The sequence below is a fragment of the Barnesiella sp. B2-R-119 genome (assembly GCF_023656675.1).
Taxonomy (GTDB): domain Bacteria; phylum Bacteroidota; class Bacteroidia; order Bacteroidales; family Barnesiellaceae; genus Barnesiella; species Barnesiella intestinihominis.
The window spans coordinates 115,344-224,567 of the sequence record NZ_JAMOKL010000005.1 but is presented as its reverse complement, the minus strand read 5'-3'; the positions used below and the strand labels follow the sequence as shown (position 1 = coordinate 224,567).

General features: G+C 44.6%; 65 protein-coding genes, 1 tRNA gene, 2 pseudogenes and 2 riboswitches (1 of these 70 cut by a window edge). Of the genes and pseudogenes, 37 read left to right on the top strand and 31 right to left on the bottom strand.

All coding sequences use genetic code 11. The annotated features are described in order from the left end of the window. Window positions 1–664 precede the first annotated feature (664 nt). The 27 genes and pseudogenes from NBH06_RS11140 to NBH06_RS11015 all read left to right on the top strand — a co-directional run bounded on the left by NBH06_RS11140 (window position 665) and on the right by NBH06_RS11015 (window position 45,147). Window positions 665–3,739 carry a SusC/RagA family TonB-linked outer membrane protein gene (locus NBH06_RS11140; protein ID WP_250794352.1) on the top strand — a complete coding sequence of 1,025 codons (3,075 nt, stop codon included), beginning with the start codon at window positions 665–667 and terminating at the stop codon, window positions 3,737–3,739. A gap of 12 nt (window positions 3,740–3,751) precedes the next feature. Further along, the gene (locus NBH06_RS11135) at window positions 3,752–5,425 is read left to right on the top strand and encodes a SusD/RagB family nutrient-binding outer membrane lipoprotein (RefSeq protein ID WP_195492737.1); all 1,674 of its coding nucleotides are present in this window, start codon (window positions 3,752–3,754) and stop codon (window positions 5,423–5,425) included. Window positions 5,426–5,468: 43 nt separating this feature from the next. Next, on the top strand, window positions 5,469–6,299 hold the full coding sequence (locus NBH06_RS11130; protein WP_008861335.1) for a hypothetical protein: 831 nt from the start codon (window positions 5,469–5,471) through the stop codon (window positions 6,297–6,299). A 17-nt stretch (window positions 6,300–6,316) separates the two neighbouring features. Next, window positions 6,317–7,969, top strand: a complete 1,653-nt coding sequence (locus NBH06_RS13565) for a PKD domain-containing protein (RefSeq protein ID WP_284703193.1) — start codon at window positions 6,317–6,319, stop codon at window positions 7,967–7,969. A gap of 69 nt (window positions 7,970–8,038) precedes the next feature. Then, window positions 8,039–10,798: a family 10 glycosylhydrolase gene (locus NBH06_RS11120; RefSeq protein WP_250794350.1), complete on the top strand. Its 2,760-nt coding sequence runs from the start codon at window positions 8,039–8,041 to the stop codon at window positions 10,796–10,798. Window positions 10,799–10,866: 68 nt separating this feature from the next. After that, window positions 10,867–12,324: a hypothetical protein gene (locus NBH06_RS11115; protein ID WP_250794348.1), complete on the top strand. Its 1,458-nt coding sequence runs from the start codon at window positions 10,867–10,869 to the stop codon at window positions 12,322–12,324. A gap of 265 nt (window positions 12,325–12,589) precedes the next feature. Then, complete coding sequence (locus NBH06_RS11110) at window positions 12,590–15,028, top strand: phosphodiester glycosidase family protein (protein WP_250794346.1); 2,439 nt, start codon at window positions 12,590–12,592, stop codon at window positions 15,026–15,028. A gap of 21 nt (window positions 15,029–15,049) precedes the next feature. Then, a complete protein-coding gene (locus tag NBH06_RS11105) occupies window positions 15,050–17,512 on the top strand; it encodes a phosphodiester glycosidase family protein (RefSeq protein ID WP_250794344.1) in 2,463 nt (820 codons plus the stop codon). Window positions 17,513–17,531: 19 nt separating this feature from the next. Continuing rightward, window positions 17,532–20,015: a phosphodiester glycosidase family protein gene (locus NBH06_RS11100; protein WP_250794342.1), complete on the top strand. Its 2,484-nt coding sequence runs from the start codon at window positions 17,532–17,534 to the stop codon at window positions 20,013–20,015. Between the two features lie 18 nt (window positions 20,016–20,033). Beyond that, entirely contained in the window at window positions 20,034–20,945 is a 912-nt protein-coding gene (locus tag NBH06_RS11095; protein WP_021891819.1) for a TolB family protein, read from the top strand. A gap of 10 nt (window positions 20,946–20,955) precedes the next feature. Continuing rightward, window positions 20,956–23,340 (top strand): Ig-like domain-containing protein, encoded by a 2,385-nt coding sequence (locus NBH06_RS11090; protein WP_250794340.1) that lies wholly within the window; start codon window positions 20,956–20,958, stop codon window positions 23,338–23,340. Window positions 23,341–23,687: 347 nt separating this feature from the next. Then, complete coding sequence (locus NBH06_RS11085) at window positions 23,688–24,527, top strand: hypothetical protein (protein ID WP_008861345.1); 840 nt, start codon at window positions 23,688–23,690, stop codon at window positions 24,525–24,527. A 273-nt stretch (window positions 24,528–24,800) separates the two neighbouring features. Continuing rightward, a complete protein-coding gene (locus NBH06_RS11080; RefSeq protein WP_250794339.1) occupies window positions 24,801–27,785 on the top strand; it encodes a golvesin C-terminal-like domain-containing protein in 2,985 nt (994 codons plus the stop codon). Between the two features lie 3 nt (window positions 27,786–27,788). Further along, window positions 27,789–29,657: an outer membrane protein assembly factor BamB family protein gene (locus NBH06_RS11075; RefSeq protein WP_250794338.1), complete on the top strand. Its 1,869-nt coding sequence runs from the start codon at window positions 27,789–27,791 to the stop codon at window positions 29,655–29,657. A gap of 8 nt (window positions 29,658–29,665) precedes the next feature. After that, a complete protein-coding gene (locus NBH06_RS11070; RefSeq protein WP_250794337.1) occupies window positions 29,666–31,123 on the top strand; it encodes a glycosyltransferase family 2 protein in 1,458 nt (485 codons plus the stop codon). Window positions 31,124–31,128: 5 nt separating this feature from the next. Beyond that, the gene (locus NBH06_RS11065) at window positions 31,129–32,058 is read left to right on the top strand and encodes a DUF4922 domain-containing protein (RefSeq protein WP_250794336.1); all 930 of its coding nucleotides are present in this window, start codon (window positions 31,129–31,131) and stop codon (window positions 32,056–32,058) included. Window positions 32,059–32,064: 6 nt separating this feature from the next. After that, the gene (locus tag NBH06_RS11060; RefSeq protein WP_046415318.1) at window positions 32,065–33,369 is read left to right on the top strand and encodes a SpoIID/LytB domain-containing protein; all 1,305 of its coding nucleotides are present in this window, start codon (window positions 32,065–32,067) and stop codon (window positions 33,367–33,369) included. 10 nt (window positions 33,370–33,379) lie between these two features. Continuing rightward, a pseudogene (locus tag NBH06_RS13640) lies at window positions 33,380–33,883 on the top strand (MFS transporter); the annotation flags it as partial. A gap of 567 nt (window positions 33,884–34,450) precedes the next feature. Then, window positions 34,451–35,245, top strand: a pseudogene (locus NBH06_RS13635) (MFS transporter); the annotation flags it as partial. A gap of 17 nt (window positions 35,246–35,262) precedes the next feature. Then, window positions 35,263–36,495 (top strand): exo-beta-N-acetylmuramidase NamZ family protein, encoded by a 1,233-nt coding sequence (locus tag NBH06_RS11050; protein ID WP_021891827.1) that lies wholly within the window; start codon window positions 35,263–35,265, stop codon window positions 36,493–36,495. A 25-nt stretch (window positions 36,496–36,520) separates the two neighbouring features. Continuing rightward, complete coding sequence (locus tag NBH06_RS11045) at window positions 36,521–39,340, top strand: FAD-binding and (Fe-S)-binding domain-containing protein (protein WP_250794335.1); 2,820 nt, start codon at window positions 36,521–36,523, stop codon at window positions 39,338–39,340. After that, the gene (locus NBH06_RS11040) at window positions 39,324–40,496 is read left to right on the top strand and encodes an acyltransferase family protein (RefSeq protein ID WP_250794332.1); all 1,173 of its coding nucleotides are present in this window, start codon (window positions 39,324–39,326) and stop codon (window positions 40,494–40,496) included. The genes NBH06_RS11045 and NBH06_RS11040 overlap by 17 nt, the downstream gene beginning before the upstream one ends. After that, the gene (locus tag NBH06_RS11035; protein ID WP_250794329.1) at window positions 40,493–41,329 is read left to right on the top strand and encodes a BadF/BadG/BcrA/BcrD ATPase family protein; all 837 of its coding nucleotides are present in this window, start codon (window positions 40,493–40,495) and stop codon (window positions 41,327–41,329) included. Before NBH06_RS11040 ends, NBH06_RS11035 begins: the two co-directional genes overlap by 4 nt. A gap of 11 nt (window positions 41,330–41,340) precedes the next feature. Then, complete coding sequence (gene murQ / locus NBH06_RS11030) at window positions 41,341–42,168, top strand: N-acetylmuramic acid 6-phosphate etherase (RefSeq protein ID WP_008861356.1); 828 nt, start codon at window positions 41,341–41,343, stop codon at window positions 42,166–42,168. Window positions 42,169–42,181: 13 nt separating this feature from the next. Beyond that, window positions 42,182–42,844, top strand: a complete 663-nt coding sequence (locus NBH06_RS11025; protein WP_250794325.1) for a GDSL-type esterase/lipase family protein — start codon at window positions 42,182–42,184, stop codon at window positions 42,842–42,844. A 354-nt stretch (window positions 42,845–43,198) separates the two neighbouring features. After that, entirely contained in the window at window positions 43,199–43,690 is a 492-nt protein-coding gene (locus NBH06_RS11020; protein WP_250794324.1) for a T9SS type A sorting domain-containing protein, read from the top strand. After that, the gene (locus NBH06_RS11015; RefSeq protein ID WP_250794323.1) at window positions 43,687–45,147 is read left to right on the top strand and encodes a CotH kinase family protein; all 1,461 of its coding nucleotides are present in this window, start codon (window positions 43,687–43,689) and stop codon (window positions 45,145–45,147) included. The genes NBH06_RS11020 and NBH06_RS11015 overlap by 4 nt, the downstream gene beginning before the upstream one ends. A gap of 140 nt (window positions 45,148–45,287) precedes the next feature. Here NBH06_RS11015 and NBH06_RS11010 read toward each other — a convergent pair whose 3' ends face one another. The 12 genes from NBH06_RS11010 to NBH06_RS10955 all read right to left on the bottom strand — a co-directional run bounded on the left by NBH06_RS11010 (window position 45,288) and on the right by NBH06_RS10955 (window position 65,775). Continuing rightward, the gene (locus NBH06_RS11010; protein ID WP_250794321.1) at window positions 45,288–48,776 is read right to left on the bottom strand and encodes a fibronectin type III domain-containing protein; all 3,489 of its coding nucleotides are present in this window, start codon (window positions 48,774–48,776) and stop codon (window positions 45,288–45,290) included. A gap of 82 nt (window positions 48,777–48,858) precedes the next feature. Next, window positions 48,859–50,151: a DUF4832 domain-containing protein gene (locus NBH06_RS11005; RefSeq protein WP_250794318.1), complete on the bottom strand. Its 1,293-nt coding sequence runs from the start codon at window positions 50,149–50,151 to the stop codon at window positions 48,859–48,861. Window positions 50,152–50,229: 78 nt separating this feature from the next. Then, complete coding sequence (locus tag NBH06_RS11000) at window positions 50,230–52,041, bottom strand: DUF4625 domain-containing protein (RefSeq protein WP_250794315.1); 1,812 nt, start codon at window positions 52,039–52,041, stop codon at window positions 50,230–50,232. 50 nt (window positions 52,042–52,091) lie between these two features. After that, the gene (locus NBH06_RS10995; RefSeq protein ID WP_046411241.1) at window positions 52,092–53,537 is read right to left on the bottom strand and encodes a DUF4832 domain-containing protein; all 1,446 of its coding nucleotides are present in this window, start codon (window positions 53,535–53,537) and stop codon (window positions 52,092–52,094) included. A 76-nt stretch (window positions 53,538–53,613) separates the two neighbouring features. Further along, entirely contained in the window at window positions 53,614–55,143 is a 1,530-nt protein-coding gene (locus NBH06_RS10990) for a RagB/SusD family nutrient uptake outer membrane protein (RefSeq protein WP_155012010.1), read from the bottom strand. Between the two features lie 26 nt (window positions 55,144–55,169). Next, on the bottom strand, window positions 55,170–58,385 hold the full coding sequence (locus tag NBH06_RS10985) for a SusC/RagA family TonB-linked outer membrane protein (protein WP_046415943.1): 3,216 nt from the start codon (window positions 58,383–58,385) through the stop codon (window positions 55,170–55,172). A 51-nt stretch (window positions 58,386–58,436) separates the two neighbouring features. Next, the gene (locus NBH06_RS10980) at window positions 58,437–60,485 is read right to left on the bottom strand and encodes a glycoside hydrolase family 36 protein (RefSeq protein ID WP_250794313.1); all 2,049 of its coding nucleotides are present in this window, start codon (window positions 60,483–60,485) and stop codon (window positions 58,437–58,439) included. A gap of 16 nt (window positions 60,486–60,501) precedes the next feature. After that, window positions 60,502–61,566: an amidohydrolase family protein gene (locus tag NBH06_RS10975; RefSeq protein ID WP_250794311.1), complete on the bottom strand. Its 1,065-nt coding sequence runs from the start codon at window positions 61,564–61,566 to the stop codon at window positions 60,502–60,504. A 33-nt stretch (window positions 61,567–61,599) separates the two neighbouring features. Then, window positions 61,600–62,427: a class II fructose-bisphosphate aldolase gene (locus tag NBH06_RS10970; protein WP_250794309.1), complete on the bottom strand. Its 828-nt coding sequence runs from the start codon at window positions 62,425–62,427 to the stop codon at window positions 61,600–61,602. Between the two features lie 6 nt (window positions 62,428–62,433). Next, on the bottom strand, window positions 62,434–63,387 hold the full coding sequence (locus NBH06_RS10965) for a carbohydrate kinase family protein (protein WP_008861370.1): 954 nt from the start codon (window positions 63,385–63,387) through the stop codon (window positions 62,434–62,436). Then, entirely contained in the window at window positions 63,384–64,625 is a 1,242-nt protein-coding gene (locus tag NBH06_RS10960) for a class II D-tagatose-bisphosphate aldolase non-catalytic subunit (RefSeq protein WP_250794307.1), read from the bottom strand. The genes NBH06_RS10965 and NBH06_RS10960 overlap by 4 nt, the downstream gene beginning before the upstream one ends. A 10-nt stretch (window positions 64,626–64,635) precedes the next feature. Then, a complete protein-coding gene (locus NBH06_RS10955; RefSeq protein ID WP_250794306.1) occupies window positions 64,636–65,775 on the bottom strand; it encodes an SIS domain-containing protein in 1,140 nt (379 codons plus the stop codon). 377 nt (window positions 65,776–66,152) lie between these two features. Between NBH06_RS10955 and NBH06_RS10950 the strand changes: the two genes are divergently transcribed. After that, window positions 66,153–66,944 carry a DeoR/GlpR family DNA-binding transcription regulator gene (locus NBH06_RS10950; protein WP_021891846.1) on the top strand — a complete coding sequence of 264 codons (792 nt, stop codon included), beginning with the start codon at window positions 66,153–66,155 and terminating at the stop codon, window positions 66,942–66,944. 84 nt (window positions 66,945–67,028) lie between these two features. Here the strand turns inward: NBH06_RS10950 and NBH06_RS10945 are convergent, their stop codons facing one another. Together NBH06_RS10945 and NBH06_RS10940 are read right to left on the bottom strand one after the other, a co-directional pair. Further along, a complete protein-coding gene (locus NBH06_RS10945; protein ID WP_021891847.1) occupies window positions 67,029–68,468 on the bottom strand; it encodes a beta-helix domain-containing protein in 1,440 nt (479 codons plus the stop codon). Window positions 68,469–68,504: 36 nt separating this feature from the next. Continuing rightward, window positions 68,505–71,351 (bottom strand): TonB-dependent receptor, encoded by a 2,847-nt coding sequence (locus NBH06_RS10940; RefSeq protein ID WP_155012005.1) that lies wholly within the window; start codon window positions 71,349–71,351, stop codon window positions 68,505–68,507. A gap of 397 nt (window positions 71,352–71,748) precedes the next feature. Here NBH06_RS10940 and NBH06_RS10935 point away from each other — a divergent pair, with 397 nt between their 5' ends. After that, window positions 71,749–72,159, top strand: a complete 411-nt coding sequence (locus NBH06_RS10935; protein WP_021891849.1) for a cupin domain-containing protein — start codon at window positions 71,749–71,751, stop codon at window positions 72,157–72,159. Between the two features lie 61 nt (window positions 72,160–72,220). On the opposite strand, the gene NBH06_RS10930 is transcribed toward NBH06_RS10935, so the two are convergent. After that, window positions 72,221–73,003 (bottom strand): META domain-containing protein, encoded by a 783-nt coding sequence (locus NBH06_RS10930; RefSeq protein ID WP_046411252.1) that lies wholly within the window; start codon window positions 73,001–73,003, stop codon window positions 72,221–72,223. A 201-nt stretch (window positions 73,004–73,204) separates the two neighbouring features. On the opposite strand from NBH06_RS10930, the gene NBH06_RS10925 reads away from it, so the two are divergent. Then, window positions 73,205–73,867, top strand: coding sequence for a lipocalin-like domain-containing protein (locus NBH06_RS10925; RefSeq protein ID WP_195492764.1), 663 nt, complete (start codon window positions 73,205–73,207; stop codon window positions 73,865–73,867). Between the two features lie 878 nt (window positions 73,868–74,745). Here the strand turns inward: NBH06_RS10925 and NBH06_RS10920 are convergent. From NBH06_RS10920 to NBH06_RS10885, 8 genes are all read right to left on the bottom strand, one after another. Further along, on the bottom strand, window positions 74,746–74,991 hold the full coding sequence (locus NBH06_RS10920; protein WP_046411256.1) for a GIY-YIG nuclease family protein: 246 nt from the start codon (window positions 74,989–74,991) through the stop codon (window positions 74,746–74,748). A gap of 45 nt (window positions 74,992–75,036) precedes the next feature. After that, a tRNA-Met gene (locus NBH06_RS10915) sits at window positions 75,037–75,110 on the bottom strand. Between the two features lie 103 nt (window positions 75,111–75,213). Then, entirely contained in the window at window positions 75,214–77,937 is a 2,724-nt protein-coding gene (locus NBH06_RS10910) for a calcium-translocating P-type ATPase, PMCA-type (protein ID WP_250794305.1), read from the bottom strand. A gap of 42 nt (window positions 77,938–77,979) precedes the next feature. Then, complete coding sequence (gene hisS, locus NBH06_RS10905) at window positions 77,980–79,338, bottom strand: histidine--tRNA ligase (protein ID WP_155012356.1); 1,359 nt, start codon at window positions 79,336–79,338, stop codon at window positions 77,980–77,982. Between the two features lie 419 nt (window positions 79,339–79,757). Next, window positions 79,758–83,132, bottom strand: coding sequence for a hypothetical protein (locus NBH06_RS10900; protein ID WP_250794304.1), 3,375 nt, complete (start codon window positions 83,130–83,132; stop codon window positions 79,758–79,760). 3 nt (window positions 83,133–83,135) lie between these two features. Beyond that, window positions 83,136–85,163, bottom strand: a complete 2,028-nt coding sequence (locus NBH06_RS10895; RefSeq protein ID WP_250794303.1) for a carboxypeptidase-like regulatory domain-containing protein — start codon at window positions 85,161–85,163, stop codon at window positions 83,136–83,138. 19 nt (window positions 85,164–85,182) lie between these two features. Next, the gene (locus tag NBH06_RS10890) at window positions 85,183–85,731 is read right to left on the bottom strand and encodes a DUF3575 domain-containing protein (protein ID WP_008861384.1); all 549 of its coding nucleotides are present in this window, start codon (window positions 85,729–85,731) and stop codon (window positions 85,183–85,185) included. Between the two features lie 232 nt (window positions 85,732–85,963). Then, window positions 85,964–86,644 (bottom strand): zinc metallopeptidase, encoded by a 681-nt coding sequence (locus NBH06_RS10885; protein ID WP_008861385.1) that lies wholly within the window; start codon window positions 86,642–86,644, stop codon window positions 85,964–85,966. A gap of 271 nt (window positions 86,645–86,915) precedes the next feature. Between NBH06_RS10885 and NBH06_RS10880 the strand changes: the two genes are divergently transcribed. Next, window positions 86,916–91,112: an acyl-CoA dehydratase activase-related protein gene (locus NBH06_RS10880; RefSeq protein WP_250794302.1), complete on the top strand. Its 4,197-nt coding sequence runs from the start codon at window positions 86,916–86,918 to the stop codon at window positions 91,110–91,112. A 12-nt stretch (window positions 91,113–91,124) separates the two neighbouring features. Then, window positions 91,125–91,769: a TetR/AcrR family transcriptional regulator gene (locus NBH06_RS10875; RefSeq protein ID WP_008861387.1), complete on the top strand. Its 645-nt coding sequence runs from the start codon at window positions 91,125–91,127 to the stop codon at window positions 91,767–91,769. Window positions 91,770–91,875: 106 nt separating this feature from the next. Here NBH06_RS10875 and NBH06_RS10870 read toward each other — a convergent pair whose 3' ends face one another. The 7 genes from NBH06_RS10870 to NBH06_RS10840 form a co-directional block, all read right to left on the bottom strand. Then, on the bottom strand, window positions 91,876–92,400 hold the full coding sequence (locus NBH06_RS10870) for a ferritin (protein WP_021891858.1): 525 nt from the start codon (window positions 92,398–92,400) through the stop codon (window positions 91,876–91,878). Window positions 92,401–92,595: 195 nt separating this feature from the next. Next, window positions 92,596–93,564 carry a DUF4465 domain-containing protein gene (locus NBH06_RS10865; RefSeq protein ID WP_250794301.1) on the bottom strand — a complete coding sequence of 323 codons (969 nt, stop codon included), beginning with the start codon at window positions 93,562–93,564 and terminating at the stop codon, window positions 92,596–92,598. A gap of 28 nt (window positions 93,565–93,592) precedes the next feature. After that, window positions 93,593–95,776 (bottom strand): DUF5074 domain-containing protein, encoded by a 2,184-nt coding sequence (locus NBH06_RS10860; protein WP_250794299.1) that lies wholly within the window; start codon window positions 95,774–95,776, stop codon window positions 93,593–93,595. A gap of 78 nt (window positions 95,777–95,854) precedes the next feature. Then, the gene (locus NBH06_RS10855; RefSeq protein ID WP_250794298.1) at window positions 95,855–99,610 is read right to left on the bottom strand and encodes a leucine-rich repeat protein; all 3,756 of its coding nucleotides are present in this window, start codon (window positions 99,608–99,610) and stop codon (window positions 95,855–95,857) included. A 139-nt stretch (window positions 99,611–99,749) separates the two neighbouring features. Continuing rightward, window positions 99,750–99,950, bottom strand: a riboswitch (cobalamin riboswitch). Window positions 99,951–99,989: 39 nt separating this feature from the next. Then, entirely contained in the window at window positions 99,990–101,207 is a 1,218-nt protein-coding gene (locus tag NBH06_RS10850; protein ID WP_250794297.1) for a cell surface protein, read from the bottom strand. A 6-nt stretch (window positions 101,208–101,213) separates the two neighbouring features. Continuing rightward, on the bottom strand, window positions 101,214–102,383 hold the full coding sequence (locus NBH06_RS10845) for a YncE family protein (protein ID WP_250794294.1): 1,170 nt from the start codon (window positions 102,381–102,383) through the stop codon (window positions 101,214–101,216). Further along, window positions 102,383–104,383: a TonB-dependent receptor plug domain-containing protein gene (locus NBH06_RS10840; protein WP_250794292.1), complete on the bottom strand. Its 2,001-nt coding sequence runs from the start codon at window positions 104,381–104,383 to the stop codon at window positions 102,383–102,385. Before NBH06_RS10840 ends, NBH06_RS10845 begins: the two co-directional genes overlap by 1 nt. Before the next feature lie 106 nt (window positions 104,384–104,489). Beyond that, window positions 104,490–104,688: riboswitch (cobalamin riboswitch) on the bottom strand. A 176-nt stretch (window positions 104,689–104,864) separates the two neighbouring features. On the opposite strand from NBH06_RS10840, the gene NBH06_RS10835 reads away from it, so the two are divergent. From NBH06_RS10835 to NBH06_RS10815, 5 genes are read left to right on the top strand one after another with little or no spacing between them, the layout of a single operon-like run. After that, window positions 104,865–105,125, top strand: a complete 261-nt coding sequence (locus NBH06_RS10835; protein ID WP_021891865.1) for a DUF4492 domain-containing protein — start codon at window positions 104,865–104,867, stop codon at window positions 105,123–105,125. A 6-nt stretch (window positions 105,126–105,131) separates the two neighbouring features. Further along, on the top strand, window positions 105,132–106,685 hold the full coding sequence (locus NBH06_RS10830) for a cytochrome ubiquinol oxidase subunit I (protein ID WP_250794290.1): 1,554 nt from the start codon (window positions 105,132–105,134) through the stop codon (window positions 106,683–106,685). A 6-nt stretch (window positions 106,686–106,691) separates the two neighbouring features. Next, window positions 106,692–107,843 (top strand): cytochrome d ubiquinol oxidase subunit II, encoded by a 1,152-nt coding sequence (gene cydB / locus NBH06_RS10825; RefSeq protein ID WP_250794289.1) that lies wholly within the window; start codon window positions 106,692–106,694, stop codon window positions 107,841–107,843. A gap of 58 nt (window positions 107,844–107,901) precedes the next feature. Then, window positions 107,902–108,504 (top strand): IMPACT family protein, encoded by a 603-nt coding sequence (locus tag NBH06_RS10820; protein ID WP_250794288.1) that lies wholly within the window; start codon window positions 107,902–107,904, stop codon window positions 108,502–108,504. Between the two features lie 6 nt (window positions 108,505–108,510). Continuing rightward, window positions 108,511–109,131, top strand: a complete 621-nt coding sequence (locus NBH06_RS10815) for a sugar O-acetyltransferase (protein WP_250794287.1) — start codon at window positions 108,511–108,513, stop codon at window positions 109,129–109,131. A 7-nt stretch (window positions 109,132–109,138) separates the two neighbouring features. Here the strand turns inward: NBH06_RS10815 and NBH06_RS10810 are convergent, their stop codons facing one another. Then, window positions 109,139–109,224: the 3' end of a hypothetical protein gene (locus NBH06_RS10810; protein WP_250794286.1), read on the bottom strand. 1,654 nt of this gene lie beyond the right edge of the window; 86 of the gene's 1,740 nt are visible here — the last part of the coding sequence; its start codon lies off the right edge, out of view; the stop codon is at window positions 109,139–109,141.

Genomic DNA, 109,224 nt, shown 5'->3' with positions numbered 1-109,224 from the left:
CTCATTATGAAAAACGACAACATTTTTTATCTATCGAAAGGCTTCGAAAGAGAAAAATCTCTTAGATATCTATAAGGTTTTAAATCTTTATCAAACTTAAAAAGTCCCCCCGAAAAAACCAACATTTTATTCGACTTTTAATCGTTTCGGTGATAGTATAGCCTAATAAAGTTTTATTAAGAATTCTTTCGAAAAGGGAATAGGAGGTTATGGCTCATTATCCAAGAATATGAAATTCCCGCATGACTTATTTTTTGTACCGTATTTATATAGAAAAAATGTGATTCCTTTTCGGTCTTTCGATTTTTGGACGGAGGATATTATGTATCGAGAATATATTTTTAGAAAGCAAGCTCCCTAAAATCTAATTTTTACCGAGATAGTTTATAATTGTGAAAATATGGCTCTAATTCTAAAAAATAAGTCAAAAGCGAAAAAAAGTGAGAGAATTAGTTTTCGATTTAAAAATAGAACGCTATATTTGTACAAGTAAAAGATAAAAAATAAAACACAAACATTTAAAATAATAAAATATAACACAGGCTTTTAACAGCAGTTTTAAACGTTGATTTAAACCACGAAAAACAAGAATCAACCATGATTAATTCAAACAAATTATAAACGAGTATTTACTAACCTTGATTATTAACAAACAAGCAGTATTATGAGAAGACAGGTGCTACTTCTGTTATTTTCCTTATTTGCTATAGTAGGTTTCGCTCAACAACGCACCGTAACGGGGACCGTTGTATCTGCCGAAGACGGACTGCCCGTTATCGGGGCATCGGTCCATGTCAAAGGCACCTCACAAGGAGCGACGACCGACTTAGATGGGAAATATTCTATTAAAGTCAATGAAAACGCAAGCCTAACATTCAGTTACGTGGGTATGCAACCGAAAACGGTGCAGGTTGGAAATCAATCTGTCATCAATGTAACTTTAACCTCGTCATCGACACAATTAGACGAGGTTGTCGTAACAGCGATGGGTATTCGGGAAGAAAAGAAAAAACTGAACTTCGCCGTCCAGAGCCTAAATGCCGACGAAGTTACTGCTGGACAATCGGCAAACTTCGTAAATTCTTTACAAGGGAAAATTGCCGGTGTGCAAGTATCAGGGAGTGGAGGTTCACCCAATTCCAGTTCCCAAATCATCATTCGTGCGATTTCGTCCATCAACTCAGGACAAAATAACGAGCCCTTGTTTATTATCGATGGAATGCCTATGCGTGGAGGCGGTTCGTCGGCCGGTGACATCAACCCGAACGACATCGAAAACATGACCGTATTGAAAGGTGCTGCTGCATCGGCATTGTACGGCTCGGAAGCAGCCAACGGTGTAATCCTAATCACCACGAAAAGCGGTAAAACCGGACAGATCGTCGTGAACGGTAGTGCCAGCGTACAAATCGACAACAGCGTAAGAATCCCTAAAATTCAACAGAAATATGCTCCGGGAAATCTCGGTTTCTATAAAGAAAACTCCGTAAGCGGAGGTTGGGGTCCTCTTCTGAAAGAAGGAGAAAGAACCTACGATAACGTCGGGAATTTCTTGGGAACGGGATTATATCAAAAATACGATGTGAACGCTTCGGGAGGAACAGACAAATTCACAGCTTATGCATCGTTCAACTACACTTCTACCGACGGTGTTGTCCCCGAAGATTACAAGAATCGCATGGGTGCTTTGTTAAAAGCAACTTTCACCCCTTCGAAATGGGTAAAAATCAATGCATCATTAAATTATATCGATACGAAATCCCGTTCATTCGGCAATAGCATGAGTTCTATCTACACTTGGCCTATCAACAACGATATGCGTGTGTACAAAACGCCATTGGGAAAACCGGTTTACAGCATAGAAGACGGTGGTCGTTACGACAATTGGAATGCCCTTACAGACGCCGATAAAATTGCAGCCGGAGTAAGCCCTTATTGGGGACGTTACGAAGACGGAGGGGAGACACAATCTTCACGTACCATCTTAAACGGATCGATCGAATGGACTCCCATAAAGGATTTGACCTTCACCGGTAAAATCGCATACGACAAAGGATACACAACTTCCGACGCTTACGCCAAACCACGTTTCGATAAAGACGAACTGGACGAGAGCGTTATTTCCAAATATCTCTACAAATTCGGTTCTTATAAATTCGAACCCAGCCGCAGCGAACTACTCACGGTACAGGGATTGGCCACATACAAAGTAGATTTGTTCAAAGATTTCAGCATGAATCTGTTGGCCGGAGCCGAAATCATGATCAACAAAAGCTATGAAGCCACTATGGCGGGACAGGAGTTCGTATTGGAAGGAGACTATTACAGTTTCAACAATACGAATACCGAAAACTGGCTGAAAACGGGCGACTATCCCATTTCCTACTTCCGCTCCAAGAAAAACAAATATGGGTATTTCGGAGAATTGCGATTCGACTATAAAGGAATCGCCCAATTAAGCGGAACAGCCCGCTACGACGGTTCCTCTACCTTGAAACAAGCCGAAAAATCTTCCTACTTCTATCCTTCGGTAACGGCAGGTTTAATTTTCAGCGAATTGTTCCACATCAGTAACGATTGGTTCAGCTATGGTAAAATACGCGGAAACTGGGCACAAGTCGGGAAAGATGCTACTCCCAACAAATTTACCAAAGCCTATCGGGAAGCCTCTACATTCCCCGACGGAGGATATAGTGTCGACCCAACAGCTTCTTACGCGATTACGCTGGAACCCGAAATGACAAAGTCGTGGGAAATCGGAGCCGATTTAAGATTCTTCGACAGCCGCACCCGTTTAGATGTAGCCTACTACTCGACTACGGTAAACAACCAAATCGTAACCGTGAGAGTTTCGCCTTCATCGGGAACTATTCTACAAGTCCGCAACGAAGGTAGTATCGAGAATCACGGTGTGGAAGCTACGTTAAGCCAAGACATTCTTCGCAGTAAAGATTTCGAATGGACCGCCAACCTCAACTTCGGGTTGAATCGGGGTGTCGTAAAATCGTTACCCGAAGACGTGAGCGAAATTCAAGGGACTCAGTTCAGCGATATCTATACTACCGCCTATCTAAACGGTTCGACGACGGGTATTTCAGGCAAGGACTATATGCGTGCTCCCGACGGACAAATACTTATCGACGAGGACGGATATCCCATTATCAACCCGGCCAAGAGCGTATATATCGGTAACCGCGAGCCCGACTTCCTGATGGGATTGAGCAGCACGTTCCGATGGAAAGACTTGACTGTATCGTTCTTGCTGGACGGACGTGTAGGAGGAGACGTATATAACGGAACCGCACGCTCGCTTTTTACCAACGGTATGCACAAATCGTTGGAGAACTACCGTAACCGCGAAGTAGTCGTAAAAGGTGTAGTCGCACAACCCGACGGAACTTATGTACAAAACAACAAGCCTATCATTTTGAATCAGACCAACCTGAATACCTATTTCTATGGCGTAAGCTCCAATTTTATCGAAGACGGTTCTTATCTCCGACTGAGTTACGTCACCGTAGGATATGATTTCACACGGTTCTTGAAAAAAGGGAATCCCTACATTAAAGGATTGAGAGCTTCCATTACAGGCCGCAATCTCTTCCTGTTGACCAAATATTCGGGTTCTGATCCGCAAATTTCAACTTCGGCAGCCTACGGTACAGGAACGATGGGTATCGACAATATGTCTATCCCGGCCACCCGCAGTTTCAATTTCACTATAAACGCAACATTCTAACATCAAGGAACCATGAATAAATATAAAGCTATCATATTATCGTTGTTAATCAGTTTCATGGGCGCAAGTTGCGAAGACTGGTTGTACGACAACGTCAACGAAGATGCCGCTCATGAAGTTCTGCCCCAACAGGTATTGCCTGTCGTGCTGTTCTACTCGGCTCAACTTCAATTCGACCATGCCGAATACGGCGCTTATCTGACCCAAACATTGACTACCGGCGGACGTAACCAAACGTCGAGTTTCGCTTACAAATCCGGCTGGGGCGATTTCCTGACGATGAACCGTCACCCGCAATGGCGTCGCCACTTCTACGATATCGGTGTCAATGCCAAAGAAATCATCGACGAGGCTCACGAAGCACAAGCGTGGAATCTGGAACTCATCGGCCGTACCCTTCGGTTAATGTCCACCCAAATGACAACCGACCTGTTCGGAGACATGCCTCGTTCGGAAGCCTATGAATCGAACAGTCCGCACTACGATACGCAAGAAAGCATCTACGAGTGGATGAATCAAGAAATAGAAGAGCTGATAGGCATGTATGAAGATCCCACTTATACCGAAGCCGCGACCAATATACCTATCGATCAATCGATCGACCGTGTCTTCGCCGGAGATCTAAATAAATGGAAACACTATACCTACGCCTTAAAAGCCCGGTTATTGCTTCGCAAATTGCCGAATTGGGAAAACAATGCGGCGACATGCCAAGCCATCATTACAGCTGTCAACCGGGCACTCGAAGGTTGGGAAGATGTACTTTATCGTTTCGACGGCGGTAACGGAGCCCAAAATTCTCCGTGGGGCGAAGCCTTCGGATCGACCGAACAAGGAGGTCTCGGCTGGGAAGGACGTGGCAACATGTTGAATTCGGCTGTTCCTACCAAATATTTCATGGAAAATATATTGGGCGTATTCGAATCGCATAACAACCTGAAAGGCTGGGCGGAAGATCCTCGTATCCTCGCTTTCATGAGTGCACGGCCGGGACCCTCGGGAACAAGCGATTCCGGTACTGAAATGCGTTATCTCGATACCAATATCGGTATGGACGTTTCCTACAAAGTGGATAACTACCCCACCTTGTTCCCCGAAGTCGACGGCAAGAAAGTTTCGGTCTATACGCAAAACACAGGTTATGTTCCCCTCTTCCTCGAAGAAGAACTCCTGCTTATCAAAGCCGAAGCTACTTATTGGAGCGGCGACAAGCCGACGGCCCGTTCATTGACCATGCAAGCTGCCGAAATTAATTTCGACCGATTCAATCTTTCCTCGATTTATGGAAGCAGTTATACCCGCTATCGCAATAACTATCTGGGAAATGAAACCGGAACAGGAAACTACGTAACTACCTACTTCCCTGCCGACGGATTCAACATCGGGCACATCATGCGTCAGAAATATGTTTGCCTCTATCTGCAACCCGAACAATGGACCGATATGCGTCGCTACAATTACAGTTGCGAGGAGAACGGAATACAATATGACAACACCTATGTATATCCCGGATTAAAACGGCCCAATAATATTTATGAAGCTCATTGGGGAGACGATCCCAAAGCATGGATCAACCGTATCAACTACGACCCCGAAACAGAAGAAAAATACAACAAAGCCGAATTGGAAAGACTGGGCGCATACAAAAACTATCAATGGTTGCGCAAACCTATGATCTGGCAATAAATAGAAAAGAATCGAAGTATTACAACAAATAATAACACTCGATATGAAAAACAAAGTAAAAATAGCGTCTCTTCTGCTGGCAATCGCCGGATTATCGGGTTGCGAAATCAACGACCCTGTAAACGATTGGGCAGACTTGGGACAACAAACCGCATACGTTTATTGGGAGCTGAAAGATGCCGTGAACGCCGGTAGCGACCTCGATTTCAGAGTTTACTATTATGCCGACGGCAGTACGATAGAGAAAGCCCAAGTTTGGTATGGAGTGAGCAGTACGATCAATCGTGCCGTTACATGCCCATACATCAGTTACACCTATACCGAAAGCGAGACCGACGAAGTAGTCGCCTCGCATTTGGTGAAAGAGTTCGATCCTCAAACCGTGTCGTGGGACGATGCCAAGTCGTCCTACATTCTCGACGCCACTTTCCCGGTCTCCTCTTCATGGGCTAGCGTGACATGGGCCAGTGTAGGAAGTTCCGATTTTACCGAAACTTTATTCAAGACCTATTATCCCGGCGATTACGAGACCAACTTCCGGGAGGCTCTAACCACTCAAATAGAGACCGATTACCACGGGAACATGAAAAAAATCGTTGTCGATGGATTCATGAAAATGACCGAAGAGGAATATGAGGCTCTCTTCACGAAAACGACCAACGAAGCCAACGAAGAAGTATATGAAATCACCGACGAAAATAAAGCCCGGCTCGATGGCATCGTTGCAGCTCTAACCACGCCCGAACTCATCTTCGACGGCAAAGAATACGGAGTAAACTACAATTGCACCTATACGTTGAGCGCCAAATTCCAAGTAAGCGACTCCAACGGTGTGATAAGCAATACCGATATTAAAAATATTACTGTCAACTAATAGAAACGGAAAGAACAATGAAAGCATTAAGAAATATAAGTTTGACGGTTGTCTTGTTGGCTTCGTTATCTGCTTGTGTGGAAAACGATCCCACTTACAATGTATATCCCAGTGACGATGTAGCGTTTACCTACCACATCACGAACGAAGGATACGAACTCGACTATCTGGTAGGTTCCACCATACAGTTTACCAATACATCGGCCATCTCGGGTACATGTACTTGGGACTTCGGCGACGGGGAAACTTCGACCGACGTTAATCCTACCCATACATACAGTTTACCCGGACAGTACGAGGTAAAATTGACCGTAGGCGACGATTATACGACTCGTCCCTTGCTTATCAACGACATTAAACCTACGATCGTCGCCAAAACGGAAGATGATAGAATATGTGTCATCAACGACGTCGAAGTGACTTTGGAAGTGACCTTACGAAATCCGGCCGCATCGGAAGAACCGGAATACACATGGGTATTGCCCGAAGGAACGACCTTGCTCGATCACCCGGAAATAACAGGTAATACCTATACCGGCGAAAATCCGGGCCGATTAGTCTTCAAAAACATAGGTTCGCAAACCATCACGTTGAAAACCACTCTCGGCGGACGTGCGCTCCAAGATGTAAAAGCCAATGTACAAGTAGGTACGCCCAATACATCGAAAACGCTCTACTATGCGGTAAAAAGTGGAAACGTAATGGCCTATAAGCTGGATTATAATGTTCCTGAGGGAAGTAATAACTCTCCCTTCGACTTAGGCGTAAAAGCGGGAGCTCACCCTCTGAATATGCTGTTCCATAATGAAGTTCTATTCGTGCTCGACTGCGGTACTCAATTCTCGTATGTCAACGATAAAGATGGAACCCGGGGCGACGGCAAAATCACAGCGGTAGCCAAAGACGGGAGCAGTATGGAAACCGTGCTCTCCAACATCGGTAACGCCGCCTTCAACGATCCTTTCTACGGTTGGATAGACAACGAACAAATCTATTTCGCCGACCGGAATACAGGTATCCGACGCATCGGTGTCAACGAACGTAACTTGGCACTCAGCACCAGCGATGCCAAATACGATTATTTCGTTCAGAACAATCGGCTCGAATACTACGGTAACCCGTGGCAATACGGTGCAATGAATGCCTGCTTCGCCAAAGTGGACGGGTTGTGGTATTGGGGCAAAACATACGGCGGAGGCGGTATCTTCCGTTTCGCAGAAAGCGATATCAGCCCTGTGGACATCAGTCGAGGAACCAACCCTCCCTATGCTACGATTTTCCCCGATGAATTCGTGAAATCGTTCGTGATAGATGCCACCAATCAAATTTTATATGCCGTCATTCGAGACAAAGGCCTCTATGCCGTTCCTTTAACAGATATTACGGCCAACGACGCGACAAAGACCAACACGAAAGCCGAGAGCAAATATCTCGTAGCGAGCTTCAAATCGGACAGCGAAGGAAGCGTAGGAGAATATGTCGATGTCTGTCAAATGGTACTCGACAGCTCCGACGGTTCGGTTTACTTCGGACTCCGTGCCGAAGAAGGCAGCTCGGAGACATCGGGAGTAAAACGCTGGAATCCCACGACGAAAAAGCTGGAAACTATCGTATCGGGGGTCAATGTCTACGGTATAGCACTGAACAACGAGTTATCGAACCTATTCTAAAAACAAAAGCCTGATAATTTTCCGCCGGTCTAACCGACCGGCGGGAAAAAATATCTTAACTAATTAGATATGAAATACATCGCAAAAATAGCAATCGTACTGTTTACCTTTTGGTTAGCTATCCCGACAGTCGCTCAAACTCCTAAAAAAGAGGTCAGAGCGTTCTGGTTATCGACCGTATGGAGATTGACGTGGCCGAAAACTACCGTTATCTCGAACACCGGAAATGCGCAAGAAATCCAAGAACAAAAAGACGAGTTAATCATGTTGCTCGACTCGGTAAAAGCAGCCAATGCCAATACCGTTTATTTCCAAGTGCGCGGCCGTTGCGATGCGATGTATAAATCCTCTTACGAACCGTGGTCGAGCGACCTCGTAGCGACACGAGGAATGGACCCGGGGTACGACCCCTTGCTGTTTGCTGTCGAAGAGGCTCACAAACGGGGTATCGAAATTCACGCATGGTTCAACCCCTACCGGTATGAGAGCGTACTGCACCAATGGGACGGAACGCCTCAAAATTATCGGGAATCTCACCCGGAATGGCTCTTAGACTATTCGGACGGTTCTATCTTGAATCCGGCAATGCCGGAAGTGAGAGACCATATCACCGCCATTATTCAAGAAGTCGTACAAAACTACGACATCGACGGTGTTGTCTTCGATGACTATTTCTACATGTCGGGGACGACCGACGACATGGACGACGAGTTATACCAGCAATCCAATCCCGACAACCTCTCCCGGGCCGATTGGCGGCGTCAGAATGTAAATAAACTGATCGCTCAGGTTTACCGAATGATTCAATCGGAAAAACCTTATGTGCGATTCGGTATCTCTCCCGCCGGTGTATGGTGCACCGATGCCACGATAGCCGAGCGATACGGCGTTACTCCTACCCCGGTAGGTTCCGATTGGGCGTACGACGATATCTTCTGCGATCCTATGGCATGGATACAAGAACACTCTATCGATTACATATCGCCGCAAATCTATTGGACGATAGGATCGAGCAGCGACTACACGCTTATCGCCGAATGGTGGAGCCAAATCGTAAGGCAATTCGGTTGTCATTTTTATTCGAGCCATTCGGCATCCGATTTGAGCTCGGCCAAAATGCCATCAAAATACGGAAAAACGACAACTGGTACGCTATCGTTCGATCTAAACGGAGAAAAAGTTTCTTCCAAAGCGCTCTCTCCCATCGAACGGAAAACAGCCGAAGAAAACGAATACATCGTCGATGGCGCAACCGCTTCGTTCAAAGGCTCCGAACTGGTCAATCAGATTAAAGTAAACCGCACATATGACGAAACGGGAGCCCCGGGAAGCGTATTCTACAACATGCGCAAGGTAACACATACTTCGGGAATGCTCTCCTTGTTGCGGTCGGACGTTTATAAATACCCAGCTCTGATACCGGCCATCAGCTGGAAAGCGACCTCCGATCCCGGATTAGTATCGAATATTGCTTTCACTAACGGTCAATTATCATGGACGGGAGCAGAGGGTATGCGATACGCCGTATATGCCGTACCGGAAAATGCGGCACAAACGACCGCTTGCCGGGATGCCCGCTATCTGTTGGGGCTCTCATACAGCACCGACTATTCCATACCGACAATTTATCGCACGGGGTATACATACGCTGTTTCCATCGTCGACCGTTACGGAAACGAGTATGCACCCTTGTTCATGGGAGCCACGGCAGGTACAAACGAAGCCGTGACATTAAACACTCCGGTAAACAACGGTACGGCCATAGGCAACTACGAGTTCACGTGGAGCAGTGTCGCCGATGCTTCCTATTATATAGACATTGCCCGCGACGATTTATTCACCGACCTCATACTCTCGCGGGAAACTACCGGTACTTCTTTCCCTTCGAGCTATCTGCCCGACTTGGAAAAAGGGACTTATTACTGGCGGATTCGTACACGAAAAGCCAACTGTTCGGACGGCATCTCTTCCGTATATGCATTCCAGTCCGGTCCGTTCGAAATAGAATCTCCGACCAAAGGAGCTACCGAAGTGTCTGTCACGCCTTCTATCACTTGGACCGAATATCCAAACGCTACGGAATACCGACTCGAAATAAACAAATACGACGACTTCCGCTCTATGGGTAAAGTTCTCGACCAACGATATAGCGAACACTCCATTACCCTCCCCGAAGGCGTATTGGTGGGAAATACGAAATATTACGCACGCGTAACCGCATACGCAGGCTCGACAGAAAGTATCAGTAAAACGACGAATTTCACGACAGAATCGAAAGAGCCGTCCATACCGGTCATTCTATATCCCACGCAGGGAGCGACGGTCGAAGCCACGTCCTTACAAGTACGCTGGGCAGAAGAACCGTTCGCCAGCACCTTCCGTATCGAATTACACACCAACGACCAGTTTACCCCGATACGAAACGTAAAAAGACAGACCGTAAACGCATTCACTTACGAAACGGAATTCGACAACTTGACCGACGGTACATGGTATCTGCGAGCCCGCTCGGAATACGTAGGAGGCGAAACGGAATATTGTGATACAATATCCTTCACTTTCAAAAATTCCTCAGGTATGGAAACTCTCGAAAAGAGAGGTAAATGTTATGTCATACAGGGTGAGAATCCCGCTCTCGTCGTAGGAAACGGTGCACGCCACATAACGGTCGATGTAGCTAACTTATCCGGGCAAATTATCGGGCGTTTTGCCGATATGGAAAATCCGGCAGCAGGAGACCGTATCGAATTGAGCGGGCTTGTACGTGGAGTCTACGTGGTCATCGTCCACATCGACGGGAAAAAAGAGATATTGAAATTGATACACTAACAATTTGATATATATTGAGTTATGCAATATAATTTTTCATTTATTTATTCATTTAATTTATTTTTATCATGAAAAGATTATTACTTGGGATGGTTGCTGCATGTATGGCAACATCGATGGTCGCTCAAGATCCGGCGACGTATGAAAAAGCAGGTGAATACACATTGGAAAATTTGTGGATGAAAGCTGCCACTACCGGAAATAATATGGGAGTAGCCGATCAGTTAGGTGGAGCCAGCGCTTCCCGTGGTATGACAGTTAAAGGAGACGAAATGTTGTTTGCGTACAGAGCTACTTTTACGGGTATCAAAATCTACGATTTGAAAACCGGAGAAAAGAAACGCGATGTTCAATTCGACACAGAAAAGTTTAAAATCACCTACACTTATACCAAAATCGATACTATCGTAAACGCTCCCGGCGACACGACATTCCAACAGACACCAATGGAAGAACAAAAAACGCCCGGATTCCTTTGCAACGATATTCAGGTAGACGATGCCGGAAACGTAGTTGTATTCAACATGTCCACTGCATTGAACGGCGAAGCTATCGGCGTTTGGAAAATCGACATGACGAGCGGAGAGCCCACCAAAGTAATGGAATTGGCCAACAAAGATGGTCTGCTCGACGGCTATCGTGTCGACTATTTTGCCGTGAAAGGCGATGTTACGAAAGATGCTATCGTCATGTTCCCAGTCAGCAGCGGGAAATATGTGATTCGTTGCGATATTAAAGACGGACAATTAGCCGGGCAAACAGGTGACTATGAAGGCTATAATTTCAAAGTTATCGAAATCAAATCCTATTACCCCGCAGAAGCTGTCGACAACGGAACCGGACCTCGTGTTTCAATCATCGATAACGACTACTTCTATTTGGACGGTTTCAATAGTGCAGCATCTCTCTACGACATGAGCGGTTCTTTGATCGAAAGCGTAGGTGATGCTCCCGAGGAATGCGCTATCAAAAACGTAGGAAATAACGGTATCTCTGAATTTACATTGAACGACAAACCTTTCTGCGCATACGTAATTTCCAATACGGCCACGACTCCTGCCCAAGCATGGAACATTATCGAAATGGGCGAAGGTCCTACATTTGCCGGTGCAACTTATTACTGGACATTCCCGCAAGGTGGTATGGGCGATATTTCGAACCCTGTTCGTACCGCATTGCCCCGTATCGCCAAAGTAACCGACAAAAACGGTAAAGAAGCTGCTTATATCGCTGTCTACGCATCGGGTAGCGGAGCTGCCGTTTACAAAATGACTCCCGACGGATATGACAATGACTCTGAATCGGGTATCGCTAACGTAGCTGCCGACAACGTGAAGATATTCGTAAGCGGCGATGCCATTTATTTCTCTGGCATGGCAAACGCTGTCGTTTACAACTTCGCCGGACAAAAAGTAATGGAAGCTGCCGGTGTACAATCTATGGCCGCTCCTGCCGCCAAAGGCATTTACATTGTAAAAGCGATTATCGACGGTGTTGAAAAAGTTCAAAAAGTCGTTGTGAAATAAGCCCTTCGCGCTGAGCGACATTTAAAATCTATTTTTTAGAAGAAGGGCGGTATATGTAAGTTATATATATATCGCCCTTCCCTTTACCCTTCCCTATATAAAAGTTCAAAAAATATTCAATCTGCCTATCGTATCTCAAAAGTAAATGAGACTCCGACAAACGGGAGATTCGAGAATAAGATTTGAAAAAGAAGCTGAAATTCATTCTATCCGTATCGATTAAAACATTTCTAAACCAATCCTTTTGTATTAAACGGTTGCCCCTATGAAAAAGATTTTTACACTTTTCGCAATTTTTGCTTGTTTACCCATACTGCTCAGTGCCAAAGGCCCGGCAGTCATCGGTGGCAGCACCTACACGGCCGATACCCTCTCTCATTACAAAGTAGGTCCCGGAACCTATTACACCGCCATTCATTTCTATGGTCCCAAAGACATGAGAGCCTTTTATTTGGAAATCGACGCTACCAATCCTTATCTCTCTTTCCAATCGGTCTTGGGTCGGGATTCGTTGGTTACGTGCGAAGGCATTACCAACATGGCCGCCCGAAAAAGCAAAGAAGGCAGCCGTTATTTCGCCGGTACGAATGCCGACTTTTTCGCTACTTCGGGAGCTATCGGAACTCCGGTACACGGATGTGCGGTAGAAGGCCAATTGGCGAAAGTTCCCGTATCTTCGGGCCCTCAAACATCTTTCACGACAAACGACGAATGCTTCATCTCGTTCGTCACTTATGCAGGTGAACTCACCCATAACGAAACCACATATACCATACACAACGTAAACGGAAGCCGAAGTACCGATCAATTAGTACTCTACAACCGTTATGTCGGGAATTATACCCATACCAATGCTTACGGATATGAAATACCGGTAAGTCTCGCAGACGGAGAGAAATGGGGGCTGAACAAGACCGTGAAGCTGAAAGTGGCAGGTACAGGCTCGGCTGCCGGAAACATGGCTATCGCCGAAAACGGAGCCGTATTATCGGGGCATGGAACGTCTGCCGACTTTTTGCAAACCTTGCAACCCGGCGACGAACTGGAAATAAAAATAATGCTCCAACTCGAAGACGGCAGTTACCCCGACATTAATTGCATGGTAGGCGGGGACCGTAAAATATTGGAAAACGGAGAAGTTCTCGAAACCGATTGGGCAGAGCTTCACCCGAGAACGGCAATCGGTTACTCGGCAGACCGTAGCAAAGTGTACATGCTGGTAGTCGACGGACGTCAAGGCGGATATTCCGACGGCGCTACGACCAAACAAATGGCCGACATGATGAAATTCGCCGGAGCCACCAATGCCATGAATCTCGACGGCGGCGGATCAAGCGGTATGTATATCGAAAAATACGGACAAGTGAACAGCCCCAGCGACGGACACGAACGCGCTGTCAGCAACGGTATCTTCGTGGTATCGAATGCCCCGGACGACAATACCGTGGCCGAAATCCTATGCACTTCGGCCTACTACTCTCTCCCCAAAAACGGCATATTCACACCCCATTTCATGGGATACAACCAATACGGGTATCTGATAGATACCGATTTACAAGGCGTTACATTGCGTTGCGACGAGTCTCTGGGATATATAAAAGGAACCGACACATTCGTAGCTTCGGGTGACGGCAAAGGAAAACTATATGCGACTTACAATGGCATAGAAACCTCCATCGATATAGTCATCAACGAGCCGCAAGGTCTTACGCTTCGACTCGATTCGGTCATCAACGACGGGCTTTATGAATATCCCATCGAAGTAACAGCCATCGTTAACGGAGAGAGTATGCTCATTTCTCCCGATGCATTTTCATGGACCGTTCAAGACCCGACGATATGTACCGTCACCGAGGGACTTTTAAAGGGCATCGCGAACGGTAAGACCGATATATATTGCCGCCAAGACAACTTTACCGACACGCTATCGGTAACCGTACAAATTCCCGACCGACGCAACAGAGCGATAGACGATTTCTCGGATGCCTCGTCATGGGACATCACCAACTCAGCATTGAAAGACATATCGATCGTACCGACAGCACAGGGAACAGAATTGCGATATACATTCAGTTCAGGCCGCGCTCCCTATCTGCAAATCGCCAAAGACATTTACCTGTACAGTCTCCCCGACTCCATGCGAATCACGCTCAACACCGGAGCGACCCAAGTGAGTAAAATAGCACTGTCGATGAAAAACAATGCATCGAGTACTTCCACATTGACCGAATTCGAAAATATACCCCAAAATACCGACCATGTTATCTCGATTCCCATGAACGGATATTTCGAAAACTACCGCGACATGTCGTTATATCCCGTGAAATTCCAAAGTCTGAAATTATTTATCCTCGGTTCGTCTCAAACGGCAGGGAACCCATATACTATCGCACTCAAAGAATTTTCGCTCATTTATGACGGTATCACGGTAAACGTATCGAATCCCGAAATAGCTTCCTTGCTGCGGGTTTACCCCAACCCTGTCGAAGCAGGCGAATCTCAAATACATTTCGTTTTACCCCAAAATGCCGATGTAAACTGCGAATTGTACAACCTCGGCGGGCAGCTTCTGAACCGAGTAGAAATGGGACAAACGCCGGCGGGAGAAATTACCCTGCCGATAGGTAATTTGGCGAGCGGGACTTACCTACTGAAAATATATCGTAACGGCATCGCCGATAGCGTGAAAATCATTGTCAAGTAAAAAAATCAATATAAAAAAGTCATGAAAAAGATATTCAGCTTCCTTCTTTTCGGAGTATTGTCTCTCTTTATTTACGCTTCGGGAATAACCATCGGAGGCAAAACCTATGCGGTAGATACCATCGTACACTCGCACGATATAGGTCCCGGCACGAAATATGCCTTTTACGATATACCCGCCTATCCGCTTAAATTCCATGTCATGGAAGTGGACCTTACCAACCCATACGTAGACATCGAGACTTGCCTTAGCGGAGACAAAGCCGTCGCAACGGAGACTCCGTCGAGCATGTCGGCTCGCAACAACCGTCCGGGGCACGAAGTCCTCGGTGCGACGAACGGCGATTTCTATCAATTTCAAGATCCCATCGAAATAGGAATTCCCCGCAGCGGGCAATACCGTCGGGGCGAATGCGTGACGAATCCGGTAGGGCGCGCCTCATTCGTCCTCACTCCCGATCGGGTTCCTTACATCGACCGTGTAAACTTCGCCGGAACCGTACGTTCCGGCGATAACAGCCATCGGTTACACGCCGTAAACATGCAACGTCTGGAATGGGAAACAGAAACCGCCCCAAACTTCATGCTGCTATACACCAACGCCTACGGTACGGAAACTCACGCCACCACCGGCGGAACGAAGGTCATGCTGCATGCCAAAGAGGGCGAATTGTTTTTCGGAGCGAACAAAAACATCGTGTGCGTTGTCGATTCGGTTTTCGCCAATCCGGGCATATCGCCTATTCCCGAACAAAGAGCGGTCTTATACGGAGTAGGCACAGCCGAAACCTTTTTGAAAAGCCTCTCGGCCGGCGACGAACTGACTGTCTTTTTAGGTACAGATCTTGCCTCGACTCCGGGTTTGCTGACCGACTTCAAGGAACAAATGGGCGGAAGCGACCACATCATATTGAAAAACGGAGTCCCGGCCGACGTATGGGACGAAGAACACCCCAGAACATGCATGGGTATTTCGCAGGATAAAACCAAAGTCTATCTTATGGTAGTAGACGGCCGTCGGGCAGGATACTCGGCAGGGGCAACCCTCAGTGTATTAGGCGATCTGTTCCTTGCCATAGGCGCATACGATGCTGTCAATCTCGACGGCGGAGGATCCTCGGCAATGGTTATCAACCAACAAATAGTCAATCGACCTTCCGATAATAAGGAACGAGCTGTCGGTAACGGCGTACTGGTCATTTCAAAAGCGCCGATCGACGATGTTACCGCCCGATTGGAATTCGAGCCAATTCACTATATACTTCCCTCCTACTGTCGGTTTATCCCCCAAGTGACGGCATACAACCAATACGGATTGATCGTGAACCCCGACTTCAAGGATTATACGCTTTCCTGTTCCCCCGAAATAGGTTACATAGACGAGAGCAATGCATTCGTAGCTTACGGTAATCCGGGACACGGAACCATCACGGCAACCTACAACGGCATATCGGTGACAAAAGATGTAACCATACAAGAAACCGATTTCGCCATGCGTCTCGACTCCGTAATTTTGGACGGATACGAAGAGTATCCCATCGAAATATCGGCTACAATCGACGACAAAGAATTCGTACTGAATCCGTCGACCCCTCAATGGGAGGTCGCCGACCCGGAAATATGCGGTATATCGAACGGCGTTTTATCGGGTCTGAAAAACGGCGTAACGACTGTAACCGGAAAACTCGATGATTTTACCGGCTCTTTGAAGGTAAAAGTAGAAATACCGCAAACTCATATTCAACAGGCCGACCAGTTCACCTCCGGCTGGGAACTCACAAGTATCTCGGCGATAAACGACGTGGCTCTGACACCCCATGCGAATGGAGAAACAAACCTCGAATACACATACAAAAGCGGCAGACAGCCTTACATACAAATGGCTAAAACTTTCAGCTTTTACAGTATCCCCGATACATTCAGAATAACGCTCAACACAGGCGACACCAAATGTTCCAAAATAACCATGTCGATGAAAGGCGGACTTATGTCGACCTCGCAAATCATGGAATGGCCCGCAGTGAACCCCAACGAAGACTTCACCTACGAAGTCGCCATGAACGACTTCTTGGACGATAAAGAAGACCTCGGCAATTACCCCGTACAGTTCCAATATCTTAAATTTTTCTTGGATGCCTCCTCACAGACCGCAGGACAAAAATATAAGATTCGCATCAAAAATTTCGATTTGGTATACGACAAAGTCACTTTGAGCGTCCCAAACATTGCATTGGCATCCGCGTTACGAGTTTTTCCTAATCCGGTTAAAGCCGGTGAGACAGACGTATATCTGCAAATCGAAGAACCGGCCGAAATATCGGTACAAGTGTACGACTTGAACGGGAAACTGCTCGTCTCGAAAAATTACGGGAAATGCGAAAGCGGAATCATAGCCATACCCATTTCGAGCCTGCAACCCGGCAACTATCTGCTGAACATCAACAAAGACGGTAAAAGCGATGTCGCCAAACTGATTATCAAATAAATCACTTATTCACAAAATCATGAAAAAGGAACTATTCGTTTTCGCCTTATCTGCTCTATGCGGATTAAGTGCCGAAGCAACCATAAACATCGCAGGCGTGGAGAAACAGGTAGACACGCTGGAATGCCGTACGGTAGGGCCGGGCGTTCAATATGTGCGTATGCACATGCCCGAATATCCACTGGACGTCTATACCATGACTATCGATCTGAACAATCCGTATAACGATGTGGATGCTTTCATCGGGAAAAACCATGCCGGAAGTACCGAGGCCATGACCTCGGCATATACCCGATTGTCCACTCCCGAACATCAATCCATCGGATCGATAAACGGTAACTTCTGGATTGTTTCAGGACAAAATATGGACGACCGCCTGCTGGGACAACCGCACAGCGGTTGTATAGTGAACGGAGAAATAGCCACTGAACCGAATGGCTGGAACCGAGCCGGACGAGGAGACGAAATAGAGAAATTGCAGGAGATAGGATTCGTCGTACTCGACCAAGACAAAAAAATGTGGATCGACGACATGAATTTCGAGGCGAAAGTCATAAACGCCGCTAATGAAAAAAGTTTCGACATCGCCGAAGTGAACCGTATCCGCAATGAAAACGAAATTGTACTTTACAACCACTTTACCGGACAAACGACCAGCGACATCGACGGAACCGATGTACTCATCAAGCCCATCGAGGGAGCATCGTGGGGGCTTAACAAGGACGTGGAATGCGTCGTAACCCGTATCGTGCAAAGCAAAGGCGGAACCGAACTCGAAGAGGGTGAATATGCTCTTTCGGGAAACGGAACAGGAGCAGAGTTTCTAAACCAAATGAATGTCGGCGATAAAGTAAAGATAAATACAAAACTTACTACCCGCACTGACAATCTGATTCCCATAGCCGAGCAAATGCTCACCGGTAACGCTCTCGTCATGAGGGAAGGGAAATTGACTCCCCGAAACGAAAACGAAGCATATAACTCACAAACCTATTCACGCTCGGGCATAGGCATGTCGCAAGACGGAAAGACACTCTATCTGATCGTTATCGATTACAAGTCGAGCACTTCGGTAGGGACAAACACGGCGACGATGTGTTACATACTGAAACAAGCGGGAGCTTGGAACGTGGCCAACATGGATGCCGGAGGATCGGCTCAGATGATGTTGAGAGGCAAGCTCGTCAACAACCCGGCCGACGGAAAGGAACGTCCGGTATCGAACGGATTCATGATCTTCACCAACGCTCCCGAAGACAACACGTTGAACAGCCTTGCTTTCGATAATTACAATTTGGAAGTTCCTTCCTACTCTTGTTTCGAGCCGACTATTCTGGGATACAACTCATACGGCGTATTGATCGATACCGATGTGCAAGAATTTACATTAAGTTGCGATGCCTCGTTAGGAACCATTTCTTCGGACGGAAAAAAATTCTATGCCTCGCCGAATGCGACTTCGGGTTACCTTCACGTCACTTCGGGAACAGCGACAGGAAAAATAAAGGTAACTGTAAAAGAAGCGGATATCGTCATGAAGAACAGTGAAATCATAGCCGACAAGGTTCACCCCTACTCTCTCGAAGTCATTTCTCATATCGGCGAAAACACGTTCACATACGACCCTTCGTCATTGTCTTGGAGTATCGAAGACCCGGCTGTCTGCAAAATTGAAAACGGAATATTGACCGGAATAAAAAACGGGACGACGAACATTACCGGCAGCATAGGCAACTTCTCCGGGAACATGAAGGTAACCGTCGAAATACCGGAATCCCCCAAAATCCCGGCCGACGATTTTTCCGGCTGGACTACAAAATCCATCAGCTCCATCACCGATGCCACCGTTACTCCTTCGGGGAACAATCAGGCCATATTGGGATTCACTTACAAAACCGGACGACTCCCATACGTAGAAATGGACAAAGCGATTACCCTTTACAGTATTCCCGATACCTTGCGCATGCTAATCAATAGCGAGATACCCGTGTCGAAAATACAAATAGCCTGCAAAGCCAATGGCGACAAAGAGCAGTATCTCGAATACGAAGGAATAACAGTCAATGAAGATTATCTCATCAGCATTCCTCTGTCCGACATCACCGGAGAAAACAACAGAGGAGGATTTCCCGTCTCTCTGAATTATATCAAATTCTATATCAACACGACCGGAACGAATAGCGGACAAGCCTATAAGATACATATCAAAGAGTTCTCTCTGGTCTATAACGGCATAGAAAGCGGAATAGACGAGACGGTGACCGATGACAAAAACATGGTCGTCTACCCGAATCCGATAACGGGCAATACCCTCTTCTTACAGGGAGAGAACATCGTTCCCGGTTCGTCGATACGCATATACGACCGAGTGGGGGCATTGATACTGGAACAACTACTCGACGAAACAGGAATCGTAAACATCGGCGACCAACAGCCGGGTGTATACATCGTGAACGTGCAAAATGAGCTAGGGACCCATGTATGCAAAATCGTTATTCAATAACTTAATTCATTATAATCCATGAGAGTAAATTTAACCATAATCCTGCTAGCATGTATCGCATCGCTATCGGGACAGAATGTAAAAGTTACCAAACATTACGAGATAACCCCTTCGGTCGGACAATCGGCCTTCTATCCGATACTTAGTCCCGACGGGAATCGAATCGTATATACCTCTGAAAATTTTTCCGGCTTAAAATCATACGATTTTGCGTCAGGGAAAACCCAGATTATCACTACTGCCGAGGGAGCCGGGTTCGACCCGATTTTCAGCACCGACGGTTCAACGGTGTATTATCGGCCGCAAAGCATCATAAACGGACGTGTTCACCGATCTTTGAAAGAATATAACTTGATCGAGAAAGCCGAAAAACAACTTATCGCCCCAACCCGCGATTTGAAACGTCCGGTCGCCATCTCAGGCGGTATGGAAGTAGTGGCCGACAATAAACTTATGAAAAGTACAGGCTCTCAAATAAGCGGGAACTATGTCTATTCCATCATCAAAGAGGGAAAAATAATCGTGTGCGACGGTAAAAGCACCCGCATATTACGTCCTTACGGCGACAAAGTGGAAAGTTATTTGTGGACAGCCGTATCGCCCGACGGATCCAAAATCGTGACTTATGCCATAGGCGTAGGAACCGTTGTACTCGATATGCAGGGTAATATACTTGCCGAATTGGGCGACTACGAATCCCCTACGTGGTATGGCAACGATTTCGTTGCAGCCATGAAAGCGACCGACGACGGTCACCAATTTACTTCGTCGAAAATCGTATTGTTAGACTGCAACAGTAAACAGGTACATGATTTGACATCTCCGTCCGAAATGGGTATGAATCCGTCGGCCTCGGCCGAAGCAGGCAGAATAGTGTACAGCACGGTCGAAGGAAAACTTTTTATGTTGGAATTGAATGTAACGAAATAACCTCATCGCCATGAAAAAATATTATATCATTCTCATTGCCTTCTTGGGCTGTTTAGGCTTGCAAGCCAAAGATATGACCGGACTTAAAATTTACATCAATCCGGGTCACGGCGGTTATGACTCGGACGACCGCAATGTAGCCGTATATCCGTATGCACAAGGCGACACACTCGGTTTTTGGGAATCCTCGTCGAATCTGCACAAAGGATTGATGTTAAGAGAACTGCTACAAGAGCAAGGAGCTACCGTAGCGATGTCTCGCGTATTAAATCGGACGGAAGACGACCGAGGACTCGAAACCATCGGGCGAGAAGCCAGCGAATGGGAGGCCGACCTGTTTTTCTCCATACACAGCAATGCGACCGGCACGAGCCGCCGGGATAATTTCCCGATGATGTTGTTCAGAGGATATACCGAAAATCCGGTAAAGCCCGAGGACAAGGTAGCGGCGAAGATACTGTTCAAGCACCTTATCGAAAACCAAGTAACCTATTGGACTCAAACGGAAGAGTATGTCGTGGGCGATTTTGACTTCTATCCCGACTGGAACAATGCAGGATTGGGAGTCCTCCGAAAATTAACCGTCACCGGGTTTCTTTCAGAAGGTTCTTATCACGACTATGTGCCCGAAACATATCGTTTGCTCAACATGGACTACAAATGGATGGAAGCATGGCATTTCACCAAAGCTGTCATGGAATACTTCGACACAGAAGGATTCACAACGGGAAATATCGCCGGTGTTATTTATGATAGTCGCATGACCCGTACCGAATCGTATGTACAACACGGAAGAGACAAGCAAGTGCCATTATGCGGAGCCACAGTAACCCTGTTGCCGAACAATATCACCTATACGACGGATAACCTATACAACGGCGTATACATGTTTAAAAACCTCGCTCCGGGTAATTACCAGCTAAAAATCGCAGCGGAAGACCATTACAATCGGACAATCGATGTAACAGTGACAGCCAATACAATAAGCTATGCCAATGTGGCTATGGACAGAGTGAGAAATACAGCACCAGAAGTCATCTCTTACAGCCCTGTCATGGAAAACGAAACAGACAGTATCAACTGTACGACTCCCATTGTCTTGAATTTCAATTGGGATATGGACACGGAATCTGTACAAAAGGCTTTCTCGATCGACCCGCCGGTAGAAGGGAACATTACATTCGAAGATTCACAGTACCGAATGGTATTTACCCCCACTCGTCCTTACGAGGTAGCTACCCTATATACCGTAAAACTCGATAAAAGTGCAAAACACCCGGGTAATATGTCTATGGCCGAAGATTTTTCCTTCACGTTCTTAACGCAGGGAAGAAACCAATTGAAACTATTGGCAGCCAGCCCCTCGGAAGGAGCGGTACTACACTATCCGAAACCGACGATCGAAGTAAGATTCGATAATGTTCTCGACCCTGTCAATATTCGAGACCTCATCAAATTACAGGATAGTGAAGGAAACGATGTCAGCATCAACTTGCGTTCTGCCAAATACAACCAGTTAGGAGACTCCTACGGGAACTATTATTTTACCACAGCTGCCGATTTGAAACAAGGACAAAATTATAAATTGAAAATAGATGCCTCGTTGCACGATGTGGAAAATATAGCGATCGTAGACCCCATCGAAATCAATTTTACCGCCGGAGATGTAAGCCGCTCCGAAACAGCCGTCGAGGAATTCGAAACTCCCGACATGATTACATTCGATGCAACCCAAAGTATCGGGACAACCACTGCAAAAGCGATTCGCTCTACCGCTCAAAAACTGTTCGGTAGCGCATCTTACAATTTCACATACACATTCAATGCAGACGAAGCTCACGTTGTATTCACGACAGACGATACATTCGGAAGTTCCACTGTGGTCGACAATACCCAAACTATCGGTATGCACATTTACGGCGATCTTTCTTGCGACGAAATATGGCTGCAACTATCCTCTGGAAACGATACACAAGAGATTTTATTGACGAATGTCGATTTCAGAGGCTGGCAATTCCGGGAAACCCGTTTGGACCAGCTGAATCCGGGAAAGGACTATCGCATAAGCGGTATAAAGATAACGAGAACAAAACCGTTCTTCTCCGAATCGGGTAGTTTCTTCTTAGACAATATGCTGGTATATACCTCCTCGGACATTCACTTTATCGCTACATCGAAAGCCATAAATGTTTATCCGAATCCGGCTTCCGATATACTAAAAATTCAGTCTGACACCTCCGTACAACGGTGGACCCTGTACAGCCTATCGGGAAGCTGTATCGCTACCGGTTCAGAAACAACGATAGATACCTCGAACATTCCCTCGGGAACGTACTTGTTGAAAATACAGACCGAAGGAAAAGAGTTCTGTTATCCGGTTTTGATTGTACATTGACAAAGGATTAAGAATATACGGGCGATAAAGTATAAACGATCTGCTTTGTACTTTACCGTCCGTATTTTTATCGTACTATTTTTAACAGAATTTTGATACTTTACAGTAAAATAAGTATTCTATTTGGAAAATGAAGAAAGATATTTTATCTTTGCATAAGATGCAGAAATAGGTTGTGCCTCAGTAAAATCGATGCTAACATTGTTTCTACTTTCGAACGGCACTATTCTCATAAAAGATAAACGACACTCGCCGATACGAAAATTAATTTTCATCACGGCCGTTTGTTTTATCTTTATAAAGAGTTGAATGATGCCAGAAAGCACATCTATCAAGATTTTTTATTTATGAAAGTTATAGCAGAAAGTGGTTCCACGACAACAGAATGGGTTCTCGTCGATGGAAAAAATGTTTTGGAAAGAAGTTTTACGGAAGGAATAAATCCCTTTTTCCAAACGAGAAGGGAAATAAGCCACAGTATCCGTCTCAATTTACCGGAAACTTTTTTTAAGAAACGATGGGAACGGGTCTATTTTTATGGCGCCGGATGTGCCAATCTGGATAAGAAAAACATTCTCGAAGCCTCGTTAGTAGCACAGTTCAAAACACCCATTTCGGCAGAAAGCGATTTATTGGCTGCCGCCAGAGGTTTGCTAATCGACAAACCGGGAATAGCCTGTATCTTGGGGACCGGTTCGAATTCTTGCCTATACGACGGAGAACGTATCATTAAAAACGTACGTTCCGCCGGATATATCTTAGGAGACGAAGGCAGTGGGGCTGCTATGGGACGACGTTTTTTAAGTGACTACTTAAAGAACCTTACTCCAAAGGATCTCTGCGATGCTTTTCATGAAAAATTCAAAGTTACTCCGGACGAGATTATGGACTCCATATATAACCACCCTTTCCCCAACCGTTCGCTTTCTACTTTCTCCTATTTCTTGAAAGACCATCTGGACAACAAATATGCTTTCAATTTAGTCTATGAAGAATTGATGAGATTCTTCCAGAGAAACATTATCCAATATGACTATAAATCATATCCGGTTTATTTCATGGGTAATTTGGCCTATACCTACGCCGATATTCTCGATTTGGTAGCTAAGGATTTCGGATTGAATATAGAAAAAACAGAAAAAAGCCCTATGCAGGGACTCATCGAATATCACTCGATCTACGGGTAAAGATATCTCATTATTTCGATTTATACTCATATGCAGGATCGTATCGACAGATTCTGCATATTTTTTTCTTGTAAAAAAGAGAGATGAATTCATATTAAAAAATACTAAATATATGTTCTCGAATCAAAAACATATATTATATTTGTATGAACCATAGTAGAAAGGTATCTACTCATGAACTTTTAGCACCTAAAATAACGCTGTAAAAAGTTCTAACAAAGAGAAATAGATTGACAAAAAAAACAGGAACCGAAGTTTATCCATTCGAAAAACATGAAAGAGAACCGATATATTTTATCATTTATAATTTTCTTATTAGGCTCACTATCAATCCATTCACAAACGCATAGCGACCTAAGAACGACTGTCGAAGAAGCGCTTGTTTCTCTAAGACCCGAACACTTAGCCATCGGTGAAATAAAATTAGATACGCTTCTTTTAGAAAAGGGGAACAAACTTGTCGTTCAAATGAACGATGAATTTTCTTATCTTCCATTCAGAAAGGAACTCGTTAAACGAGCCTATGACACCATACGTTCTATTTTACCCCCGGACCTGAAAAAGAAAAAACTTTTCATTCTCACCGATGGATATGAAATAAGCGAATTGATTCCTTTCGCCGACAATCGCAAAAGATTCGAAATTCATTGCGAGCGGCCGATCGTCAGCCCGATAAAATGTCACTACCTTCCTACAAAAGGTTTACTCAACAGACATATCGCTCTATGGCAAAGTCATGGATACTATTTCGAACAATCCTTGAACCGATGGGAATGGCAACGTGCCCGGATTTTCGAAACCGTGGAGGATCTGTACACCCAAAGTTTCGTCATGCCGTTCCTAACCCCCATGCTTCAAAATGCAGGAGCCTATGTATTTTCTCCTCGTGAACGAGATACGAACCGGCACGAACTCATTGCAGACAACGACAATGCCGATACTTATTTCGAAACAGGAACCGAAAAGGTAAAATGGGAGAACGGCGGCACAGGATTCGCCCATACAGTCTCGGTCTATACCGGCACTCGAAACCCGTTCGACGACGGAAGTTTCAGACAAACAAAAACCACAACCGATCCTCGGAAAGAGATACAGGCCCATTGGTATGCTCCGATACCCCAAACCGGGAAATATGCAGTTTATATCGCCTACCGCACAGTCAAAAACAGCACTAACGATGCTTTATACACCGTATATCACAAAGGCGGAAAAACACAATTCAAAGTCAATCAAAGTATGGGCGGCGGCACATGGATATATTTAGGACATTTCGATTTCGCCAAAGGTGAAAACGCCCATGTAGAACTCAGCAATCTTTCCCGAAAAAATGGAAAAACAGTCACGGCAGATGCGGTGAAAATAGGAGGCGGATATGGCAATATCGCCCGACGAGTAGACAATTCGCACATCGACGAGAATCCGGGAAATTCATCTATAAACTATTCCTATACGACAAGCGGTTATCCCCGTTTCACCGAAGCCGCCCGCTATTGGCTACAATGGGCGGGATTCCCCGAAAAAGTCTATTCCCCCAGTCAAGGGAAAAACGACTATACCGACGATTACAAATGCCGGGGAGAATGGGTCAATTATCTGGCAGGAGGTTCGGACATACTGCCCGACAGTTCAGGATTGAACGTTCCCTTAGACCTCGCTTTCGCTTTCCATTCCGATGCGGGCACAACCAAAAACGACTCGATAATCGGGAGCTTAGGAATTTATTTTACCGGAAAAGGGAGAAAGACCTATGGGAAAAATACTCCCAGACAAGTTTCTCGTTATCTCACCGATGTCGTATTGACACAAATCGCCGACGACATACGAGAGACTTATGAACCGGAGTGGAACCGCCGAGGCATGTGGAACAAATCCTATTTCGAAGCCCGTGTACCCGAAGTCCCTACCATGCTCCTCGAATTGCTGTCTCACCAAAATTTCGCCGACATGCGTTACGGGCTCGACCCACGATTCAGATTTTTGGTTTCCAGAGCCATATACAAGGGTATTCTAAAATTTATCGCCGAACAAAACGACTATGAATATCAGGTACAACCCTTGCCGGTAAATCATCTGAGAACGGAGTTCATCGGGACGCACGAAATAAAACTGACATGGCGTGCCGTCGAAGATCCGTTGGAACCGACAGCCACTCCCGAAAAATATATCGTCTACACCCGAATCGGAAACGGAGCGTTCGACAGTGGCACACTCGTATCGGACACTTCATACACGAAAAGTATAATACCCGATTCGATTTATAGCTTCAAAGTCACAGCCGTAAATTCGGGAGGAGAAAGTTTCCCCTCCGAAACGGTGTCGCTTTGTCGCTGCTCGCAAGAAAAAGGCACGGTCATGGTTATTAACGGATTCGACCGGATAAGTGCACCCGACAGTTTCGAAATAGACACCCTCATGGCAGGCTTCGACACACGCAAGGACTTCGGAGTGCCTTATCTCTACGACATCAGTTTCATCGGCGAACAATATGAGTTTCGACGAAATATCCCGTGGATAGACGATGATGCTCCCGGATTTGGAGCCAGTCGTGCCGACTATGAAACCCGCATCATCGCCGGGAACACATTCGACTATCCGTATATACACGGCCGAGCCATAACGAATGCCGGATATTCTTTCCTATCGGCAAGCGACGAAGCCGCGACTGACAAACTCGTCGCCTTGAACGATTATCGTATCGTTGACCTCATTCTCGGAAAAGAAAAACAAGTGAAAATAGGTAGAGGCGTCACCGACAGAGCATTTAAAACATTCCCCGAATCCCTGCAAACGATCATTGCCGACTATTGTGAAAACGGAGGAAACATCTTCGTCTCAGGAGCCTACGTCGCTACCGATTTATGGGACAACGAAGATGTGAATGAAACCGACAAACGATTTGCCAATGAAATCTTGCACTATACTTGGAGAACAGGACAAGCCTCGGTCAGCGGACAAGTGAAACCCGCAGCTTCGCCGTTCCCTGCATTCGACACACTCCATGTCGAATACCACAATACGCTCAACGAAAATTGTTATGCGGTAGAATCGCCCGACGGGATAGAACCTTTTGGAAAAGGAAGTTATACCATACAACGATACGGGGAAAACAACATCGGTGCCGGAATCTTCTATCGGGGACAGCGTTATAACACATGCATTTTAGGATACCCGTTCGAAACCATCAAAACGGAAAAACAAAGGAATGAGCTGATGAATGCCATTCTATCATCTTTCGACCAAACAATAACCCATCAATAAGTTATGAAAAGAATTTATCTTTCTCTCTCGCTTTTATTGCTTGTCATTATCGGTAGTAGAGCCGCAAACTTCAAATTCGCATTTCTCACCGATATACACATTACCGCCGGAGATTCTATCCCTTACAACGATTTAGCCCGGTCGGTAAACCAAATCAACGATACTCCGGGCATTGAATTTGCCATTGTATCGGGCGACATCACCAATATAGGAGATCGCAAATCGATGGAAGTGGTCAAATCGCTACTCGACCGACTGAATGTCGAATACCATATCATTCCCGGTAATCATGAAACGAAATGGAGTGAATCGGGAGTAACCGATTTCGCAAGGGTATTCGGAAGCGAAAGATTCAAATTCGAACATGACGGTATCTTATTCATGGGAGTAAATTCAGGCCCTATCATACGAATGGCCGACGGTCACGTGGCGCCTCAGGACATCGACTGGATCAAAACGGAATTGGATAAAGCCGGTAACGAAAAACCCGTAATCTTTATCACTCACTACCCCCTACAACCGGGCGATGTAGATAACTGGTACGACGTAACCGATGCCATACGCCCCTACAATATCCGCATCGTCATGGGCGGACATTACCACAAATATATGCAACTGGAATACGATGGTATCCCCGGTATTCTGTGCCGGTCGAACCTACGAGCCAAAGAGAAAACAGGCGGATACTCTCTGTGTGAAGTCACCCCTGATTCTATTTTCATTTACGAGCATAAAATAGGTAATGTTCCTACCCGTAAAGGAGCATACTCCATGACCGGAATGAATTATCCCAAAAACAATGCCGGTTATCCTCGTCCTGATTACTCGGTTAACAAAGAGTTCCCGCAAGTTTCGGAGCAATGGCTCGTCAGAAGCGGATATGAAATATTCTCCTCACCTGCCTATTGGGATAAAAAAGTTTACGTAGGCGATGACTCCGGGGTCATTTCCTGTTATTCGGCCACCGACGGCCGAAAACTGTGGAGTTTCAAATCGGATATGCGTATCATAGGGACACCTGCCGCCGATAAAAACGTCGTCGTATTCGGCTCTGCCGACATGAATATATACGGTCTGAATGCATCCGACGGCCGACTGTTGTGGGAAATAAACACCGAAGCACCCGTATTGGGAGCAGTTACCATACGAAACGGAATCGCCTACATCGGAGGCAGCGACCACAAATTTCGCGCAATCGACATTAAATCGGGAACTGTCGTTTGGAGTTACGACGGCGTAGAAGGCTACATAGAAACCAAACCCCTCGTTTACGACAATCTCGTGATATTCGGAGCATGGGATAAAAACCTCTATGCCCTCGATAAGAAAACAGGAAAAGAAGTTTGGAAATGGCACGAAGGGAAACCGGGTAGATTCTATTCGGCAGCGGCCGTTTGGCCCGTGGCGGCAAATGGAAAAGTCTTTATCGCCGACCCCGAAAGAGCATTGACAGCTATCGATGCTTCTACCGGAAAAACCGTATGGAGAACCAAAGAATCGATGGTACGTGAGACCGTCGGCCTGTCGGAAGACAAACGGAGAATTTACAGTAAAACCATGAACGGCAGTGTCGTATGTTACTCTGCCACTACGGACTTCCCTGAAAAAATATGGGCCTCGAATGTCGGATTCGGATATGAGCACGCCCCGTCCATGCCGGTTGAAAAAGAGGGTGTTGTTTTCGGCAGTACCAAAAACGGATTAATGTTCGGGTTGGATGCCCACACAGGCAAAGTACTCTGGAAACACAAAGTGGGTAATTCGCTCATCAGTACACTCGTACCGCTTTCTAAAAACAAATGCCTGTTTACTGCCACCGGCGGTGAAATAGGATTGTTGGTAATCGATTATAAAATAAACAAACACAAATAATTTTCCCTATGAAAACAATAAACTGTTTCATACCTTTTTCTGGTAAAGTTCAAGTTACCGAAACCATCAAAGGATTACGCAACTGCGAGTATGTGAAGAACATATATTTGCTATCTTCGGAAAAAAGCAAAGAGCAAATAGAAGGTTGTGAAATATTGGACATTTCGTCGCTCAATGCCTCGACCACTATGAAACTTTTGGCAGCGTACAGCGATGCCGATTTCACATTGCTTTATACGAAACACACCACATTAGAGTTAGGATACTTCGCACTCGAACGTATGGTTCACATCGCCGAAGACAGCCAAGCCGGTATGGTATATGCCGATTCCTACCATGTAATCGACGGAGAACAGAAGAAAGCCCCGGTCATCGACTATCAGTTCGGCAGTTTGCGAGACGATTTTAATTTCGGTTCCCTGCTGTTATTCAACGCCGAAGCACTCAAAGATGCAGTTGCCCGCATGAAAACCGATTTCCAATTTGCCGGATTATACGACCTCCGTCTGAAATTATCTCAAAAAACATCGTTAGTACACATTAACGAATATCTCTACTCCGAAGTCGAAAACGATACCCGAAAAAGCGGAGAGAAAATATTCGATTATGTAAATCCCAAAAACCGGGGTGTACAAATAGAAATGGAAGCCGCATGTACTGAACATTTAAAAGAAATAGGCGGTTATCTCGAACCGGTATTCGAAAAGATCGAATTCAACGCCGATAATTTCGAATACGAGGCGTCGGTAATCATTCCCGTACGGAACCGTGTACGCACCATTGCCGATGCCATCGACTCGGTCTTGAAACAAAAAACGAACTTCAAATTCAATCTGATTATTATCGACAACCACTCGACCGATGGAACCTCGGAGGCTATCGACAACTTTGCCGGCGACGAAAGAGTAATCCACCTTATTCCCGAACGAAAAGACTTAGGTATAGGCGGTTGCTGGAACATGGGCGTACATCATTCCAAATGCGGGAAATTTGCCGTGCAGTTAGACAGCGACGATGTATATAACAACGAAAATACCCTGCAAACCATGATCGATGCATTCTATGCCCAAAACTGCGGTATGGTCGTAGGAACTTACATGATGACCGATTTCAATATGAACATGATTGCTCCGGGTATCATCGACCACAAAGAGTGGACACCCGAGAACGGAAGGAACAACGCGCTCCGCATTAACGGATTAGGCGCACCCAGAGCCTTCTACACGCCACTGCTCCGTCAAGTGAAGGTTCCCAATACGAGTTATGGCGAAGACTATGCCCTCGGTTTGAACATCTCGCGCCATTACCAAATAGGGCGCGTTTACGAAGTAGTTTATTTGTGTCGCCGTTGGGACGACAACTCCGACGCTTCACTGAGTATCGAAAAGATGAACGCCAACAATTTATATAAAGATCGTATTCGCACATGGGAATTACAAGCCCGCATCGCCATGAACAAAAAATAATGCAAATGAAAGTTACATCGGAACAAGCCAAACAATTACTGACCGACCAACTCTCCGTATGGGAATCGGCGCGTGACAATTACAAAGCATTGGAAGCGGTACAGGTTAAAGAACTAACGGTGGAAGGTTGTGCGGTCAAGATACAATTCAACCCGGCCCGTATCGTATCTTCGGCAGCCAAAGTGGATACTCAATCGCTGAAAGAGCGCAAATGTTTTTTGTGTGCCGAAAACCGTCCGAAAGTGCAAGAAGGATTACCCGATGGCAGCTATACATGGTTGATTAATCCTTTCCCTATATTCCCGGAACACTTTACCATTCCGGTAAACGAGCACCTACCGCAACTTATCGAAAAGAGATTTGGCGACATGCTTCGCTTGGCACAGGCCGCCGAACATTACGTACTATTCTATAACGGTCCCAAATGCGGAGCATCGGCCCCAGATCATGCTCATTTCCAAGCTGGGAACAAAGGATTTCTACCTCTCGAAAAGGAGTTGAAAAAGTATAGGCGCATTCCCATACGAACCGAAAAATCGGCTCGTCTAAGTCAAGTCGAGGATTATATCTGTCCCTTCTTCCTTATCGAAGCGGAATCGGAAGAAGCCGCCGAAAAGCTCTTTGTGAAGCTCTATAACGCACTCGAACTAAAAGAGGGCGAACCGGAACCCATGATGAACATACTCACATGGTATGAAGAGGGTAAATGGAGCTCTTGTATCTTCCCAAGAGCCCAGCATCGACCGTCGTGTTATTTCGCCGAAGGCGACGAAAATATTTTGCTCAGCCCAGCATCGGTCGATATGGGAGGTATATTCATCACCCCACTCGAAAAAGATTTTAGGAAAATCGACGCTGAACATCTCGAAAAAATACTTTCAGAAGTCTGCCTCGACCGGGAAAAGATGTACGAAATAATAGAAAAACTTAAATAAACATTCATGAAAGAGCCACAAGTTACCGTAGGAATCATGTCAGAACGACAAATACGTTTCGTCTTCAACGGAACGTATCTGGCAAATGGAGTTCCGGTCTCAGGAGAGCATGAGGCTCATACGGACGGGAAACAGATCTTCTGGAACGGAAACAACTATACCCGAATCGTTTTCACTCCCAAAAAAGAAGACTATTCGTTTTGTCTCAAAGAGGTGACTATCGGAGTAAAATTTCATTGGGAAAGGAAAGAAGACCAAACTTTCAAAGGTAATCTGAACCTGATAGTGGAAAACGGACTTATCACAGCTATAAACGCTTTGAGCGTAGAAGACTATCTACTTAGTGTCATATCTTCCGAAATGAGTGCGACCGCCTCGCTCGAACTATTGAAATCGCACGCCGTCATTTCTCGGAGTTGGTTGTTGGCCCAAATAAGAAAAAACAAAGAGTTAGCCGGAAAGAAACCCGACTCGTTGATTCGTACCGACAAAGAACTGATTCACTGGTATGACCGGGAAGACCATATCAACTTCGACGTATGTGCCGACGATCATTGTCAACGCTATCAAGGCATCACTCGGGCCTGTACCGAAGTTGTCGCACAAGCCATACAAGCTACGCACGGAGAAGTTCTCACATACGATGACGAAATATGCGATGCCCGCTTTTCAAAATGCTGCGGAGGCGTCGTGGAAGAATTTTCCTCTTGCTGGGAAAACATAAATCCCCCCTACCTGACGGCTCTACGGGACGACAAAAATGAAAAAGATTTTCCCGACTTGAAGAACGAAGACACCGCCCGGCAATGGATATACACCTCCCCCACAGCCTTCTGTAATACGACCGACAAAAAGATACTCTCGCAGGTTCTCAACAATTACGATCAGGAAACGACCGATTTCTATCGATGGTCCGTTGTTTACTCCCAAAGCGAGCTGGCTCATCTCATTCATGAAAAATCTGGAATCGATTTCGGTGAAATCATCGACCTAAAACCCATAGAACGAGGAACGTCGGGCAGATTGGTACGGTTACAGATACAAGGTAGCAAACAAACTCTTATTATCGGGAAAGAGCTGGAAATTCGCCGTGTACTATCTCCGTCCCATTTATACAGCTCGGCTTTCGTCGTAGAGCGAGAAGATATACAGAACGGAATACCCCAACGGTTCGTCATACACGGAGCCGGCTGGGGACATGGCGTAGGACTCTGCCAGATCGGAGCCGCCGTCATGGGCGAACAAGGCTATCCTTATCGCGAAATACTGCTACACTATTTCGTAGGTGCGAACATAGAAAAACTATATTAAAATACACACCATGAACCCTCAAAAGAAAACATCACCTTGGGCGTGGATCCCTACTCTTTACTTTGCACAGGGATTACCCTATGTAGCCGTTATGACCATATCGGTCATCATGTATAAAAGATTAGGCATATCGAACACCGACATAGCGTTATATACCAGTTGGCTTTATCTGCCGTGGGTAATCAAACCGTTTTGGAGTCCATTCATCGATTTGCTGAAAACCAAACGATGGTGGGTAGTCACTATGCAGATGTTGGTAGGCGCCGGACTGGCAGGTATCGCATTCACCATTCCTGCCCCGCATTTCTTTCAAATAACACTCGCCATTTTCTGGTTGGTCGCATTCAGTTCTGCCACCCACGACATAGCAGCCGACGGATTTTATATGTTGGCTCTCGATACCCACGACCAAGCGATGTACGTGGGTATCCGCAGCACCTTTTACAGAGTCGCGACCATAGCCGGACAAGGTCTGCTGGTGATTCTCGCCGGATTGCTCGAATCGAATACAGGCCTCACTCCGTTGAACCTCGAAATAAAGGCCGGTCCGGAATATGCCAACGAAATAGTTCTTCCCTCCACCGACTACATCATCGACGCAAACAATGAAGAAATGCACTTCGTCGCATCACCCTCCACCCTCGAAATAGGAACAACGGCCGATCCCCATGCAGTAGACTCTATCAACGCATGGGTAAAATGCCAAAACATTGCAAACGGATTTGTCCTCGCAGAGGCGAAAAACCCATCGCAAACGAAAGATGAAAACAGTAGCGGAATAGGCGAAAAAATAAACACTTTTATCAAAGAGACATTCGGTGAAAAAAGAGAAAGAACCGAACACAAACTCACCGGGAATATAGGCGTTATAAAAGTTTGCCTCTCCCAAAAGCCCGGAAAAGGAGAAAAGGTCATTCTAAATACAGTGCACAAAAGCGGAGACCAAAGTATCTATCTCACGCAAGGCGACCGTTTGGAATTCACCGAAGAGAATTGGGATAAGCCGGCTTATATTGCGGTACAAATAGACCCGAAATTAAAAGAAGCATCGAATGCTTCATTCGAATCCACATCGGGAAATATCTCTCTGGCATGGTCAATCACATTCTTTGTCCTCGCCGGATTCTTTATCGCTATATGCTTGTATCACAAGTACATTTTACCTAAACCGAAATCAGACAAAGCCGTATGTGAAGCAACCGCCTCGAACATCTTCAAAGAGTTCTTTGCCACGTTCGTCACATTCTTCCAGAAAAAACAAGTATGGGTGGCTGTCTTGTTCATGCTACTATACCGATTGCCCGAAGCTCAGTTGGTAAAACTTATCAATCCCTTCTTGCTCGACCCCAAAGAATTAGGGGGATTAGGACTGACAACGGGACAAGTCGGTTTAGTATATGGTACTATCGGGATTTTAGGCTTGACGATCGGTGGAATCATCGGTGGAATCGTAGCGGCAAAAGGAGGGCTCAAAAAATGGCTTTGGCCTATGGCTTGGAGTATTTCCCTCACCTGCGCTACATTCGTTTACCTCAGCTATTACCAACCCGATAGCCTGTTCGTCATCAACCTCTGCGTTTTTATCGAACAATTCGGTTATGGATTTGGATTCACAGCTTATATGCTGTATTTGATTTACTTCTCCGACGGGGAACATAAAACGGCCCACTATGCCATTTGCACGGCATTCATGGCCTTAGGTATGATGTTACCCGGCATGGCTGCCGGCTGGCTGCAAGAACTCATAGGATATAAACACTTCTTCTATTGGGTAATGATCTGTTGTGCAGCGACTATTGCAGTATGTGCATTCATAAAAATAGATCCCAATTACGGGAAAAAAGAGACAGAAGAAAAAGAGACAGAAACAAAATAATATAAAAAATAAAGTCTATGAAATTAAAAAAGTATATAATTTTGTGTTTGATTACAAGTCTTACAGGAGGACTGAGCGCACAAAAAACAATGACGGGTATCGAAGTTCTGAAAAAAGATAATTTCAAAATATTAGAAGGGAAAAGAGTAGGCTTGATTACCAACCCGACAGGGGTTGATAATTCGTTGAAATCTACTATCGATATTCTGTTCGAAGCTCCTAACGTCAATTTGGTGGCCCTGTACGGGCCCGAACACGGCGTGCGCGGCGACGTGCATGCCGGCGATAAGGTAGAAAATTCCACAGACCCATCGACCGGATTACCGGTATATTCGCTATATGGGAAAACCAGAAAACCGACACCCGAAATGTTACAAGGTATCGATGTGCTTGTCTACGACATACAAGATATAGGTTGTCGCTCCTTTACTTACATCAGTACTATGGGCGTGGCTATGGAAGCGGCCGCTGAAAACGGAATCGAATTTATCGTACTCGACCGACCCAACCCCATCGGAGGAGAGAAAGTGGAAGGGAATCTCGTGGAAGACGGTTACATCTCTTTCGTAAGCCAATTCAAAATACCATACATTTACGGACTTACTTGCGGAGAGCTTGCCCGAATGTTGGTGGGAGAACACATGCTTGCCAAAGACTGCAAACTTACAGTCGTCCCCATGAAACACTGGAAACGAAGCATGGACTATACTAAAACAGGTTTGCAATGGATACCCTCCTCACCACATATTCCGCATCCCCATTCGGCATACTTCTACCCCCTGTCGGGAATCGTAGGAGAGCTGCCCTACCTCTCCATCGGAGTGGGATATACCATACCGTTCCAAATGTTCGCAGCAGAATGGATAGATGCCGATAAGCTCGCCGACCGCATGAATAATTTGAACCTGCCGGGTATTAAATTCCGCCCCATGCATTTGAAGCCTTTCTACGCTTTCGGAAAAGGGGAACATTTACAAGGAGTACAAGTACATATTTTGGATTATAAAAAAGCTCGACTTTCCGAAGTCCAATTCTACATCATGCAAGAATTGGCCGCTTTGTATCCCGATAAACCCGCATTTTGCAAAGAAAATGAAAGCCGATTCGACATGTTCGACAAAGTATGCGGAAGTAACCAAATAAGAGAAAGATTTTCAAAAAATTACCATTTCGACGACATCAAGGACTATTGGTATAAAGACGTCGAAGATTTCAAAAAACTATCTCGAAAATATTATCTCTATAAATAAAGAACAGATTGTTTAACGTACCGAGATGAAAGAACAAAAGTATAACGCTTATCTGAAAGAAATCGGGAAATTTATCCCGAAAGACCGGATATATACCGACGAGCTTCGTTTGTTAGCTTGGGGAACCGATGCCGGATTCTATCGACTAATCCCGAAAATAGTCATTCGGGCAAAAGACGAAAATGAAGTTTCCCGGCTCCTCGCTTTGGCCGACAAATATACACTGCCTGTCACATTTCGAGCGGCAGGAACTTCACTCTCAGGTCAAAGCATAAGCGATTCTATACTTATCGTAGCCGGGAAAAATTGGGAAAAATATTCCATCTCGGAAGATTTCGAACGCATTACACTCCAACCCGGTATTATCGGGGCACGTGTCAATGAAATATTAAAACCCCACGGTCGTAAATTCGCACCCGATCCTGCATCGGTAAAATCGGCTATGGTGGGCGGAATCGTCATGAACAATGCATCCGGTATGAACTGCGGTACACACGCCAACAGCGACAAAGAATTGCTTTCGGCGAAAATCGTGCTTGCCGACGGTACTCGGTTGAACACCGGCGACCCGGAAAGTCGAACGACATTCGAAAGAAAACACACCCCGTTCTTGAACAAAATCATCGAGATAAGAGACGAAATACGAAACGACAACGAACTGAGTGACCGTATCCGCAAAAAATATTCCATCAAAAATGTCACCGGGTTGAATTTATTACCTTTTGTGATATATGACGACCCATTCGATATTATCGCCCACCTCATGGTGGGGTCAGAGGGTACGCTCGCTTTCTTATCGGAAGTTACGATGAAAACCGAGCATGACTATCCCTATTCGGCGAGTGCCATGCTTTACTTTTCGAACATAAAGGATGCCTGTCGAGCGGTCGTTGCCATGAAACCCGGTCCCGTATTCAGTGCAGAGCTGCTCGACAAAAAGTCTTTGGCTTCGGTCAACGACACGACCGGAACGGGTCTTACAGCAGTTTTGACCGAAACGAAGGCCGATACTCCCGAAGAGCTACAAGCCAATATCGAAGAAATAAAAAAGATACTTTCTCCATTCGAAACCGTTACTCCTATTCACTTTACGGACAAACCCGAAGAATATTCGAAATACTGGGCTATCCGTTCGGGTATTTTCCCATCGGTAGGAGGAACTCGCCGGCCGGGTACGACCGTTTTGATCGAAGACGTAGCGTTTCCATTGAAAGAGCTGCCAGAAGCGACCGCCGATTTACAAGAGTTATTGGTAACGAATGAATATCACGACGCTTGTATTTACGGACATGCGTTAGAGGGAAACTTCCACTTTATCATCAGCCAGTCGTTCGACTCTCCCGAACAAGTCGCCCGATATGAAAAACTGATGGACGAAGTAAAAACATTGGTGGTGGACAAGTACGACGGTTCGCTGAAAGCAGAACATGGAACCGGACGGAATATGGCTCCATTCGTCAAATACGAATGGGGAGAAAGGGCCTATGGATTCATGAAAGCCGTCAAAGAGTTGTTCGATCCGAAAGGATTACTCAATCCCGGTGTCATTTTCAACGAAGACCCACATTGTCATTTAAAACACTTCAAACCTATGCCTCTGACAAACGCTCATGTAGACAAGTGCATAGAGTGCGGATTCTGTGAAGTGAATTGCCTGACTTGTGGATTCTCTCTTTCTTCCCGTCAACGTATCGTCATTCAACGGGAAATTTCCCGGCTCAAAAAACTATCCGATACGGAAAGTTCGGAACGGCTGAAAACATTGCAGAAACAATACAAATATTTAGGAAACGCAACCTGTGCGGGAGACGGACTTTGTTCCATGTCTTGCCCGATGGGAATCAATGTAGGCGATTTAACACACGATATCAGACAAGAGAATTTACCCGAAAAAAGCATTGGATACAAAACCGGCGATTTCGTCGCCAATCATTTTGCCGAAACGAAATCGGCTCTCAGACCTGTTCTTTACTTGGCGAACATGGCCCACAATATGTTGGGCGATAAAGTCATGAGCTCTATTGGGCAAGGTCTTCACCAAATAGGTGTTCCATTGTGGACACCATCTATGCCCAAACCCTATTATCCTCATCGAATACAACAGCACGAAGAATCTCTGAAAGTGGTCTATTTCCCAAGCTGTATCAATCAAACTATGGGTACGGCGAAAGATTCACCCGACCAAACGCCTCTGATCGACAAGACTGTCGCCTTGCTGCAAAAAGCCGGATATGAAGTCATCTTTCCCGAAAACATGAAGAATCTCTGTTGCGGAACAATCTGGGAAAGCAAAGGTATGATGGACATTGCCGACCGAAAATCGGCCGAATTGGAAGCTGCGCTATACAAGGCCAGCAACGGAGGGAAATATCCTGTACTCTGCGACCAAAGTCCCTGCCTGCACCGTATGCGCGAGGTCATGACCCAAGTAAAACTATATGAACCAGTAGAGTTCATATATACTTTCCTGAAAGACAAACTCGTTTTTTCTCCTATCGACGAACCAATCGCCGTTCATATCACTTGCTCGATGAGAAAAATGAATTTGGGAAACATGCTCGTCGATTTGGCTCGTTTATGCTCTACAAAAGTAATTGTTCCCGAAGAAGTAGGTTGTTGCGGTTTCGCCGGTGACAAGGGATTCACTTATCCCGAGGTCAACGCCTATGCTCTCAGAAAGCTAAAACCTCAAATAGAAAAAGCAGGAGTAAAAACCGGTTATTCCAATAGCCGCACTTGCGAAATAGGACTGACGACCAATGCAGGAATACCTTATATTTCTATCGTTTATTTAGTGGATAAATGTACAACTTCAAAAAATAAATGCCATGAACAACCCGCCTAATAAAAGGCTTCTTTCTCTCGATATACTGAGAGGTATCACCATCGCCGGAATGATTATGGTAAATAATCCCGGTTCGTGGGGACATATCTATGCACCGCTCGGCCATGCCGAATGGATAGGTCTGACTCCCACCGACCTCGTTTTTCCGTTCTTCATGTTCATCATGGGAATATCGACTTATATGTCGTTGAGAAAATTCGACTTCCGACTATCGGGAGCGGTAGCGTGGAAAATCATACGCCGCACGATTGTTATCTTCGCTATCGGATTGGCTATCGCTTGGTTCGGATTAACCATGCGTACCTATCATCAACTGGGGAGAGAGTCTCTATCCTTTTTCGAACGATTGGGCCGCTCTATGTGGAATTTCGACCATATCCGAATTTTGGGAGTCATGCCCCGTTTAGCGATTTGCTACGGAGCAGCCGCATTTATCGCCTTGATTGTCAAACATAAATATATACCCCACATCGTATCGGTCACGTTGATTGCCTATTTCGTCATACTGATAACAGGAAAAGGGTTCGAATTTTCCGAAGATAACATCATCTCGGTAGTCGACAGAGCTATTTTAGGAAGCAACCACATGTATCACGATAACGGGCTCGCTCTCGACCCCGAGGGGTTGCTCAGTACGATACCGTCGATATGCCACGTACTTGTCGGCATATTTTGCGGAGGACTCATCATGCGTACAAAAGATAACGCCGTACGCATGCAGAATCTTTTCATTGCAGGAACGATACTCACTTTTGCCGGATTACTTCTCGAATACGGTTGTCCTATCAGCAAAAAAATATGGTCTCCTACATTTGTTCTCACCACATGCGGATTAGCAGCCAGCTCATTGGCTTTGCTCATCTGGATCATAGACATCAAAGGATACAAAAAATGGAGTCGATTTTTCGAAGCATTCGGTATCAATCCCTTATTCATGTACGTATTGGGAGCTGTGTTAAGCATCCTCATCGGTAGTATTTACGTTACTTACGGAGGAGCGAGTATGACTTTGAAAGGAATGATTTACAACGAATGGCTCGTTCCTCTATTCAAAGACGAAACTTTTGCATCGCTTATATTCGCTCTTTTATTTATCGGTGTAAACTGGATTATAGGGTATGTTTTGTATAAAAAGAAAATATATATAAAGATATGATTATTATTGCAGACAGTGGTTCTACCAAAACCGATTGGTGCGTAGTAAACCACGGAAAACAGGTTAAAAGAATCACAACAGAGGGAACCAATCCGTTTTTTCAGACAGAAGAGGAAATAAGCCAAGTGGTAAAAGATAAACTCATGCCCCATTTGGACGGAGTGAAAATAGATGCCGTTTATTTCTATGGGGCAGGTTGTGCCTTTCCCGAAAAGAATGAGATTGTCCACAATGCCATTCATAGGCACATACCGGTAACTATCGAAGTCGGGAGCGACTTGTTAGCAGCTGCCCGCAGCCTTTGTGGACATAAAGCGGGCATCGCCTGTATCATGGGGACCGGATCGAACTCTTGTTATTATGATGGCAAAGAGATCGTAAACAACATATCCCCATTGGGATATATCTTGGGCGACGAAGGCAGCGGCGCTGTTTTGGGAAAATTATTGGTCGGCGACTGTTTGAAAAACCAACTGACTCCCGAACTAAAAGAAAAATTTTTCAACCGCTTCAATCTCACGCCAAAAGAAATTTTGGATAACGTATACAAGAAGCCTTTCCCCAATCGTTTTTTGGCATCGGTATCGCCGTTCCTCATCGAAAATATCGAAGAGCCTTGTATCCACAGAATCGTTCTGAACGGATTCAAAAACTTCTTCACCCGTAATGTCATGCAATATGACTACAAAAATGTAAAAGTACATTTCATCGGGTCTATCGCATACTATTACAAAGAAGTTTTGGAAGAAGCCGCCCTTGCCCTGCAAATAGAATTGGGAACAATCATAAAAAGTCCTATGGAAGGACTCGTCGAATTTCATTCAACTTTATAAAAACGCATATTATGGCATTCGTAAAAATAACCGAACAACCGTCTCTTTACGACAACCTCGAAAAAAAATCGGTATTGGAAATATTGCAAGATATCAATACCGAAGACCAGAAAGTCGCTTTGGCCGTGAAAAAAGCGATTCCTCAAATAGAAAAATTGGTATCTCAAATCGTTCCCCGCATGAAACAAGGCGGACGCATTTTCTATATGGGAGCCGGAACCAGCGGACGTCTCGGAGTACTCGACGCTTCCGAAATTCCCCCGACATTCGGTATGCCCCCGACATTGGTCATCGGACTAATCGCCGGCGGCGATACAGCTTTACGCAATCCGGTCGAAAACGCCGAAGACGACATGAACCGCGGCTGGGAAGAACTGAAAGAGCATAACATCAACGAAAAAGACACGGTAATAGGAATCGCGGCATCGGGTACAACCCCTTATGTTATCGGAGCTTTACATGCGGCAAGAGAGCACGGTATTCTCACCGGTTCCATATCGAGTAACCCCGATTCCCCCATATCGAAAGAGGCCGACGTAGCGATCGAAATGATTGTCGGACCTGAATACGTTACGGGGAGTTCCCGCATGAAATCGGGAACCGGGCAAAAAATGATTCTCAACATGATAACAACATCTGTCATGATACAATTGGGACGGGTCAAAGGTAACCGTATGGTAAATATGCAGCTCTCCAACCAAAAACTAGTAGACAGAGGTACGCGCATGGTGTCGGAAGAACTGGGTATGGACTATGACCAAGCCAAACGATTATTGCTTCTGCACGGCTCTGTGAAAAAAGCAGTCGATGCCTACCACGCAGAAAATCCAAACTCATAAACACATCGAATTCATGAAACCGTTTTTTATCCTTTTAGGACTATCGATATGCGTAATAAGCCTGTCGGCACAAGAAGCATACCAATATAATCAGTTTTATTACCAACGCGCCACATTATTCGAGAAGTTACCTATCAACAGCGACGATATCGTATTTTTAGGAAACAGTATCACGAACGGTTGCGAGTGGCACGAGTTATTCAATAACCCCAATATCAAAAACAGAGGAATAAGTTCGGACGTTTCAATGGGGGTTTACGATCGTCTCGACCCGATTATCAAAGGGAAACCGGCAAAAATATTTCTGATGATCGGTATCAACGACATCGCGCATCATTTATCAACCGACAGCATCGTTAAAAACATAACCAAAATCATTCGAAAGATTAAGAAAGAGACCCCTTCCACACAACTTTACATACAAAGTTTGTTACCCACGAACGACTCTTTCGAACGATTCAAAACGATTATGGGAAAAACGCCCCAAATTATTGAAATAAACCAGCAATTAGAAGAGCTTGCCCCGATAGAGAAATATACATACATCGATCTGTTTCCACATCTGACGACTCCGGGAACGACCGTACTCGATCCCCAATATACGAATGACGGACTGCATCTGCTCGGAGATGGTTATCTAGTCTGGAAAGACGTTTTATTACCTTATTTGCAATAACAAAAATCCGGCAGAAGTCTTTTCTTGATTTTTCTGCCGGATTTCATTTTTTATTTTTTTCCAACTACCTTAATCTCTATCCTTCGACCATAATCGTCAACACTTCCATTCCCTCAAATGGAGAAACACAGAGGTTATTTTGAATATACTAACCGATAGTAATATCGGGACAAAGTCAGTTTCAACATCGGCTACGGGATAACTCTGCATTCAATAAAAAATTTACAGAGCTATTCGATAAATCAAGATATAATATATTGTTTTTTGAATATAAATTCAAAAAAATCTCTTGACTAACATAATTAAAACATGTAGCTTTGTAACCATAAATTTATTAAACAAATTTAATTTACCATGAAAAAGATTGTAATACCTCTTCTTTTGGGTCTCTTTGCCACAATACCACATCATCTTCCGGCAGCCTCTTACAAGAGCATTATCGTCAACCAATCAGATGGCTCCGAAATGAAAGTAACCATCGAAGACGATATGAAAACAGCGGTTGCCGAAGGGAATCTAGTAATCACTTGCACCAAAGGCGACATAGTCCTGCCTGTCATCGACATAAAAAACTGGACATTCTCTACAAGTGCAGGCAGCGACGACGTGTGGACCGGAATAGAATCGCCGACCGCAAGCGGAACAAATTGCATACTCAACTCCGACAGAATCATTCTCAGCAACTTACCCGAGGGTTCCACGGTCACTCTTTGTTCCATCGACGGACGAATAGTTAAAAGTAGTCGTGCCGAGGGCGATTACGAGTTCTCTATCTCCGAACTGCCCAAAGGCATATATGTATTGACTTATAATAAAAACACACTTAAAATAGCGGTTGCAAAATGAAAAAAATTCTACTTCTCACCGCAGCCGTTCTCATAAGCGGTTCTGCAATGGCTCAACACGAACATTTCCACGTGTTCCGCAACGATAACCAATTCAACACGTTCAACAACGTGCAAGAAATAACCTATCAGGGATCACCCTCTTCGGGGTACAACAAAATGCAAGTGACCGATGCCAAAGGCAATGCGACCATTATCGACATAGAAGCCATCGACAGCGTTGTAGTTCGTCCCATAGGGATTCCCGAATTTCACGTGAATCTAACCGATTACCCCGAGTGGACAGAACTTATCGGCAGCAAGAGCGACGAACACCCGGCCATACTGCGCATGGACGGGAACGGAATGTACGACGACCTGCCAGAACAAGAAGTTATATTTCGCGGTCGAGGCAACTCCACATGGAACATGAAAAAGAAACCCTATCGTTTCAAAATGAATAAGAAAACTGCGGTTTGCGGCATGAAGAAAGCAAAATCATTCGCGTTGATAGCCAACTACATCGACTGCTCTCTTATGCGCAATACCGTAGCTCTTTGGCTTGCCAATTACCTCGAAATGCCTTTTGCCAACCATTGTGTGCCGGTAAAGGTTTATTTCAACGGTATCTGCAAAGGTCAATATATGCTCACAGAGAAAACAGGAATCGGCAGTGGCAGCGTCGATATCGATGAAGAAAAAGGAATGTTATTCGAAATAGACTCGAACTACGACGAAGATTACAGATTCGCTTACAACCTCTATTCTCATACCGCAATTCAAAACGGGAACAATTCCCAAGGCACTCTGCCCGTAATGATCGCCGATCCCGATCTGACCGAAATAGCTCCTGCTCTCGGACTTACGGCCGATGAGTACTTCAATACATGGAAAAACGATTTCTCAGCCATGCTCACCGCTGTGATGACAACACCCTCGACAGGTAGTTTAAAAGAATATATCGACATTGAATCGGTCGTTAATTTCTTCATGGTCAACTCCCTATCTTCCAATCATGAAATGGAGCATCCGAAAAGTTTCAAACTTTATAAAGATTCACTCGATGGAGTCTACAAATTCGGCCCGGTATGGGACTTCGACTGGGCATTTACATTCGACGGAAGAGAAGGTGCTCCTGCCAATACTCCTATGGTCGACAACAACGGAGACTGTGGCGGCTACACTTTCATCAAAGCCTTGCTGAGCAATGAAGAGATACGCACGCTATATCAACAAAAGTGGAATGCTTTTGTCAAAGATGGTTATCCCGAATTGAAAGCCTATATGGAAGAATACGCTACCCTCATAGAACCTTCGGCCAAAGAGAACGGAGTGCTTTGGCCTGCCGATTACAGCGTGGATTGGAGATTAAGCGAAAGCTCTTTCGACTTCCGAGAAAACTTCGATAAGCTCAAAGCGTGGATTCAACAGCGTATAAACTATTGTAATGAAGACCCCAACTTCGGTCTATACCGTTGATTTTCGTAATTACATCTCTAACCAGACTATCATTATAACGATTTAAAAGTTGGAAAAAACTTCATTACGTCATTCAAAATAAAAAAGTCCGGCAGAAACCGATTCTCGATTTTTCTGCCGGACTTCATTTCTTATTAACACTACTCCACGACAATTTTCCGATTATATATCTGCCCCGACGATTTCACGGAAACCAAATAAATTCCGGGGGACAACCCCTCAACAGGCAAAGAAGTAACCGATTCTTTAAGCTTTTCTCTCATAACAATTTCCCCTTGTGAATTTATGACCGAGAGTTCCGATACGCTATCTCCGGGAAAAATTACGGTTACATATTCGCGAACTGGATTGGGAGCAACCGTAAAATCTACTCTCTTATTACCGTCAACACCCGTCGTCACCGTATATTTCCAAGTAGCCGCCTCGGTAAATGCCGAATAGTTTTTCAAATCATCGCGCGAAAAAGCAGCATAATAGTAAGTCGCTTTTTCTAACTCGGAATCCGTATAGCACTCGCCCTCTCCATCATAAACAACCTCGCCGTCCGTTTCATCAGCAGCGAACCGGTCATTACGGCGGACAATAGTCGTCGCCTCAAAATCGGGAGCCGGGTTAATAAGTCCTGTCATAGCAATATCGTCGAGAGCCAACACTCCACCGCTGCACGGTGCACTACTGGGAACGACGAAATCCAATGAGATCACTCGCAAAGCATCACATTTCTTACTCGTATTCGGATGCCAATCGAACGCTTGGAAAGTGCGAATATCTATTTTCGCTTTTTTCCATTCGGTCGAATTCAACGGTAACGTTTCGTTATACCACCAGTCATCGGCATTACCGTCCAAGTCGTTATCTTCTTTTACAATAAGACGCAATGTCCGGCTCGACCCATCTCCCTTATACCAAAACTCCAAATAAGGAGAATCAGAAAAATCTCGTGCCTTTTCAAAAGCGAGAACCGCCGCATATTCACCCCATGCCTTGTCGATATCATAAGTCATTTGAAGAGCCTTTCCCTCATAACCGTCTACCTCTTCAAGAGATCCTCTACCACCGCTATCGCCTACACCTTCGACCGAAGTTATTCCATTCTCGAAATCGTCCACCGTGATGTTCACCGGTATTTCATAAACCGGATTTTTCCAAGAAAGCGTAATTCTCCCATCGACAAAATTTCCTGTAAATTCACTCGGTGCAGGAGGAGGCGTAGTATCCCATACAACCGACACCTTACCTTTGGCATAAGCCCTTACGGGAGTATTCACTCCATCGTCGATAGTTCCATAAATCCAATAATCTCCTTTCGGTTGTAAATTGCGTACATTCCAATCGTACGAGTCTATTGCCTGTACATCGCTGGATAACCCTGTTACAATAGAAGTTCCATTAATACTGTCCAAAGAATAATACAAATTGATTTTTGCCGTACCCTGAGGATCGAAACAGGACCATTTGATTTTAAAACTATCGGTCACCGGGTCGTTATTTCCGTTCGGTTCCGTAATATATAAACTCGGCTTTAAACCTCCCGAACGAGTAAATTCATACGAATAAAATTCATTCCCGTCTCTGTCGCGAGCAATCAATTTGACCTTTTCACCATTCTCCGACACATCGATCGTAGAGAATCCGGCAATCTTATTAAACATCAAACTATACGGTTTATCCACCATGTTATATTGATCCCGGTTGCTCCCGTTCATCGCACCCGGACGAAGATAGTGCACGCCCGCTTTATACAGATGCTCGAAATTATGTTCGTCACCACCAAAGACAAGAATATGCTTACCCGCCAATGCGTGTTTCTCCAACAACGGCGCTATATATTCCTTTTGGCTGGCCGACCACTGCCCATGATAACTGGTTGAATAGACATTGACATGCGCAAAAATAAATATCCATTTCGAATCGGCATTCGTTAATTGTTCGTCCAACCAAGTCAACTGTTTCGAACCAGTGGCAAACGAAGGATCGTCTTTACCTTCATTCCAGTTACAACCGATAATTTTCACATCGCCGTAGTCCATAGCGAAATAGGACTCTCCTCTCGGGTCTATCCGTTCATCGGTATCGATATATCCATGAGATGGGACAGAAAAATAATCGTAATAAGTAGTAGGGCCGTTTTCATCGGATTTATCCATCGTTTCATGATTACCGATAACGGAAGTAAGAGTCTTCGCTGTAAGCATGGATTCTCCGGGAATAAAAAATGCCGAGTTCCAAGTGCGCATATCGCCTTTATTTACCAAATCGCCGATAGTAATCCACATATCGGGATCGACACCCAACATAATCGGAGCCGAGTTCTGCCAAATCTTTTCATCGTTATCATGTACATCGCTGAACGCGACCAAACGGAAATCGGTTCCTTTCTCTGGGGCTGTTTTCGCCGTACAAATCGTTTCATAACGACGACTTTCGTCCCCCACCTGATAATAATATTCTGTAAAAGGTTCGAGTCCCGTCAATTCGATGACGTGCACAAATCCCTCGCCGTCCACATTCCAACCAGTCTCGGCTGTGAGCTTTTGTCCCAAATCGGGTGTTTTCCCATAATAAACCGTACCAGACGGATTAGAATCCAACGTCTGCCAAAGAATACGCACCGAATGGGTTGTCGGGGACATACTGTATGGTTTTTTGAAACACTCATAAGGCAATTCGCCTACCGGTGCGTTTTCAGTAGAAACGCCCCAGCGCGGGTCGCCCAAATCGCTACCGTCATCACCGGCTCCCACAGCCGGAGAATCTTTGTACAGCTGGAAGTTTCCATTCTCTGCATCTACAAACAGAGGATTCTTAGATATAATATTCTCTTTCGGTGCACTTCCATACAAATCCACGTTATAGGAGATAACGTTCTTTACAATGCTTTCATCTCCGTAGGCCGTAAAGCTCTTGGTATCGTCTCTTCTTTCCGAAAATGCCGAAATACAATTTTTTATCGTCGAACGGCCTGCATTATACAGATATACGCCACGACGGTCATAGCAGTTATAGAAAGTACAATGGTCGATCAATACAACCGGCATCAAGACTAGTTCTTCGCCACAATTTATACGGAAGAAATAATTGCTCCCTGTATTAAAATTAAGGAATGTAGAATTAGTAACGGAAAGAGTTTCGACCTGCGTATGAGCGCTAGAAGCATAAATCGCTTTGTTTGTCGTACTGTTGTCCGCCCCTATAAATATACAATCGTCGATCGTCAACGATTCTATTTTACCGGACAAAGAAACATAGACAAAACGATTGGTATAATTACGTACCGTACAACCGGATATAACCACGGGAGCTCCGGTGACCGTATCATCGATTCGAATTGCATCAGCAACTTCGGAGGCTCCATCAAAAACGATTCCCCGAATGGTAGCCCCGTCTTTTATCGAAAGCTTTCCTTGAATGATCGGAGCCGACTCCAACCCCTCGGCAGCACGTAGAGTAAGGGACTTATCTATCGTGACATTTCCTACATAGGTAACAGCTTCGGATAACTCGATGATATCGCCTGCCACTGCCGAAGAGACAGCGTCGGCAATAGTTTCCGTTCCCGAAACCGGAACAACCGCCGCCCTCACATACAGAGCTGACAAAAATAATGATAACAATAAAAACTTTTTCATTTGGATTAAATTAAGGATTAATAGTAAGTATAACTCTCGGCAAGCATAAACGGTTATTGCCATTATCCGGCATTCACCCTCATTATTCGCCTTTTACATCGGCGTCAAATTCGATTTTTTGGCCGCTTATCAAACGGTCGCATTCTATGGTTATCTCCATATCGGTACTACCGGCCGGTATTCCTACCCAACGGCTCTGACCCGGCTGTAAGTCTTTCAAGTTGGACTCGGAACGAACTCCATTGACTGCGACGTAGGCATCGTAATAAATGGGAGCCACTCCCGCATTCTTTATCTGTACACAAGTAGAGTCCTCTTTCACTCTCACATCTGTTATTTCATAACGATAGCCGCACAGCATACTCGCTTGTTTGATTCTATTCATTGTCTGGTACGAAGGCTGGTTATTCCCGATCATATAAGTTATGTGAAACCGTTTGGACTCACCTTCGAAATTCCGGCCATGTATACCGTCGGGATAATCCAATACATGTTCCTGATCATATTTCGTATAATAGCCGAACTCACCTCCTGCGGGCGAAGTCTGATATCGTTTTTCTCCCAAAATCTTCCAATTTTTGCCGTTATACTCGTCGTGCGTCTCGTGCATAAACGAGTCGTCAAACACACCGAATTTTAGATTTCTCAATGAAGCATCGGCTTCCAAAGGAGTATATTCCGAACTTGCGGCATCGATAGAAACGCTCCACGGCGTACTCTTGAATGTTTCGCTCATAAACCTGAAAAACTCGGCTTGAAATTCTTTGGAGGGAAATGTCTGTCCCATAATTCTCGGCCCATCGTATATATGGTACTCAGCCCATAAGCCGAAACCGGTTTGAAGGAATGCCAAACGCGGATCATTGTCATACCGTTCTGCAAATTTCTGATAAAACTCTTTGTGAAACCGTTGTAATTCGGGATGCCGCCAGTCGGGAAATCCGGTCCGTTTTCCCTCACTCAACGCCACGGTTTCTTCATAATCGGGCAATTCGCGAATATATTGAGGCACAGCGCTTTCATATCCCGGATAGGTATACCAAAATCGGATAATGGCTTGATGTTTTCGGGATGCGACAGCATCGAGAATTTGTTCGAGAGGAGTCCAGTCATACACGCCTTTTTCTTTCACTATATCCTTATATTGCATATACGAATATTCAAGACTGATGGCATCGGTATTCCGCTTGGCGTTATCTGCCCACAAAACGATACCCGTCATCGGTTGTACTCCTGTAATTTGCGACTGCAACGATATCTTTACGAAGCCGTCGAAATCCGGTTCTTCCATTTCATGTTTCGCTTCTGTATCGTGACAAGAAAAAAGAGAAAGTATAATAACCGGGAAAAAGAGATGTATAATTTTTTTCATCATGATATATCGAATTTAAGAAAATAAAAGCGGAGCGGCGGGATTGCCGCTCCGCAATAAAGGAATGAAAAAGCTATGTAATTATAATGTTGTAGGAGTAAATGTGACCGTAAATTTCTTACCGTTTGCCGGAACAATCGTGTAATAATTACCGTCCAGATTTTCTTTGTCGATAGTAAACCCGTCTTTCAAATCGACAACTATCTTATAGTAAGTTTCTTCTGTCGGAACAGGCAATAACAAACCGCTATCGCCAGCAGGAGTCACCCCGTCAAAATATTTCACAGAAATACAATATTTACCATATTCCTCTGCCGTATAAGGAACTGCCCAGAACGAAACGTCACCACCCCACGGCAAAATGGTAGCTATCGCCTGATAGGTATTCGCCGTCGGCGAAGTGCGATACAACGTTAAACGAGTCTTTTCATTCCAAGAGCCACGTTCAATACCCATAAATCTATTCCAACACCAACCGTCCATATAAATTACATCGGGATAACCCACGTTATTCATGACGTAAACCGTTCCCGAGAAAGCATCAAGACGTATCAAGTATTCGCCTGTCGGGGCAACCATCTTCCAAGTGGGGTTACCGGCCCCGGTAAACACGTCGTGATCACAATAAGCCATAGACAAATCGACTCCCTCGGCCGTTACGGTTTGGTCTTTCGTCAACTGAGCCAATCCCTCGTACGAGAAGTACTCTCCTTCGATCAACGCCAACGAAGAGCCACAGAAAGATATGGCAGAAGGAGCCAATGCTCCGTTAATATAAATACCTTCGTTGGTATAAGCCAATGTGCGAGTACCGTCGCTCAACTCTACTTTGGTATATTCTTCACCTTCTTTAAATACTTTCATCGAGAAAGCTCCGCCCAAAGTAATCGAGAAGCTGGCAGCCTTGTCCTCTGCTCCCAAAGTCAATCGACGATTGGCGAATGTCAAGAAATTGTCTTTTCCTCCCTCTTTGAAATAAAATTGTCCGGCAACGATAGCGCCCCACATATCGGTTTCTACGCTACCCGTACCGTCCGACGGCGGAGTCCATGCCCAATATTTGCGATTACCATTTTGATATCCCTGCATCTTCGTTTTCGAACGTTCTATCCAAATACCATTGTCGGGAGCATCGTTATCGTCCCAGTGACCGGAAATCGTACCGAAGATATAAAGCGATTCGCTAATCGGCGACCAATTTTGAGCATTACCCAAAGTCAATTCGAAACTAACTGCATTAAACGAAATTTTGAAATAGGCTTCTTCCTCGCCACCGAATACGATATTATCTTTTCCAAGAGCTATAATCTCGTCTCCTTCCATACCCCACGACATACCGGTTTTGTCGCTATTGGCATAAATCTTACCCGTAGCACCGGCCGGAATAAAATCTTCCACAGAAAATACATTTCCGTCCTTTTCCATCGTATAGACCAAATTGTTATCTAAGGCCAGATAAAGAGCATCGAATGTCGGAAGCGTTACACCTTTAATGCCAACTTCTTCCGTACTCAACTCATTGCTGGAATTTTTCACCGTAACCGAAATAGTCAAATCCCCGGCCACTGCATTTTTAGGTAACGGAAGAGCTATCTTTTCATTCATGTCATACGTTTTTCCGGTAAGCATTTTTGTCGTTTCATAAAACGCCCCATTGGCATTACTTACCGAAATCATATATTGACGCAAACCTTTTTCATCGGCAAATTTAGCCGTCAAAGTCACCTCATCGCCGTATTTTACATCGGTATTCGGAGTTACCGCCAGTTCTGAAATAGCAGAGTTCCCAGCAGTACCGCCGCCTCCATTAGGTTCATCATCGTCTTTACAAGAAGTAAATACAACCATTGTACTTACCAGTAAAAACATAAAATACTTCATTGTTTTTTTCATCACAGTAATTTTTTTTGTTAATAAATTATATCACTTCATTTACGAATCACTCATTTTTTCGTAAATACTAAATCTCCATTATAGATATCGGTCTTCTCATCAGAAGTTACATTAATTCTCATTAAAAGACTGTTATATCCGGTTTCAGCTTCCCAAACGCCTTCATTCGCCAATTGTATCGAATAATCGGGATTATCCCTCAATGTTTCCATAGGATCCGGCAAATTCAGATAAATATCATAATCTCCAATCGGCATATCGGTCGGCAATCCGGCTTCTATTTCGATAGTGCTTTCCATCTCGGGTTTCCATTTACGAGGGTCGACGTCAAGAGGCAAAACATAAGTAGTCTGGTCCGATACATTTCTCAAAACCAACTCTACCGCCCGAGGATTAAACGGAGCGGCATATCCTTCATTTTTCACCCGCAAAACGACTTTCAACAAATGACCCGGAGTCACATTAGTCGTATATTCGCCCGAAGTAAGGACAAAACGATATCCCATCTCCCGCTTAATTTTATCCATACAGCCCTGAGCAATCCAACGATCGTTCACGCCTTTATAATAATCGCTGTTCAAATAAGACCAACGAAGGTTACGCATTTCTTCCTGAGCCTTACTACAATCGGCAGGAGAAACCCCATCGGGAGGACAAGTCTCTCCACCCATAGGCAAATAAAGGCCTTCCTGACCTAAATATTTTTTATCTTCGGTCACATTTTGGTACGTTCCATAATCGGTCTCACTGGCCATGAAACAGTCATTGTGGTGGCCAATACGCGCTGCAATTCCATTGGTATAAGCATTTGCCGCAGTCAATGCCGTGGTAGGCTTCCCGTTCAGTCGGAGATATTCCTGCTTATATTGAGGCGTGCGCACTTGAACAACACGTCCCTCCGGCAATGCTTCAAGCAATTTATCGAGGACCGCCTTACGAGCCGACGGTGTATTCAAGTTATTGGTCGTATAATACCACTCTCCCCAAGAACCTATAAACCCTGCTTGCCAAACGGCTATCACATCGGCGTTCTTTGCCAAATAGGGTTTCAATTGGTCGATATGTGTTTGAATAATAGACAGCGGTGCATCAGGCTCAGTCTCCAAACTAGTATAAGCAAAACGTAACACACACTTTACACCGGCCTCCCGCATAGCCGCCATATCTTTATCGAAAAATTGAAGAGCTTCGTCAGTAAGGGCTTTATCTCTAAAATTTTTCAAATAGAAATACCTGAATATCAAAGAATATCCATTTGCACGATAATTTTTCAACGTAGATACACTCAACGCTCCCGAAATTCCCATTTCACAAGAAGTCGCTTTATAAAAACCTCGTTCGGGATTAACGATTATTTCATTGGAAGCCTTATAAGAAACCTGCTCCATAGGAATATCCGATTCCTTATTGTTCTCATTTTCCTTCTCACAAGAAGTACATGCCACTCCCAAAAACATCAATGCGCCGGCACTGAATAATTTAAATATCATATTCATAGCTCTTTCATTTAATTATTGAATTAATATCAGAGAAACCGGTGTCCCTCGTTTGAGGGACACCGATCCCCATCTCTTAAATAGTATATCCGGGATTTTGAATTACCTTTCCTTTACCATCGACAATAACCGACGGAGGCAATGGATAGACATATTTATATTTCGAAGCATAAGGAGCTTGGCCGGCATTCAATTCCAATACCCTATCCAACAGTTTGTCGAAGCGAATCAAATCGGCTCTGTATTGACCGCTTTCACACCAAAACTCATGAGCCCTTTCTATCAACAACTGATCGATAAATGACTCTTTCGAGGGAAAATCGGATAACTTTTTATCATCGAGTTTAGCCCGGCCACGAACATCATTCATCAAGTCGACAGCCTCTTGCGTCACACTGCCGCCCGGTTTCATCACGATAGCTTCGGCCAACGAAAGCAATACATCGGGATAACGATATACGACTATATCCAAATCGGAATATCCGCCACTACCGGGAACCGCAGGATCGACCTCATACTTTTGGGGAAGAGGCCCCAAGTCGAGATATTGATCGGGATTTTCCCGATTACGAATCACGCCGTCTCCTGTCGTATATTCAGGAATCAAATAGGTTTTACGCGTATCGTTAGGCTCGAACGAATCATAAAAATACCACGTGCTTTGTACCGTTGCCCAACCTTGAACGAGACCATCGATATCCGGCGGCATAGCCATCATGTGCCACTGGTTCTGACTGGGGCCATCGATAGCACAAGGAACGACATAAATATATTCCGACGTGCATTTAGACTGTCCCGCCAATTCGAACAAGGACGGGTAATCGTCGACCATCGCATAGCCATAATCAGCCGTCATCATCTCTCGGGCAATAGTCTCTACCTTGTTATAATAAGATTGATCCTCGGGAGTTTCATGCAGATATAGACGAATTAACAACATATTAGCCAAACCTCTACTGAATTTTCCATACTCGGTATCTCTCGGATAAGGCAAATTATCGGCAGCGAATTTCAAATCGTCTTCGATAAACTTAACCATCTCCTCACGAGACAAACGAGGGAGCGGAGTTTCATTCAGAGGATTGTCGAGTACCTCGATAGGTGCAATCACCAACGGACCGAACATATCGTACAAAATGTATGACAGATACCCACGAGCGCAACGTACCTCGGCGATATAACGATCTTTTTCCTCGCGAGATAATTCGCTCTTTTCTATCATATCCATTACCGTAGTACAACGACTTATCTTACCGATAAAACCGTAAGGTTCGTCACGAGTATAATAAAAATAGGTTACATCGGTAGTTTCCGTATTGAAAGAAAGCTCATGGCAATACTTCTGAGCGCCAAATTTCCCTGCCAAAATTTCGGTGCAAGCATCGTTCACAAACATTTGCCCCCTTTCGGAAGTCGTATTGATACCGTCCCACCAGCTACCGCGCAGAGGATAATAACACGAAAGCACCATCGATTGTAAATCCTCTTCGGATTGAGGGAATATTGATGGATTTATATCGCTATAATTAATTGGATCCAAATCACAACTATTCAGGAAGGGAACCAACAGCAACAACAGTGTGAATTTTCGAAAAATCTTTTTCATTGTATTCCGTATTATATTGTTGTCTACTAAAATTTAATATCTACACCGAACGTGAACGTTCGGGCATTGGGATAAGAAGCCGCATAAGAATCGGTTTCAGGATCGAGACCTCCGTAAGGAGTAAAAACACATACGTTGTTCACGTCAAAATGGAAACGCATATTCTGGAAAACCTTACGAGTAGTTGCCGTAGAAGGAATAGTATAACCCAATGTTATATTTTGTAAGCGGATATACCAAGCATCTTCATAGAACCAGTCTCCGTATCCATAAGTCGAACCAGCAAAGAAAGAACTGGGATTTTTTGTCGAAGGTTTATCTGGCAACCAACGGTCGTCAAGGCTTCGCAAGCCATTATAACCATACTGTGCCATTCCCCAAGCATTAACACCATAAGCCATGCGGGTGGGATCCATCATTCGACGGTCAAATGAACCATAGAAATTGAAGTTCAAATCGAAGCCTTTGTACCGGAAAGTATTGTTGAAACCAATTGTAAACCCGGGATCCGCTGTCCCTATCAAACGCATATCGGCATCGTCAATCTGCCCATCGGGTTTTCCGGTCAAAACAAAACGTCCGTTACGAACTACGGGGTCACCAGTCTCAGGGTCACGCAAATAGCCGTTCAAGTCCTCAATAATCAACTGACCCGGTCTTAAATCGGGTTGTGCCGCCGGAGCCTCGTCTCCCTCTTGCATAATACCGATGGCCTTACGAGAATAGATTGCCCTCATGGGATCATGGTCTCCTTCATACACCGAAGGTTTCCAATCCGAAGTATGTTCTACCCACCAGTTCTTCACACGAGAGAAAGTAATGTCGGAGAACCAAGAGAAATCTTTTGTCACGATATTTTTCGTATTCAAGGTAAACTCAAATCCCCGACCACCCGTTGTACCAATATTGGCAGCAACCAAAGTCAAATCGTGGTACGTATTCAAAGGCTTAAATGTCAACAAATCCGTTATCCGACGTTCAAAAAATTCGAACGTACCGCCAATGCGTCCATCGAACAGGGCAAAATCCAAACCGACATTGAACTCTTTGGTTGTTTCCCATTTCAAATCGGGATTCTCCAAACGTCCTAAAAATACACCTGTTTGCGGGCTATTATCCTGTTTATTATATGCCAACTGTGCATAATAAGCTGCAAATGCGTTATCGCCTACACCTCCGGCATTTCCCACCGTACCATAGCTGACACGGGGCTTCAACATCGATACTACCGAGCGGGCAGGTTCCATAAATGGCTCTTCGGCCATATTCCAAGCCAACGCTACCGAAGGGAAATATCCCCACTTGCGATTACGGGCAAATACACTGGCTCCATCGGCACGGAAAGTCGCAGTCAACAAATAACGATCCATGAACGTATATCCTACACGAGCGAACGCCGAATAAATCTTATTCTCACTACCACCGGAAGCCACTTGTTTCGTACCTTCCCCGGATTGAAGACTGTTCCATAAAAATGCATCGGTGATAAATCCATTGTTACCGGCGCTTACATAATAGTCTTTACTAAACTCGGCCGACCAACCCACTACCGCATTAATACGGTGGTTACGATTGAACTCTTTCATATAACTACCGGTCGTCTCGATCAGATATTTCTCGCTATCGTTTTCACTAATCGTAGCGATACCGTCGGAAAGGCCTCCATGAAGCGTTTCTTTTGGCATATAGGTCTTACGACTTTGATGAGCCCTATCCATACCCATACTAAACTTGAACACCAAATCTTTGATCGGCTCATAAGTCACATACGCATTTGCCAAGATACGATCCATCAATCCCTTATCCGTATTCAACAACAATGAGGCCGGATTCGGCTGGGTCGGTAACTGCGGATTGACAGGATAATTACCATCTTCATCTTGTGCCGGAATATTCGGATTCATCTGTACGGCAGCCCGAATCATACCCGATTTTTCATATTCAGCAGCCCCCAATTGAGTATTGTCGTTATCAATACGCGATGCCGTAATATTGACACCGGTTTTGAAATATTTATTGATAACCTGGTCCACATTAATTTTTGCCGAATAGCGTTTCATTCCCGAATTCTTAATAATACCACGATTATCATAATAGTTCAATGACATCATGAAGTTGGTAGTCTTACCTCCACCTTGTACACTTACATTGTGTTGTTGCACGCTACCATTACGGGTAATCAAGTCGAGCCAGTCGGTTCCTTCACCGGCTGCCGCAATCTGTTTATCGGTAAACGACAGTTTATAGGCCAAACCGTTTTTAGGAGAATCGATAGCCTCCTGCAAGGTACGATCTCCATAGGGATAGACATTATTCTCATACATCCACAAATCCCAAGTTGCGGTATTCATGGCGTTCATCCACTCTTTCAGATTATAGACATCGTAATTGTCGGTATATTGCTGAATAGAATAAGAACCCGAATAAGAGACAACCGTCCGGCCCTCTTTTCCTCGCTTGGTCGTAATTAAAACCACACCGTTAGCTGCACGAGAACCATAGATGGCCGTAGCCGAAGCATCTTTCAGAACCTCGATAGATTCGATATCGGCCGGATTGATAAAGTTCAATACGCTCTGCGTTCCGGCATCCATTCTTTCATTCGTCGTACTGGGTTGGTCAAGCTCTACGATAGGGAATCCGTCAACCACGTATAACGGAGAAGAACCTCCTATCTCCGTACCTAAACCACGGACCTGAATGTTCAATCCGCCACCCGGTTGGGCACTATTTTGGGAAATCACCAAACCGGCGGCTTTTCCTTGCAAGGCATGCCCCACCGAAGGCGCTACTGCAAGACTCAAGTCTTCGCTCTTCACCGAAGAAACAGATCCTGTCAAATCACGTTTCTTTACCGTACCATAACCGATAACGACGACTTCGTCGATGTAATTTCCATTTTCGGTCATAGTCACATCTAATTTTTTCGAACCGCCTATTTTCACCTCTTGGGTATCCATACCCACATATGAAAAAACAAGCGTTCCATCGGCTGGGGCCGAGATGGTGTAAAAGCCGTTATAATCGGTAGAGGTTCCTTTTGTTCCTCCTTTCACAAGAACACTGACACCGATTAACGGATCTCCAACAACATCTTTCACAACACCGGATATTTGTATATTCTGAGCCATTGCTCCCAAATATCCGCACATAAGAATCAAGGAGACGAAAAATCGCGTACAAAACCGAAATTTCATACTGTGTTTTCCATGATTCCGTTCTACTTTCTGTAATAGATTCATAGATCGAGATTTTTAGTTTGTTAAAAAAATTATATAGAGAAATTTGGACTTTCACTTTTTCACTTCGTTCGCTTGGAACAAAAGCGCTCTCTCAAACTTGCAATGCAATCGAGCCTCAGGACCCTCAACCTCACCCAACGAAACTTCATTGAAGTAATCATACAGTTCATACTTTTTACCTTCTTCCAGACCTTTCACAAGGATATCACCATCGAACGACGAAGCATAAAAAGCGTAATACAACGTGCCGTCCTTACGAATGACATGAGCTTCGGGACGAGAATAGCCTATATCATACAAGCCATTTACATATTCTCCTGTCGAAAGCATCTTCTCGTTATACAGCGAGAACCATTTCTTCCAGATAACCTCCTTCTCAGGAGTCAATCGATAATCGGCTTTTACCTTAGGATTATTCTTGGGCCAAGTAAATTTGGTTCCCAATACGGCTCCAATACCGAACGACGAAGCAAAGTCATCGCCATGATCGCTCAATTCGACATGATCGCCGAAATAGGCCGTTCGAGGAACCAATGCTTTATAGACATATCCTTTCAAACGTACTTGCCAGCTACTGGTCGGGTCGGAGGCTACCGTTTGGTTGGTGTAAGGCAAATTATAAAAAGACATACAGCAGCCGCAGGGACAGTTTTGAATAACCGCATGCGGATTGATTGACCGGGATTCGTCATATATCATCTTGAAGAATCTGGGTAACTGCTCATAAGAATATTGGGGACATTCGGGGTGATGCTTCCAATTATAATCGGGATGCACGCTATTCAAATGCTGACCATCGAGTTTCAATCCGTCGAAGTCATATTTTTTCATAAATCGATCCACCAGATCTCGACTATACGACACCACGCCCGAATCGACAGGGGAAAGGTAATAACTGTCCCACCAAGTAATATAATGCGGGGTCTGTTGCTTGGAAAGCGTAATAAAATCGGGATTTTCTTTCAGTACTTTCGTACCCGGATCGGCAGCCAGCGGAGCCCACCAAAGTTGAACTTTCAAGCCATAGGCCTTCATCTTTTTCACCAGATCGACCATATCCCTATCGCCACCGGGGAAACGTTTGGTATCGAGCTCCCAGTCTCCTTCGGCAATTTGATAACCGTCATCGACAGTCGCCCATTTGATGCCCAATTCTTTCACCTTAGGCAAAGTCCCTAAGATTTCGGCAAAAGTGGCTTCTCGTTCATATCCCCACGCACACCACATGGGCTCGAATGCGGCCGGTTCCGATTCGGGCATTACCAGTCCGGAAGCCTGCATATATTCTGAAAACTGTCGAAGCGGAGCAAAGCAATCTCCTTCATATACCGATACGAATGTCCGCACCGTAGAAATCGTATCGCCCTGTGTAAATGCCACGACCGATTCTTCCGCACTTTCAACCGCAACCTCTGCATAGTTATCGTATTTCGATTTCTTCACCGGAAGCGAGACCAACCGGGGAGAAAGTTCTACATGTCCCACGGCAATGCCTTGATCTCTACGCCACAAACAAGTTACAGGAATACCTCCACCGTAATCCGAATCGTTCATTCCCATATAGTTACGTTGATAGAAAGTAGAATCGACAGGGAGAATCCAATCGGCTCGTTCTATGGTAGACTGACCTTGAAAAGACCAGAACGCCGGAGTATCCTCGCTATCGATCACCCGGAACGCATGGTTTACCCACTTCACTACATGCAAATCGCGAGACGATTCATTCACATATTTTACTTCGGTAACGGCCATACCGGGGAAACGACGATCCACACTAATCGTTTGTATTTTCTTGATAGTACCGCCGAAAGGCATCGAAGCCTCTCCAATCAACGTATAGACAGTAGTATCCCCAACTACCCGGGTATCCCGGCTTTTTAATTTAAAATCAGATACCGTCCCCTCTTCCAGCTCTATATATTCAGTCTGGCTTTTTTCGGTCAAAGGAGCATCATTTCCGGTTAACTCGACCGTCATGTGCATATCCTTATCCACAGACAGAATCATCGAACCGCTTTTTATTTCGAGACCTTCGCTGCAAGAAAACAGTAAAAACGAGGACAGTATTGAAATAATCGTGTATTTATCGATGTGTTTCATGGTTTCTTTTCTTAAATTATTTCATAATTCGAATGAAATTTTCCCGGTAGATTTTTCGCAAGACTTCATCGGGAAGGTCAAAACCCGAATAATACCAGTGATAGTGATAATCGGGAACATAAAAGTGTTCGTCGTCGGTTTCGAGAATCCGAAATGTCGTTTCATACATTTCGGCAGACATACCGTTATCGGTCCCATATAAAATGCGATCGGCGTAACGAGTATAAAATTTCTTCATGTAGCGAGGAATACTTGCCGTCTCTCCGAAACGGGCCGACATATCGACATATAAATTGGAATACTCGTCGAGTAACCTCCCCACGATAGAAAGATCATAACTGCAATTGATGAAATGGCAGGCGACAAACAACGTGTTCGGGTGATTCTTAACGGCCTCTGAAAATTGCGCAATCAACTGTTCGTGGGATTGCATGCCGGGTATGGACATATCGATTTTCCATTTCTTCCCATTCATTAGCCCATCGTTATATTTATCATCGGGCAGATACATCCAATAAGGCTCTGCTACATGGATATTCAATGGCATCCCCAACTCTGCACAAGTTTCATAAATCGGTGACATCAAAGGGTCGTTCAAATGGATTCCTTCGGCCATATTCGTCTGAAATGCGACATATACGCCCAATCCTTTATCGGTTACCTCTCCGACACCCTTAGCTCCCATTTTGTGGCAACGCTTCAATTCCTCAACGGCTGTTTTTACAAACGAAGACTTTCCGTAATCCGACAGGTCGAGGCCACACCACAAATCGAACCGGTCCTTATAAGGAGCATAAACTTCTACGATGGAATCGAAAGAAGCCCCGGTATATCCAGTCAATACAACTGTTTTCTCGATGCCTTTCCTATCCATAGTTTTCACCCACTGAGCAACCTCTTCGAGCGAAGAAGGGTAATCGTGAGAGTGTGCATCGATAACCGGATATTTCGCTTTCTCGACCTTCGTTTCGGGTATTTTATAAATAGATTTCGGCATATACTCTTCCAACAGTATATTCTCCTGTCCATACCCGGTCGAAACAAAAAGCAAAGCGACTAAAAACAGATAACCGTGTTTCATATACCAAGATTAAGTTCGTAATAATTCTTATCGTCATTCGGTGGCGCTTCCCACCATTTTATATTTATCGCACAATAGTTCTACCACAGAATCGGTCGCCTTAGGGAATACTTTTCGCAAATCGATTTCATCGCTATTCTGCAAGGTTTGTTTCAATGCCCGCATAAACGTGTCTTTTATCTCTGTCGCCAAATTGACTTTGGCTATACCGTTGCGAATAGCCTCCCGAACCATATCGTGAGGAATACCCGAACTCCCATGCAAAACCAAAACCACATCGGTTGCGGCATGTATCTCGGCCAAACGGTCGATATCGAGACGAGGTGTCGATTTATAAAATCCATGAGCCGACCCAATAGCCACAGCCAAAGCATCTACCTGTGTAGCCCGGACGAAACGAACGGCATCTTCCACAGTCGTAAAACCGGACGAATCTTGCATTTGTCCCAACTTAGGCACATAGCCCAATTCGGCCTCCACATTAGCCCCGTACGGTCGAGCCATCTCTACGACCTTACAAGTCGTTTCGATATTCTCCTCCATACTCTTTTCGCTGGCATCGATCATTACCGACTCGAATCCGGCATCGAGGCAACGTTGCACCAACTCGACAGAACCTCCGTGATCCAAGTGTATGCAACCGTCAAGCTGGTAGTCTTCGAGTCCCTGACGCGCCAATACAACCGCCCGCTTCAATCCCATATAATCGATCGAGCTCTTCGTCAATTGTAACATAACAGGCGCCTGCACTCGCGATGCGGCTTCGAGTATGCCTTTCAAGGTCTCGTAGTTGTAAAAATTGGTCGCCAGAATGGCTTTCCTTTCAAGCTGAAACTGTTTAAGTTTTTCCTGAACTTTCATATTCTGTTATAATGTGATGTGCTGATTAAACCTATTCCGTGCTATCTCCTCGATGGTCTTTTTATCGGCAAAAGCTCCCGTTCCTCCTGCCGCAGTCGTGTTGATGGCGCCTGTGAGATTCCCGAATCGCTGACAATCTTCCAAAGTCTCGCCTTTGACAAATCGCGAAATACACCCGGCATTGAAACTATCGCCGGCGCCGATTGCATCCACGACTTCCGTATTCAAGAACGAAGGCAGAAATGCCGGTTCTTCTCCCCGACGAACCAACAGAGATCCTTTACTCCCCATTTTTATAATCGCTGTATTGACATAAGGTTTTATTTTCCCGACAGCTTCATCGATCGTTTCGGAAGAAGTCAATAACATGAGCTCTTTTTCATTCGGCAAAAACACCGAAACCAACGGTAAAATGCGGGTATAATCGAAATCCCAGATTTCTGTCGGGTCCCATTGCGTATCGAGCGAAGTCGTCACGCCTTGTACACGAGCGTAATCGAGTATCTTTTCCAAATCGGCTTTTAACGCCGGTTGTAGGAATATGGAAGATATATGGATATGACGACATTTTTCAAATACCGATTTGTCTATATCGGCAAACGACATGACCGCCATCGCACCCTGATAAGTTACCATAGCACGGTCTTCGCCATAATTCAGTACAATCGTCGCCCCCGAAGAGTGTTCATCGGTTTCTATCAACATGGAGGTATCCACTCCTTTGGCTTCGAGGCTCTCTCTTATCAGATTACCGAGAGTGTCTTGCCCTATCATTCCCACAAAGCCCACTTTTGCGCCCAACGCTGCGGCATTGGCGGCAAAAATAGCAGTCGAGCTTCCCAACGTAAGAATCATATCCCCGGCAAATTTCTCTTTCCCCACTTCGGGCTCTCCGTCGATATTATTCAGAATCAAATCGACATTCAACTCCCCGATAGCCAAAATATCGTACGGTTTCATAGCAGATAATCATTAAGGTTTACCAAATTGAACGCATTGAAATACTTATCCATATCGTGTTCGATGCGCATCAAAACAATATCTTCGGACTCATAACCATTCCGATTCAAGTTTTCATAAAGTTGATTGCGAGCTACTATCGCCTCCGGTTTTTGCCAGATATAACGGCAACTTGTCCGCACCAACCATAATTTTCTCTCTTCGGAAAGCTCATTGAAATGATGGCCTTTTTCCGATTCGAGCAACCATTTGCGCCAACGATTCGATTCATCGACAAGTTTCCAAAGCACATTTTTCATATCGGAACAAACAGCGACTCTTCCCTCCGCATGAAGTCGCTTCTCTATTCCTTCGAGTTCCATCAACGCATCATATTCACTGATTGTAAACTCAGGCCCTACATTGGCAGCTCCCATTCCACACGACGGATAATCTTCGGGATTCAAAACCCCGTCGGTATAGTGCCCCTTGATGTAGCTCCCGAACTTCGCCACCTTAGCGGTCAATTTACGCGCTACCTCCTTATCGAAAGTAACCGTATGCAAATCGGTTCCCACTTTACCGACAATGAAGCAGGGCCATACATCGGCCAAACCGCAAGCCTTCAATCCGGCTTTCAACTCGACGATAAACGTATCGAACACACTCTCATCGGCCAAACCGCCATGAACTTCTTCCGTCCCCACTTCATACGAAACCGGGGGAAAACCGTTAGACCGGCGGAATGTTTCGGTATGTTCGATCAACTCCACCGTACGTTTAGCCACCAGATGTATATCTATGATTTCCCCTTTGGGAACATGAATATCGACAGTCGGATCGACATGTATCAAATCGTAACCGGCAGCAACCGCAGCTTCGAACGATTTCTTAACCGCAGCCATAGCTCTATCGGTATCCCATTTCTCAATGGACTGTATATCTTTCAACCACGGTCCTCCGTGATCCACGGCCACGATATAGGGCCCCGTATAATCGACTGCCCGAGACTCCATACGCAACACATCGGTAAAAACCGACTGCGTCATTCCGGTATATCCTCCGTCGCAATCGACTTGATTAAGTGTCGCCGCAAATTTTATAGGCGCATTATTTCGCTTAGCCGAACGGAATGCCGCTTTAATGACCGCCATCGAATTGGGGCACACGGCCAACAACGTGCGGGATATATGTCGCGTTTCTTTCAGTTCGGCAATCCTCCTCAGGATATATTCAGTTTTCGGTTGCGTCGTTTTCATGTCGTTCGATTTAAAGGTCATAGATTTTCACACCTTCCACTACACGGGATATATTTCCCGAAACCGAAGGTTCATCGGGATTCAAACCCAAATTCTCCGATTTGAAATAGCCCAATAATTGCCCCACCAAAACATAGGGAATACAGGCATATTCATTTTTTTGCAATTCCCCGGGATTTGTCGCTGCAACGACACAATCGAGATTCACCCCCGGTATGACTATCCCCGAAGGCGAGACCGCTATTTGAGCTACGACTTTATTATTTTCGTTAATTTGGCGTATCAGATCACGCTCGTAATGAAACACTTTTTCATCATCTGAACAAAGATATACAAGCACGGTATCTTCATTGATCACAGCTTTGGGACCATGACGGAATCCAAGAAACGAATCGAACTTGCAAACGACCAATCCATCGGTCAGCTCTTGTAATTTCAAATGACACTCTTCCGCTATTCCCTTCAATGCGCCGGAGCCTAAAAATACAGCCCTACCGAATTTTCGCGCAGCAATCTCGGAAAGCGATTTTTCACCGTTCTTCAAAATATCCCGTGCAAAAGTTACTATCGCCTCTATTTTACTTTTTTGCTCCGGCAACTGCTCTATATTGAAAATCAAAATAGAGACCAATGCCATAGTCGTAAAACTACTGGTCATAGCCAATCCTTTGTCGTTTGTTTCCGGTGGAAGTAACACCAGCAACACATTATCCCGAGAACTCTCTCTCGCTAAATCGCCCGTTTCATTACAGGTTATGATAATATGAAATACTTTCTTACAATATTTATCGGCAATATGTACGGCCGCTAAACTCTCAGGGCTGTTTCCCGAACGGGCAAAAGAAATGAGGACGACAGGTTTTCCGGTAGGCAAACAACTTTCGGGATAAGTAATAATATCGGTCGTCGCTACGGCTCGACATTGAGAATAGCCTTTTTCCACAAAAATCCCGGCCAATGCATTTCCGATAAAGGCCGACGTTCCAGCACCCGCCAAGATAATTTCGGTATCCTTTCCGATATGGTTGTTCGAAATGAAAGTTTGTATCGCGGCTTCATTTCTGCAAACCAAATCATATGCCTTCAACCAAACATCGGGTTGCTGCATAATTTCACAATATGTAGCCGTTTTATGATCGCTTAAATCCATAAAGTACTGTGTTAAAATAAATTGAGAACTCTATTATCACTCTTCTTGTCCTATTTCTCTATTACAAATATAGACAAGCGGAACTTTCGATTCGAAATATTATATCAACAAATATCTAAATAATACTTTATAAAAATCTATAAACAAAAGATTATCAATAATTTATATAAAAATAAAAATATTTCGAAATGTTTCGATTGTTAAAATACATTATAAAACAAAGATTTGCCGATATAATATTTATTAAATTATGGTGTATTCTAAAAAAACAATCTACCTTAGTAATAAAATAATTTGGTATAAGTTTAAAATTAAGCACAAGCACTTTCGATTCGAAATATTTTTATCCCAAAACCTTATCATTAAACTACGCAACAATGGAAACATACTATTCAGCCAAAGAGCGCCGAGCGCAAATCCTACAACTTCTAAAAAGCAGTCCCAAAATATTGGTATCTTCCCTTAGCCAAATGTTTAATATATCGGAAGTTACTATCAGAAAAGATTTAGAAGAGCTTGAAAACAGGAATTTATTGATACGAGTCAGAGGGGGAGCAATACGTTTACCGAAATTAAACATTGCAGAAGAACAAGCTACGACTGAGAAAAAAAGATTTCATTATCGAGAAAAACGAAGTATCGGGCGCATGGCGGCTACACTGATACAAGAAAACGAAACCATCATTCTCGATTCGGGCAGTACAACGATGGAAATTGCCAAGAACCTGCACTCGTTCAAACAATTAACCATCATTACAAATGCCATAGACATAGCCATAGAATTAAGTAAATACAAACGGTTCAATGTCATTTTACTGGGCGGTCATTTAAGAGATTCAAGTCTCTCTACGGTCGGTCCCATAGCCGAGAACACGCTCAAAATATTTTATTGCGACAAATTATTTCTGGGTGTGGACAGTTTTAATTTGGAACGAGGAGTTTCTACTCCCAACATAGAAGAAGCAAATATCAATCAAACGATGATTACAATGGTAAAAGAAACTATCGCCGTTTTCGATTCATCAAAAGTCAATAAAAAAAGTTTTGCCTTTATCGCCCCCGTTTCTAAATTGAGTGCAATCGTCACCGACAACAATATGCCGCTGGACATTAAAACACAAATCAAAAAAATGGGGGTGAAACTATACGAAACCGAGCCTGATTCATAAAAATAAATATATATGATTAATAAAAGAGGATACTCCTTATAAACGGGAATATCCTCATAATAGTATTAGATCGATAATCTTTTATCAATAGACCGTATTCTGCGGATCCATATTTGTCCAACCGGTCGTCCAATTATTAGCAGCGGTCTCTGTGGGTCCGAACGCACCTATATAGGCCACTTGTTCAAAACCGGAAGAAACCAGAGAATGGCTCCAATCGGCAGACTGACTTACTAACGGACTGTCCTGAGAAGGAACCATGCAGAACGATGTCAAATTCTGAGGGTCTCCTTGCAGTTTCAAATCGTCAATAGCCGTATAAGCGATATTCTTGCCTCCTTCTCTATTGAAATAGCTATCTGCAAAAGCTCCGTTATCCGAAGGATCGAACTGTGTACCATTCGCCCAATATTGTGCATCTTGATAGTTCTTAACCATACCGGCGAACACACAATTCGAAACGACCAATTTCCCCTCGGTGGCATGAGTCTGGGTCTTTGAATTTTTGTCATTCTCAATGATTAATCCAATGGGGAATCCGGCAAATACAGAATTAAACATTCTCAACTGTGTATTGCGGCGCAAATGCATGGCAGCCTGAAAACGAGCATCAGTAAGACTTCCATTTACGCCAGCCTCATTAGTGTAATTCGTCGGATCGAGTACCGGACCGAACATCGATACGTTTGCAAACACGCAGGAAGTATAAGGTTCAACGGTCGCAGCGTCGGCACAATTATCAGATTCGAAGCCGTTGGATGCCGATTTATCCCCGATCTTCGGATTCCGCAAAGCAGCCAAAAACTGCAATTTACCAGAAAATCCGTTATCCGTATCGAAGTCGTCGTCCCAAGTTCCCAACGCTACCAAGTGTTTACAATTTACCGAACCGCCGAACCATTCGTAAGAATCGTCTCCCGAGTAAGAAACTTGTACATAATCGACTGTCGTTCCGCTACCCACCGAACCAAACGTAATGGCATTGATTTCATTATCAGTCGAATATTCGATACCGGCAAATTCGCAACGCACATATTTCAATACACCGGAGTTATCGGTATCGTCGTTACCTCCATGTTTACTTCTGACACCGCCTTCGATAGTCTGCTCTCCCATGTTGTTTTTGGCTTTACCCAAAAGGATAATACCGCCCCAGTCACCGGGTTTACGTTTACCCGGAGCCTGTGCCGATGTAAATACAATGGGGCGTTCGCTCGTACCCTCGGCAATGAGTTTGCCTCCGCGCTCCACAACCAACGTAGCCTTAGACTCTTTCTCTCCTTTGATAACTACACCCGGCTCGATAGTGAGTGTAGCCCCTTCGGTAACATAAACGAACCCTTTCAAATTATAGGTGTTCGGATAGGTCAAAGTCATATTGGACGAAATCTCGTAAGCATTCGAACCGTCTCCCAAATCGAAAGTCTCTCCACTCGGAATGGGATTGTCATTGTTCTCGTCACAACTTACTACCGCCATTGTCGCCAAGCATACAAAAGCAATTGTTTTGAATCGTTTTTTCATTTGATTTTTCTGTTTGATTAGTATTATAGAAAAGGATTAAAAACTGAATGTGATACCTACGCTCACCGAACGTCCCGGTTTATACGACTTCGTAGTCTGTTCGCGTTTCTGTAACTTTCCTTCGGCATCATAAAATTGCGGATACTGCTTATATACTACTTTTTCACCGATGATATCTTTCACTCCGGCTTTCAACTCGACGAGCTTACCGAACTTCTTAGACACCGTGAAATCGAGACTATTACGCGGCAGTTCATAGGTATCGGGGATATTCACGCTCACATCGTGCGTAGTACTGTTGGACTTTCCGATGCCGATGATACGCTTTCCCAAACGATTGTAGAGCAACGACGACATCAATCCCCACTTTTCATTCTGATAATAAAGTCCGGCATTGACGATATAAGGCGATTGCCCTTGCATTTCCCTGTCTTCGGTTTTAACAATACCCGATTCGTCGAAACGTACTCTACTCTTTATCAAAGTAGCATTGAGTAAAAGGCTTAATCCTCTCATTCCTAAGAAGTCGAGAGATTTGCGAATTTCAACCTCCGCACCGAAACTCTGTGCCGAAAGTGCGTTCTCATAATTATATCGCAGCGATCCTCCCATATCTATAAAGGTCCATTCTATGGGGTTCTTGAAGTATTTGTAGAAAATACCTAAGCTGATGACTTCTCCCCGTTGCGGGTAAAACTCGTACCGGAAATCGAGGTTGTCTATCTTACACGTCTTCAAATTCTCGTTCCCGCCTATTTCATTAAAAAGATCGAAATCGTAATATACAGCCGGCGAAACCTCTCGAAACTCCGCCCGATTCAAAGAACGTCCATAGGCCAGACGAAGCAAATTGCGCTCATCAAAATTGTACGTAGCATTGACCGAAGGCAATAAATCGAGATCGGTATAATTGCGGCTCGTCATCAACACTTGCGATGCCGACTGAGATTTATCCCATTTCATTCTCAACCGATTGTATTCAAGCCGCAAACCGGCATAAACATTGAATTTACCCATCGGCAATTCCATCGCACCATATCCCGCTCCATATATGTTGTATGCCTCATAAGCATTTTTCTTATCGGTAATCTCGTCTATAAAGACTTTATCGACACTCAACCAATCCTCACTCATCATTTCTTCATAAGGCAGATACAGATAAGATGCACGTTCTTCAAGAGAGAGATTCTCGTACCGATAGATAAATTCGCGAGGCGTATAATTACGGGTACGATACTCGGATATCAATCCGCCTTTCACAGTAGAGAGTATCTCGCCCATAGGAACTGTTCCCTTGTAGTCCACACTACCCGAAAAGACATGGTCGGACAAAGATTGGAAATAACGTTTGATGCTCTCATTGCCTACTTTTAACTGCGACACGTCTACTCCATCGCTCATTCCCGCCTGATTAACGACTATCCGACGGTCGGGCTCGATTCTATAAGCATAACTATATCCCATGTTCCACGCCAGAGAATGGAGCTTCTTCTCATCTAAAAAATGATTACCGGTCAGCTGTCCCAAATAGCTCAGACGCGATTGGTACAACATCTCCGTCTCTTCCCGATAGGTCAAACCGCTCACATTTCTTTCTCCCGAGCGTTCGGTCAATCGGTTTTTACCCAACATATTAAACAGGTTTCGGAATTCCAATTTATTTTTTCCGTCAAATACAAAAGCCCAATTGTGCATTGCGCCCAATCGCACATCGTTGGAATACTGGTTATCGACATAATCATTGAGATACACCGGCTTATCGGCATCCGAAGAATAAATACCGAAACGGGCATTCGTGATATCCTGTATCGTTTTATAAGTATTACTATAATTGATATAGGTAGTCATACCTATATCTGTCCCGCCCTCGGTTTCGAACCGCCGATTAATCGTCAGAGATAAACGTTGGTCGGGAATCGGATAATAACTTTTCACCCGCCAATCGTTATTAAACGAGCGTGTAAGCCGTGTAACTTCCGCCGGATCGCTACCGGTAACGTCCATGTGCGAAGGCATGCCATTCGACAAAGGTCTCTTGTTCAAATCGAACCCCAACCAATCGGTAGTACTGCCGGGATTCAGACGCGTTTTTACAAATTGAGTATTGGTATTGAATCCTGTCGTATAACCAATCTGAATGGAGTTACGCAAAGGTAAACTCTTGGTAGAGATACGAATAAATCCACCGGCAAAATCGGCCGGAATTTCGGGAGCCGGAGACTTATAGATAATCATATTCTCGATTTGAGAGCTGGGCAACATATCGAATGAGAAAGCTCGGCTATCAGATTCTAAGCTCGGAGAACTGTTCCCATTGATCCACACATTATTATACCGTTGCGACAATCCACGTACCACAACAAACCGATCGTCTATTACCGATATACCCGGTACTCGTTTCACCACTTCCGATGCATCACGATCGAGTGTTTTGGCAATCTGTTGCGAAGATATACCACTCGCTACCTGTACTTGCGCTTTCATTCCTTCCAACAAAGACATCTCCGTATCGTTCCTGCGATAGGTAGAAACCACGACTTCATTCAAGGCGACCCCGTCTTCCTCCATCTCAATTTCAAGACCCGCGATAGACTCTCCCTGCTTCACGTTCACCGGAACCCGAACCGTCTTATAGGATAAATATCGGCAAACAATCGTCTGCTTTCCTATGGGAATATTTCTCAAACTAAACTTTCCGTCCAAATCGGTAGCTGTCGCTACCGAACTATTCTCTATTTGTACGGTGGCCCCTATAATCGCCTCTCCACTTTTCTTATCTCTGACTTCTCCGGTAATCAAACTTCCTGCCGAAGCCGTTATCCCCAATGCATGAATCGAAAAAACAAAACCTAAAACAACCGCCAGTAATCCGCTTTTATACATATATTTTTACCTTTTTCTTTCCGCTGCAAAAGTAAAAGCAAAAGAATACGAAAACATGACAGCAATATGAATCGATATATAACATGTATTACATTATCGTATACCGAATTTTGCAAATATATTTCAGTACGATATGCAATATTGTATCTCAACCCGATAGACCCACAGAGAAAAAACTACCTATCGTTCGACCTACATGTAACGCTTTCTACGGAGCTCGCATAAAAATCCAGCTTATTTAACAACTTCTACATGACTGATTTCCTGCAATGGTTACATTTATGTAAGTTACTAATATCGATGTTTCTTCTTGCAAATTGTTTCGCAAAAATCCATCTTTGTATTGAAAAACAAAAGTTATTAACGATAATCGAAGTAAACTTAAAACGAAAAAACGATGGACAAAATCACAAAAATCAATTCAGGAGAAAAGTTTACCCACACATCTGTCGGAAAACTCGCCGAGTTCAATGGTAAACAATTCCTCAAAGACACTGTCGGTACAACCGGTTGCGAAATTTCATTCGGGACAATAGAGCCCGGCCAAGCCGCACCTTTCTTTCACAGCCATAAACAAAACGAAGAAATTTATATTATTCTCAGTGGCGCCGGCGACTTTCAAGTAAACGATACGGCTTTCCCTATTGCCGAGGGATCGATCGTCCGTGTAGCCACAGCCTGCAATCGTTCCATACGATGCACATCAACCGAAAAAATGCTCTACATCTGTATTCAGGCAAAAGAAGGTAGTCTCGAACAATGTACTATGGAGGACGGTGAAATCACCCAACAAGAAACAAAATGGTAGTAAAACAAGGAGGCTGTTCTTGAATAACATAGAACAGCCTCCTCTCACATCATAGTTAAAGTTATTTATTCCGCTTCAATTCCAACACCACTGCACCGCCAGCAGTAAAAAATACCAAATTCCCATTTTCGAGTATGCCATAAGTCCTCACATTATTCAAAGCTGAAAGTATGTTTTTCTCTGTCTCCATATCGGGACACATCATACGAGTTGCAGCCACACCATGGAAAGAGATAGAATTTTCTACGGTCTCATCACTCCGTAATTCCCCTGTTATACGATTACAACCCGAGTTTCCACTTATTCGACCGTCAGCAATATCGAACCTGACACCCGGTCGCACTTCCAAATCGGTAGATAAAGTATCTCCATACACTTTAACAATATTCCATTCTCCTTCCAATTCAGATAAAGGAACTACCGAAAACCTCTTACTCAATAACATGACAGGTTCTTTATCCGAAGCATACAGGGCAATTTTATTTTTACCCGCGCGTTTAACGTTCTTTACCATAGACAACACTTCGATAAGTTTTCCTTCCAATTCCATATCGGGACAAGCCATGAGAGTGGATGCCATATGACCCAATTCTATTTTATTGTCTCTGGAAAGATCCAGACTCCCCATTATACGGTTACAACCGCTATATCCATATACTCTCCCTTTCTTCGTATCGAATCCGATAAAGGGGTTCGATTGAGCTCGAACCGGTTCACCCTGAATTTCTACCACGTTCCATTCACCACAAATATCATTTTCCGATACCATATCTCTCGCCGTTTTACAAGAAGACAATAATAAAACTCCCAAAAATACCGACAAGTACATCTTTTTTGCATTCATATTTCTATTTTTTAAATCTACTATATATGCGACTTCAATAAATAATTGGAGAAAAGAATATAATACTGCGTCTTTATATATTAAAATTTTTTAAATACGCTATTTCCCTTCAAAAGTCTCCCTTTCCTCGATAGTATTTACAATATCCATCATACATTTTTGCTACCTTTACTAAATATTCATTTAAACTACGGATTTATCATGAAAAAGAAAAATTTTATTCCTTTCATTGCAATCTCTGTTTTATGTGCAGCCTGTCACGACAAAACTACTTTAACCGGAGATTGGATTGAACCAGTACCGGGTACTACAAATACGATACAAGGATTCAGTCTGAAAGAAAACGGAGAAGCAACGTCCATCAATATGGCCACCCTTCAATATAAATCTTGGACGCAAGAGGACAACCGGCTCATTCTATCGGGAGAAAGCATCGGTAATCACCAAACAATCTCATTCTCTGATACTTTAAAAATTTTCAAACTATCGGAAGACAGTCTGATTTTGAAAAAAGGTGATTTGGTTAAAACATATACACGTCCCAAAAGTATCATTCCAGCGACTCCGATACAACCAGCTATATCTACTACGTTTACAGTAAAAGGGAAATTGGTCATCGGACATGAAGTACGCTCTTTTATCGCAGAAGGCGACACCACCTCATATTGGATCATCGACGATTCGGGAACTCTGAAAGAGGAATATGAAAAAACTATCGGCAACAACCCCAAGCCATATACTCCGGTATATGCCGAACTAAAAGTTATCGATACCGGGAAATCGAACGAGGGATTTGCCGCTGAATATACCGGAGTCTATCATGTAAAAGAAGTGTTGAATATATCCCCGATTAAAACAGAATAGGCGTGTAGCCATATCATGAATATAGCCTACATAGGTGCGAGGATAAAGATTCCGTAAAAAATTCGTGGGGATAGACTTGTATTTTAGAAGCTGTTTTAAATTTATTCCGAGACAGCTTGAGACCTATGTTGAAGCTGATTGGAGTCCGAGATTTTTGTCAATAGCAGGCTATTGGCAAAAATCAAGGGATTCTAGATGCGAGACAGGGGCGCAATATGGCCGGAACATACCTGCTTGCAATGATAATATTATTTCTCAATAAATTTAAAACAGCGTCTTAATAATGAACTCTTGTCGGCAACCACGTTACGAACTCCTCGGCAAACGGTAAAAAAGCAGCCGAATAGATTTTTGGAGATATTCAACCCCTCCGTCACTACGTGCCACCTCCCCTATATTTTGCATGCAAAACACAGAGGAGGAGGTTAATACTTTCCTATATATCATGTTTGTTCTTCTCCCTTGCTGTGTCCCGTAGCATTACGGGGTGTTGCGTTAGCCATATAGAGAAGGTGGCACGTAGTGACGGAGGGGTTGAAAAGCTCCACCTTAATCAGTCCGTTTATATCAGATATTTAACCCCCTCGCCCTACACTCCCCCTATCTCACCTGCGATGAGCAGAGGGAGAGTTGAATTCATACTCCTCCACTGTGTTTTTGTAGCGCAAAAATAGGGGAGATACCGAAGAACGATAGTTTCTGAGGAGAGGGAGTAGAATATACAAGGACAATCTCCACTAATTATCGACTGAGACAGAATAAAGAATATAGACGTAATACATTTTGATGAAAATAAAAGAGTGATGAAATTCATCACTCTTTTTGTAGCGAGACCGGGGCATGATCCCGGGACCTTCCCGATTTTGTATCGGGACGCTCTAACCCTTCGCCACCAAATGCTCAATATACTTGCGACTCTTTTTTGACTTTATCTCACGCTCCCGAAATAATGCCGAACTCTTATCGATATACTCTTCCGAATAAACCAACTCCCACGGACGACCGCCTCGGGTACTGGGGGTAGCACCTGCGTTATGTTTCGACAAACGAATCTCTATATTATGCGTATAACCTACATAATACCTATCCTTCGTGCGAGAATAAAGAATATAGACGTAATACATTTTGATGAAAATAAAAGAGTGATGAAAATCTCATCACTCTTTTTGTAGCGAGACCGGGGCATGATCCCGGGACCTCATGATTATGAATCATGCGCTCTAACCAACTGAGCTATCTCGCCAACATGTTTATGTATCGCACCGACCGATTGTCAAATGCGGTGCAAAGATAAGGGATTATTTTATACTACACAAAAAATTGGCTTACTTTTTTTACTCACCAATTCATGCAATCCATCGCCGTATCAACCGATATATCTCTCCAATCCACAAAACGGACGAAGTTGTCACAAAAATATACACCCAGTCCATCGGTTGTAAAGGAGTCACACTGAACAATGCTCCACCCAAGCTGACTATCAAAATCTGCCCGGCTAGAATAATGAGGGTGACCCACAGAAATCCTTTGCATGAAGCCAAACGATCAAAAGCGGATTGTACATTTCCAAAAGCCTTCGCATTGAACATATTCCAAAATTGTAAAAACACGAATATGGAAAAGAAAAGGGTAAGTTCATATCGGGTAAGCCCTCCGGGAACTGGCGCAAAGTTAAAGAAATGGGTAAAGAAAAGCGACAGATCGAACTGAGCGAGCGATGTAATATCGACATGTTTGAAATATTGCAACAGCCCGAACAAGAGCAACACAAAAGCAATTCCAGTCCCGATGATACCTCCTGCCATAGGCCGGGTAACGATATTATCGTTCAAATGACGCGGCTTGTCCCGCATAACCCGCTCGTCGGGCGGCAAGGAAGCCAATGCCAAAGCAGCGAAGGTATCCATAATGAGATTTACCCAAAGCATCTGAGTGACTGTCAACGGCGACTCTGTTCCTAAAAAAGCACCGATAAGGACAATCAAACATGCGGCCACATTGATAGTCATTTGGAAAAGAATGAACTTCTGTATGTTACGATACAGCGAGCGTCCCCAAAGCACCGCTTTGGTAATACTACCGAATGAATTGTCGATAATCGTAATGTCGCTCGCTTCTTTGGCGACAGATGTCCCGTCGCCCATCGAAAGCCCCACCTGCGCAGCATTGAGTGCCGGGGCATCGTTCGTTCCGTCTCCGGTAACGGCAACGACCTCATCTTGCGATTGCAACAAACGTACAAGTCGCTCCTTATCCATTGGACGAGCCCGAGCGATAACTTTCAAATCGGGGATACGTTCCAACAAAGTTTTATCGTCGAGAGCCGCAAATTCGGGGCCTGTAATTATATTACGATCTCCGTCTTCGGGTGTCCACAACGAAATCTGGCGAGCTATTTCACGAGCTGTGGCCGGGGTATCGCCTGTTACGATTTTCACTTTTATCCCCGCATTCAAACAGTCGGAAACTGCCGCAGGCACTTCCTTACGAACCGGGTCGGCAATGGCTGTGATACCTAAGAAAGTCAATTTGATATGGGGAGCCAAGTGTCCGGCGATGAAACACACCTCATCGGGCTCGACCAAAGCATAGGCAAACCCCAAAGTACGCATGGCTTGATTTTGGTATTGCAACAGCTTTTCTTCCAGCATCGGACGGCTATCGGTCATAGGAACATTTCCTGACGAAGTAACCCGATCTGAACAGAAATTCATCACATATTCGGGAGCACCTTTCACATAAAGCACCCGGTGATTCAACAACGGAGACTGAACCACCGTAGCCATATACTTACGCTCGGTAGAAAATGTCAACTGTTCGATTACCTCTGCATGACGACGCAACGCTGCATAATCGACTCCCCGGTCGGCCAACCAAAGCAGCAAAGCTCCCTCGGTAGGATTGCCCAACACTTTCACACTGCCGGCAGCCTTATCTAAATGAGCGGTCGAGTTTGCCGCTATACTCTCAAAAATAATGTCCTCCACTCCCGACTCAGGAATATAATCGAAAGCCGCCTCATGCACTCTCATCTGGTTTTGCGTGAGAGTTCCGGTCTTATCGGTACAAATCACCGAAGCCGCACCCATCGTTTCGCAAGCATGCATTTTACGAACCAGATTATTATTCGCCAGCATACGCTTCATACTCATCGCCAAACTGAGCGTGACACTCATCGGCAATCCTTCGGGGACAGCCACGACGATAACCGTAACAGCTATCATCGCCGTCGATAACAGATAGCTTCCGAACAATAACCAATCGATAACGGGGTGCTCTGTCAGGTAAATAACCGTTCGAGCTATAAAAATAACGGCAGCGATAATGTAGCTCGCTTTTGTAATAAACGAAGCCAACGTATTTAGCTGCTTATCGAGGGGCGTTTGCGTATTATTTTCTATCTGAGAACCGGTATATACCTTACCATATTCGGTCGCATCGCCCACTTGCGTCACTTGCATGACACCGTATCCACCCAACATCGTAGAGCCGTTCATCACGGCATTGGAAGGGTATGTGGCTTCTTTATCGAAATCGGCTTCTATCGTCGTTTTAGTCGCCATCGGCTCTCCGGTTAAAGAAGATTCATTCACCTGCACCGATACAGCACTCAATAAAATTCCATCGGCAGGTATTTCATCTCCGGCATTCAACATAACGATGTCGCCCACGACAATCTCCCGTTTGGGTATCTCCAACATATGTCCGCCTCGTATGACCTTGACAGGAAGATCGTCGTTTACCTGATTGAGAATATCGAATTTCTTAGCCGCACTCATTTCGAAAAGAAAGCCGACAACCGTCGCCAACAATATAGCCAAAGCGATACCTGCCGGTTCGAACAACGCCGACATGCCGGCCTCGCCCGTAGCGATATGATAAACCGCAACAGCGACAGAAAGCAGTAATGCGACTAAAAGAATACGAATAATCGGATCGGAAAACTTTTCCAAAAACAATTTCCACATAGGCGTACGAGCCGGAGGAGTCAATATATTTTCTCCATACCGTTCCCGACTGGCCAATACTTCCGATTCGCTAAGCCCGGAATATTCTACCTCAGATTTCATCTATTCTATTATTCTATTGATACCTATTTTATAAAGAAACCGCTATGCGAACAGAGCTATCACCTCATCGATGGTAAACAGGGACTGTTCGCCCGTAGTCATATTTTTCAAAGTGATTTTTTCTGCTGCAATTTCATTTTCACCGACCAAAGCGACATACTCCACGCCTGTGGAATCGGCATATCCCATCTGCTTCTTCATCTTAGCGGCTTCGGGATAAATTTCGGCCCGTATACCGGCAGCTCTTAACCGGGCTAAATGAGACAGACAAACCTCGCATTCCCGCTCTCCGAAATTAACGAACAGGACTTGTGTCGATTCCATCGACTCCTTCGGGTATAAATCGAGCTGATTGAGTACATCGAAAATACGATCGGCCCCGAAAGAAATACCGACACCGGAAACTCCCGTCAAGCCGAACACTCCCGTCAAATTATCATAACGGCCTCCCCCTGTAATGCTTCCAATTTGCACATCGAGAGCCTTTACTTCGAGAATAGCTCCCGTATAATAATTCAGTCCGCGAGCCAAAGTCAAATCGATTTCAAGCGATGCTCGCAGAGACGAAGCGGATAGTTTTCGTAAAATATATTCCAACTCGTCTATACCTTTTAATCCCACCTCCGAGGCAGATAATTCTCTACGCAGCACTTGTAACTTTTCTTCGTTGCTTCCCTGCAACAGAATCACTGGTTGCAATCGGGCGATGGCATCTTCGGACAAACCCTTTTCCCGTAATTCGTCATTCACCTTATCCAATCCTATCTTATCGAGCTTATCGATAGCGACCGTAATATCGACTATCTTATCGGGAGCACCTATCCACTCGGCTATCCCGCTCAATATCTTCCGATTGTTCAATTTAATAGCGACCCGTATTCCGAAACGGGCGAAAACCTCGTCTATCATTTGAATGAGTTCCACCTCGTTCAATAATGAATCGGAACCTACGACATCGGCATCGCATTGGTAAAATTCACGATAGCGTCCCTTTTGCGGACGGTCGGCTCGCCACACGGGCTGTATCTGATAACGTTTGAATGGAAACGTCAGTTCATTACGGTGCATCACGACGAAACGGGCGAAAGGAACCGTCAAATCATATCGTAAACCTTTCTCACACAACCGGCAAGACAAGCGGTTGAGATTACGCTCCTCTAAATCGGTCTCGGTAACATCGGAAAGAAAGTCTCCCGAATTAAGGACTTTAAACAAAAGTTTATCCCCCTCTTCTCCATACTTTCCCATCAAGGTCTGTAAAGTCTCCATCGCCGGAGTCTCGATTTGACGGAATCCATAAAGGCCGAAAACATGCTTTATCGTATTGAATATATAATTACGCTTCGCCATCTCTTCCACAGAGAAATCTCGCGTACCTTTCGGGATACAAGGTTTTGCCATCATATTTGATAATCTTATTCTATAAAATTTCTACGGGGAAAACCCCGATATAAATAAATTACAAAAATAGCGTAAACCAAAGACAGAAACAAATTTATCGGATTCTCCCGAAATACAGCCTATCTTCGCTTTTCATGCAAAGGTATAACATTTTTCTTTTCACCACATTTTCAGTTCTAAATTCTTAGAAGCTGTTTTAAATTTATTGAGAAATAATATTATCATTGCAAGCAGGTATGTTCCGGCCATATTGAGCCCCAGTTTCGCATCTTGAATCCCTTGATTTTTGTCAATAGCCCGCTATTGACTGCATATCTCGGACTCCAATCTGCTTCAACATAGGCCTCAATCTGTCTCGGAATAAATTTAAAACAGCTTCTTAATATTAAGAAAATACTTTCAACTTTTCAAGTCGACGACTAAAAACGATAAGCTGTTCCTAATGAAATGCGACCGACTCCGATGAAATGATGTGTATTGGGTATGTAGTCATATAACTTATCGTCCCACAACGTCATCGAGGGCTCCGCAAAAAGATCGAACGAACGAGAAACATTCCACCGGAATTGCAAACCTCCCTCGGCCACCCAACCGATACCGCTATCACTGTTATAATTACTCCATCCTATACCGGTTCCCAACGAGGCTATCAGATGGAAACGACGATCGGGATCGGGTTCAAGAAGCGATGTAAGATTCAACAGATAATCGACATGAGCCGTCCCCAAGCAAAGAGTTTTCGATGTATGGGGTGCGATAAAATCATATCCCAAGCCTATTTCCATACCCGATGCCGATGTAAACCATCTACCGAAAGAAAGGTCTGCCCCTACCGAAACTTTCCGATAATGGTCCACCAAAATCGTTTCACTGAACAACGACGGACCTACCGAAACGGAAAAATAGTTTCTCTTATCGAAAGTTCGTTTTCCTCCCACAACTGTATTCCCGCCCAATTTATAATTGAGGCCAACCATCAAACGAGCCTCCGGGTCGAAGCCCAAGCCATTGTCATTACGAGAAACACGAGATGCAAGAAGCTGAGGCTCGATAAACAAATCGATGCCCGAAGATACATTGAACCGTCCTTGTACTCCCGCTCTGACGCCATAAACAAATTCATTCTTCTTTTGGCTATTTCCGACTCCGGCATACACTCCGCCTAACGCAATGAGGTCAAACAACCTGTCGAAATTATATCCGACCGTAAAAGCCGACAGATTAAACATATAGTCGGCCGACAAAGCCAGCGACATATAACGTGGCGCCGCACCGTAATATCCATAATCCAAGCCCAACCGCCAAGCCGACAAAGGAGTGTACCACTTGCCGACAGAAACAGCCAATCCATGACCTCCCGCAAAATCATTGCCAGACCGTCTCAATACCCGTCCCGTATAGGCCAATGACAAGAAATATTTATCGGACAAGTCATAAGCGGCATGATTGGCCTTATAGTCATATCGATCGAGCTGATATTGCAGACCGACATTTAGAGAAGTCAACATGTCGACAGGCAAACCGGCGAAGCTCTCACGAGAATATTTTTTCCCGAAAGCCCTCACTTGGGGTTCGACAAACAATCCGATACCCGAACCTACATTCCACAATCCTTGCAAACTCAAACCCATACCGGGATAAAATCCCGAATTATAGCTGGTCGCATAGGATAGTACGGCTCCAACACCCAATGTCGCATGGAATATCCGAGAAGGATTATACCCATACAACGTCGAATTGATATTCCACAAATAATCGAGTTGTACAAGACCGAACTTGCGATAACCGGGTTGGGAATCGCCATACGCGCCTCCGCCTGCCGTCAAACGCACGCCCGACGCGGCCGTAAACCATTTGCCCAAATAAAGAGAAGCCATCGGCCCGATTCGATCCAAAGGATTAGTGCGCAACCCCTTATGCAGAATACCTGCTGCACCTATATTTAAACCGTAAAACATGTGGTCGACAAAATTCTCGTTACGAAATTCTACGGTTTTCTCAAATGATCCGTGTTTCATTCCGTAAGCATAAAGATTGTAGGAAAGCCCCGCCGTAACAGTCGGCACGACATCGACCGAAGAGAACAAGTTTCGTTCCCAACGGTTATTTTGACTCACATTCAATCGAGGCTCGACAAATAAATCGAACATATCGTTGAGACGGAATGTCCCCTGCAAGCCTATACCCGCTCCGAATCCATGTTGGAAATAACCCTCGGAAGAGACATAGTCGTAATTAAACCCGGCAACCCCATTCAAATTAAAAAACCGATTGCTATCATACCCATAAAAAAGCGTGGAAAAATTCAACAAGTAATCGAGTTGGCCACCGACAGCCAATGTCCTGTATGGAGAGAACTCGGCATCGAGAGACGAATAATTTAACAATAAGCGAGCTCCCGAAACAGGATTCCACCACGTACCTATACCGCCGAAAATACGGAAACCCTTATTGGGCAAAGGATTGGAAAGCGAAGATTTCATCGCCCCTGCAAATCCGGCTCCCATCGTTAAATAAAGATCTCCTATACGACGAGGAAAATCAAAAGCATCCTCTTCCCTCGCCGACCGATTGAACGACGGCGATACAGGACGATATGTAAATCCGGCCAAAACAGCCGGTAGCGGATCGACAGCACTCAACCCGTCTTTCCAAGATTCGTTCGAAAACACATCGACACGAGGTTCCACAAATACAGCCCAATGATCCGATAGGCGAAACTCTCCGTGCAAACCTGCCCCCGCGCTCCACCGGGTATGCAATTTATCGTCTACGGCTACCGAATGAAAACCCGCACCCAATACCCCCGACATCTCGAACAGCCGGCTCGGATCATATCCGCCGAACAAAGCATGGAGATTAAACAGATAATCGAGTTGCAAGCCGAAAGAAGACTTATTATATAATTCGTCGGTTTTCAAATAACGCATCAATCCAGATAATCTCAAAGAAGAAACAGAAGTAAATCGATTTCCAATCGACAGCATAGCCGTAGCCCCGGGATCAAGAAGGAGCCCAGAACCGCTCGTCAATGTAGTCGCCATACCGCCTCCCGCAGAAACGAAGAAACCTTGATCGGCTCCGAAAAAAGGAGCTTTACGACGCACCGGGTCCGATAGTAAACGATAACCTAAGCCGGCCATCAACGAAGCCTCCCAGTCGTAACGCATCCAAGTCTTTATCCCGTCTATTCCGTCGGAATAAATTCCAATACGGGGTTCAAGATAGAAAAAGGTCAATGGAGAAAAATTAAACCTTGTCTGCATACCCAATCGAAATCCGCCGGCATGCGACCAATTGCCGGTACGATATAGTAACTGATATTCACCACCGGCGACACCGATTAACTCGAACATTCGAACGGGATTATCTTTATGCAGCAAAGAAGTAATATTCATCAAATAATCGGCAGACAAACCGACAAAATAGGGATTCACCCCTGCGAGCCCGTTATGTAACCCCGCATTTAACCCCACACGCATACCGTGCACCGGAGAAAACCAATCGCCTACCGTCAATCCTGCACGAAGCCCCAAACCGGGAGTAGCGAACAAAGAACCGGCCGAACGATCGAGAATCAGGCCTGCCTCCCCTGAAATAAAAAGATGGTCGCCAAATTTCTTTTTAGCATACCTTTCATTTTTGGCGGGCTTTTGCAAGGTATAATCCAACCCATTAAACTGATTATTCTCCGGTTGTTCCTGCGCAGCCGCACTAATCGTAAAAACAACGATTAAAAATAGCGGCAGTCGAACCACCGAAGTAAAACCGCGCATAATATATCTCATTTTCATACTTTAATCTTCCTGTTGTAACAAATCCAATACATCTCCATCGACACTGGCAACATCTCGTAACGACGGGTCTTTCTTGAACGCACTCTCCAAATAGGACAAAGCGAGAACCACCTCGTCGACACGATTAGCCGCCACGGCCTTGATATACTCCTCTTTGGCCGAATTTCCGAGCAGCTTCGCTTTTTCCCATGCTTGTTCGTTCGACTTAATAGCCAAAAGCATAAGCACTTCATTAAAAGGCGATTCCGCCGATATTTCCTGCATCACCTCGTTGTAACGGCCATTCAGCGCGGCGGCATAGACTTTCGCTTTATGATAAATACCTGTATCCGGTAAATCGAATGCCAAAGAGTCGGCTTGGGCATAACGCCCGGCAGACAACCAAGCGGCCACTTGGTTCAATCTTGTTTCATCGGGCAATTCCGGCATTTCGAGATAAGGTAAAAGCAGCTCTGAATCCGGCTCTCCCTTATCGATAAGAATGGCCGCCAAATCGGTAGCCGCAACCAAAAATTTGGGATAGACCTCCAATGCCCGGCGACATATCGCCTCACGCTCGGTAATCGAATCGGCAAGATTGTACAGCCGCCAAAATTCATTACGAGACAAAGATGCACTATCGCTACGATAGAGCGCTTCGACTTCTTCGTCTGTGAGATAACGGTATTGCGAAAATAACAGCTCATAACTTACTCGACGCAACCGAGGCAAATACCGGGAAGTTATCAAAGAGCGATAAAAAGGCAACGATACGACATTTCTCGACTGCCGGTTCGGATTATCGGGATATTTATCGATTATTTCCTGTATAGCATCGGACTCTCGGATTTTGTTATCCGCCCGAAGCAAATAGACCACCCGGTCCCAAGTCTCGACCGATGCTGTCGTATGCATATCTATTTGCCTCCGGGTAGACTCGTTCAACTCTTTAACGATGAGCGACATTGCCGATGCCATACGTTTCTGCGCCAACTGTTTGTTTCTCTCATAGTTCCCCTCCGGCGATGCCGTTCCTGTAATAGAAAAACTTTTTAACCGAGCATTCGGATCGTTCTCTACCTGATGCAATCGGGAAATAAGCCGGTTCAATTCCTCTCGGTTATCCCCATCGGCGAGATTCAAATCGCTCTTGTTCACTCTGAATGTAAGATTCACATCACCCTTCGTATCCCGCAGTTGCATCTCTGGCTGCGGGAAAAAATTTTCGTTCTTTACCGCACTGCCGGGAATCTCGTATTCGAGGAAACGCAACGGGTTCACAACACCCCGGGCAATAACAAACGTATCGCGATAGAGCACCCGATTATAATTTTCCATCGAGACCATCATATCGCAACGGAAATCGTCATTTACATTTTCTACATAGGTCGAGTCACTATACCCGACCAAATCGTCCTTGCGGGAAGAAGAACTTTTCACCTGAACATATCGCGACAAAGGGTCTTGACCCGAATCATAATCGTACATACGTTCCTGAGTAATGGCATACTCTTTCCCATCGAAAACCAAAGGTTCGAGAAAAATCATCTGTTCCCGAGTGACATTGTAAACACCCGGTTGTATAATCATACGGGCATTCGTAGAAAAAAGCTCTTTGGGAATTTTCACACGAGTGCGGATATGAAAATAATTTCCTTTCACTTCGATATCGGTGGGTTCGGGAACCACATTGTCGGTAATTCTCTTGGCAGAAACGACTACTTCTTCGAGAGCCACTGCCGAATGACGAAGCACGACATCGACCGTCAATTCCCCACGGACGGCAGCTTTACATTCTTCATATCCCAACGATGTAAACAATAACTCTCCTTCCGAATCGATTTTCACCAAATATTTTCCATCTTCATTCGTCGAGCCGATAAGTTTATTGGTTCCGGCATTATAGATACTCACCCGAAATAGCGGTTCCCCCTCGATATTGGTCACCGTTCCCCGTACATTTATATCACGCGCAGACAAAGGCAAAGCGCAAACGACACTCAAAATAAGCCCTATGAACAAGGAACAAAATTTATTGAGATTCAACATAACAATCTATCAATTAAAATCACTTAAATATATAAGAGAAAGATAGTCCCAGCCGAATAGGGACAGGCGACCATTTGGAAAGATTGGGTGTTGCCGGTTTTTCCTCTCCTTCCCGATAATCGAAAGCCCGTAACTTCGCCATACCGATACCCAACGTAGCTTCCATATTCCAATGACGACTAAGGACAAAAGCGTAGCCATAAGTAAGACCGGCGGCCCAAATATCGCCCTCATAAAGATGTTCTTTAAATTTCACATTATAAAGTCCACCCAACAAACTTATTCCCATGAAATGCCGAGCCATAGGCCTATTAAACCAATACCGCAACTCCGGCTGAAAACGGAAATGCGTGGCTTTCATATCGGCAATCGTAAACGAAAACGGATTAGCCGCAGCACTTATATCGAGGGTCAATCTTTGATTCAACCTCATTTCTACCGCCAAATTAGGCGATAATGTAGCCCAATCGATGAGATTACTTTTAAGAGCGACACGTTGTGCATTGACCATTTGAATATTCAGGATCACTCCCAAAATAATAAAGCATTTATTAAAAACCTTTTTCATACTTATTAACTAACCGGAAGCCGATCCCCCTTTTCAAAAAGCTTCACTCGAAGTTTTAAAACCGTTTCTTACCCAAGTATTAAATAACTCTCAAAAAACGGAACAAAAATATATAATTCATTCATATATGCAAAATAAGCTTATATTTTTATCTCTCATTTGTATAAAAAAAGGCTGTTATTCACATGAATAACAGCCCTTATTTTTTTAATATTATAGAAGCAATGCTCTTTTAACTGTCCCGTCGCCCTCCTGCAAAAATAATAATGTAGTACACCAACGTTGCTAACGACCCCAACGCTGCCACTACATAAGTATATGCAGCCCATTTCAATGCGTCTTTGGCCTTGTCGTGAGTACTTGCATCGGTCACCCCGGCTCCGTTCAACCAAGCCAACGCCCTTTGACTGGCATTAATTTCCACCGGCAGAGTAATAAAACTAAACAAAGTCGTCGCAGCAAATAAAATTATACCCAATAGCATAATAGCCGGATAAGCCTGTATCGTGAGAATCCCTATCAATAAAATCCACTGTACCCAATTCGAAGCGAAGCTCACGAACGGCACAAGAGCCGAGCGCAAATTCAGGAAAGAATAAGAACGGGCATGTTGTACAGCATGTCCACATTCATGCGCAGCCACGGCAGCCGCTGCGACACTGTTGCCATAGTAAACATCACGGCTGAGGTTTACCGTATGTGTGGCCGGATTATAATGATCGGTCAAATGCCCATCGACCTGCGTTACAGAAACATCGTTTATTCCATTCTCCTGCAACATACGCATGGCAATATCCCGTCCTGTAAGGCCATAAGGAATGGGAATTTTAGAATAACGTTCGAATTTACTTTGCAATGTACGTTGTACCGCAAAGCTAACTAATGCAATGACTATAAATAATACGTAAACCATAATCTTCTTTTTTTAATATCAAATTCGCAGATTGCGCAAATATATAGGAAATAAGGGAATAGATGTGTTAATGCAAAAGTTATTATAACAAAAGAGTGTTAAACAAGGAATATCAGAACAAAAACTCCGAGATAAAGAAAAGACTCGAATCCGGAAAACATAAAAAAGTTTAATAAATTATCTCTTTCAAAATTTATTTATACATTTGCGTCTGACAATATAGTCAGATATATAAGACAAACTACATAGTTAAACTTAATTTATCATTCATATGCAAGGGGAAAAACAGTACAAAACAGGACTCGATGTAGGCTCTACAACAGCCAAAATAGTCATTATCGATGAATCCGGGCAAACCGTTTTCTCTCGTTATGAAAGACATAACGCCCAAGTGAACGATCTTCTTTCCGCCTATTTTCGGGAAGCTCGACAAGAACTGGGCGACATCGAAACTTCTATCGCAGTTACCGGCTCGGTAGGCATGGGAACAGCAGAACAGCTACGAACCGAATTTATACAAGAGGTCGTAGCCGCCACCCGGTACGCCCAGCAACTATATCCATCTGCTTCGGCTTTGATCGACATCGGCGGAGAAGATGCCAAAGTCGTTCTCTTTCAAGGGAACCATATCGACCTTCGCATGAACGGGAATTGTGCCGGTGGTACAGGTGCGTTTATCGACCAAATGGCCGTACTGTTGGGAGTAGACATCGAAGAACTGAGCCGATTGGCTTTGCAAGCAGAGCATATACACCCGATAGCTGCCCGCTGCGGAGTCTTCTCCAAAACCGACATTCAAAATCTAGTCAGCAGGAACGTCCCGTTGGGCGACATCGCCGCCTCCATTTTCCATGCCGTTGCAGTACAAACCATCGTAACATTATCGCGAGGCTGGACATTCCACCCGCCTATTCTGTTATGCGGTGGTCCCTTGACCTTCATTCCGGCCTTACGAAAAGCATTCGCCGATTATCTGCATTTGCAAGAGAGCGACTTTATTCTTCCTGCCAGCGGGAACCTTCTTCCCGCATTAGGCTGTGCCCTATGTGCCACGGAAGAAAAAGCAGTTTCTTTATCGACATTGGAAAATCTCATATCCCGAAGCACCAATATCACAACAAAAAACAGCCTACCTCCGCTATTCGATTCCGAAACGGATTATGACAACTGGAAGAAAGAAAAAGCACATTATAACTGGCCCTCTGCCCCTCTTGTTCAAGGGATCCAAGAAGCCGTACTGGGAATCGACTCAGGATCGACTACCACAAAAATAGTCGTGACAACCCCCGACGGTGCTATCCTTTTCTCGCACTACGCCCCCAATTTGGGGAATCCGATAGAAGCCGTTCGAAAAGGATTGACCGAATTAAAAACACAATGCGATAAAAACGGGACGGTATTAAACATAACAGGCTCCTGTTCGACCGGATATGGAGAAGAATTGATAAAAGCGGCTTTCGGTCTCGACGGAAGCATGATAGAAACTATGGCCCATTACCGAGCCGCCCGACAAATGGCTCCCGATGTCTCTTTCATTCTCGACATCGGCGGACAAGACATGAAGGCTATTTTCGTCAAACAAGGAGCTATCACTCGCATGGAACTGAACGAAGCCTGCTCGTCGGGATGCGGTTCGTTCATCGAAACCTTCGCCCACACATTGAAATACAACGTGTCCGATTTTGCCCGTTCCGCCTGTATGGCTTTGCACCCTTGCGACTTGGGCACACGCTGCACCGTCTTTATGAATTCAAAAATTAAACAGGTTTTGCGAGAAGGAGCGACAGTAGCAGATATAGCCGCAGGGTTGTCCTATTCGGTCGTAAAAAACTGTTTGTACAAAGTCTTGAAGTTAAAGGACGGCAAAGAGTTGGGAGGAACGATTGTCGTTCAAGGAGGAACGATGCATAACGATGCGATCGTCCGTGCATTCGAATTGGAAACCGGTAAAAAAGTCGTACGAAGTAATTTACCCGAATTGATGGGAGCATACGGCTGCGCTCTACAAGCCACGTCTCAAAAATCGAATTCGCGCACGATAAACCAACTACTCGAAACTACCGAATATACCAGCCGACAAATTCAATGCAACGGCTGTGAAAACAAATGTTTCGTATGCCGCTATACCTTCCCCAACGGTAATACGTTCTTCTCGGGAAACAAATGCGAACGAATTTTCACTAATCGGGGGGAAAGCGAAAAACCCGGACAAAACATATATACCGACAAATATGCTTTGCTGTTCGACCGGGAAACTTCGGAAACAGGCAACAGAACCATAGGTATACCCCGTGTCCTTAACATGTACGAGAACTATCCCTTTTGGCATGCTCTCTTTACTCGCTGCGGTATTCGGGTCGTACTGTCCGATATTTCAACTTTCGTCAGTTATGAGAAAGCTCTCAACTCGGTCATGTCGGACAACATCTGTTTCCCGGCCAAATTAGTGCACAGCCACATTCAAAACCTGATTCACAAGAAGGTGGAACGCATCTTCCTGCCATACGTTGTCTACGAGCACGAAAGCGACAAGAAAATGAACAACAGCTACAACTGCCCCATCGTCACCGGGTACTCCGATGTCATACGCAGTTCCATGTCGCCGGACATTCCGGTAGACTCTCCGGCCATCACTTTTGCCGACACCGGCTTACTCACCAAACAATGCACGAATTACCTAAGTTCTTGGGGCATATCGAAAAGAGATGCCGAGCAGGCTGTGAAATATGCGTTGAACGCCCAGAAACAATATTCGTCAGACATACGCCGAAAAGCCGAAAACATTGTCAGGGAAAGCCGCAGAAAAGAAGAATCGGTTATCTTGCTTGCCGGACGCCCTTATCACACCGACCCACTCATACAGCATAAACTTTCCGAAATGATAGCCAATCTGGGAGTAAACGTCATCTCGGACGACATAGTTAGAGACAACTCCGAGATAGAGACCCAAGACACTTATCTCATCAAACAATGGGCCTATATGAACCGAATCCTGAAAGCCGCAGAATGGACAGCCCGGCAAGGGAACGATATTCAATTCGTACAAATGACCTCTTTCGGCTGCGGACCCGACGCCTTTCTTCTCGACGAAGTAAGAGATATTCTACATCGTAACGGGAAACCCTTCACGCTTCTAAAAATAGACGATGTAAATAACATAGGTTCTCTGAAACTAAGAGTGCGTTCTTTGATCGAAAGCCTGAAACAAACGCCGCTACGCGGAACGACAGAGAAATTCCGTACAACAGAAGTCTTTCGCAAAAAAGATCGAAACCGAAAAATCATAGCCCCTTTTATGTCGGAATACATCACACCTCTGTTAAAGCCGATTTTCAAATTGTCGGGGTACGACATAGAGGTATTGCCACCGAGCGATGCCTCCTCGGCCGAAACCGGTTTGAAGTACGCCAACAACGAGGTTTGCTATCCGGCCACACTCATTGTAGGCGACATTATCAATGCTTTGGAATCGGGGAAATACGATCTCGACAACACGGCCGTAGCCATTACTCAAACCGGAGGACAATGCCGTGCGACCAATTACTTGGCGCTTATTAAACGAGCCATGCTCGATGCCGGATTCGGAAATGTTCCCGTAGTCACATTGGGATTAGGGCGGAAAGTTTCCAACGAACAAGAAGGCTTCGAACTGAAATGGCAAAAGGTATTACCTGTCGCACTCAATGCCCTGCTCTACACCGATACGCTTTCTAAATTTTATCATGCCTCGGTAGTCCGGGAAAAAGAACGGGGAGCCGCGGCCCGATTGAGAGACAAATATTTAAACCTCGCCGAGCGTCCCATTCTCGAAAACGAGCCTCACAAGTTAGTGGAATATATCCACCTTGCAGCCCGAGAATTCAACGATATCTGTATGGACAAAACCTGTCCCAAAATCGGTGTAGTGGGAGAAATATTCCTAAAATTCAATTCCTACGCTCATCAACACGTCGTACGCTTCTTGTGCGAACAAGGTATAGAAGTGGCTCCTCCCATTTTATTGCCGTTCTTTATGCAAGGATTCGTGAACCGCGAGAACAAGGAAAAACTACTCTTAGAAAAGAAATGTATACCTCATTTCCTATCCAACTTATTCTACCGATACATCGACAAACGGATAGCCCTGTTTAACAGAACGGCATCCACATTCCGGTATTTCACACCCTTTACCGACATTTATGAAGAAGCGGAAGAGACGAAAAATATTGTCTCGGGTGCAGCTCAATTCGGCGAAGGCTGGCTACTACCGGCCGAAATCATAGCGTTCACCAAACAGGGTATAAACAACGTCATATCGTTACAACCATTCGGCTGCATCGCCAACCACATCGTATCGAAAGGGATAGAAAAGAAGCTGCGTATGCTGTATCCTGAATTAAATTTATTATCTTTGGATTTTGACAGTGGGGTGAGCAGCGTAAACGTAACGAACCGATTATTACTTTTCACACACAATTTAAGTGCCTAAAAACAAACGACTATGAATTCAACTTCAACCATCGCTCACCAGAAGACAGAGCAAACCGAAAATATAGAATCGCGTATTATCGAGGCGGCAAAACAAGAATTTATAAAAAAAGGATTCGAGCAAACATCGATGAGCGATATTGCAGCGGTCGTAGGGATCAACCGTCCCACCCTGCATTATTATTTCAGGACAAAAGATAAAATGTTTCAAGCAGTTTTCGCCTCGATCGTTGCAAAATTTTTACCTCATATCGATACTATTTTTTCGACTCAGCAATCGTTCTCTGAAAAATTAGAAGATGTTATCGACGTCTATGTATCCATTTTCTCGACAAATCCTTTGCTCCCCAAATTCATCATAGGCGAAATTCAACGCGACGCCAACCATTTAATAGAAACTTTTTATAGTTTAAACCTCGATCAATATTTGAAACACATCGGAGAATTTCTTGAAAAAGAAATGGAAAGCGGAAACTTTAAGAAAGTACCCCTCCCCTTTATATTCATGACACTTTACAGCCAACTGGCTTTCCCTTTCCTCAGTAAGAACCTTACCATGAAACTCTTTTTCAATGAAGACAAAGATACATTCAATGCCTTTCTACAAGAATGGAAACAACACATTATCTCGCAAATCACCTATCTTTTGAAACCGTAAAAGACAAAACGAAAGGGGGTGTCGTAATGAATGATGCACCCTCTTTGTACATAAAAAAGAAGGGGCGCCACAATGCGCCCCTTCTTTCGTATAATACAAAACCAAGCTATTCGGCCGATGTAGCCAACGGGGCAGGAGTCGTATAAACACGAGCCTTCAACTCTTTGTCGAGCATATACAACCCGAAACCGTTATCTTTAATCATTTTCAAGCTATCGATTAATTCCTGAGCATTAGCCTCTTCTTCAATTTGCTCGTCGACAAACCATTTCAGCATATTGGCAGTACCGAAATCTTTTTCCTCATCGGCAAGCACACAAAGGCCATGAATCAGGGCGGTTACTTTTCTCTCATGAGCCAACGTATCTTCAAAAGCTTCGAGAGGCGATTTCCATTCGGTCTTCACACCGGCAATAGGAGCCAACGTTACTTTACCACCACACGAGAGCACATATTTCATAAATATAGTAGCATGAGCTTGTTCCTCTTGGAACTGTATAGAAAACCAATTAGCAAAACCTTGATTTCCAGCCGCTGCAAAATGGTTGGACATCGAAAGATATAAATAAGCCGACCAAAACTCGGCATTCACTTGGGCATTAAGAGCCTCTTCCATTTTCTTGCTAAGCATAATTCTATTGTTTTTATTTATTGTTTTACAAAAATATAATATAAAATTAGAACAAATCTAATTTTAATATTTTTTATATAACCGGGCTCTTATTTCTATAAAAACACGCCCCCGTCGAATCACTTCGCCGGAGGCGTAATACCCTATGGCAGTAGGGACTTAACTAATAATTTATCATATACTTCTTCTCAGAGTTCATTTAACAATCTTAGTACTATATCCGCCGCAACGCACTATATAAACGCCAGCGGGATAAGCAGACATGTCAATAGCTCCCGATCCTTCTACGAGTTGTTTCATCACGAGAGTACCGCTCATGTTATAAACAGCAGCCTCGACCAGCTGAGCCGACTCTACACGAACAGCCCCGTTAGAACGGTCGTAATAAACTTTCATCTGAGCAGCCACACTTTCTTCAACTGACGAAGGCTCGGTCGAAACGGTAAGTTTATCGAGACAAAAATACGTCGGCGTATTGATGCCATAATCACCCGTATCGCTCGACTCCATCGTAAAGTAAATCGAAGCAATCTGTCCCAATTCACTCAAATCGACCCATTCCCAAGTATCGTTCAATTTCCAGTCGTCGGCATTCTCAGAACGGTAATCGGCCAAATAATATTCCACGGTTCCTGTCTCTGTGCCTTGCTCATCGATACCGTGAGCAACTAATTTAAACCAATCTCCCTGCTCGAATTTAGTCGAATATGGATTCCCCTTCTCAATAGCATAATAGACATAAGGGTTGTTGCATACATAACACCCTACGGCATAATATGGAGCGGAAGTGTATACCTCGCAAGTCTTCGCATCGGAGGTCGATTCGGTATAGGCATCCCAATATGCCCCTAAATAGGGAGTTCCCTCACCGGCAAAGCCTCCCTTAGCCATACAGCCCCATTGATCATCGGTACCTGCCGATGCCGATATGGCAGTTACCTTGCTGGCAAAGAATCCATTTGAATAATTGGAATAAGGAGAAGCGTGCGAAAACATAAATTCTTGTGAATAAACAATCGCATCATTATTAAAAACATCTGCCCACAACCCAGTCTCATCATACTCGATAGGGAAGTCTCCCGGATTCGACAAATCTAAAACGATGTTTTCCGCAAAAACCGCACTGCATACACAAACGGCAAAAACAAGTAATATTTTTCTCATGTCAAAAAAAAATTTAATTAGTTAATATTTATTGTTTGATTATTCGAATATACTCAGTTCTATCGTTTGCACACACCGACAACACATAAATACCTGCCGGTAAAGAAGATACATTCAAACGAGACTCCGACTCGACCATCGTATCGCGATAAACAGCTACACCTCGAAGATCGAATACGGTCAATTCTGCGCCAACACAAGCTCTCACCGTCAGAATATCCCTGACAGGATTAGGAGAAGCTACGATTTTCAAACTTTCTGCCTCCTCGATTCCACTAACTTCGGTTACATGTACCGAAACCATTTTTGTCTCTACCCGCCCATTCGAATTGACCGCTAACGTGAAACTCGTATCGCCCAATTTCTCGCCGGAAAGAATCAAATCATATCCCTCGATTCGGGCAGAAAGAATAGAGGGGTCTTCTACCTTGACTGTCGAAACGATCGCCGCAGAAAGATTATCGGCATCGGAAACACTCTCTAATAGCGAAATTTTTACAGGAGAACTACCCACCGACAAATTATCGGAAATAGAGATAACCGGATATTCATTATCGGGGAATACCGGCATAGCCGGGAACCAATAGTATTTCTCAGGAAGTAACGTATTCAACAGCTCGCCATTCGTCCCGTCCACTATGTGAATCCAATTGTTCATGTAATGGGACAGATAACCCGATTCCGTAGAAATTACCACGACATTATCGGTCTGCGGGTCCACTCTCAAACCCGCGCCATAGAACATCTGCACATACTCCCCGTCTTGATCGGGCAAAGTAAAAAACGATGCATTCAATTCATCGGTATCTATATTATAGCATACGACTTTATTTTTACTTTCATCGGCAAAATAAAGAAGGTTAGATTTATATGCTGCGCATAAACTCCCGGCATTCCATGCCCCCCATGTATCGGCGACCCGACAACCGGAAGGTAACGGCCGAGCCCAAGTTTCGAACGAAACCGGATTTATTCTAACCAACGCATTCCCATCGGCAGCCCAAATATTTCCGTCTCGCCCCAACACAAGTGTCGCGATAGACGGAAGGTCGATAGTAGTTTGTAAGGTGTGGTTTTCGGCATCGATCACCAATACGCCCTCCGATTGCTTCGCAGCAAAGACATATTTACCGGCTCGAACCATAGAACCTATCTGACCCGAATAAAGACCTTCGTCATTCGAGGTCCCTTCTATCACATCGCCGACCTTCATGTTTTCAATATCGAAAACAAAAATTCCCGATGAACTTCCTATATATCCCGTCTTCTCATCTACACCCAAAAAGGAACGGCCGTCACCGCCGCCTATTTGATCAAAAGCCACTATCTTTTCCAACGACAAGGCATCGGCCACGACCAGTCGCCCCCCTGTCGATTCTTCTTCGGTCGACTTCGCCTGTTTGGAAATCAAAAAGAATTTTTCACCGTAAATCGTTCCGAACTGCGTTGTGACACCCAACTTCTCATCGGGATTCTCCCGACGGAATACCCGGTAAAACATTCGGCCATCATTCGTCAGGAAATTAATGGTTCCGTTATCCCAGCCATACCAATCTTCATTGACAAAAAATATCCCTTGCGAATAATCGACAGCTTCCTGTATATATGATTCTACCGCTACGGCATTGGCATAATCCGGTGTATCGCTACCGGATTTATCGTAATAAAATATATAGGTATATCGATTTTGTATCGGCATTTTATTGATTTCGGTCTCAGCCTCGTTTCCGCTTTCGCTTCGAGCCAAACAATGCCATGCTCCATCTTCCGAGACCGAAGGCGAATTCCAGTGGTCCTCTTTGTCGACACACTCCCATTTTTTGTAATTGTTCGGAGTCGCTGTAAACTGTCCCGTAGCATTATACTTAGGATAGGTCGTATCGCCGCCGACAACCAATGCAACGGTATTCTCTCCATTCAGGTCGAAACCCAATCCATCGACCGTGTAACCACCTTGCCGACGCATCAGAGAAAACAAACGAGGATCCGTTTTCACCACATCGTTCAACATTTCCACGATTGTAGTTTCCTCCTCCCCTTTATAGCCCCACGCCAACGCTCCGGGCGTTTTCCCGTCGTTCCAAGCGATGACTAACATGGCTTCGACATTCCCTTCTCCTATCCAATAATTTATATCCGAAAAGGAAACGGCACGGACCGGCATAGACCAACTGCCGAAAAAAGCTAAAAAAAGAAGTAAATATTTTCTCATCTTTCTATTTTTTTGGAAAGATGTCCCGGAGCCGAAACTCCGGGAACATCTTCGTTTTACTATTTCACAATCATAGACTTATCGCCTACAATCTTCTGGTTTTACATAAACTTTCGAAACTTCGATCGAACCGTCCTCATACACAGTTTTCACAATATTGATACCTTGCACGGGTCGAGGCAAAAGTTTCCCGTCCACCGAATAATATTCACGCAAACGCACCTCCTTTTCGACAACCGGTTCATCGATACCGGTAGCCGTCGTTACCTTGAACAATATGCTAAACTGTTTATCCGACGTTGTCAATACCAAGTAGTAATAAGGATCGTTCGGCAAATCTTCTCCTTCACGAATTACGGTCACTTCGTTACCGGAGTACGAAACGGTCAACTCCTGATCTTCGACAGGGAATCCGCTACGTATCAACATGGCCGAAACGCTATCGGTATTAACGACAGTCCGATTAAACTCTATCACGAAAGTTTTCGTATCGGGTTTAACGTCCAACGCTTCCCCACCATCGAAACTCATCGACGGAGTAGTCGATACTATTTCCAATTCATCTAACCACGGCATGATTACGAAATCCTTCCAATAGGTGGTCTGGGCATAGAATTGACAAGTTTGGGCAGGGACATAAATCCGGCAGGTTATCGGCACTTTGGTAAATGTATTGGAACTTGCACCGGTCGGCGGTGTATTGTTAATATAGATACGTTCCAAAGAAGAACAACCATTAAACGTATAAGTGGAAACCGAAGCTATTTTGCCATTGGCAACTACTTTCTTTAACTTAGCATCATTGCGGAACAAACTCGATCCCAACGTAGTTATCCCTGTTCCCAAAACAGCTTCTGTCAAACTGGAACAGCCATAGAATGCCGAAGCTCCCAAAGAGGTTACTTTATCGGAAAGATTTACCGAAGTAAGACTTGTACAACCGTAAAATGCATTCGTCCCGATAGAAGTTATCGATTCGGTAACCGGCAATGATTTCAAGCCCTTACAATTATAAAAAGCAGAATTGCCGATAGAAGTCACTTTTTCCGAAAGTTCTACATTAACCAAATTCGTACAGCCGTGGAACATGTAATTCGGCACAGAAGTAACTCCACCCCCTATTTTTGCAGATTCCAATCCCGTACAGCTTTGGAACACATAAGTTCCCAGTTTAGTAACCCGATCGGGAATAGCTACCGACGTTAATTTCGTACAGCTTTTGAAAGCATAATCTTTTATCTCAGTAATGCTTGCTGTCAGCGGCAACTCGGTAAAGGCCGTACTTTGGAAAGCATATTTGCCGATCCCAGTAATATTCTCCGGCAGAACTACCGACGTCAAAGCGGAACAGCTGCTAAACATATAATCGGGAATAGAGCTTATACCTGTACCCAAAGTCGCCGATGTCAACTTCGTGCATTTCTCAAAGGCATAACTACCAATCGAGGTCACACTATTCGGAATAACAAGCGACTCGATCGCAGAGCAGCCCGAAAACACAGAATTACCGAGCGAAGTAATCTTATCAGTCAAAGGTAGATCGGTTAACGATGAACAACCTTTAAATGCGCTCGCCCCGATTTCGATTACCGACGGATAAGATATCTGCGTTAACGCAGAACAAGTATTAAACGCATAATCACTTATTTTTGTCACACCTGTCCCGATAGTCACCGTTTCCAACGACTTGCAACCGCTAAATGCATAGCCGCCCAATTCGGTCACGCTATTGGGAATATTCAACGTTTGAACCGATACACCATAGAAAGCCCTGCTGCCGATCGACTGCAAACCATCGTTAAAAGTTATGGTCGTCAAAGGATTATTATAAAAAGCCCAATCACCTATCGTTCTCACCGTAGCAGGCAAAACAAGAGAAGAAATTTTCACTTTGAAAAATGCACGCTCACCAATAGTTTCGAGAGCACTTCCGAATGTTACGGATTCCAACTTCTCACAATCGCTGAAAGCATAATCACCGATAGCGGTCAAACTATTTCCCAACGAAACGGTAGCCAGAGAAGCACACTTGTTAAAGGCATAGTTACCAAGAGTACTCACTCCGTCGGGTAATACGACCGATTTCACAGCAGTCTCGGCAAATGCATAATCACCGATTGTTTTCAAGGAAGAAGATGAACGCTCCTGTGTACCCAAAGTCACCGTCGCCAAAGAACTGCAACCGTAAAAAGCATAATTGCCGAGCGTTTCGACCCCATTCGGTATCGCAATTTCAGTCAAAGCGGTACAGCCGTTAAACGCAGCTTCGCCAACAGCCGAAACATTTCCTAACCCGACAGCATTCAAAGCAGAACAACCGGCAAATGTACGAGTACCCACCGAGGATACCGTAACCGGCAATTCCACCGATTGCAAAGCCGAACAGCCATAGAAAGCCGAATCGCCCAATAAAGTCAAAGAGCTCCCCAGAGCAGCCGAAGCCAACTTCGTACAGCCCTTGAAAGCCAAAGCCCCTATCGATTCCATATCTGCCGGCATACTTACACCGGTCAAAGCGATACAATTCTCGAAGGCCGAGCGACCTATGCTCTTCAATCCTTCACCCAAAGAGAGGGTTGCCAAAAGAGGACAATCGCCGAAAGCCTCATTACCGATCGAAACCGTTTGCGCAGGCAACTCCACAGATGTCAAACGGCTGCATCCGTAAAATGCCCCTTCGCCGATTGTTTTCAAAGTCGAAGGAAAAGTAACCGAAGTCAATTTAGCACACCCCATAAAAGCCATATCGTCGATACCGACTACTGTGTAAGATACTCCCTCTATCAGGATAGTTTGGGGGATCGTCAAAATCCCCGAAAAAGAGGCATACGAATCGTCATACACCACGAGGGCAGTTCCCGGTTCCTCTCCCGGAACGGCTATTACCGATTTATCGCCGACAACGAGCGTAACCGTATCGGTAGAAATCGTATCGAGCATGTTGCTCACCACACAATAATAACGCCCGGCATCGGAAGTTTCCGCCGAAACGATCGAATAAGACGACGCTTCGGCATCTTGTATGGAGACTTCGTCTTTGTACCACTGGAAATACAAACTATCGCCTTTGAACTCAGGGGCAAAAGTTACCGCTTCTCCCGGAGAAACCGTCACATCTTCGGGTTGAACTTTCACAGAAGGAGCTGTCGGCCCGTTTTTAGGAGCCGGCGCAAGAGGTTTCCACGGTTGAGACGACATGTTTACCGAAAAATTCCAACCGTCCCAACAACCGTCAGTCAATTTACGGCCCGTAATTCCGGTCCCGGAGTATCCCCAGGGATCGCTATCGCTCGATTTCAGCCAATAAGACCAATACCCTTGATACCAGCCCGATTGCCAATAGTCCTCGGGGTCGGTACAAGTCCAACCGTCATATCCATACGACGAAGATAAGATTACCCCGTTCTCATCAGGGGAAAGTGTTACTCCGTCCTTAGTAATAGAAAAATCGCCACTCTTGTTAACATCGTACCCAAAACCCGATACAGTGCTACCATACGCCGTTCCTGTTTCGGTCATGATGAAAAAACGAGGGTCGGAAGCGGCAATTGCACGCGCCATCGTTTCACCAGTAGCTTCACCGTCCCAACGGAATCCCCAAACCAACGCCGATGTTTCACTCTCGGCATTCCATTGTACGACGAACGCAGCGCGGTTAGCCCCTTCGCCAGACCAGTTTTCGATCATGTCCATCGTGAAAGTTCCATCGGCAATCGCCCTCGGCGATACCATCTGCGGCTTTGCCGTAGGGTGCGGACGACCTTGCACAAGGACTTGTGCAGGTAATTGTAAAACCGCAAACAGCAATACCATCAAAGCATAAATCTTTCTCATCTTTGTTAAACTTTTAAGTATTAAATAAAAAACAAATAGTTCTTTCCCATTCAATACTTGCAAGATACACCACTTATATGCCTCCAAAACTTTCCCGGACTTCCCGGCGTTTTTTGTCACAGCTCATACCTCGCAAGCTTTTCGGACAATACACACGGCAGGTCTTCTGACTTACTCCGGTAACCGAGGCCTTCCCAATCGTCATAATCAGTGGCTTTCAGTATTCTCGGGACCTTTTTATGGAGCTTACAGCAGCGGGACTGTTCGGGACTTACACCCGATTCCCTTTTAATCGGCGGACCTTTTTCAAGTAGCCGAACCTGTGTGCACTATATTTTTTTAAGTTATTTTCCTCTCGTTTCTTTCTATTTTCTCATAGTCACTCTTCTATATGTAAATCGGTAACACCCATTACTTCGGTCGAACATTCGCCCAACCAACCGTTGAATTGGTTCACTCCCGTATAAATTTTTATGAAATCGACACCCGGTAAATCGACCGGATTACCTTCGCTATCCACCGCCCAATCGATTTTAAAATTGGACTTTTCGCTACTGTTGGGGTGATTATCCGCATAACCCCAATCGTATGCGTAAAGGACATAATAACTCCCGTTTCCACTCTCATCGACAGCGTTATCGGCAAGCCGGCTCCCTTTGAAAGTTATCGAACTGTCCGAAATCCATTGCGGATAATACGGTTGCTTATGGAAAGTGAGTTGCGATATATATCCTATATTCCCATGATTATCGGTCCACCGGACATACGTAGAATCCGTGATATTCGGATTGGAACAAGTCACCGGCTCCTTGTTTTCATCGGGTCGATAGTAGGTTATTTCATAATTCTTCAAAGTCTCCTTTTTATAATATTCGCTACCGGCCAACTCGTACCATTCGTCATCGGGAATGCCATTCCCGTTCGTATCGACCGAGACCATCACTATCCCGGGTTCGCTGCTACCTCCCAACGGGGCATCGGGACGAGGATTGTCATTGGCATAAAATGCATTACCCAATATTTTAAAATCATATTCTCCCGGCCGATTGACAATCGTATGGTCGAAACCGACGACAATATATCCGCCGTAGCCACCCAACGAGACCATCGTACGGGCATCGTATGCCAAACAATCTTCGACTTTCTGCCGCATAGATTCTTCGGTATCTCCCTCGGTATATTTCGGAAGCTCATTGACGAACTGTCCCGGTGCAGGGCGATATTCATAAACCTTAGTTATATAAGGGCTATAAGCTACCTCTTCTTTGCGAACGACAATACGCATAAGATGGGTTATGGGATTAGCCGCATCATAAATCTGGAATCGCAACCGATACGTTCCCGTTTCACTCGCTACAAACGTATAATCGCGTGTCGTCGCCACAATCGAATCGGTGACAGATACCGAATCGGACTCGTAAGAAAGGGCCCATTCATATCGTTCTCCGGTAAATCCCGGGTGTAACGTCAAGCCCTTCATGCGTTCCACTACATACGTATCGTCAAGCCCTAATGTAATCATAGAAGGATTATCGGACTGACAAGAGGCTATCAGCAAAATCAAAGCCATCGACAAAACATACCACACTTTCTTCATATCGGTTTATTTATTTTTATACAAAAAAGCCATGTGCGCCGGAATATCCCCGGTACGAACGCTCCATTTTCTTATCCCGTCCCGTCCATAACAATGTAGATTTCCACTCGACACGTAATTCTTGGCATCTGTTACATAAACGTCTCCGGTCTCGGGATTTACTTTCAATCCATAAGGGATTTCTATATCGGTTTCCGTTCCGTCCTTAATAAAACTATTTGAAATCAATTCCCCTGTACGAACATCGATAATACCGTAAGTAACATTATTTTCTTGCGAAATATTACTCCACTCCACGCTATACAGATAAAGCGAATCGCCGCAAATATCCATCTCGCTGCAAGAAACATTCAAAGTATCTCTCACCTCCATGCGGTTTGTACGCTTATCTTTTTCCAGAACGAAAAGACGGGAAGGAATCTTCTCATAATCACCCCGAGATGAAACCCATAATTTCCCGTATTTATCCGCCCGGATACGATGCAAGTTAATTCCTACGGGAATCTTTCGTATCTGCGTCATTGTTTCGATATCGATCACCGAAACCGTATTATCATAATTCGGTTTACGATAACCGCCTGAATTAGCCACATAAATAAGACCGTCTTGAATGACCAACTCATCGGGTTGATAACCCACCGTGACCTCGGCCGTAATTTCGAGAGTAGCGGTATCGACTTGAAAGACAGCTCCGAGCTGAGCATTCGGGTCTATCCCTACCGGACCTACATAAGCCGAAACATAAGCAAAACCTTTATCGAAGGCGATATATCGGCAATTAGGTATGTCCACTTGTCCCAATCGCTGACAAGAACGAGCATCGAGGACTTCGACCTTATGCGAGCAGTTGATAACCGCATACATCTTGGAACCATATATCTGGACATCGTTACCCACGTCACCCAACTCCTTTACCACGTTAGGATTTTTCTCGGCATACAAGTTACGGACATAATAGCCGTTTTCGAAATCGACAAAATCGAGCGTACATTTATTCGAACCCATATTACCCTCGTTCAACAAATAAAGTCCGGCATAATCAGACCGGCTGTTGTCGCCGAGCGGCAATCTTTCATATTCCGCCAAGATAATGACCTCGTCTTCCCGACAGGAAGTCATCAACGATATTCCCGCCAGTAGGATACACGAAACAATATGTGCGACAACCGATCTCATTACAATTCAATGGCTATTCCAAATCGATAGTTACGCATGGGCATAGGATAATTAAGAACGACGTCGTATGCCTGATCAAACACATTATTAACCTCGGCCGTCACTTTCAGGTTCACCGATTTTATCCGAAACGATTTCACCAAAGATATATCGCTCGTGTACCACGGCTGCACATAATTATATTCGATATTTTCTTGCTGATTGTACCGTTCCCCTACATATACGAAACTATAATTCAAACTCCAATCGTCATAGCTCAAATTCAATATGGCCGATCCGCTATGCCAGGGTATATACGGAATCTGGTCGCGGTAATAGTTATCCCGAGGACTGGTTATATCTATCGCTTCTTGATAGGTGTATTGCACCTTCGTCATTAAACTTATTGCGTACGGCAAACGGAAAGTTGCCGTAGCCTGAACGTCGACACCCCGGATATCGACTTTACCGAGATTGAGCATAGTCCACCGGAACTGCTGTCCTTTGGGATAGGCGATAATCTTGTCGGAAACGAGGTTATAATAAACATCGGCCCCTGCATGAAACCCCGAAAGGAAACCCGTTTTCGGAGCGACAGCATAAGTAAATCCCACATTGTATTGCGTAGCGCTCTCGGGCTTCAACACCGAGTTACCCATATCGGCATAGTACAAGTCATTGAAGGTGGGCATGCGATATATCTGTTTATAAAAAGCGCGAAACACCCAATTGTATTTTTTAAACGGTTGATAAGAAAGAAATACCGCCGGAGTCACTTTACTTTTATTAGGCGCTTTTACTTGTCCCGATGCTTTCTCATCGACCAAAGTCGCCAAAACACTGGCCTGCATTTTCAAACGGTCGGCAAGAGAAAAAGCCGTTGCCGCCGAAATCCAGTGCGTGTACCGGTCGGCCGACATGTACTCCGACAAACCGTTCCACTGCATGTCGTATGCCACCGAGACGTCCCAATTTCTGAATATCGAATACTTATTGGCTACCGATACATAAACCTCTCGTTGTTTATACTGGTTGTCGACTCGCATCAGCTTATCGTCGTTATTCATATAATGGGTATAATCGAAAGCATACTTGGCATTCACCTTAATCCCATATTTGCGGGTAATATCCTGTTGATAGACACCCTGCACGAAAGAATTCCGGTCCCACAAACGCTCTCCGTTGCGCCACACGTTATTGACGATAGCCCCCGGAATCCCCCGCTCGGAACTATAATGATAAACATAGGTTTTCCAATAACCGTTGGGCAAGTAACCTTGCAATCCTCCTTCGAACCGAACGGCATCGATGTCTCCGTTTTTACGGGTAGCCGTGGTATCGTATGCCGTCTCTCCCGAAGGAGTCACCCGCCGGTAACGGAATTTATATTTCCCGCTCGAATTGATCCACTCGCTATTGAATGTCATGCTGACCGTCTCGCTAAGTTTATATTCAAACAAAACCGAAGGATTCAGCAAATCGAATGACCCGGCCTTCACAGATGCTTTCAAATGCGATTTTTCTCCCGGTTTAAATTTAGGGCGACGTGTCGTCAAATAGATAGAGCCCGCCGAACCGAACTCCCGAGCAGACTGGAATATCTCGCTTTTTTGACCGTTATACAACGATATTTCCTCTATATTTTCAAGCGAAAACTTGCCCAAATCCACTTGTCCGTTCTGAGCATTTCCCAACTGAATTCCATTATAATAAACACCCATGTGGTTTGTACCCATGCTGCGAATGTTGACAGTTTTCAATCCTCCCACGCCACCGTAGTCCTTAATTTGCAAACCGGAAAAATAACGTATGGCATCGGCGACCGAAAAACTATTCAACGCTTTCAGTTCCTTTCCGGTGAGCTTCTGCGAAGGAATCACTTCGTTATACCGATTGGCGGTAACCATTACCTCTCCCAATGTCTGTATCGAGTCAAGAGAAGAAGAATCGGCATTCGCTTGTCCCACACCGCAAAGCAGCGACACCATCATACCCCACACACATCGATAAAAAGTCTTCATCGGCCTATCCTTTCATAAACAGCCTTCGGGTATAATGCCTAAAAATCCATGCAAACAAGCGGCTTTATATTTACTCCGCAGATTCACAAGCTCTACCCCACGAAAGCTAATGACAAACAGCATGGCAGGTCTTCTGACTTACTCCGGTAACCGAGGCCTTCCCAATCGTCATAATCAGTGGCTTTCAGTATTCTCGGAACCTTTTTTGGAGTTCACAGCAGCGGGACTGTTCGGGATTCACACCCGATTCCCTTTTCATTCTACACCCCGACCGGGGCTTTGAAACCAATGCGTTGCAAAGGTAACATAAATTATCGACTCCTTTCTATTTTTTATTAAAAATATTCCAAACCAAACATACAATCCAATCGTTACTTCAAAAAAATAGAAATTTATTTTATCCGAAAAATAATGTGTACAAATTTGTATTAATCATAAATTTTACCGAATATTGTGAACATATTCGTTGAAGATAATACGCATGGAGGAAAACAAGATTTTGAAAAACAATAGTATCCCTCTGAAAATCTGGCGATTTTATATGGAAGGATTTCGAAACATGACCTTAGGTAAAACTCTTTGGGCAATTATCCTCATCAAGTTGTTCATCATGTTTTTTATCTTGCGGTTATTCTTTTTCCCCAATATCTTGCAACAGAAATACGATACCGACGAGGAGAGAGCCAACCAAGTCATCGAGAATCTCATTACTCCGAATAATCCTAAAAATCAACAATCATAAGTAACCATGAACGATCTTTTTTCCCTTGTAGATTGGTCGAGAGCACAATTTGCACTCACCGCCATTTACCACTGGCTATTTGTTCCCCTTACATTGGGACTGGGAGTAATCGTGGGTATAATGGAAACCATTTATTACCGTACCGGCGACGAACGGTGGAAAACGATTACCAAGTATTGGATGACCCTTTTCGGAGTCAATTTTGCAATCGGAGTAGCAACGGGTATTATCCTCGAATTTCAGTTCGGCACGAACTGGTCGAATTATAGCTGGTTCGTAGGCGATATTTTCGGAGCTCCCCTTGCCATAGAAGGAATTATGGCCTTTTTTATGGAAGCGACTTTCATCGCAGTCATGTTTTTCGGCTGGAACAAAGTCAGCAAAAGATTCCATTTGGCCTCTACATGGCTCACGGCAATAGGCGCTACCATATCGGCTCTTTGGATATTGGTGGCCAATTCATGGATGCAATACCCTGTGGGTATGAAATTCGACCCGGAAACTGCACGAAACGTTATGGACGATTTCTGGGCACTGGTACTCTCACCCGTCGCTGTCAACAAATTTTTCCATGCCGTCTCGTCCGGCTGGGTATTGGGCGGTATATTCGTAGTGGGGGTAAGCGCTTGGTATCTGATTAAAAACCGGGAGAATTTCTTAGCCCGTAACAGCATTCGTGTGGGAGCTTGGGTAGGATTGATAGGCACGCTCATCGTAGCCTACACGGGCGACGGTTCCGCTTATCAGGTCGCAGACAAGCAGCCTATGAAACTGGCGGCTATGGAAGGAGTTTACAACGGTAAAAACGGACAAGAACTCATCGCTTTCGGGATACTCAATCCCGACAAGAAATACGACAACGACGAGAAAGAATTTCTTTTCGACATACCCATACCCAAACTGTTATCCATCTTGGCGACCCGGGAAATTGACGGATTCGTTCCCGGAATCAACGATATTATTAACGGAGGTTACGTCGACAAAAATCTGAAAGGAGAGGAAATCATCGCTCTTTCCGCCCAAGAAAAGATGGAGCGAGGCCGTTTAGCCATCGCAGCTCTCGCCGACTTCAACGCCGCCCGAAAGGATAACGACACAGAGGCCATGAACGAAGCCAAAACAAGGTTAGAGGCAAACTATGAATATTTCGGTTACGGATATATCGACTCGGTAGAACAGCTCATTCCACATGTGCCGTTCGTATTCTATTCGTTCCACATCATGATTATTTTAGGAGGCTATTTCCTCTTATTCTTTATTTTCATTTTGGTACTATCCTATAAAGAGAAATTGCAAAATTTGAAATGGGTGCTATGGATTGCCGTTCTAACGATTCCTCTCGGATATGTCTGCTTGGAGTCAGGCTGGATCGTAGCGGAAATGGGACGCCAACCGTGGGTAATACAAGATATCATGCCTACCTTCGCAGCGATCTCTAACATCGAAGTGGCCTCGGTGCAAACGACATTCTGGATGTTTACCGTACTGTTTACCGTACTGTTGATCGCCGAAGTAGGCATCATGTTGAAACAAATAAAAAAAGGAACCGAACAAAAATAAAAAACTATGGAACTGAATGAATTATTTTACCAGAACTACTGGTGGTTTCTTATATCGCTGTTAGGCGCATTATTGGTATTCCTGTTGTTCGTACAAGGCGGTCAATCCCTATTGGCAGTCATGGGTAGAACCGAAACCGAGAAAAGCATGATGGTGAATTCCTTAGGCCGCAAATGGGAATTTACGTTCACCACCCTCGTCGTATTCGGAGGAGCGTTCTTCGCCTCGTTTCCTCTATTTTATTCGACCAGTTTCGGCGGAGCCTATTGGTTATGGATGGCCATACTGTTCAGCTTTATCATACAAGCCGTATCATACGAATACCGTTCAAAGAGCGGGAATTTCCTCGGGAAAAAGACCTACGACACCTTTCTTTTAATCAATGGTATCGTCGGTCCCGTATTATTAGGTATAGCCGTAGGCTCGTTTTTTACAGGGTCGGACTTTATCGTCGACAAAGGGAACTTGACAACCATAGGCTCTCCGGTTATCAGCAGTTGGACAAACGATTGGCACGGGTTGGAAGCTATTCTCGATGTCCGTAATCTCTTGCTCGGATTTACTGTTCTATTTCTTGCCCGTACGCAAGGAGCCTTATATTTCATGAACAATATCAAGAACGACAGCATTTTCGAGAAATCCCGGAAACAAGTATTATTCAACGGCGTTTTATTCGTTATTCTCTTCCTGTCGTTCGTTACAGCGACCCTGTTGGCCGACGGCTATGAAGTAGCTACCGATTCGGGCATTATCGCCGTTCGTCCCTACAAATATTTCTTCAATTTCGTGGAAATGCCGTGGGTCGCTATTCTGTTTTTGACAGGAGTCGTTTTGGTGTTATACGCCCTTATCCGTTCCGTTTTCGGTCAACACTTCACAAAAGGAATCTGGTTTTCGGGCATAGGAACGATCTTAGTAGTTCTCAGTCTGTTTTTCATCGCCGGATATAACCATACGGCTTATTATCCCTCGTCCGTAGACATGCAAAGCTCACTGACGATTTACAACAGTTCTTCCAGCTTGTTCACCTTGAAAACCATGAGTATAGTATCGTTACTTATCCCATTTGTTCTCGCCTATATCGTTTACGTCTGGCGAGCTATGGATGCCAAGCCTATCACTGCCCAAGAAATGGAAAGCAACGAACACAAATATTGACACTTGCGTATTCGCAGAAAAGAGCTTACTTTTGTTCGTTAAAGTAAGCTCTTTTTTTATGGACGATACCTACCTCACCATATCGCGCACCTCGGAAGGAATTTATAAAGAAAAGATGAGTAAATTCCTTGCATTCGCCATACCGGTTTCATCGGTGGAAGACGTCAAAAAGCAACTCGAAAAATATCAAAAGGAGTATTACGATGCTCGTCATGTCTGCTGGGCGTATATGCTCGGGCCCCAACGAGCCGATTTTCGCTCGAACGATAACGGAGAACCTTCGGGAACGGCCGGAAAACCTATCCTCGGACAAATCAATTCGGCGGGACTAACCGATATTCTCATTGTCGTCGTCCGATACTTCGGTGGAATAAAATTAGGCACGAGCGGACTAATCGTCGCCTATCGCGAAGCCGCCTCCGAAGCCATTGCCGCGAACGAAATAATCGAACGGCAAGTCGAAGACGAGGTACATTTCGGATTCGAATACCCTCTGATGAACGAAGTTATGCGTATCGTCAAGGAAGAAGGACCCACCATCGTATCTCAAATATTCGATATGGATTGCGAGATGACCCTACGCATACGCCGTTCGCTGATGGACAATTTAAAAAAACGTTTATCCAAAGTAGACGGAGTTCATTTTATAAATGAAGAATAAACAAATATGACAGAAAAAGAGAAAATGGAAAAGGGGGAATTGTATGATGCCGTAATCCCCGAACTAATCGAACAATTGCTATCTACCCGAGATAAAATTTTTGAACTCAATCATCTGAGGCCCTCTCAATTAGAAGAAAGAGAAAAACTCATTCGGGAAATCATCGGTACTACACCCGAAAAATTCATAATCATATCGCCTTTCTTTTGCGACTATGGGCATAACATTCACTTGGGCAAAAATTTCTTTGCCAACTACAATTGCGTTATGCTCGACGAGGCTCCCATCACCATAGGCGACAACGTGTTCATCGCCCCCAACGTGAGCTTCTATACGGCAGGTCACCCCTCCGATGTCGAGCGACGAAACGAATGGCTCGAATACGCATGGCCTATTACGGTCGGGAATAACGTATGGATCTGCGGAGGAGTTACCATCACTCCGGGTGTAACCATAGGAGACAATAGTATCATTGCTGCCGGGAGTGTCGTCACAAACGATATTCCGTCCAACGTCATCGCCGGAGGAAATCCTTGTCGGGTTATACGCACCATAACCGAGAAAGACAAGCTCCGGTCATTCAGTTGGGAAGAAAAAAAAGCAAAAAAACAAGTTAAACCCGCATGACGGAAACTCATTCGTCTTGCCCCTCGTACCGATTATTATCGCTCCACTTTAATTGAAACGAAGGACGGAGCGATAATATCCACGGCTGGTCGG

Excerpts from the sequence above, each read along its gene's own strand:
- NBH06_RS10830 (WP_250794290.1), top strand. The coding sequence starts at position 105,132 with ATGAACGATCTTTTTTCCCTTGTAGATTGGTCGAGAGCACAATTTGCA.
- NBH06_RS11060 (WP_046415318.1), top strand. The coding sequence starts at position 32,065 with ATGAAAGAGCCACAAGTTACCGTAGGAATCATGTCAGAACGACAAATA.
- NBH06_RS10860 (WP_250794299.1), bottom strand. The coding sequence starts at position 95,776 with ATGAGAAAATATTTACTTCTTTTTTTAGCTTTTTTCGGCAGTTGGTCT.
- NBH06_RS10855 (WP_250794298.1), bottom strand. The coding sequence starts at position 99,610 with ATGAGAAAGATTTATGCTTTGATGGTATTGCTGTTTGCGGTTTTACAA.
- NBH06_RS10865 (WP_250794301.1), bottom strand. The coding sequence starts at position 93,564 with ATGAGAAAAATATTACTTGTTTTTGCCGTTTGTGTATGCAGTGCGGTT.
- NBH06_RS10985 (WP_046415943.1), bottom strand. The coding sequence starts at position 58,385 with ATGAATCTATTACAGAAAGTAGAACGGAATCATGGAAAACACAGTATG.
- NBH06_RS11120 (WP_250794350.1), top strand. The coding sequence starts at position 8,039 with ATGAAATACATCGCAAAAATAGCAATCGTACTGTTTACCTTTTGGTTA.
- NBH06_RS11135 (WP_195492737.1), top strand. The coding sequence starts at position 3,752 with ATGAATAAATATAAAGCTATCATATTATCGTTGTTAATCAGTTTCATG.
- NBH06_RS11035 (WP_250794329.1), top strand. The coding sequence starts at position 40,493 with ATGATTATTATTGCAGACAGTGGTTCTACCAAAACCGATTGGTGCGTA.
- NBH06_RS10935 (WP_021891849.1), top strand. The coding sequence starts at position 71,749 with ATGGACAAAATCACAAAAATCAATTCAGGAGAAAAGTTTACCCACACA.
- NBH06_RS11000 (WP_250794315.1), bottom strand. The coding sequence starts at position 52,041 with ATGAAAAAAACAATGAAGTATTTTATGTTTTTACTGGTAAGTACAATG.
- NBH06_RS10925 (WP_195492764.1), top strand. The coding sequence starts at position 73,205 with ATGAAAAAGAAAAATTTTATTCCTTTCATTGCAATCTCTGTTTTATGT.
- NBH06_RS11080 (WP_250794339.1), top strand. The coding sequence starts at position 24,801 with ATGAAAGAGAACCGATATATTTTATCATTTATAATTTTCTTATTAGGC.
- NBH06_RS10880 (WP_250794302.1), top strand. The coding sequence starts at position 86,916 with ATGCAAGGGGAAAAACAGTACAAAACAGGACTCGATGTAGGCTCTACA.
- NBH06_RS11045 (WP_250794335.1), top strand. The coding sequence starts at position 36,521 with ATGAAAGAACAAAAGTATAACGCTTATCTGAAAGAAATCGGGAAATTT.
- NBH06_RS11130 (WP_008861335.1), top strand. The coding sequence starts at position 5,469 with ATGAAAAACAAAGTAAAAATAGCGTCTCTTCTGCTGGCAATCGCCGGA.
- NBH06_RS10970 (WP_250794309.1), bottom strand. The coding sequence starts at position 62,427 with ATGAAAGTTCAGGAAAAACTTAAACAGTTTCAGCTTGAAAGGAAAGCC.
- NBH06_RS10980 (WP_250794313.1), bottom strand. The coding sequence starts at position 60,485 with ATGAAACACATCGATAAATACACGATTATTTCAATACTGTCCTCGTTT.
- NBH06_RS10910 (WP_250794305.1), bottom strand. The coding sequence starts at position 77,937 with ATGAAATCTGAGGTAGAATATTCCGGGCTTAGCGAATCGGAAGTATTG.
- NBH06_RS10930 (WP_046411252.1), bottom strand. The coding sequence starts at position 73,003 with ATGAATGCAAAAAAGATGTACTTGTCGGTATTTTTGGGAGTTTTATTA.
- murQ (WP_008861356.1), top strand. The coding sequence starts at position 41,341 with ATGGCATTCGTAAAAATAACCGAACAACCGTCTCTTTACGACAACCTC.
- NBH06_RS10815 (WP_250794287.1), top strand. The coding sequence starts at position 108,511 with ATGACAGAAAAAGAGAAAATGGAAAAGGGGGAATTGTATGATGCCGTA.
- NBH06_RS10870 (WP_021891858.1), bottom strand. The coding sequence starts at position 92,400 with ATGCTTAGCAAGAAAATGGAAGAGGCTCTTAATGCCCAAGTGAATGCC.
- NBH06_RS13565 (WP_284703193.1), top strand. The coding sequence starts at position 6,317 with ATGAAAGCATTAAGAAATATAAGTTTGACGGTTGTCTTGTTGGCTTCG.
- hisS (WP_155012356.1), bottom strand. The coding sequence starts at position 79,338 with ATGGCAAAACCTTGTATCCCGAAAGGTACGCGAGATTTCTCTGTGGAA.
- NBH06_RS10945 (WP_021891847.1), bottom strand. The coding sequence starts at position 68,468 with ATGAAAAAACGATTCAAAACAATTGCTTTTGTATGCTTGGCGACAATG.
- NBH06_RS11005 (WP_250794318.1), bottom strand. The coding sequence starts at position 50,151 with ATGATGAAAAAAATTATACATCTCTTTTTCCCGGTTATTATACTTTCT.
- NBH06_RS11050 (WP_021891827.1), top strand. The coding sequence starts at position 35,263 with ATGAAATTAAAAAAGTATATAATTTTGTGTTTGATTACAAGTCTTACA.
- NBH06_RS11115 (WP_250794348.1), top strand. The coding sequence starts at position 10,867 with ATGAAAAGATTATTACTTGGGATGGTTGCTGCATGTATGGCAACATCG.
- cydB (WP_250794289.1), top strand. The coding sequence starts at position 106,692 with ATGGAACTGAATGAATTATTTTACCAGAACTACTGGTGGTTTCTTATA.
- NBH06_RS11095 (WP_021891819.1), top strand. The coding sequence starts at position 20,034 with ATGAGAGTAAATTTAACCATAATCCTGCTAGCATGTATCGCATCGCTA.
- NBH06_RS10960 (WP_250794307.1), bottom strand. The coding sequence starts at position 64,625 with ATGAAAACGACGCAACCGAAAACTGAATATATCCTGAGGAGGATTGCC.
- NBH06_RS11110 (WP_250794346.1), top strand. The coding sequence starts at position 12,590 with ATGAAAAAGATTTTTACACTTTTCGCAATTTTTGCTTGTTTACCCATA.
- NBH06_RS11085 (WP_008861345.1), top strand. The coding sequence starts at position 23,688 with ATGAAAGTTATAGCAGAAAGTGGTTCCACGACAACAGAATGGGTTCTC.
- NBH06_RS10975 (WP_250794311.1), bottom strand. The coding sequence starts at position 61,566 with ATGAAACACGGTTATCTGTTTTTAGTCGCTTTGCTTTTTGTTTCGACC.
- NBH06_RS10940 (WP_155012005.1), bottom strand. The coding sequence starts at position 71,351 with ATGTATAAAAGCGGATTACTGGCGGTTGTTTTAGGTTTTGTTTTTTCG.
- NBH06_RS11010 (WP_250794321.1), bottom strand. The coding sequence starts at position 48,776 with ATGAAAAAGTTTTTATTGTTATCATTATTTTTGTCAGCTCTGTATGTG.
- NBH06_RS11140 (WP_250794352.1), top strand. The coding sequence starts at position 665 with ATGAGAAGACAGGTGCTACTTCTGTTATTTTCCTTATTTGCTATAGTA.
- NBH06_RS11075 (WP_250794338.1), top strand. The coding sequence starts at position 27,789 with ATGAAAAGAATTTATCTTTCTCTCTCGCTTTTATTGCTTGTCATTATC.
- NBH06_RS10950 (WP_021891846.1), top strand. The coding sequence starts at position 66,153 with ATGGAAACATACTATTCAGCCAAAGAGCGCCGAGCGCAAATCCTACAA.
- NBH06_RS11065 (WP_250794336.1), top strand. The coding sequence starts at position 31,129 with ATGAAAGTTACATCGGAACAAGCCAAACAATTACTGACCGACCAACTC.
- NBH06_RS10990 (WP_155012010.1), bottom strand. The coding sequence starts at position 55,143 with ATGAAAAAGATTTTTCGAAAATTCACACTGTTGTTGCTGTTGGTTCCC.
- NBH06_RS11070 (WP_250794337.1), top strand. The coding sequence starts at position 29,666 with ATGAAAACAATAAACTGTTTCATACCTTTTTCTGGTAAAGTTCAAGTT.
- NBH06_RS10920 (WP_046411256.1), bottom strand. The coding sequence starts at position 74,991 with ATGTATTACGTCTATATTCTTTATTCTCGCACGAAGGATAGGTATTAT.
- NBH06_RS11015 (WP_250794323.1), top strand. The coding sequence starts at position 43,687 with ATGAAAAAAATTCTACTTCTCACCGCAGCCGTTCTCATAAGCGGTTCT.
- NBH06_RS11025 (WP_250794325.1), top strand. The coding sequence starts at position 42,182 with ATGAAACCGTTTTTTATCCTTTTAGGACTATCGATATGCGTAATAAGC.
- NBH06_RS11105 (WP_250794344.1), top strand. The coding sequence starts at position 15,050 with ATGAAAAAGATATTCAGCTTCCTTCTTTTCGGAGTATTGTCTCTCTTT.
- NBH06_RS11040 (WP_250794332.1), top strand. The coding sequence starts at position 39,324 with ATGAACAACCCGCCTAATAAAAGGCTTCTTTCTCTCGATATACTGAGA.
- NBH06_RS10955 (WP_250794306.1), bottom strand. The coding sequence starts at position 65,775 with ATGGATTTAAGCGATCATAAAACGGCTACATATTGTGAAATTATGCAG.
- NBH06_RS10820 (WP_250794288.1), top strand. The coding sequence starts at position 107,902 with ATGGACGATACCTACCTCACCATATCGCGCACCTCGGAAGGAATTTAT.
- NBH06_RS10835 (WP_021891865.1), top strand. The coding sequence starts at position 104,865 with ATGGAGGAAAACAAGATTTTGAAAAACAATAGTATCCCTCTGAAAATC.
- NBH06_RS10965 (WP_008861370.1), bottom strand. The coding sequence starts at position 63,387 with ATGAAACCGTACGATATTTTGGCTATCGGGGAGTTGAATGTCGATTTG.
- NBH06_RS10895 (WP_250794303.1), bottom strand. The coding sequence starts at position 85,163 with ATGTTGAATCTCAATAAATTTTGTTCCTTGTTCATAGGGCTTATTTTG.
- NBH06_RS10875 (WP_008861387.1), top strand. The coding sequence starts at position 91,125 with ATGAATTCAACTTCAACCATCGCTCACCAGAAGACAGAGCAAACCGAA.
- NBH06_RS10840 (WP_250794292.1), bottom strand. The coding sequence starts at position 104,383 with ATGAAGACTTTTTATCGATGTGTGTGGGGTATGATGGTGTCGCTGCTT.
- NBH06_RS10890 (WP_008861384.1), bottom strand. The coding sequence starts at position 85,731 with ATGAAAAAGGTTTTTAATAAATGCTTTATTATTTTGGGAGTGATCCTG.
- NBH06_RS10900 (WP_250794304.1), bottom strand. The coding sequence starts at position 83,132 with ATGAAAATGAGATATATTATGCGCGGTTTTACTTCGGTGGTTCGACTG.
- NBH06_RS10885 (WP_008861385.1), bottom strand. The coding sequence starts at position 86,644 with ATGGTTTACGTATTATTTATAGTCATTGCATTAGTTAGCTTTGCGGTA.
- NBH06_RS10845 (WP_250794294.1), bottom strand. The coding sequence starts at position 102,383 with ATGAGATCGGTTGTCGCACATATTGTTTCGTGTATCCTACTGGCGGGA.
- NBH06_RS10995 (WP_046411241.1), bottom strand. The coding sequence starts at position 53,537 with ATGAATATGATATTTAAATTATTCAGTGCCGGCGCATTGATGTTTTTG.
- NBH06_RS11090 (WP_250794340.1), top strand. The coding sequence starts at position 20,956 with ATGAAAAAATATTATATCATTCTCATTGCCTTCTTGGGCTGTTTAGGC.
- NBH06_RS11020 (WP_250794324.1), top strand. The coding sequence starts at position 43,199 with ATGAAAAAGATTGTAATACCTCTTCTTTTGGGTCTCTTTGCCACAATA.
- NBH06_RS11100 (WP_250794342.1), top strand. The coding sequence starts at position 17,532 with ATGAAAAAGGAACTATTCGTTTTCGCCTTATCTGCTCTATGCGGATTA.
- NBH06_RS10850 (WP_250794297.1), bottom strand. The coding sequence starts at position 101,207 with ATGAAGAAAGTGTGGTATGTTTTGTCGATGGCTTTGATTTTGCTGATA.